Annotated in this window: 87 protein-coding genes, 2 tRNA genes and 1 riboswitch; of the genes, 29 read left to right on the top strand and 60 right to left on the bottom strand. The window is 61.6% G+C overall.

Annotated elements, in window-relative coordinates; translation table 11 throughout:
• Positions 1-551, top strand: a 551-nt coding sequence (locus ACXAG8_RS04120; RefSeq protein WP_475222377.1) for an electron transfer flavoprotein subunit alpha/FixB family protein, incomplete at its 5' end; no start/stop codon positions are given.
• A gap of 256 nt (positions 552-807) precedes the next feature.
• The gene (speB, locus tag ACXAG8_RS04115) at positions 808-1,779 is read left to right on the top strand and encodes an agmatinase (RefSeq protein ID WP_475222375.1); all 972 of its coding nucleotides are present in this window, start codon (positions 808-810) and stop codon (positions 1,777-1,779) included.
• A gap of 250 nt (positions 1,780-2,029) precedes the next feature.
• Here the strand turns inward: speB and ACXAG8_RS04110 are convergent, their stop codons facing one another.
• Together ACXAG8_RS04110 and ACXAG8_RS04105 are read right to left on the bottom strand one after the other, a co-directional pair.
• The gene (locus ACXAG8_RS04110) at positions 2,030-3,436 is read right to left on the bottom strand and encodes an NCS1 family nucleobase:cation symporter-1 (protein WP_475222374.1); all 1,407 of its coding nucleotides are present in this window, start codon (positions 3,434-3,436) and stop codon (positions 2,030-2,032) included.
• 128 nt (positions 3,437-3,564) lie between these two features.
• On the bottom strand, positions 3,565-4,989 hold the full coding sequence (locus ACXAG8_RS04105; protein ID WP_475222372.1) for an NCS1 family nucleobase:cation symporter-1: 1,425 nt from the start codon (positions 4,987-4,989) through the stop codon (positions 3,565-3,567).
• A gap of 127 nt (positions 4,990-5,116) precedes the next feature.
• Between ACXAG8_RS04105 and ACXAG8_RS04100 the strand changes: the two genes are divergently transcribed.
• A complete protein-coding gene (locus ACXAG8_RS04100; protein WP_475222370.1) occupies positions 5,117-5,683 on the top strand; it encodes a recombinase family protein in 567 nt (188 codons plus the stop codon).
• Between the two features lie 285 nt (positions 5,684-5,968).
• Here the strand turns inward: ACXAG8_RS04100 and ACXAG8_RS04095 are convergent, their stop codons facing one another.
• From ACXAG8_RS04095 to ACXAG8_RS04060, 8 genes are all read right to left on the bottom strand, one after another.
• Complete coding sequence (locus ACXAG8_RS04095; protein WP_475222368.1) at positions 5,969-7,186, bottom strand: aminopeptidase P family protein; 1,218 nt, start codon at positions 7,184-7,186, stop codon at positions 5,969-5,971.
• A gap of 161 nt (positions 7,187-7,347) precedes the next feature.
• On the bottom strand, positions 7,348-8,559 hold the full coding sequence (locus tag ACXAG8_RS04090; RefSeq protein ID WP_475222366.1) for an ABC transporter permease: 1,212 nt from the start codon (positions 8,557-8,559) through the stop codon (positions 7,348-7,350).
• 5 nt (positions 8,560-8,564) lie between these two features.
• Positions 8,565-9,839 (bottom strand): ABC transporter permease, encoded by a 1,275-nt coding sequence (locus ACXAG8_RS04085; RefSeq protein WP_475222364.1) that lies wholly within the window; start codon positions 9,837-9,839, stop codon positions 8,565-8,567.
• Between the two features lie 70 nt (positions 9,840-9,909).
• Positions 9,910-11,001 carry an extracellular solute-binding protein gene (locus tag ACXAG8_RS04080; RefSeq protein WP_475222362.1) on the bottom strand — a complete coding sequence of 364 codons (1,092 nt, stop codon included), beginning with the start codon at positions 10,999-11,001 and terminating at the stop codon, positions 9,910-9,912.
• Between the two features lie 113 nt (positions 11,002-11,114).
• Positions 11,115-12,215, bottom strand: a complete 1,101-nt coding sequence (locus tag ACXAG8_RS04075; protein WP_475222360.1) for an ABC transporter ATP-binding protein — start codon at positions 12,213-12,215, stop codon at positions 11,115-11,117.
• Positions 12,216-12,347: 132 nt separating this feature from the next.
• Positions 12,348-13,061 (bottom strand): maleate cis-trans isomerase family protein, encoded by a 714-nt coding sequence (locus tag ACXAG8_RS04070; protein ID WP_475222358.1) that lies wholly within the window; start codon positions 13,059-13,061, stop codon positions 12,348-12,350.
• A complete protein-coding gene (locus ACXAG8_RS04065) occupies positions 13,058-14,203 on the bottom strand; it encodes a M24 family metallopeptidase (protein WP_475222356.1) in 1,146 nt (381 codons plus the stop codon). The genes ACXAG8_RS04070 and ACXAG8_RS04065 overlap by 4 nt, the downstream gene beginning before the upstream one ends.
• Positions 14,200-15,243, bottom strand: a complete 1,044-nt coding sequence (locus ACXAG8_RS04060) for a pyridoxal-phosphate dependent enzyme (RefSeq protein WP_475222354.1) — start codon at positions 15,241-15,243, stop codon at positions 14,200-14,202. Before ACXAG8_RS04060 ends, ACXAG8_RS04065 begins: the two co-directional genes overlap by 4 nt.
• A 188-nt stretch (positions 15,244-15,431) precedes the next feature.
• Here ACXAG8_RS04060 and ACXAG8_RS04055 point away from each other — a divergent pair.
• Together ACXAG8_RS04055 and ACXAG8_RS04050 are read left to right on the top strand one after the other, a co-directional pair.
• A tRNA-Leu gene (locus ACXAG8_RS04055) sits at positions 15,432-15,517 on the top strand.
• Between the two features lie 288 nt (positions 15,518-15,805).
• Positions 15,806-15,988 (top strand): hypothetical protein, encoded by a 183-nt coding sequence (locus tag ACXAG8_RS04050; protein ID WP_475222352.1) that lies wholly within the window; start codon positions 15,806-15,808, stop codon positions 15,986-15,988.
• 9 nt (positions 15,989-15,997) lie between these two features.
• On the opposite strand, the gene ACXAG8_RS04045 is transcribed toward ACXAG8_RS04050, so the two are convergent.
• Positions 15,998-16,756: an alpha/beta fold hydrolase gene (locus ACXAG8_RS04045; protein WP_475222350.1), complete on the bottom strand. Its 759-nt coding sequence runs from the start codon at positions 16,754-16,756 to the stop codon at positions 15,998-16,000.
• Positions 16,757-16,846: 90 nt separating this feature from the next.
• Here ACXAG8_RS04045 and ACXAG8_RS04040 point away from each other — a divergent pair, with 90 nt between their 5' ends.
• Positions 16,847-17,221 carry a hypothetical protein gene (locus ACXAG8_RS04040; RefSeq protein ID WP_475222348.1) on the top strand — a complete coding sequence of 125 codons (375 nt, stop codon included), beginning with the start codon at positions 16,847-16,849 and terminating at the stop codon, positions 17,219-17,221.
• Between the two features lie 99 nt (positions 17,222-17,320).
• On the opposite strand, the gene glyA is transcribed toward ACXAG8_RS04040, so the two are convergent.
• Positions 17,321-18,616: a serine hydroxymethyltransferase gene (gene glyA, locus ACXAG8_RS04035; RefSeq protein WP_475222346.1), complete on the bottom strand. Its 1,296-nt coding sequence runs from the start codon at positions 18,614-18,616 to the stop codon at positions 17,321-17,323.
• A gap of 168 nt (positions 18,617-18,784) precedes the next feature.
• On the opposite strand from glyA, the gene ACXAG8_RS04030 reads away from it, so the two are divergent.
• The gene (locus tag ACXAG8_RS04030; protein WP_475222344.1) at positions 18,785-19,546 is read left to right on the top strand and encodes an NAD kinase; all 762 of its coding nucleotides are present in this window, start codon (positions 18,785-18,787) and stop codon (positions 19,544-19,546) included.
• A 292-nt stretch (positions 19,547-19,838) separates the two neighbouring features.
• Here ACXAG8_RS04030 and ACXAG8_RS04025 read toward each other — a convergent pair whose 3' ends face one another.
• The 3 genes from ACXAG8_RS04025 to ACXAG8_RS04015 all read right to left on the bottom strand — a co-directional run bounded on the left by ACXAG8_RS04025 (position 19,839) and on the right by ACXAG8_RS04015 (position 25,880).
• Positions 19,839-21,272 (bottom strand): amidase family protein, encoded by a 1,434-nt coding sequence (locus ACXAG8_RS04025; protein WP_475222342.1) that lies wholly within the window; start codon positions 21,270-21,272, stop codon positions 19,839-19,841.
• A gap of 94 nt (positions 21,273-21,366) precedes the next feature.
• Positions 21,367-23,256, bottom strand: coding sequence for a propionate-CoA ligase PrpE (gene prpE, locus ACXAG8_RS04020; RefSeq protein WP_475222340.1), 1,890 nt, complete (start codon positions 23,254-23,256; stop codon positions 21,367-21,369).
• Positions 23,257-23,606: 350 nt separating this feature from the next.
• Positions 23,607-25,880 carry an NADP-dependent malic enzyme gene (locus ACXAG8_RS04015; RefSeq protein ID WP_475222338.1) on the bottom strand — a complete coding sequence of 758 codons (2,274 nt, stop codon included), beginning with the start codon at positions 25,878-25,880 and terminating at the stop codon, positions 23,607-23,609.
• 142 nt (positions 25,881-26,022) lie between these two features.
• Between ACXAG8_RS04015 and ACXAG8_RS04010 the strand changes: the two genes are divergently transcribed.
• The 6 genes from ACXAG8_RS04010 (at position 26,023) to upp (ending at position 31,729) form a co-directional block, all read left to right on the top strand.
• Positions 26,023-27,108, top strand: a complete 1,086-nt coding sequence (locus ACXAG8_RS04010; RefSeq protein ID WP_475222335.1) for a cupin domain-containing protein — start codon at positions 26,023-26,025, stop codon at positions 27,106-27,108.
• A 100-nt stretch (positions 27,109-27,208) separates the two neighbouring features.
• Positions 27,209-27,592, top strand: coding sequence for a cytidine deaminase (locus ACXAG8_RS04005; protein WP_475222333.1), 384 nt, complete (start codon positions 27,209-27,211; stop codon positions 27,590-27,592).
• Between the two features lie 9 nt (positions 27,593-27,601).
• A complete protein-coding gene (locus ACXAG8_RS04000) occupies positions 27,602-28,909 on the top strand; it encodes a thymidine phosphorylase (protein ID WP_475222330.1) in 1,308 nt (435 codons plus the stop codon).
• Positions 28,906-30,117 (top strand): phosphopentomutase, encoded by a 1,212-nt coding sequence (locus ACXAG8_RS03995; RefSeq protein ID WP_475222328.1) that lies wholly within the window; start codon positions 28,906-28,908, stop codon positions 30,115-30,117. The genes ACXAG8_RS04000 and ACXAG8_RS03995 overlap by 4 nt, the downstream gene beginning before the upstream one ends.
• Positions 30,114-31,100: an adenosine deaminase gene (locus tag ACXAG8_RS03990; protein ID WP_475222325.1), complete on the top strand. Its 987-nt coding sequence runs from the start codon at positions 30,114-30,116 to the stop codon at positions 31,098-31,100. The genes ACXAG8_RS03995 and ACXAG8_RS03990 overlap by 4 nt, the downstream gene beginning before the upstream one ends.
• Positions 31,097-31,729, top strand: coding sequence for a uracil phosphoribosyltransferase (upp, locus tag ACXAG8_RS03985; RefSeq protein ID WP_475222323.1), 633 nt, complete (start codon positions 31,097-31,099; stop codon positions 31,727-31,729). The genes ACXAG8_RS03990 and upp overlap by 4 nt, the downstream gene beginning before the upstream one ends.
• A gap of 6 nt (positions 31,730-31,735) precedes the next feature.
• On the opposite strand, the gene ACXAG8_RS03980 is transcribed toward upp, so the two are convergent.
• Positions 31,736-32,749 carry a hypothetical protein gene (locus tag ACXAG8_RS03980; RefSeq protein ID WP_475222321.1) on the bottom strand — a complete coding sequence of 338 codons (1,014 nt, stop codon included), beginning with the start codon at positions 32,747-32,749 and terminating at the stop codon, positions 31,736-31,738.
• Between the two features lie 215 nt (positions 32,750-32,964).
• On the opposite strand from ACXAG8_RS03980, the gene ACXAG8_RS03975 reads away from it, so the two are divergent.
• The gene (locus ACXAG8_RS03975) at positions 32,965-33,621 is read left to right on the top strand and encodes a sulfotransferase family 2 domain-containing protein (RefSeq protein ID WP_475222319.1); all 657 of its coding nucleotides are present in this window, start codon (positions 32,965-32,967) and stop codon (positions 33,619-33,621) included.
• Positions 33,622-33,804: 183 nt separating this feature from the next.
• Positions 33,805-34,578, top strand: coding sequence for a Hint domain-containing protein (locus ACXAG8_RS03970; RefSeq protein WP_475222316.1), 774 nt, complete (start codon positions 33,805-33,807; stop codon positions 34,576-34,578).
• 56 nt (positions 34,579-34,634) lie between these two features.
• On the opposite strand, the gene ACXAG8_RS03965 is transcribed toward ACXAG8_RS03970, so the two are convergent.
• From ACXAG8_RS03965 to ACXAG8_RS03935, 7 genes are all read right to left on the bottom strand, one after another.
• The gene (locus tag ACXAG8_RS03965) at positions 34,635-36,836 is read right to left on the bottom strand and encodes a 3-hydroxyacyl-CoA dehydrogenase NAD-binding domain-containing protein (RefSeq protein WP_475222313.1); all 2,202 of its coding nucleotides are present in this window, start codon (positions 36,834-36,836) and stop codon (positions 34,635-34,637) included.
• 23 nt (positions 36,837-36,859) lie between these two features.
• Complete coding sequence (locus ACXAG8_RS03960) at positions 36,860-38,071, bottom strand: acetyl-CoA C-acetyltransferase (RefSeq protein WP_475222311.1); 1,212 nt, start codon at positions 38,069-38,071, stop codon at positions 36,860-36,862.
• A gap of 11 nt (positions 38,072-38,082) precedes the next feature.
• Positions 38,083-38,721 carry a glutathione S-transferase family protein gene (locus ACXAG8_RS03955; protein ID WP_475222309.1) on the bottom strand — a complete coding sequence of 213 codons (639 nt, stop codon included), beginning with the start codon at positions 38,719-38,721 and terminating at the stop codon, positions 38,083-38,085.
• A gap of 262 nt (positions 38,722-38,983) precedes the next feature.
• Positions 38,984-39,196 carry a hypothetical protein gene (locus tag ACXAG8_RS03950; protein ID WP_475222308.1) on the bottom strand — a complete coding sequence of 71 codons (213 nt, stop codon included), beginning with the start codon at positions 39,194-39,196 and terminating at the stop codon, positions 38,984-38,986.
• A 55-nt stretch (positions 39,197-39,251) separates the two neighbouring features.
• Complete coding sequence (locus tag ACXAG8_RS03945; protein WP_475222306.1) at positions 39,252-41,033, bottom strand: acyl-CoA dehydrogenase C-terminal domain-containing protein; 1,782 nt, start codon at positions 41,031-41,033, stop codon at positions 39,252-39,254.
• Positions 41,034-41,071: 38 nt separating this feature from the next.
• A complete protein-coding gene (locus ACXAG8_RS03940; protein WP_475222426.1) occupies positions 41,072-41,473 on the bottom strand; it encodes a MerR family transcriptional regulator in 402 nt (133 codons plus the stop codon).
• 281 nt (positions 41,474-41,754) lie between these two features.
• Complete coding sequence (locus ACXAG8_RS03935; protein WP_475222304.1) at positions 41,755-42,123, bottom strand: MerR family transcriptional regulator; 369 nt, start codon at positions 42,121-42,123, stop codon at positions 41,755-41,757.
• A 116-nt stretch (positions 42,124-42,239) separates the two neighbouring features.
• Between ACXAG8_RS03935 and ACXAG8_RS03930 the strand changes: the two genes are divergently transcribed.
• Genes ACXAG8_RS03930 through ACXAG8_RS03920 form a run of 3 tightly spaced genes read left to right on the top strand, consistent with a single transcriptional unit; the run spans position 42,240 to position 44,499 of the window.
• Positions 42,240-42,659 (top strand): PaaI family thioesterase, encoded by a 420-nt coding sequence (locus tag ACXAG8_RS03930; RefSeq protein ID WP_475222301.1) that lies wholly within the window; start codon positions 42,240-42,242, stop codon positions 42,657-42,659.
• A gap of 1 nt (position 42,660) precedes the next feature.
• Complete coding sequence (locus tag ACXAG8_RS03925) at positions 42,661-43,179, top strand: PaaI family thioesterase (protein WP_475222299.1); 519 nt, start codon at positions 42,661-42,663, stop codon at positions 43,177-43,179.
• Positions 43,180-43,182: 3 nt separating this feature from the next.
• A complete protein-coding gene (locus tag ACXAG8_RS03920) occupies positions 43,183-44,499 on the top strand; it encodes an MATE family efflux transporter (RefSeq protein WP_475222297.1) in 1,317 nt (438 codons plus the stop codon).
• On the opposite strand, the gene arsC is transcribed toward ACXAG8_RS03920, so the two are convergent.
• From arsC to ACXAG8_RS03900, 4 genes are read right to left on the bottom strand one after another with little or no spacing between them, the layout of a single operon-like run.
• Entirely contained in the window at positions 44,496-44,837 is a 342-nt protein-coding gene (arsC, locus tag ACXAG8_RS03915; RefSeq protein ID WP_475222295.1) for an arsenate reductase (glutaredoxin), read from the bottom strand. The two genes, ACXAG8_RS03920 and arsC, sit on opposite strands and share 4 nt — an antisense overlap.
• Entirely contained in the window at positions 44,834-45,892 is a 1,059-nt protein-coding gene (locus tag ACXAG8_RS03910) for a quinone-dependent dihydroorotate dehydrogenase (protein ID WP_475222294.1), read from the bottom strand. The genes arsC and ACXAG8_RS03910 overlap by 4 nt, the downstream gene beginning before the upstream one ends.
• Positions 45,889-46,320: a DUF1330 domain-containing protein gene (locus tag ACXAG8_RS03905; RefSeq protein ID WP_475222293.1), complete on the bottom strand. Its 432-nt coding sequence runs from the start codon at positions 46,318-46,320 to the stop codon at positions 45,889-45,891. The genes ACXAG8_RS03910 and ACXAG8_RS03905 overlap by 4 nt, the downstream gene beginning before the upstream one ends.
• Positions 46,320-46,655 carry a DUF952 domain-containing protein gene (locus ACXAG8_RS03900; protein ID WP_475222291.1) on the bottom strand — a complete coding sequence of 112 codons (336 nt, stop codon included), beginning with the start codon at positions 46,653-46,655 and terminating at the stop codon, positions 46,320-46,322. The genes ACXAG8_RS03905 and ACXAG8_RS03900 overlap by 1 nt, the downstream gene beginning before the upstream one ends.
• 108 nt (positions 46,656-46,763) lie before the next feature.
• Here ACXAG8_RS03900 and ACXAG8_RS03895 point away from each other — a divergent pair, with 108 nt between their 5' ends.
• On the top strand, positions 46,764-48,347 hold the full coding sequence (locus ACXAG8_RS03895; protein WP_475222290.1) for a bifunctional metallophosphatase/5'-nucleotidase: 1,584 nt from the start codon (positions 46,764-46,766) through the stop codon (positions 48,345-48,347).
• 66 nt (positions 48,348-48,413) lie between these two features.
• Here ACXAG8_RS03895 and ACXAG8_RS03890 read toward each other — a convergent pair whose 3' ends face one another.
• Complete coding sequence (locus tag ACXAG8_RS03890; RefSeq protein ID WP_475222288.1) at positions 48,414-50,066, bottom strand: tetratricopeptide repeat-containing sulfotransferase family protein; 1,653 nt, start codon at positions 50,064-50,066, stop codon at positions 48,414-48,416.
• A gap of 55 nt (positions 50,067-50,121) precedes the next feature.
• Here ACXAG8_RS03890 and ACXAG8_RS03885 point away from each other — a divergent pair, with 55 nt between their 5' ends.
• Together ACXAG8_RS03885 and mnmH are read left to right on the top strand one after the other, a co-directional pair.
• Positions 50,122-50,790: an SOS response-associated peptidase gene (locus ACXAG8_RS03885; RefSeq protein WP_475222286.1), complete on the top strand. Its 669-nt coding sequence runs from the start codon at positions 50,122-50,124 to the stop codon at positions 50,788-50,790.
• A 44-nt stretch (positions 50,791-50,834) separates the two neighbouring features.
• Complete coding sequence (gene mnmH / locus ACXAG8_RS03880; protein ID WP_475222284.1) at positions 50,835-51,887, top strand: tRNA 2-selenouridine(34) synthase MnmH; 1,053 nt, start codon at positions 50,835-50,837, stop codon at positions 51,885-51,887.
• Here mnmH and selD read toward each other — a convergent pair.
• The 7 genes from selD to ACXAG8_RS03845 are packed head-to-tail and all read right to left on the bottom strand — an operon-like array spanning position 51,878 to position 59,970.
• On the bottom strand, positions 51,878-54,037 hold the full coding sequence (gene selD, locus ACXAG8_RS03875; RefSeq protein ID WP_475222282.1) for a selenide, water dikinase SelD: 2,160 nt from the start codon (positions 54,035-54,037) through the stop codon (positions 51,878-51,880). The two genes, mnmH and selD, sit on opposite strands and share 10 nt — an antisense overlap.
• A gap of 5 nt (positions 54,038-54,042) precedes the next feature.
• Positions 54,043-54,429 carry a Na+/H+ antiporter subunit G gene (locus ACXAG8_RS03870; RefSeq protein ID WP_475222280.1) on the bottom strand — a complete coding sequence of 129 codons (387 nt, stop codon included), beginning with the start codon at positions 54,427-54,429 and terminating at the stop codon, positions 54,043-54,045.
• Between the two features lie 7 nt (positions 54,430-54,436).
• Positions 54,437-54,706 carry a K+/H+ antiporter subunit F gene (locus tag ACXAG8_RS03865; protein ID WP_475222279.1) on the bottom strand — a complete coding sequence of 90 codons (270 nt, stop codon included), beginning with the start codon at positions 54,704-54,706 and terminating at the stop codon, positions 54,437-54,439.
• On the bottom strand, positions 54,703-55,200 hold the full coding sequence (locus tag ACXAG8_RS03860) for a Na+/H+ antiporter subunit E (RefSeq protein WP_475222277.1): 498 nt from the start codon (positions 55,198-55,200) through the stop codon (positions 54,703-54,705). Before ACXAG8_RS03860 ends, ACXAG8_RS03865 begins: the two co-directional genes overlap by 4 nt.
• Complete coding sequence (locus ACXAG8_RS03855) at positions 55,200-56,744, bottom strand: monovalent cation/H+ antiporter subunit D (protein WP_475222275.1); 1,545 nt, start codon at positions 56,742-56,744, stop codon at positions 55,200-55,202. The genes ACXAG8_RS03860 and ACXAG8_RS03855 overlap by 1 nt, the downstream gene beginning before the upstream one ends.
• The gene (locus ACXAG8_RS03850; RefSeq protein ID WP_475222273.1) at positions 56,741-57,100 is read right to left on the bottom strand and encodes a Na+/H+ antiporter subunit C; all 360 of its coding nucleotides are present in this window, start codon (positions 57,098-57,100) and stop codon (positions 56,741-56,743) included. The genes ACXAG8_RS03855 and ACXAG8_RS03850 overlap by 4 nt, the downstream gene beginning before the upstream one ends.
• Positions 57,100-59,970, bottom strand: a complete 2,871-nt coding sequence (locus ACXAG8_RS03845; RefSeq protein WP_475222270.1) for a monovalent cation/H+ antiporter subunit A — start codon at positions 59,968-59,970, stop codon at positions 57,100-57,102. The genes ACXAG8_RS03850 and ACXAG8_RS03845 overlap by 1 nt, the downstream gene beginning before the upstream one ends.
• A 209-nt stretch (positions 59,971-60,179) precedes the next feature.
• Here ACXAG8_RS03845 and ACXAG8_RS03840 point away from each other — a divergent pair, with 209 nt between their 5' ends.
• Positions 60,180-60,653, top strand: coding sequence for a rhodanese-like domain-containing protein (locus ACXAG8_RS03840; RefSeq protein WP_475222268.1), 474 nt, complete (start codon positions 60,180-60,182; stop codon positions 60,651-60,653).
• Complete coding sequence (locus ACXAG8_RS03835) at positions 60,650-61,468, top strand: CE1 family esterase (protein WP_475222266.1); 819 nt, start codon at positions 60,650-60,652, stop codon at positions 61,466-61,468. Before ACXAG8_RS03840 ends, ACXAG8_RS03835 begins: the two co-directional genes overlap by 4 nt.
• Here ACXAG8_RS03835 and mdoH read toward each other — a convergent pair whose 3' ends face one another.
• From mdoH to cbiE, 13 genes are all read right to left on the bottom strand, one after another.
• On the bottom strand, positions 61,469-63,340 hold the full coding sequence (gene mdoH, locus ACXAG8_RS03830) for a glucans biosynthesis glucosyltransferase MdoH (RefSeq protein ID WP_475222265.1): 1,872 nt from the start codon (positions 63,338-63,340) through the stop codon (positions 61,469-61,471). It abuts the gene before it with no gap.
• Positions 63,337-64,839: an OpgD/OpgG family glucan biosynthesis protein gene (locus ACXAG8_RS03825; protein ID WP_475222263.1), complete on the bottom strand. Its 1,503-nt coding sequence runs from the start codon at positions 64,837-64,839 to the stop codon at positions 63,337-63,339. The genes mdoH and ACXAG8_RS03825 overlap by 4 nt, the downstream gene beginning before the upstream one ends.
• Positions 64,836-66,053, bottom strand: coding sequence for an OpgC family protein (locus tag ACXAG8_RS03820; RefSeq protein ID WP_475222262.1), 1,218 nt, complete (start codon positions 66,051-66,053; stop codon positions 64,836-64,838). The genes ACXAG8_RS03825 and ACXAG8_RS03820 overlap by 4 nt, the downstream gene beginning before the upstream one ends.
• 33 nt (positions 66,054-66,086) lie before the next feature.
• Complete coding sequence (locus ACXAG8_RS03815; RefSeq protein WP_475222260.1) at positions 66,087-67,457, bottom strand: tetratricopeptide repeat protein; 1,371 nt, start codon at positions 67,455-67,457, stop codon at positions 66,087-66,089.
• Positions 67,458-67,637: 180 nt separating this feature from the next.
• Positions 67,638-68,822: a CaiB/BaiF CoA transferase family protein gene (locus tag ACXAG8_RS03810; RefSeq protein WP_475222259.1), complete on the bottom strand. Its 1,185-nt coding sequence runs from the start codon at positions 68,820-68,822 to the stop codon at positions 67,638-67,640.
• Entirely contained in the window at positions 68,809-70,428 is a 1,620-nt protein-coding gene (locus ACXAG8_RS03805; RefSeq protein WP_475222258.1) for a thiamine pyrophosphate-binding protein, read from the bottom strand. Before ACXAG8_RS03805 ends, ACXAG8_RS03810 begins: the two co-directional genes overlap by 14 nt.
• Before the next feature lie 79 nt (positions 70,429-70,507).
• The gene (locus ACXAG8_RS03800; protein WP_475222256.1) at positions 70,508-70,981 is read right to left on the bottom strand and encodes a DUF302 domain-containing protein; all 474 of its coding nucleotides are present in this window, start codon (positions 70,979-70,981) and stop codon (positions 70,508-70,510) included.
• A gap of 91 nt (positions 70,982-71,072) precedes the next feature.
• Entirely contained in the window at positions 71,073-71,816 is a 744-nt protein-coding gene (gene cobF / locus ACXAG8_RS03795; protein ID WP_475222255.1) for a precorrin-6A synthase (deacetylating), read from the bottom strand.
• Entirely contained in the window at positions 71,809-72,537 is a 729-nt protein-coding gene (cobA, locus tag ACXAG8_RS03790; RefSeq protein ID WP_475222253.1) for a uroporphyrinogen-III C-methyltransferase, read from the bottom strand. The genes cobF and cobA overlap by 8 nt, the downstream gene beginning before the upstream one ends.
• On the bottom strand, positions 72,534-73,862 hold the full coding sequence (locus tag ACXAG8_RS03785; RefSeq protein WP_475222251.1) for a cobyrinate a,c-diamide synthase: 1,329 nt from the start codon (positions 73,860-73,862) through the stop codon (positions 72,534-72,536). Before ACXAG8_RS03785 ends, cobA begins: the two co-directional genes overlap by 4 nt.
• Positions 73,855-74,649, bottom strand: a complete 795-nt coding sequence (cobM, locus tag ACXAG8_RS03780; protein ID WP_475222250.1) for a precorrin-4 C(11)-methyltransferase — start codon at positions 74,647-74,649, stop codon at positions 73,855-73,857. The genes ACXAG8_RS03785 and cobM overlap by 8 nt, the downstream gene beginning before the upstream one ends.
• A complete protein-coding gene (locus tag ACXAG8_RS03775; protein WP_475222249.1) occupies positions 74,646-75,041 on the bottom strand; it encodes a cobalamin biosynthesis protein in 396 nt (131 codons plus the stop codon). The genes cobM and ACXAG8_RS03775 overlap by 4 nt, the downstream gene beginning before the upstream one ends.
• A complete protein-coding gene (gene cbiE, locus ACXAG8_RS03770) occupies positions 75,023-76,222 on the bottom strand; it encodes a precorrin-6y C5,15-methyltransferase (decarboxylating) subunit CbiE (protein ID WP_475222248.1) in 1,200 nt (399 codons plus the stop codon). Before cbiE ends, ACXAG8_RS03775 begins: the two co-directional genes overlap by 19 nt.
• Between cbiE and ACXAG8_RS03765 the strand changes: the two genes are divergently transcribed.
• Positions 76,221-76,952, top strand: a complete 732-nt coding sequence (locus ACXAG8_RS03765) for a cobalt-precorrin-6A reductase (protein WP_475222247.1) — start codon at positions 76,221-76,223, stop codon at positions 76,950-76,952. The two genes, cbiE and ACXAG8_RS03765, sit on opposite strands and share 2 nt — an antisense overlap.
• Here the strand turns inward: ACXAG8_RS03765 and cobJ are convergent.
• The 8 genes from cobJ to ACXAG8_RS03725 form a co-directional block, all read right to left on the bottom strand.
• Positions 76,943-77,707: a precorrin-3B C(17)-methyltransferase gene (cobJ, locus tag ACXAG8_RS03760; RefSeq protein WP_475222245.1), complete on the bottom strand. Its 765-nt coding sequence runs from the start codon at positions 77,705-77,707 to the stop codon at positions 76,943-76,945. The two genes, ACXAG8_RS03765 and cobJ, sit on opposite strands and share 10 nt — an antisense overlap.
• A complete protein-coding gene (locus ACXAG8_RS03755) occupies positions 77,704-78,432 on the bottom strand; it encodes a precorrin-2 C(20)-methyltransferase (protein WP_475222243.1) in 729 nt (242 codons plus the stop codon). The genes cobJ and ACXAG8_RS03755 overlap by 4 nt, the downstream gene beginning before the upstream one ends.
• The gene (locus tag ACXAG8_RS03750; RefSeq protein ID WP_475222242.1) at positions 78,429-79,058 is read right to left on the bottom strand and encodes a precorrin-8X methylmutase; all 630 of its coding nucleotides are present in this window, start codon (positions 79,056-79,058) and stop codon (positions 78,429-78,431) included. The genes ACXAG8_RS03755 and ACXAG8_RS03750 overlap by 4 nt, the downstream gene beginning before the upstream one ends.
• The gene (locus tag ACXAG8_RS03745) at positions 79,058-80,197 is read right to left on the bottom strand and encodes a cobalamin biosynthesis protein CobG (protein ID WP_475222241.1); all 1,140 of its coding nucleotides are present in this window, start codon (positions 80,195-80,197) and stop codon (positions 79,058-79,060) included. The genes ACXAG8_RS03750 and ACXAG8_RS03745 overlap by 1 nt, the downstream gene beginning before the upstream one ends.
• Positions 80,194-83,487, bottom strand: a complete 3,294-nt coding sequence (cobN, locus tag ACXAG8_RS03740; RefSeq protein ID WP_475222239.1) for a cobaltochelatase subunit CobN — start codon at positions 83,485-83,487, stop codon at positions 80,194-80,196. The genes ACXAG8_RS03745 and cobN overlap by 4 nt, the downstream gene beginning before the upstream one ends.
• 3 nt (positions 83,488-83,490) lie before the next feature.
• A complete protein-coding gene (gene cobW / locus ACXAG8_RS03735) occupies positions 83,491-84,546 on the bottom strand; it encodes a cobalamin biosynthesis protein CobW (protein WP_475222237.1) in 1,056 nt (351 codons plus the stop codon).
• Positions 84,543-84,932 (bottom strand): DUF1636 family protein, encoded by a 390-nt coding sequence (locus ACXAG8_RS03730; RefSeq protein ID WP_475222235.1) that lies wholly within the window; start codon positions 84,930-84,932, stop codon positions 84,543-84,545. The genes cobW and ACXAG8_RS03730 overlap by 4 nt, the downstream gene beginning before the upstream one ends.
• An 85-nt stretch (positions 84,933-85,017) precedes the next feature.
• Positions 85,018-85,224, bottom strand: a riboswitch (cobalamin riboswitch).
• Between the two features lie 72 nt (positions 85,225-85,296).
• Positions 85,297-86,181 carry a LysR substrate-binding domain-containing protein gene (locus ACXAG8_RS03725; RefSeq protein WP_475222233.1) on the bottom strand — a complete coding sequence of 295 codons (885 nt, stop codon included), beginning with the start codon at positions 86,179-86,181 and terminating at the stop codon, positions 85,297-85,299.
• 116 nt (positions 86,182-86,297) lie between these two features.
• Here ACXAG8_RS03725 and ACXAG8_RS03720 point away from each other — a divergent pair, with 116 nt between their 5' ends.
• Complete coding sequence (locus tag ACXAG8_RS03720) at positions 86,298-87,251, top strand: NAD(P)-dependent oxidoreductase (protein WP_475222232.1); 954 nt, start codon at positions 86,298-86,300, stop codon at positions 87,249-87,251.
• Between the two features lie 276 nt (positions 87,252-87,527).
• Here ACXAG8_RS03720 and ACXAG8_RS03715 read toward each other — a convergent pair.
• Positions 87,528-87,601, bottom strand: a tRNA-Cys gene (locus tag ACXAG8_RS03715).
• A 229-nt stretch (positions 87,602-87,830) separates the two neighbouring features.
• Between ACXAG8_RS03715 and ACXAG8_RS03710 the strand changes: the two genes are divergently transcribed.
• The 3 genes from ACXAG8_RS03710 to ACXAG8_RS03700 all read left to right on the top strand — a co-directional run bounded on the left by ACXAG8_RS03710 (position 87,831) and on the right by ACXAG8_RS03700 (position 90,921).
• A complete protein-coding gene (locus ACXAG8_RS03710) occupies positions 87,831-88,484 on the top strand; it encodes a protein-L-isoaspartate O-methyltransferase family protein (protein ID WP_475222424.1) in 654 nt (217 codons plus the stop codon).
• Positions 88,485-88,579: 95 nt separating this feature from the next.
• The gene (locus tag ACXAG8_RS03705) at positions 88,580-89,998 is read left to right on the top strand and encodes a TolC family outer membrane protein (protein WP_475222230.1); all 1,419 of its coding nucleotides are present in this window, start codon (positions 88,580-88,582) and stop codon (positions 89,996-89,998) included.
• A 74-nt stretch (positions 89,999-90,072) separates the two neighbouring features.
• On the top strand, positions 90,073-90,921 hold the full coding sequence (locus ACXAG8_RS03700) for a hypothetical protein (protein WP_475222228.1): 849 nt from the start codon (positions 90,073-90,075) through the stop codon (positions 90,919-90,921).
• A gap of 5 nt (positions 90,922-90,926) precedes the next feature.
• On the opposite strand, the gene ACXAG8_RS03695 is transcribed toward ACXAG8_RS03700, so the two are convergent.
• Together ACXAG8_RS03695 and ACXAG8_RS03690 are read right to left on the bottom strand one after the other, a co-directional pair.
• Complete coding sequence (locus ACXAG8_RS03695; protein WP_475222226.1) at positions 90,927-92,384, bottom strand: cobyric acid synthase; 1,458 nt, start codon at positions 92,382-92,384, stop codon at positions 90,927-90,929.
• A 197-nt stretch (positions 92,385-92,581) separates the two neighbouring features.
• Positions 92,582-92,902: a DUF6280 family protein gene (locus tag ACXAG8_RS03690; RefSeq protein ID WP_475222224.1), complete on the bottom strand. Its 321-nt coding sequence runs from the start codon at positions 92,900-92,902 to the stop codon at positions 92,582-92,584.
• 218 nt (positions 92,903-93,120) lie between these two features.
• Here ACXAG8_RS03690 and efp point away from each other — a divergent pair, with 218 nt between their 5' ends.
• Positions 93,121-93,684 carry an elongation factor P gene (gene efp, locus ACXAG8_RS03685; RefSeq protein ID WP_475222222.1) on the top strand — a complete coding sequence of 188 codons (564 nt, stop codon included), beginning with the start codon at positions 93,121-93,123 and terminating at the stop codon, positions 93,682-93,684.
• Between the two features lie 73 nt (positions 93,685-93,757).
• On the opposite strand, the gene ACXAG8_RS03680 is transcribed toward efp, so the two are convergent.
• Entirely contained in the window at positions 93,758-94,696 is a 939-nt protein-coding gene (locus ACXAG8_RS03680; protein WP_475222220.1) for an ABC transporter transmembrane domain-containing protein, read from the bottom strand.
• Positions 94,697-94,794: the final 98 nt, after the last annotated feature.

The following is a 94,794-nucleotide window of genomic DNA, read 5'->3' as shown; positions in this document are numbered from 1 at the left end:
TCTATGCGGGCAACGCGATCCAGACCGTGAAATCGAACGACGCCAAGAAGGTTGTCACCTTCCGTACCGCCAGCTTTGACGCGGCGGGCGACGGCGGCTCGGCCCCGGTTGAAACCGTTGCGGTTCCGGGCTCCGAAGGCTTGTCGGAATGGGTCGAGGACAAGGTTGCCGAAAGCGACCGCCCCGAGCTGACCTCGGCCGGTGTTGTTGTTTCGGGCGGGCGCGGTGTCGGCTCGGAAGAGGATTTCAAGCTGATCGAAACGCTGGCCGACAAGCTGGGCGCCGCCGTGGGCGCATCGCGTGCCGCGGTCGATTCGGGCTATGCCCCGAACGACTGGCAGGTGGGCCAGACGGGCAAGGTCGTTGCCCCGGACCTGTATGTCGCCATCGGCATCTCGGGCGCGATCCAGCACCTGGCTGGCATGAAGGACTCGAAGGTCATTGTTGCGATCAACAAGGACGAAGAGGCGCCGATCTTCCAGGTTGCCGATTTCGGACTGGTCGCCGACCTGTTCCAGGCCGTGCCGGAGCTGACCGACAAGCTGGGCTGACGCCTGCCTGCGCGGCGCAAGCACATCTACGAAACTGGCCCGCCCCACCCGGCGGGCCTTTTTCTTTGCAGCCCTCACTGCACCCCCAAAACCACCCCATAAAGCGCATCCGCAACCTGCCGATGCGTTGCGGGGCAGTGCATGCGGTCGGACGGCCCACCGAAAAAAAGAAAGGAAACCGGTTTGCCTGTTTGGGGTGAGGCAAGAACCGTATTAGGTTCGGGGTGCACGAGTACATATCGGAAAGGCTGGCGGCATGCAGGATCACGGCTATGAATCGGGGCGGTTGAACCTGCCCTTTGTCGGGATTTCGACCTTTGCCAAATCACCCTATGTCGCGGATTGGGACCGGATCGAGGCGGATGTTGCCGTGCTGGGCGCGCCATTCGATTTTGGTACCCAGTGGCGGCCCGGCGCGCGGTTTGGGCCACGGGCGGTGCGCGAGGCCTCGACCCTGTTCAGTTTCGGCCATGCCGGGGCCTATGATCACGAGGATGACGCGACCTATCTGGATGGCTCGGTGCGGATGGTCGACCTGGGCGATGCCGACATCATCCACACCAAGACCGACGAGAGCCATGCCAATATCGAGTTGGGCGTGGGCAAAATCCTGCAAGCGGGGGCTTTGCCGGTAGTGATAGGCGGCGATCATTCGATCAATATCCCCTGCATCAACGCCTTTGCCGAGGATTGCGCCCAGAACGGGCCGATCCATGTGGTGCAGATCGACGCGCATCTGGATTTCGTCGATGAACGCCACGGGGTCACCGCCGGGCATGGCAACCCGATGCGGCGCGCGATCGAAAAAGACTATGTCTCGGGCATGACGCAGCTTGGCATTCGCAATGTCTCATCCACCGCAAAAGAGGGGTACGCGGATGCCCGCGCACGCGGCTCGGATATCCTGTCGGTGCGGCAGGTGCGTAAACTGGGGACCGAGGCGGTCTTGGCGCGCATCCCGCAGGGGGCGCGGTATTATGTGACGATTGATATCGACGCGTTCTGTCCCTCGATCGCCTCGGGCACCGGGACACCAAGCCATGGCGGGTTTCTGTATTACGATGTGCTGGAGATCGTGCAGGGGCTGGCCAGGCGCGGGGATGTCGTGGGCATAGACCTGGTCGAGGTCGCGCCCGCCTATGACCCCACCGAAAGCACCCAGATCCTGGCGGCGCAGCTGTTGCTGAATTTTCTGGGTTTCATCTTTCACCACCGCGCCAAGCGATAAGGGGTAGGGGCTTGCGCCTGGCATTTCGCGGCGCTCATTTGGACAAAACCCCTTGATGAACAGACATTCTGAATAGAGGTTCGCGCAGCCGCCGTTGCAAGCCTTCCGTGTTGAACGTTCGACCTTGGCCAATGCAACTGCACCCCCAAGCCCAAACCACCGCAGGTCGAAGATGGGCCGGGACAAAAAAAAGGGCGCCAATAGATGGCGCCCAGTTGGGGATTGTCCACTGTTGGACGTTGTTGGCGTGTTACTTTTTCGTGACCGCAAGGTAGACGATGCCACCAAGGATGGCGCCGATGATCCAGGCATAGCCGGACAAGAAGCCCAAAGCAGGAACCCAGACCGTCGCGACCGAGAACACCGAAGCGATACCGAAGGCGATAAGGGCGTTATCGTTCCAGCCATTGCCATAGTGATAGTCACCGCCCTCCATGTTGTAGAGGTCATCAACGTTCAGCTCTTCTTTGCGGATCTTGTAGTAGTCGACGATCATGATCCCGAAGATCGGGGCCAGTGTTGCACCGAGCGTGTTCACGAACCCTGAAATCCCGATGTTTGAGATGACGGCAGTCCAAAGTCCTCCGATAACCAGTGCAAAGATGGATGTGGCCAAACCCGCCTGACGAAAGCTGATCTTGCCCGGTACAAGGTTGGCAATGCCATTCACCGCCGGGATGAAGTTCGCAACCAGATTGATGCCCACTGTCGCGGCAAAGAACGTGATCGCGGCGATGATGCCCAAAAGCACGCTGTCGGTTTTCTCGACGATTTCGGTTGGGTTGATGATGGCCTCACCAAACACCACGGCAGCACCACCAGTTGTCAAAAGCGCCAATGCCGAGAACAGGATCATGTTCAGCGGCAAACCGGTCAGGTTGCCCATTTTCATGGATGCCTTGCTGGTAGAATAGCGCGAGAAGTCCGAAAAGTTGATCATCACTGCCGAGAAGTAGGCGACCATGGTTCCGAAGATCGCGATAAAGCCTTTGACCTCGGTGCCAAAGGTCCCCTCGGGGTTGGCAAAGATTGTCGCGGTCGCGCTAAGCAATTGCCCATCCGCACGCTGCCAAAGAACGATGACAAGGCCGATCATGACCAGATAGACAAACGGTCCGGCAATGTTGAGGAATTTCTCAACCCAGCCCATGCCGCGCCAGAAAATGGCGATGTGGAAAGCCCAAACAACCAGGAAAGAGACCCAGTCAACGCCAGTCAATCCCAACATCTCGGTTCCACCGCTGATGCCAGTGACCGAACGGATCAGCAACGACAGAGCAGTTGAAGCGAAATAAACCTGTACGCCATACCAGAACACCGCCACGACGGCGCGCAAAACAGCGGGTAGTTTTGAGCCAGCCGTGCCCATGCTGGAACGGGCCAGGACCGGAAACGGAATGCCGTATTTTTCACCGGGCGCGCCGGACAGGTTCACCATGAACATCACGAAAAGCCCAGAGGCAATCAGCGCAGCAAAGGCTGTCAGGCCACCGACGCCATATGAGATGAAAAGCGAGGCAACCAGTGAATACCCAAAGAGCGATTGCACATCGTTGGCCCAGACGTTGAAGATCGCGAATGATCCCCATGTCTTTTCGTCCGGTGTTGCCGGGTTTAGTGTATCCCCTTCGGGATTTGTCGTGCTTTTACTGTCCATGTTGTTCTCCAGGATGGATTATGGGGGTTGCCCCATTTTTTGATTTGGTTCGGGCTTATTCCGTCGCCCAATTCCGGCCATGTCTCGTGGCCATTCCCCCGCCCGAAGGCTTCGGATAAGTTGCGCCGCTAACGCTTTGCGATGGCCCAGTAGAACACCCCTCCAAATCCTGCGCCGATCACCCACGCGAAACCCGAAAGGGCATTCAGCATCGGGACCCAGACCGTCAGAACAGAAAACGTGGCAGGCAGGGCGAACGAAACGATTGCCGCCATGTTCCAGCCATTGGTGTAGAAATAGTCTCCTTCGCGCGCCGCCGAGAAGAGGTGGTCAACATCCAGTTTTCCGGATTTGACGAGGTAATAATCGACAATGATGATGCCGTAGACCGGTGCCAGAACGGCCCCCAAAGTGTTCACCAGACCCAAGATCCCGATTTGACTAATGGTCGAAACCCATAGCCCCCCGATCACCAACGCACAGGCAGAAGTTATGATACCGGCAACACGAAAATTGATCCGGCTGGGCATCAAATTTGCAAGGTCGTAGGCTGGCGGAATGAAGTTGGCCACGAGGTTGATCCCAACCGTGGCGGCAAGAAAGGTGATCGCGGCAAGAATAGTCAGCGGCAGGGAATCGATGCGGGCAACAATGGCCGTGGGATTGGTCATCGGCTCCCCCCACAGCGCGACGGTTCCCGCGGTTACGATCAATGCGATCAGGGAAAAGAACGCGATGTTTATGGGCAGCCCCAGCAGGTTGCCCTTGCGCATTTCATGTTCCGAGCGGACAAACCGCGAAAAGTCTCCAAAATTGATGATGACTGCAGAAAAATAGGCGATCATCGTACCCACGATGGCGACAAACGCCCCCAACGGACTGCCCTCATAGCTGCCGGTACCACGAAAGATCGTTCCAAGTTCCAGCCATAGGTCGTTGCCAACCTCAATCCAGATCGTAACAGCAAGTGTCAGCATCACGACGTAGACAAACGGACCTGCGAAATTCAGGAAATCCACGATCAGGTCGATCCCGTTCCAAAATAGCGTGATCTGAAAGGTCCAGACCGCCGAAAAGGCGATCCATTCGATTGCACTAAGCCCCAGAAAGACCGGAGGGCCATTCGCCCCGATCACAGCGACCAACGCCAACGCCAGCGCGGTTGAGGCAAAGTAGGTCTGCACCCCATACCAGAATATGGCGACAACAGCGCGGATCATTGCCGGGAAGTTCGCCCCCCGCACACCCATGCTGGCCCGCGCCATGACTGGAAACGGAATCCCGTGTTTGACGCTGGGTTTCCCGATCAGATTGACCAGCCCCATGACAACAAACCCGGCCAGCACGATGCCCGCAAAAACCGCCCAACCGTTCAGCCCATAGGTCACAAAAAGGGACGCCGCCAATGTATAGCCGAACAGCGATTGAACGTCATTTGCCCAAACGTTGAACAACTCGAACCAGCCCCAGTCACGCTCGTCCGAGGGAATAGGGGCAAGATCCTCGTTATAGAGGCTGCGATCTTTGCGAATTTCGGGAAGGGGTTGCTGCATTTTGTCCGATGACTCGTAAGGAGATTGTCATTTCGTTGGTCCAAAGCTATTATCGTGCAGAACCGCGTGCATTAATACGTGCAGAACTGCGTGCATTAGTCAAGAACAACTGCGAGCTTGATCAAGAATGGCAAAAATCGGATATGCGCGTGTATCGTCCAAATGGTACCGAAATGAGGTTCAGCTCAACGAACTTCAGCGGCAAGGCTGTGATCGCGTGTGGCGCGATAATGATGCAGATGGCCATGACGAGGCAGACTCTTTGGAAGCCTTTTTGGAGAACGTTTCAGCGGGGGACGTTGTCGTTGTTTCCAGGCTATCCGCTGTTGCGGGTTCCATTGCAGAGCTTTTGAACCTGATCGAAATGCTGAGCAAAAAGGGTGTTGCGTTTCGCTCAATTGCAGAGCCTTGGGCAAATACCGAAGGTGAACGCGCAGCTGTGGTTCTGGATATTTTGGGGGGTGTTATAGACTACGAACTCGGGTTGGCTGATCTGGAAAGCCGCACCGTCGAAGATCGCCCAAAATCCATCGGGTTGAGCAAGGGGCGACCCAAGAAACTAAGCGAGGCAGACCGCGCTGAGGCGCTTTCCCTGCTTTCGATGGGCAAAACCGCCGCAGAAATCGGCAGGCTCTTGGGGGTAAGCAGGTCGACAATCTCGCGCCTCAAGACGATGCCACCCGAAACCAGCTAGGGTGTCTTGGTTCCAGCAATAACGAAGCGCAGCGATGGCGGGCATCCCTATCTGCCTATTCAATGCGGCAGTTTCCAAGGCCAGTCATTGGCGCTGCCGCCGAGATCCCGCAACGGACCGATGGAACAACCCGGACCCAGGCAAAGGACAGCTTTGCGGGCCTTTCCACCCTTTGGTTCAATATTCGACATTTGATACTTTGGGCTCAGAGCGGACAATGCGCTCCAAGCCTCTGATCGCCTGACCATTCGTGGGGCAGGCTTGGCCTTGGACCCCGCCCGCTTTTTACGCACCGATGATGTTGTGACCCGGCCCGTAGGGGAAGCCGGTGATGTTTTCGGCGCCGACGTCGCCAACCAAAAGGATATCGTGTTCGCGATAGCCGCCCGCGCCGGGCTGGCCCTGGGGGATCCACAGCATCGGTTCGATTGAAACGACCATGCCGGGTTCCAGCACCGTGTCGATATCTTCGCGCAATTCCAGACCGGCCTCGCGCCCGTAATAGTGGCTGAGGATACCAAAGGAATGGCCGTAGCCGAAGGATCGGTATTGCAGCAGGCCCTCATCGGCAAAGAAACGGTTGATCTCAGCCGTGATGCCCGAGCAGGTGGCACCGGGTTTGATCAGGCTCAGACCCAGTTCGTGGGCCGCGACGTTGGCGTGCCACAGGCGCAGGCTGTCGGCGTCGGGTTCGCCCAGAAACAGGGTGCGTTCCAGCGCCGTGTAGTAACCCGAGATCATGGGAAAGGTGTTCAGCGACAGGATATCGCCCCGTTGCAGCGCCCGTTTGGTCACCGGGTTATGCGCGCCGTCGGTATTGAGGCCGGACTGGAACCAGACCCAGGTGTCGCGATATTCTGCGTCGGGATAGGCGCGGGCGATTTCGGCCTCCATCGCGTCGCGACCGGCCATGGCGATTTCAATCTCGGTGGCACCATCGCGGATGGCGGCGTGAATGGCTGCGCCGCCCACATCGGCGGTGCGGGCACCGCCTTTGATCAGTTCGATCTCTTCGTCCGATTTCACCATGCGCGCGGCCATCGTGTCGGGCGCAATGTCGACCAGTTCAGGCTGACCCAGCATGGCCAGTGCCGTATCGCGCGCGGCGAGGGTCATGTGATCGCCTTCGATCCCGATCCGTTTCGCGCCACCGATCAGGCTGGCCACCGCGCGCCAGTAATTGTCGCGCCTCCAATCGGTATAGATGACGTTGTCCTCGACCGAGCGGCGCCACGGTTGGCCCGCGTCGATATTGGCCGAAACAGTGGTGCAGGCGTCCTGTGTCACCACGCAGCCATAGGGGCGGCCAAAAGCGCAGTACAGAAAGCCCGAGTAATAGGCGATGTTCTGCATCGACGTCAGCAGAACGGCGGGGATATCCCGCGCGGCCATGATGGCGCGTAATTTGCCCAGACGGCGGTCATATTCGCCCTTGCTGAACGGCAGGGGGGCTTTGTCGCCATTGTGGCAGGTGAAGAATTCGGGGCGTTTTGTGTCTGTCATAACAGGTCTCTCATCTATGCCGGGTGGCAATACCCGGCCACTTGTCCCGGCGTTCAGGACAGGCGGTCTCGGGGTCCGAGAGCCGATCACCCCCGATGATGCCGCGACGCCATCGCGGCTGGGGTGAACGTGTGAATCGTTAGATCAGGCGCAGGTCTGCGTCAAGCGGGGGAAAGACCCCGCAGACGCTCGGACCGGCGGCGCAGCAATTCGACCGTGGTCAGCAGCGCGATCGAGATCACCACAAGGATCGTGGCCACCGCCAGAATGGTCGGGCTGATCTGTTCGCGCAGGCCGGTGAACATCTGCCATGGCAGGGTCTTTTGGCTGGCCGAGCCGACAAACAGCACCACGACCACCTCGTCGAACGAGGTGATGAAGGCAAACAAACCACCCGAGATCACGCCCGGCAGGATCAGCGGCATCTGGATCTTGAAGAAGGTCCGCACCGGACCCGCGCCCATATTCGCCGCCGCCCGCGTCAGCGAGCGGTCAAAACCCACCAGCGTTGCGGTCACGGTGATGATGACGAACGGGATGCCCAGAACGGCGTGGGCAAGGATGACCTTCACATAGCCCACGAAGTTCTTGTTCATGCCCAGCGTGCCTTCCATAAAGCGGCCGATATCGCTGTAGAAAAAGAACATCCCCGTGGCCGAGATGATCAGCGGTACGATCATCGGCGAGATCAGGATGCCCATGATGGCACGGCGGCCGGGAACGTGGCTCTGGCTGAGGCCGATGGCCGCGAGCGTACCCAGCGAGACCGAGATCACCGTCGCAATCGGCGCGATGATCAGCGAGTTTTTGAAGCTGCGCTGCCATTCATTGTTGGTAAAGAAGTCGCGGTAATGCTTCAGCGAATACCCTTCGGGGTCCAGCCGCAGCATCTCGGGCGTGAAGGTAAAGAAGTCCTGCGCGTTGAACGACAGCGGCAGAACCACAAGGATCGGCGTGATCAGGAACACGAAAATCGCGCCGCAGATGACCCGGAACAGATAGTGATAGAACACCTGTTTCGGCGTGAGGTAAGGCAGCAGTTTGCGGCGATATCGGCCCTCGTACAGCCAGTATGTGAACCAGCCAAAGAACCACCCGCCCAGCAGGCCAAGAACGCCGCCCATCGGCCCTGAGATCAGGAAACCCGCGATGCCGAAGCCCAGCGTGTTGATCCACCGCGCCAGCGCCTCGTTCTTCAGGATGGTGATATAGACCCAGGCGAGCGCCGCGATCAGGGCCGCCCCGGCGATGATGCCAAGAAAGACCGACCCGTTGCCGGCGCCTACGAAGATGCCGGCAAAGGCACCGGCCAACGCAACACTGGGCAGAACCATGGAAAGCGGCTTGCGGGATATCGGAGTAAGTGCGGCCATGTCGATTATCCCAGCTTCACGTTATCGATGCCCACGATCTTGTCGTAGACCCAGTAGAGCAACAGCACGACGGCCAGCAGGATCGTTCCAAGCGCCGCCGCCAGTCCCCAGTTCAGCGAGGACGAGATGTGGTAGGCAATCCGGTTCGAGATGAAGACACCCTTGGTGCCGCCCACGATCTCGGGCGTGATGTAATAGCCGATGGCCAGGATGAACACGAGGATCGACCCCGCGCCAATGCCCGGAATGGATTGCGGAAAGTAGATGCGCCAGAAGGTGGTCCAGTTGGTCGCGCCCATGGATTTCGCGGCGCGGGTATAGGAATCCGGTATCGTCTGCATCACCGAATACATCGGCAGGATCATGAACGGCAGCAGGATATGCGTCATCGCGATGATCGTGCCGATCTGGTTGTTGATGATCACCAGCCGCGCGTCATCGGCCACAAGCCCAAGCCACACAAGGGTCTCGTTGATCACGCCTTGCTGTTGCAGCATCACCTTCCACGCCGAGGTCCGCACCAGCAGCGAGGTCCAGAATGGCAGCAGGACGAGGATCATCAAAAGGTTCGAAACCCGCATGGGCAGCGTCGCCAGCAGGTAACTGACCGGATAAGCCAGCAGGATACAGGACGCAGTGATCACCAGCGACATGAACAGCGTGCGGCCGAACAGCTTGATCAGGATCTGTTTGTCTTCGGGTTGTGATTGCGCGCCTTCGGGCGTGCGGCGCATATCGACCGCGTTCAGGAAATAGCCATTGGTGACCGTGGGTGAATGGGTCTTGATCACGGCCCAGGTATTCGGGTCGCCCCAGCCGTCATGGATTTCGATCACCTGTTCCTTGAACGGCCCATCGGTTTCAGGATCAAGCTTGCCCATTTTCCGGCCCGAGCGGCGGAACATCGAGGACATGCCGGTTTCTTCGTAGTTCAAACGCGAGCCCAATCGGGTATGGGTCTTGCTATCGACGGCCACGACCATGTCGCGGACAAAGGCGTCATAGACGGCCTCGTCAGGCAGTTCGCCGCTGCTTTCGTCCCAGCTTTGCAGCGCTTGGACCGTCAGGGGCAGGGTTTTCTGCACGATGCTGTTTTCCACCGAGCGGAACAGCATCGAAGCAATCGGCACGATGAACGAGAACATCACGAACAGCAACAAAGGGGCCACCAGCATCAGTGCGCGCAGCTTCTGTCGCCGCAATGAACGTGCCAGCGATTGCTTGAGCGGTGTTCCGTCCGCCGCCAGCATTGGCCCCGTGTTTTCGCTTGCGTCAGTCATCTTTGCCCCTTGGGTTCTTTTGGGTGCGGGGGCGGATCACCGCCCCCGGCCGTGTCATGAAATCAAGCGCTTATTGCGCAAGCCACGCCTGGAATTTGGCGTCGATATCATCGCGGTAATCGGCCCAGAACTCGTAGTTGTACAGGAACGTGTTCTTGGCGTTTTCCGGGTCGGTCGGCATGTGCGGTGCCATGTCGATGCCCAGTTCGGCGTGCTGACCCACCAGCGGCGCCGACGAGGCACGGGCCGGACCGTACGAGATGTACTTGGCCTGATCCGCCAGACGCTGGGTGTCGGTTGCGAACATGATATAATCCAGCGCACGGGCCTTGCGCTCGTCGCTCAGACCGGCGGGGATGATCCAGCCGTCAAGGTCGAACACCTGCGCGTCCCACAACATGGCGACGGGCTGTTTCTGCTCTTCGATCACGCTGAACAGACGACCGTTATAGGTCGATCCCATGACGACTTCGCCATCGGCCAGAAGCTGCGGCGTGTCTGCGCCAGCGGACCACCAGACGACGCTGTCCTTGATGGTGCCCAGCTTGGCAAGCGCCTGTTCCTGGCCTTCGGGGGTTGCCAGCACGTCATAGACGTCTTCCTTTGCGACGCCATCGCACAGCAGGGCCCATTCCATGTTGTTGATCGGGCGCTTTTCAAGCGAACGCTTGCCGGGATAGGTCTCAAGGTCGAAGACGGCGCAGATATCGGTCGGCGGGGTGTCGCCCACCAGGTCGGTGCGATAGCCGAAAGTGGTCGAATAAACGATCTGCGGGATAAAGCAGTCGCTGACCAGCAGGTCGCCAAAGTCATCCGCCGCCGAGGTGCCGTCAGGTGCGGCGGCCAGCATCGTATCGGGGTCGATTTCCATTGCCAGACCTTCGTCGCACAGGCGGATCGCGTCCGCTGCAACAACGTCAACCACGTCCCAGGTGATGTTGCCCGCTTCGTTCATCGCGCGCAGCTTGGCCACAGCTTCGGCCGAGCTGTCATCGTTCAGGATGGTGACGCCGGTCTTTTCCGAATAGGGCTCGTGATAGGCTTTGAGCTGCGACTTGGAATAGGCGCCGCCCCACGACACGATGGTCATCTCTTCGGCTGAAACACCCGCGGCTGCTGTCGCAAGAACAGCGGCTGTAAGCATTGTTTTCGTCGGTTTCATTTGTACGTAACTCCCAGTTTATCCCGCTTGGTGTTGTGTCGGCTGACGCACGGGTTTCTCGCCAGCCCGTCTTTCAGTTGGGCCTTGCCTTGCTGGCGTTGCGCGGACGCGGTTCAGGCGTCCAGCGCACGGCAGTCCTTGGCAAGCCAACCGATTTCGATTTCCTGGCCGGGTTTCAGCCTTACCGCGTCCGGCGCGTTCCGGGTCTTGACGATGAACTCGTCATTGCCGGCCACCGACATCCGGAACCGGAAGACATCCCCCATATAGATGAATTCCTTGACCGTCGCCTTGAGCGTATGGGCGTCGGCATGCAGGCGGTCCTTGTTGAATTCGACCCGCTCTGGCCGGATCGAAACCTTGGTCCGCTCGCCGGGTTGGCTGACATTGATTGGCACGGCGTCAATTTCGGACCCGTCGTCCAGCGCAATCAGGCAGGCGTCGCCATCAATGGACTTTACAGTGCCTTCCAGCGTGTTGTTTTCACCGATGAACTGCGCCACGAATGAGTTTTCGGGTTCTTCATACAGTTGATCCGGCGGGGCCAGTTGCTGAATGCGGCCATCGTCGAACACGGCGACGCGATCCGACATGGTCAGGGCTTCGGTCTGGTCGTGGGTCACATAGACGGTCGTGATGCCCAGCTCATGCGCAAGGCGCGTGATCTCGAACTGCATGTGCTCGCGCAGCTGCTTGTCCAATGCGCCCAGCGGTTCGTCCATCAGCACCAGTTCAGGTTCGAAAACCAGCGCCCGTGCCAGCGCAATCCGCTGTTGCTGACCGCCGGACAATTGTGCCGGACGACGACCGCCAAAGGCCCCCATCTGCACCATGTCCAGCGCACGCTGCACCTTGGCCTCACGCTCGGACTTGCCCAGTTTTCGGACCTCAAGCGGGAAGGACAGATTTTCCGCCACCGTCATGTGCGGAAACAAGGCATAATTCTGAAAGACCATGCCAATTCCGCGCTTGTGTGGTGGAATGTTGTTGATCGGGCGGCCATCCAAAAGAATCTCGCCGTGGGTCGCTGTTTCAAACCCCGCCAACATCATCAGGCACGTGGTTTTGCCGGACCCTGACGGGCCAAGCATGGTCAGAAACTCGCCCTTGGGCATCGCCAGGTTCAGATCTTTGACAACAAGATTTTCGCCGTCATAAGATTTTTGCACGCGTTGAAACTCGACAAACGCGGCGTCGTTTTTCGTTTCGGTCACAAGACCCCCTGTTTCGCCAAATGATTACCCGGATTTCCCAGGCTCATTCGATCATCTCAAGCATTGCGCCCGAGGCTAACAAATGCTTGCAGGGCCGTAAAGGCAATGTGCGGTCCTATGCGCCGCTTTGGCCTAGAAATGCGACATGTTTAGGCGCATCATGTCCCAGGCAAGGCTGTGATTGCTGGACAAAACCGGTTTGCCGATTTTTTCCGCGACCTTGGAAATGACACCGGCTGTGCGCAAATTCGTACAGCTGATAAAGACCGCGTCGACCGAGGGGTCCAACCCCAGTTGGATGGCAGCATCGAGGGTGGATTGCTCGGAGATACGGGCCACCTTGGCCTCTTGCGCCTCGCCGAAACTGCCGAAAACCTCGGTTGAAATCCCGTGCCGTGCAAAGGCCGCGCGCAGGGGTGTGTTGACCTCTTCGATATACGGCGACAACAGCGCAAATTTCGAAACGCCCAAATGTGCGGCATGCGCGATTGCGGCGCGCAGCGGGTTGGTGACGGATCGGGTGTTGCAGCCCTGCCTGACAAGGGTTTCCACCCGTTCGGACCCGATGACCGAACTTGCCGAGGTGCAGGCATACCCCACCACGCGATATTCGGGCGACCCGGGCAAAAGCGCGGCGGCGGCAGGCAGGGTCTGTTCCATCCGTGCCAGAGTGTCGGTTCGAACCTCGGCGTCGCTTGGTATCCGGGACACGTAGACGGGGCAGCGGCTTTGGGCAAAAAGCGTGCGGAACTCGGGTTCGATCGTTTCATCGGCCTGCAAAACGATCAGCCCCATCGGTGTGGCCTGTGGATCGTCGGCGTCAAAGGTGCAGGGCAGGATGTTCACAGCGTGGCAACCTCTGGTCCGGTCCGGGGGCTCAGGTACCGGGGGGCACCCGCTGTGATCAGAATGTCTTCTTCATGGACCATGATGCCGCCTTTGGTTTCAATCCCCGGTTCAAGCGTCAGAACCATTCCGGGTTCCAAAACGGTTTCATCGGCCGCGATCAGCGACGGCCATTCGGTCAGGGACATTCCCAACCCGTGGCCAAGCCGCCCGGCATCCGTTCCGGCGCCGCCCTTGGAAAGCACAGAGTTCATGGCGTGAAACAGATCAGCGGCGGTGGCGCCGGGGCGGGCCAGGTCGAACGCCGCGTCGCAGGCCTCGACCAGCCGTCCATGCGCCGAACGCACCGGTTCGGTGGCCGCGCCGACCGACCAGTTGCGGTCAAAGTCGCAAAAATACCCGTCCCAGACCAGCCCGGTATCCAGCATCAGGACATCGCCAGCCTTCAGCGGGGCAGGGCGCGCCGGGGATATCACGTCGGTATATCCCGCAGGGCCCGCGCCGCCCGCCAGGTAAGGCACCCAGTCCGCCCCCTCGTCAAGGCACAGCATCTGGAACCGCCGGAAAACCTGATCCTGAGGCGTTCCCGCCGTGGCGATTTCCGGGACCCGTGCAAATGCGCGTCCGGCAATGGCACAGGCGGTTTCGATTTTTGCGATCTCTGCCTGCGATTTGATCATCCTCATGCGCCGCAGAATACCCTTGTCGCTTGCGATCCGGCGGCGGCCGATCATGCCGCCCAGCCGGGTCAGATCGGCCAAGGGCATGCGGATATGCGTTTCGATCCCGTCAGGGCACCCGATCGTTTCGCCTTGGGGGACGATTTCCCGCAAAGTGTCGGCCAAAAGCGTAAGGCCGTCATCCCCGGGGGTCGGGGCGCTCCAGGTTCTTATGTCATCGATCCAGGTCTGCCCCATCAACGCGGCCCCGATCGAGGGGATGACGGCCATCGGCGGACCGCTGGCGGGAACGATGACAAACCAGGGCCGGGTCGGGCTTTCCCAGAACCGGGTCAGGAACCCGGTGAAATAGCGAACCTCGGGTTCGGTTGTCAGCAGCAGCGCCGACAGGCCTGCCGTCGCCATCAGTTCCTGCGTGCGGTCGGTCCGGGCGATGAATTCCTGTGTGTCAAACCCTCTCATGCCGGTTGCTCGGTGAGAATGCACAGCACCCGGTCATGTTCCGCGATGTTCAGGGCCGCGCGGCTTGCATCATCCAGAACGGCAGCCAGCCCCGCGCCGCCCGAGGCCGTCGTGCCGATCCCCGCAGCGGCCATTTTCGGCAATTGCGCGGCGACCTGAGTGTCGTCAAGAGACAGGAAAAGATCGGCATCCCGTGCCAACCCGTTCAGCGCAATCAGAGAAGGTTCCTTGCAATCCAGACGTCCCATGATGCTGTCGGGCCCGGCTGCAAAGACGGGTTGCCCCTTTTCGATGCTTGATTGCAGCGCCGGTGCCGCCGTGGGTTCGACCACACAAATGCGCGGAACATCGCCCCAGGCTTTGCGCGCATAGGCCGCGACGGCCCCGGCCAGGCCCCCGACACCGGCCTGCAGCAAGATTACCGAGGGCATTTGCGGGCATTGCCGAACCATTTCTGCCGCCAGTTGCAGGTAACCTTCCATCAGCAGGTAGGGCAGGTCGACATAGCCGTCCCAGGAGCTGTCGGACAGCAGAACCCAGCCATTGTCGCGGGCTGCCTGACTGGCCGCCTGCATGCTGCCCGCATAATCCGCACCTGCGCGCACGACTTGGGCGTTTTGCGCCCGCAACCGGTTGGCAAAGCTTTCGGGGACGGTTTCCGCGATGTAAACGACGGCCCCCGCCCCGAACATCCGGGCACCTGCCGCGACGCTAAGCCCGTGATTGCCCGCGCTGGCGGTCACGTAGGTTCGGCCGCGCAAGCTGTGCATGTCGGGGTGTTCTGTGGCGTCGCTGGCGTGGCAGGCTATGACATATGCCGCCCCCAGCGCCTTGAATGACCCCAGGTTCATGCGGCAGCGTTCGTCCTTGACCCACAGCGCGGCAACCGGGGCCAGGGATGTCACCTCGGTCAGGGGCGTTTCACCGCGCGCCGGGCATCGCGACACCAAAGCGGCGACCCGCGTCGTGTCCGTTGACGGAAACGGGATGTCCGCAATCAGTTTGGCGCCGCCACGGTGAGGGTTGGGGATGAGTTTCATGGCGCGCTCCTGCGGGCTGGTTTCTTGACGTGATCGAAAGCCGGGGTTTGTGTCAAGCATGGCCGCGCAGGAAACCGGCCGGTTGGGGGTGGCCGCGTGGCTTTGTAACGCCTTTCCAATTGCAAGTCTTGGCTGTAAGGAGTTTCCACGTCACCGAAAACGCACTGGAATCCAGCGATACGGTGCATGCGGGCGTGATGGAATGGTAGACATATCAGACTTAAAATCTGAAGGGGATTTCCCCGTGTGGGTTCGAGTCCCACCGCCCGCACCAATGACGTTTGGCTGAAATAACAAAGGCTTGGGCGGCGCTGGCGTGACCGGATCAGCCCGGCATCAATTGGTTCCGCCGGGGCGGTGTTGCGCGGCAGACCCCCGCAAGACATTTGAATTCAACGCCCGGGCGCGGGCCAAGCCACGCGGGTTTTTTGGGCGGGATGTCAAGCGTATCGCCAATCGCGAAAACCCGCGAACGGACGCACCAATCTGATGCAAATCAAAGCCAGTCACATTCTCTTATTGTAATGTGTTTTGCAGACGCCAACCAACAGGACATAAGACCATGATACGTCTTGCCGCCATGCTGTATTCTTTGATTGCAACCGCCCTTGCAGGGTCGGCCGTTATTGCCGTGCTTGCTGCTGGCATGATCTCGACCACGGCGATTGTCGCTGCGGCTGCGATTGGGTTCGTTGCCGCAGCCCCGGTGTCCTGGTTGGTTTCGCGACGCCTGTACCAGGGCTGATGATGCCGGTCAGGCGTTCAGAAAGGTCCTGACCGCGGCTTCGAATTCGCGGGGTTTTTCGGCATGCAGCCAATGGCCCGCGCCGGGGATCTTGGCGAAACGGGCGTTGGGAAACTGCGCCCGGATTGTCGCACGGTGTTCGGGCAGGACATAATCGGATTCAGCGCCGGACAAGAACAGCGCGGAACCGGACCAGTCACCGGACAGGGAAGGAAAGCCCATGATGTTCGGCATCTGGTCGGCAAGTGCGTCCAGGTTCAGCCGCCATTTCTTTCCCGCCACATCCAGCGATTGCGTGAAAAAGCTCTGCAAGGCTTTTTCGACGCCCAGATCGGCCAGTTGCTGTTCCGCGTCCGACCGACGCTCGATGCGTGACAAGTCGACCGCGCGCATGGCCGTAATGTATTTCAGCTGGCTGTGGGTATAGGCAACGGGTGCGATGTCGGCCACCACCAGCCTGTGCACCAGGTCGGGGTATTGCAGGGCAAGCGTCATCGACGCCTTGCCGCCCATCGAGTGCCCCAGCACGTCAGCCGTGCCGCCAATGCTGCGGATCACTTCTGCAAGGTCCTGCGCCATGCTGGGATAATCATGCGTATCACTTTGGTCGCTAGAGCCGTGGTTGCGCATGTCAACCGCGATCACCTGCCGTTCGTCGCTGACGCGCCGCGCGATGACGCCCCAGTTCCGGGCCGAGCCGTAAAGGCCGTGGGCAATCACAAGAGGGGGCAGCGATGTCGGGTCACCGTGAAGGATCATGTTCAGCATATCGCCGTGATACAAGCGCCAAGACCGAACGGCCAGCCCCATTGTGCGCCGTTTCCGGCCCCGTTACTGTGCGCCAACAGGAGGCCCCAGATGTCGCAGGAAACAGATATCCAGTTCCGGATCGCGCAGACAATTCAATTGCTGCGCAAGAAACTGGGGGTGCGCGACAAGACCCTTGCGGCCTCGGTCCGGCGCGCGAAACGACGCCTTCCGCGCAGAATATACAAACAGGCGCAGGTTCTGGCCAAGGCCGAGCCGATGGTCGAACATCCCAAGCTGCGCCTGGTTTTGGATACGCCCGCGCTGGAAAAGGCCGCCGAAGACGTTCAGGGGCACCTGAACGCGATCAACCTGGCCGATCGGCGCTGGGGGTGGGTCCTGGGCGTTTTGGGGTCGCTTGCCCTTGGCTTGCTGGTGCTGTCTGCCGCGGCCGTCGCGGTGCTTAGGTGGCGCGGTTTTATCTGACGGGCTGGGCATGGAATTTGTCCGGGTGCGGCCAAAGCCAATCGACGAAAAACGGCGCCGCGATGGGCGCCGTCATCCTTGTTATATGATCCGCGCGGATCAGAGGTTCGGATAAATCGGGAACCGCGCGCAAAGCTCGGCGACTTCGGCTTTGACCTTGGCCTCGACCTCGGCATTGCCGTCTTCGCCATTGGCGGCCAGACCGTCGACCACTTCGATGATCCAGTCCGCGATCTGGCGGAACTCAACCTCGCCAAAGCCGCGCGTGGTGCCGGCGGGGCTGCCCAGACGGATGCCGCTGGTGATCGTCGGCTTTTCCGGGTCAAACGGCACGCCGTTCTTGTTGCAGGTGATATGCGCGCGGCCCAGGGCCTTTTCGGTGGCGTTGCCTTTGACGCCCTTGGGGCGCAGATCGACCAGCACAACATGTGTGTCGGTGCCATGGGTCACCGTGTCCAGACCGCCCTTGATCAGCTGATCCGACAGCGCCTGCGCGTTTGTCACGACCTGCTGGATATAGGTCTTGAACTCGGGCCGCAGCGCCTCACCGAAAGCAACCGCCTTACCTGCGATGACATGCATCAGCGGACCACCCTGAATACCGGGGAAGATGGCCGAGTTCACTTTCTTGGCGATCGCCTCATCATTGGTCAGGATCATGCCGCCACGCGGGCCGCGCAGGGTCTTGTGCGTGGTGGTCGTCGCCACATGCGCGTGGGGGAAGGGGCTGGGATGCTCGCCTGCGGCCACCAGACCGGCGAAATGCGCCATGTCCACATGCAGATAGGCCCCGACCATATCGGCGATCTGGCGCATGCGGGCAAAGTCGATCTGACGCGGGATGGCCGAGCCACCTGCGATGATCAGCTTGGGGTTATGTTCTTTCGCCAGCGCCTCGACCTGGTCATAGTCCAGCATGTTGTCCTGCCGGCGCACACCGTACTGAACGGCGTTGAACCACTTGCCCGACTGGTTCGGGCGCGCGCCGTGGGTCAGGTGACCACCAGCGTCCAGCGACATCCCCAGAATGGTGTCGCCGGGCTGGATCAGCGCCTGGTAGACACCCTGGTTGGCCTGGCTGCCCGAATTCGGCTGCACATTGGCAAATTCACAGCCAAACAGCTCTTTCGCGCGGTCGATGGCCAGGTTTTCGGCGATATCGACGAACTGGCACCCGCCATAGTAGCGACGGCCGGGATAGCCTTCGGCGTATTTGTTGGTCATCACCGAACCCTGCGCCTCCATCACGGCGGCCGAGACAATGTTTTCCGAGGCAATCAACTCGATCTCGTCGCGCTGACGGCCCAGCTCGGACGTGATCGAGCCGAACAGCTCGGGGTCACGATCCGCAAGGGACTGGGTGAAGAAACCGGTATCACGAAGGTTGGCGTTCATGTGCGCTCCGCATGGCTGAGGGTTGTTTGGCGGATTTCCTATCGGAAACGGTTCTGGTGAAAAAGGCTTTAAAGCGACGAATTGGCCAACTGCGGCGTCAAGTCTGGCCTAATGCGGAAAGGTATGTTTGTTTCGGAACCAAATGCGCAGCACCGGAAACCCGAAAAGATGACAAAGAGAATCGCCTTCCTGGCCAGCGACGCCGACGTGGCGCAAACCGCCCGGGATTGCCTGGTCGCACGATATGGCAATGCGGCCCCGCGGGATGCCGATGTGATTGTCGCGCTGGGCGGGGATGGGTTCATGTTGCGCACGCTGCATAACACGCAGCATCTCAACATCCCCGTTTATGGCATGAACCGCGGGACCATCGGCTTTTTGATGAATGAATACAGCGAAACAGACCTGACCGCGCGTCTGGACGACGCCGAAGAAGAGGTGATCAACCCGTTGATCATGACTGCGATGGATCAGGCGGGCAAAAAGCACGAAGCCCTGGCGATCAACGAGGTATCATTGCTGCGGGCCGGGCCTCAGGCGGCGCGTCTGAAAATCAGCGTCGATGGCCGGGTGCGTCTGGATGAGCTGGTGTGCGACGGGGCGCTGTTGTCCACGCCGGCCGGATCGACGGCCTATAACTATTCGGCGCATGGGCCGATTTTGCCGATCGGCTCGGACGTGCTTGCGCTGACCGCCATTGCCGCCTTTCGCCCGCGCAGGTGGCGCGGTGCCTTGCTGCCCAAGACAGCTGATGTGCGATTCGACGTTCTGGATGCCGACAAGCGGCCGGTGATGGCCGATGCGGATTCGATTTCGATTCCCGATATCGACTGGGTCGAGATCAGATCCGAGCCCAAGGTGCGCCACAGAATTCTTTTCGACCCCGGTCACGGGCTTGAAGAGCGTCTGATTTCTGAACAATTTACGTAACTTAGGTGGGTTTGAGTATTTCTTTTCCGTTTATGTGAACCAGTTCACAGGAATATTCCTTACCCTAAGTTAACTTTTCCCTGCCCGGAGAACACGCCCAGATGGAAGTGAGTGGCCATCATACGGTGTTTTCGGATGATTGCGCATTTTACGCGCTGGCGAGGGTGGGTGGTGCTACGCTCGTTACTTCTATCCGGGCATATTTTAGTATGCGGACCCCGGGCAAAATAACCCGGGGTCTATTTCTTTGCGCACCACGATCCCCCGTCAGGACAGGTCAGGGCCAAGGCGCCTAGTTTTGCATCCTGTCCCAAAGTGCCGGGGCCATCTGCCCGATACGAGTTTCAATGGCCAGCGCGGCATCGACGGCCAGGTCCTCGCGCCACCTGCGGGCGGCGATCTGGACATTGATCGGCTGCGGACCAGCGGGCAGTTCGGCCAGCCTGGCCGGAACCACGGCGGCAGGAAGCCCGAGGTAATTCATCGCATAGGAGTAGACGGCGCAGCCCAGAACCTCGTGCACGCCCTCGGCGCCCTCGGTATCCCTGTCGGGTTTGAAGAACGGTTGTGGCAGAAACGGGCTCAGGACCAGCGGATAATCCTGCATGAACAGCGACCATTCCCGCGCATAGTGGCTGCGGTGGGCCATCATGCGCAACAGCTCGGCATCCAGAATCGGCGGAAATTCCTGAAAATACACATCAAAGATGTCGCGGATGGTCTGCGATCCGGCAGCCTCGATATCACCCTTCATCAGGGTCAGGACCTCGCCCATCAGGGCGCGGTAGCCGTTTCGTCCGCATTCAAAGACATCGGGCGGGTCAATCTCGGTGACTGCGTATCCCGCATCTGTCAGGGCATCACGCGCGGCGATCAGCGCCTTGTCGACCTCGGGGTGCAGGTCATAGCCAAACGTGTTTCGGGTGAATGCAACGCGGACCTCGCCCGGTATCGCCTCTTGCGCCCAGGGCAGGGGGACGTGGAACGGGTCGCGCGGGTCCGCGGCGATAAGGCTTGGCATCGACAGGTGCAGGTCGGCGGCGCTGCGGGTTATGAGGCCCTGAACCGACATCGATTGCGCCAGCAGCCCGCGTTCGGCCTTTTGGCTTGGGTTCCAGGCCGGAACCCGGCCCAATCCGGGCTTCACCGTGACGGCACCATTGGCCGCCGCCGGGAACCGCAAGCTGCCACCGATATCGTTGCCATGGGCCAGTGCGCCGATCCCGGCCATGACCGCTGACCCGGCCCCGCCCGAGGATCCGCCAGGTGATATGTGGCGCCCCCAAGGGTTGAAGGTGCGCCCAAACAGCGGGTTATCCGTATCTGCGCGGAAGGAAAATTCGGGCGTATTGGTCCGTCCGATAACGATTGCCCCCGCTTTTTGCAGGTTCTCCACCACCGGAGCGTCATCAGGCGCCACAAGATCCTTGAGGGCGACCACCCCGTTCGAGGTGGCGTGCCCCTTTTGGTCGACATTGATCTTGATGGTAACGGGCACGCCATGCAGCGGCCCGGTCGGTGCGCCGCTGGCACGGGATTTGTCCAGCGCGCATGCGCGTTGAAGCGCCTCGTCGCCGAGGTCTTCGACGACGGCGTTCAGTGACGGATTGACCTGATGCATGCGGTCCACCGCGCTTTGAACCGCGGTTTCCGCGCTCAGGTCTCCGGTGCGCGTCAGGCTTGCCAATTCGGTTGCGCTTAGGCGCCAGATTTCTGTGTTGTCCATGTGCCCTCCGATTTGAAGGGCACAGTAGGCGCTCTGTTACCGGTTGCAACCGATAGGGATGAAACGGGGCGGCCATGGACCGGCCCCGGATGCATTACTGGGCATATCCGATGGTTTTCAACGCATCCGATATCTCGTTCAGAATGGCGGGATCGTCGATGGTCGCGGGCATCTTGTAATCCTTGCCATCGGCAATGGATACCATCGTGCCGCGCAGGATCTTGCCCGATCGTGTCTTGGGCAACCGGTCCACGACGACCGCCAGTTTGAAGGCGGCAACGGGCCCGATCTTGTCGCGCACCATCTTCACGACATCCGCGGCAACCGCCGCATGATCCCTGTCGCAGCCCGCATTCAGGCACAGGAAACCAACCGGCATCTGGCCCTTGAGCTGATCCGATACGCCGATGACGGCGCATTCGGCAACGTCGGGATGAGCGGCCAGGACCTCTTCCATCGCGCCGGTCGAAAGGCGGTGACCGGCAACATTGATGACATCATCCGTCCGCGCCATGATATAGAGGTACCCGTCCTCGTCGATCATGCCCGCATCACCGGTTTCATAATATCCGGGGAAGTGTTCCAGGTAAGATTTGCGAAACCGCTCTTCGGCGTTCCACAAGGTTGGCAAGGTTCCCGGCGGCAATGGCAGCTTGACCGCGATGGCGCCCAGTTCGCCGGGTTTCATCGGATGGCCACCCTCGTCAAGGATTTGCACGTCATAGCCCGGCATCGGCTTGGCGGGCGAGCCCAGCTTGACCGGCAGTTCCTCGATCCCCAGCGGGTTCCCGGCAATGGTCCAGCCGGTCTCGGTCTGCCACCAGTGGTCAATGACCGGTACATTTAACGCATCCTGCGCCCATGTGATCGTGTCGGGATCCGCGCGTTCGCCTGCAAGGTACAGCGCCCTGAGGCAGGACAGGTCGTATTTGGCAAGCATCTCGCCCTTTGGGTCCTCGCGCTTGACGGCCCGGATGGCGGTGGGGGCGGTGAAAAAGCTGGCGACCTTATGCTCTGAGATGACGCGCCAGAACGTCCCGGCGTCGGGGGTGCCAACTGGCTTGCCCTCGAAAACAATCGTGGTGTTGCCGTGGATTAGCGGGGCATAGCAGATATAGGAATGGCCAACGACCCAACCCACGTCCGATGCGGCCCAGAACACGTCGCCCGGATCGACGTTGTAGATGTTCTTCATGGACCAGTTCAGGGCGACCAGATGGCCTGCGGTGGGGCGTACCACGCCCTTTGGCGCACCGGTCGTGCCCGAGGTATAGAGGATATAGGCCGGGTCATTGCCGTTTACGGCCACACATTCCGCCGGCTCGACGCCGTATTGGAAACCGTGCCAGTTGTAATCCCGGCCCTCGACCAATTGCGCGACTTCCTGTTCGCGCTGAAAGATGACGCAGAAATCGGGCTTGTGGTGCGCCATTTCGATGGCACCGTCCAGCAAGGGTTTGTAATGCACGACCCGGCCCGGTTCCATCCCGCATGAGGCGGCGATGATGGCCTTGGGTTTGGCGTCATCGATACGCACCGCAAGCTCATTGCTTGCAAAGCCGCCAAATACGACCGAATGCACAGCGCCCAGCCGCGCACAGGCCAGCATCGCCTCAAGCGCTTCGGGGATCATCGGCATATAGATGATGACGCGGTCACCCTTTTCGACACCCTTGGCACGCAAGGCACCGGCCAGCGTGGCCACCCGATTGCGCAGCTCGACATACGAGATCTCGCGCTTTGTGTGCGTGATCGGGCTGTCGTAAATTATCGCGGTCTGTTCGCCGCGCCCGTTTTCGACGTGACGATCGACCGCGTTCCAGCAGGTATTCACCTTGGCATCGCAAAACCATTCGTAAAGCGGCGCGTTGTCATCGAACAGGGCCTTGGTGGGTGCCTTGATCCAGTCGATACCCTCGGCCGCTTTCATCCAGAAAGCTTCGGGATCGCGTTTCCAGCTGTCGTAAACGTCCTGAAATCCCATGGCGTCCTCCTCGCAAAAGATTTGCGGACTTTTTAATGCCGGGCCAAAAGACCGGGCAAGCTGCACCATTGACGGCGCGTCAGTTTATCGCGAAATATTTGCATTGTGCGCGAAAATAACCTGCAAATTTTTGCAAACTGCATTATTTTGCAGGGATTATTCGGCAGCGATCTGGTGATTTGCAAAATTGCATATCCGGGGCTGCAAAATCAGGGCTGCCGGGGAATCGCCAGCGTAGCGGGATTTGCGGTACTGCGCCGGGCCGGACCACGAACAGGGCACAGGACATCTGAGCAGTGGTCGCGGCAGGCCTGAGGATCAGGCCAGCCGCAAAAGGTTATGCCGATCGGTTACCCGTAATGGGCCACGGGGGTGCCCGCGATGGCTGCCATGTTCAACAACCCGCGGGCCGTGATCGAAGGCGTCACGATATGCGCGTTGTTCCCCATGCCCATCAGGATGGGGCCGACCTCGATCCCGTTTGCCTTCATCTTGAGGATGTTCCGAACACCGCTGGCGGCATCGGCATGCGCAAATATCAGCACGTTTGCCGGGCCTTTCAGCCGCGAGTTCGGGAAGATACGCCCGCGCAGATCGGGGTTCAGCGCGACATCCAGGTTCATCTCGCCCTCGTAGACAAAGTCGCGCGGCTTGCTGTCGAGAATATCCAGCGCAGCCCGCAGCCGCCTGCCTGATCCCTCGGACTGGTTGCCGAACTGGGATTGCGAACAGAACGCAATCTGTGGTTCGAGACCGAACCGCCGAACATGCCGCGCGGCGCCAATTGTCGACTCGGCCAGTTCGTCAGGGGTGGGCAATTGCCGGACATGCGTGTCCGCGATGAACAGCGGGCCGTCATCCAATATCATCAGCGACAAGGCCCCGTGCGGGCGCAGTTCGCCATCATCCAGCACCTGTTCGACATAGTTCAGGTGCCAGCGGTATTCGCCGAACGTGCCACAGATCATGCTGTCGGCCTCGCCCCGATGCACCATGATGGCGGCAATGGCGGTGGTGTTGGTGCGCATGATGGCCTTGGCCAGATCAGGGGTCACGCCCCGGCGTTCCATGATCTTGTGATACGAATTCCAATAGTCATAGTAGCGCGGGTCGTTTTCAGGGTTCACGATCTGGAAATCCTGACCGGGGCGCACCGTCAGGCCCAACCGTTCGCAACGCGCCTGAATCACATCGGGGCGGCCGATCAAAATCGGTGTTTCGGTGGTTTCTTCCAGAATGGCCTGGGCTGCACGCAAGACGCGTTCATCTTCGCCCTCGGCAAAAACGATCCGCCGGGATGCAACGGCTGCCGCTTCGAAAACCGGGCGCATCAGCAGGGCGGATTTGAACACCGTCTGGTTCAGACGTTCTTTGTATGCTTCCAGATCGGTGATCGGCCGCTTGGCCACACCGCTGTCCATCGCGGCCTTTGCCACGGCAGAGGACACGACACCGACAAGACGCGGGTCAAACGGCTTGGGGATCAGGTATTCCGGCCCAAAGGTCAGTTGCTCGCCCTTATAGGCGGCAGCGGCTTCGGCGCTGGTGGTGGCGCGGGCCATTTCTGCGATACCATCCACACAGGCGATCTGCATGGCGTCATTGATCTCGGTCGCTCCGACATCCAGCGCGCCGCGGAAGATGAACGGAAAACACAGGACGTTGTTGACCTGATTGGGGAAATCGCTGCGGCCCGTGGCGATGATTGCATCCGGGGCCACCTCGCGCGCGGCCTGTGGCAGAATTTCGGGCGTCGGATTGGCCAGCGCGAAAATGATCGGCTGCCGGGCCATCTTTTGCACCATTTCCGGCTTCAGTACGTTGGGCCCGGACAGGCCAAGGAACAGGTCGGCCCCGTCGATCACGTCATCCAGCGTGCGCAGGTCGGATTTCTGCGCGAACTGATCCTTGTGCGGGTTCATGTCTTCGGCGCGGCCTTCATAAACCAGTCCGTGGATGTCGCACAGCCAGATGTTTTCCCGTTTGACGCCCAGTTTCACCAACATGCCAAGGCAGGCAATCCCGGCAGCGCCGCCGCCTGTGGAAACGACCTTGATATCCTCGAACTTTTTGCCGGCCACGTGCAGGGCGTTCTTGGCAGCGGCGCCGACAACAATCGCGGTGCCGTGCTGGTCGTCGTGAAAAACCGGGATATTCATCCGTTCGCGGCACAGTTTCTCGACGGTGAAACAGTCGGGCGCCTTGATGTCCTCAAGGTTGATGGCCCCGAATGTGGGTTCAAGCGCACAGACGATATCGGCCAGCTTTTCCGGGTCGGGCTGGTCGACCTCGATGTCGAAACAGTCGATCCCTGCGAATTTCTTGAACAGGACTGCCTTGCCTTCCATCACCGGCTTGGACGCCAGCGCACCGATATTTCCCAGCCCCAGAACTGCCGTTCCGTTCGACACGACGGCCACAAGGTTACCGCGCGACGTATATTGTTCGGCATTGGCGGGGTTGGCCTTGATTTCCAGGCTCGCCTCGGCAACGCCCGGCGAATAGGCCCGCGCCAGATCGCGGCCATTGGCCAGCGGCTTGGTCGCCCTGATTTCCAGCTTTCCCGGTTGCGGATGCGCGTGATAATCCAGCGCGGCCTGGCGCAGGTTGGGTGTGTCGGACATGTCGAAATTTCCCGTGTGAAATTTAGTTTAGCACTAAACTAATATTGACCCAGGGGAAACAGTGAATCGGCGCCGCAGACGACATGCCGGTGCTTGCAAATTTCCAGGGCGGCATCCACTGTCCGGTCAACAGGAGAGCCGCATGACCCAGACCATAGCCGAGTTTCGCATACCCACCAGCGAATTGCGCGACGATATTCCCTTTTACACCAAGGTTTTGGGTATGCGGATGGATATGATCTATCCCGCGGATGACCCGCGCGTGGCAGTGTTTTCGGGGCATGGGGTGCGGCTGCGGGTGGAAAAGGATGCCCCGGAATCGCCCGGAACCCTGCGTATTCTGACCGAAGACCCTGACGGTTTTGCCGGTGGCCAGCGCAGCCTTGTCGCTCCGAACGGTACTCGAATCGAAATCGAGCTCCGCAATCCGCCGCTTGAAATGCCGCAAACGGTCCATTCCTTTGTTGTCCGGCGACTCAAGGATCAGGCCCCGTGGATCATTGGGCGGGCGGGCATGCATTACCGTGACCTTGTGCCGGACCGGTTGGGGGGATCGATCATCGCCAGCCACATTCGGATACCGGACGGAGGCCCGGTGCCGGACATGGTTCATTTCCACAAGGTCGGGTTTCAACTGATCTTTTGCATCCATGGCTGGGTCGATGTCGTTTACGAAGACCAGGGGCAGCCAATGCGCCTGACTGCGGGCGACTGTTTCATCCAGCCGCCTGAAATCCGGCACCGCGTGTTAGAGGCATCCGACAATGTTCAGGTGATCGAAATCGGCGTTCCGGCCGAACACGTAACCGAGATTGACCACGAGATGGAATTGCCGACCGCTCATTTCCGCCCCAACCGCGAATGGCAGGGCCAGCGGTTCGTGTACAGCCAGGCCAAGGATGCCCCATGGCAGGATTTTCGGTTGCCAGGATTTATTTGCCGCGACACGACGATTGCCGACAATACCAAGGCCGTTGCCGGGGTGCAGGTGGTTCGGCGCGGGCAGGGTGACCCGGCCTGGGCCACGCATGACTGCGATATCCTGTTCGCCTTTGTCATGAACGGGTCCGTCACGCTTGAGGGCGACGGGCGCGAGCCATTCCCGCTTGAGCAAGGGGATGCCTTTGTAATCCCGCCCGGAATGCGCACCCGTCTGAGCAACCCATCGCAGGACATCGAATTGCTCGAGGTTACCCTGCCCGGAGCCTTTGAAACGGTGATCGGTTGAATTTCAGCGGCAAATTCAGAGGCGGGGGCTTCTATTCCCTGCACGCAATCAATTAGGGTATGACATTCTGACCAGATGATCAAAAATTCGGGGATTCGCCATGTCTCTTAAAGATGCTGCCTTGAAGGTTCGCGAAAACGCCCATGCGCCCTATTCGAATTTCAAGGTCGGGGCGGCAGTCCTGTCCGGTTCGGGGGTGGTCTATTCGGGGTGCAATGTCGAAAACGTCGCTTATCCCGAAGGAACCTGTGCCGAAGCCGGCGCCATTGCCGCCATGGTTGCAGCAGGCGAAACGGAACTGACCGAGGTATATGTCGTGGCATCAAGCCCGCGCCCGGTTCCACCTTGCGGCGGATGCCGCCAGAAACTGGCCGAGTTCGGCAAAGCCGATGTCGTTGTCACCCTGGCCACGGTTGATGGGCACGAAACCACGACCACGATCGGGGATTTGCTGCCCGGCGCCTTTGACGCCTCGTTCATGTAAGGGGCCGGTATGGACGCCCGCGCGATCATTGCGAAACTGCGTCGGCACGAGGTGCCCGCGGATGATGAGCTTGCCTGGTTTGCCCAGGGGCTGGCCGACGGCAGCGTCAGCGATGCGCAGGCCGGTGCATTTGCCATGGCCGTCTGCATGGGGGGGCTGGGGCCGCGCGGGCGGGCCGCCCTGACGCTTGCAATGCGCGACAGCGGTGATGTCCTGACCTGGGATCTGGATGGCCCGGTCATCGACAAACATTCAACCGGCGGTGTCGGCGATTGTGTCAGCCTGGTGCTGGCCCCGGCGCTTGCCGAATGCGGGGTCTATGTGCCGATGATCTCGGGTCGGGGGCTGGGCCACACGGGCGGAACGCTCGACAAGCTGGAATCCATTCCGGGGGTCAGCACCCAGGTCGGGCAGGACAGGCTGGCGCAGATCTTGCGTGAAACCGGGGCGGCGATTGTCGGCGCAACGGCGCAGATCGCACCCGCCGACAGACGTCTGTACGCCATTCGCGATGTGACCGCGACCGTGGAAAGCCTGGACCTGATTACCGCCTCGATCCTGTCCAAGAAACTGGCGGCCAGCCCTGCGGCGCTGGTGCTGGACGTCAAGGTCGGAAGCGGCGCGTTCATGAAAACCCTCGACGCGGCCCGGAACCTGGCCGAGGCGCTGACGGAAACGGCCAATGCGGCCGGGTGCCGGACCTCGGCCGTGATAACCGACATGAACCAGCCCCTGGCGCCCGCGCTGGGCAACGCGCTGGAAGTGGCCGAGGTCATGAAGGTGCTGACCGGAAAGACCCGGTCGCCGCTTATCGAAATCACGGCGGAATTGGGCGGCGTTCTTCTGGCGGATGCAGGGATATGCGAAACGCCCGACGTTGGGCGGCGCAGGATTGTGGCGGCGATCAGCGACGGCCGCGCGGCCGAGCGTTTCGGTCGGATGATGGCGGCCGTTGGCGGCCCGATTGGATTTGTGGACAACTGGGAACGGTTCCTGCCCGAAGCAAATGTGATCATCGAAGTTCCCGCGCCACGGGCGGGCCACATCACCGCAATCGACGGCGAGGCGCTGGGTCTTGCCGTGGTGGCGCTGGGCGGCGGGCGACAGGTCGAGTCCGACACGATCAATCCTTCGGTCGGGATATCGCAGATATGTCGGTTGGGTGACGCCGTGGCCAAGGGGACGCCGCTGGCCGTCATCCAGGCCGCCCGCGAGGACGCGGCGCGCCGCGCGGCGGCATCGGTCCTTCAGGCCGTGTCCATCGCGGACGCGCCTGTGGCGGTGCCGGATTTGATCCACGAGAGGATTACCGGATGAGCCGCGCGTTTCTGGTTGTCATGGATTCCGTCGGAATTGGCGGTGCACCGGATGCGGACCGGTTCTTTAACGGCAAGACACCGGATACCGGGGCCAATACGGTCGCGCATATCGCACAAGCCTGCGCACGGGGCGATGCCGCAGACGGGCGAACGGGCCCGTTGCACCTGCCGCATCTGGATGCCCTGGGCCTGGGCGCCGCCGTGCGCCTGGCGTCGGGGGACGATGTACCGGGGCTGGATGCTGACCCCGTGGGCCTGTGGGGCTGCGCGCGGGAACACTCGCCGGGCAAGGATACGCCCTCGGGGCATTGGGAACTGGCCGGGCTGCCGGTGCCCTGGGATTGGCACTATTTCCCCGATACGGTTCCGTCTTTTCCCAAGGACCTGAGCCGCGCCGCGGCGCAGGCGGCCGGGACCGAGGGGATCCTTGGCAATTGCCACGCCTCGGGTACGGCGATTATTGCAGAACTCGGCGCAGAGCACATGCGGACAGGATGGCCGATCTGCTATACATCGGCTGACAGCGTCTTTCAGATCGCAGCGCACGAAGAGAGCTTTGGCCTTGAGCGCCTGCTGGAGCTGTGCCGGGCCCTTGCACCCAGGCTGCACGAGATGAAAGTCGGCAGGGTCATTGCGCGGCCTTTCGTGGGGACACCGGAAATCGGGTTTACCCGGACGACCAACCGCAAGGATTTTGCCATCGTGCCGCCAGCGCCGGTTCTGACCAACTGGGCGCAGGATGCAGGGCGGCAGGTTCATGCTGTCGGCAAGATCGGTGACATATTCTCGATGCAAGGCATCGACACGTTGCGCAAGGGGGCGGATGACACCCTGATGCGGCACCTCTCTGATCTGGTGGACGAGGCCGAAGACGGCAGCCTGACCTTTGCCAATTTCGTTGAATTCGACAGCCTTTATGGCCACCGCCGTGATATCAGTGGCTATGCCCGCGCGCTGGAATGGTTCGACCGCGAAATCGGCGGGGTCCTAAGCAAACTGCGCCCCGGCGACCTGATGCTGCTGACCGCAGATCATGGCAACGACCCCAGTTGGATCGGCACTGATCATACGCGCGAACAGGTGCCCGTGCTGATCGCGGGGCAGGGGGCGGGCCGGGTTGGACAGGTCAACTTCGCCGACGTGGCGGCCAGTATCTCACATCACCTGGACATACCGGCCCAGGGGCCGGGAAGGACATTCCTATGACCGTCGCTGACCTGCCCAAGATCGAACTGCACCTGCATCACGAAGGGGCCGCGCCCCCGGCCTTTATCCGTCAATTGGCGCACGAAAAACGCGTGGACCTCAGCGGGATATTCAAGCCCGACGGCAGCTATGACTTTCGCGACTTCGCGCATTTCCTCAGCGTGTACGAGGCAGCCTGCGAGGTATTGAAATCGCCCGAGGATTTCCGCCGGCTGACGCTTGCGATCTTGCAGGAAAGCGCGGCCAACGGGGTGGTGTATTCCGAGACTTTTCTAAGCCCCGATTTCTGTGGCGGCGGCGATGTGCATGCCTGGCGGGACTATCTGAGCGCCATCCAGGACGCGGCGGACGAGGCCGAGCGCGCATATGGCATAACCCTGCGCGGGGTTGTGACCTGCGTGCGGCATTTCGGGCCGGACAAGGCCAGGCAAACCGCACTTTGCGCGGCCGAAACCGCGGGCAACTGGATCACCGGCTTTGGCATGGGCGGTAACGAGGCCATCGGCGCGCAAGCCGATTTCAAATGGGCCTTTGATTGCGCGCGCGAGGCGGGATTGCGCCTGACCACCCATGCGGGCGAGTTCGGCGGGCCGCAAAGCGTGCGTGACGCGGTGCGGGACCTGGGCGTGGAACGTGTTGGCCACGGTGTCCGCGCCATAGAAGACCCGGACCTTGTTCGCGAACTGGTCGACCGCGAGGTAACGCTTGAGGTTTGCCCGGGTTCGAATGTGGTGTTGGGCCTGTTTCCGGATTTCCGGGCCCATCCCATCGCCCGGCTGCGCGATCACGGCGTCAAGGTCACGGTCTCAACCGATGACCCGCCGTTTTTCCATACCAGCATGCGGCGCGAATATGAAATGCTGGCCGAGGCGTTCGGCTGGGACGCCGATGATTTCGCGGCCCTGAACGACACCGCCCTGGGCGCGGCGTTTTGCGACGAAGACACCCGCGCGCGGGTCAAGAAAAGACTGGAGAGAACATGAGCGAACACCTGACAGTTGTTGATCACCCGCTGGTGCAGCACAAGCTGACGCTGATGCGTGACAAGGGCACGTCGACCGCAGTTTTTCGGCAATTGCTGCGCGAGATCACCTTGCTTTTGGCCTATGAGGTCACGCGCGAAATGTCGTTGACAACGCGCCATATCGAAACCCCGATGGAAGAGATGGACGCGCCGATCCTGGCGGGCAAAAAGCTGGCGCTGGTGTCGATTTTGCGGGCAGGCAACGGGATGCTGGACGGTGTGCTCGAACTTATCCCCTCGGCCCGTGTCGGTTTTGTGGGCCTTTACCGCGACGAACAGACGCTGAAACCCGTCCAGTATTATTTCAAAGCGCCCGAAGGGTTGAAGGACCGGCTGGTCATCGCGGTCGACCCGATGCTTGCCACCGGCAACAGTTCGGCCGCGGCCATTGATCTGCTGAAACAGGCCGGCGCTGCGGATATTCGGTTTCTGTGCCTGCTGGCCGCCCCCGAAGGGGTGGCGCGCATGAAAGAGGCCCATCCGGATGTAAAGATCGTCACGGCAGCGCTTGACCGAGAGCTGAATTCCAAAGGCTATATCATGCCGGGGCTGGGCGATGCGGGCGACCGCATGTTCGGCACCAAGTAACCCGCCCTAGTCGCCGCAGATATTCTGCAACTGAACCCAGTCGCGGTCGGGCAATACCTGTTCCAGGGACCGGCCCGCCATCGGGTCGGCCTCGATCAGGCCCAGAACCGTTTCGCCGGTCACGTCGCGCGCATAGGCATAAGGGGTCGAGGGCAGCGCCGCCTGTGCGAACATCGCCAAAAGCGGTTCATCCGCGATCTCGGGGCGGGGTTCTGAAAGGACCTGCTCGGTATAGGCGTCGATAATTTCCGGTGTCAGCTGGCCTGTGGTCAGCAATCTAAAGGCCGCCGTTGGACCGGTCCGGGTCAACACGTCATCCAACGGGTCCTGAAGCTGTGCGCGGGCCCGTTCGGCGATGATGTAACCGGCGGCGACGGCCGGGTCTTCGTGGTCTTCGACCAGGGCCCGGTTCAACAGGACCGTCCCGCCAGGCAGGGTCAGGCTGGTCTGTACACCCGCAGGCAGGATGATGATCTGCCGAACCCCCGTCCGGCGGGCCAGCTGTTCCAGCGACGGGCGCGCATCTTCGGACTGGCATGCCTGGCCCGACACGCGTTCGATCCGTTGCAGGATCGTGTTGCCGATATCCTGCCTTTTGATATCTGGAACCACGGATACGACATGGTTCTGCAACGCACCGGGCAGCCACAGAACCAAAACAGACAGAACGGCAAGAACCACGCCGCCCACGCTAAACCACCGCAAGCGGCCCGGATGGGGGCGCGATCGGTTGATGGCGCGCTGCAACCGGTCCACCGCCTCGATCATCGTGGTTTCGGATTGCGCCAGTTCCAGCGTTTCGCCGGGGTCACCATCGGGGTGGAATATGGCCGGATACTCGCCCGGGTTCTGCCTTTCAAGCGCGGCCAGCGACCAATGGGTCAGTGCCCGGTCGTTGAAATCCGATATGGTCAGAGTTGCCTCACCAATTGAAACGACGACCTCGCGCCGCTGTTCGTCGGGCGTGGGGCGCCACAGACCGGTGGCTTCGATCCGCTGGAACTGTTTCAGGGCCGTCATTGAGGTGAACACTGCTCGTTCTTGTTTGCGGTAAGCTTAGCATGGTGAAATCGCGGGGCGCAAACCTGTTGCGCGTCGAATTGGAAACGTGCTCGATACGGGGGACCGTGAAGTCACCGGTTGTGATGGCGAAAAGGACTGGCAAAGCGGATGCAGGCGACCCATTCAACCCGTTGGATGACTAACGTTCCGGTTCGAAACCGGGCCCGTTCAAGATGATCGTTTCTGCCGGTCGCTCATATATCTTTGTTCATATTCCCAAAACCGGGGGGACCGCGCTTGCGCTTGCGCTGGAACAACGGGCGATGAAGGATGATATCCTGCTGGGCGATACGCCCAAGGCGGTCAGGCGGCGCAATAGGAAAAAGAAATTGCAGGGGCAGGCACGGGGTCGCTTGTGGAAACACGCAAGCCTTGCCGATATCGAAGGCATCCTGCCCGATGACCAGTTGCGCGCGATGTTCACGTTTACCCTGGTCCGAAACCCCTGGGACCGGGTCGTCAGCTATTACCACTGGCTGCGCGTTCAGAACTTTGATCACGCCGCGGTGGCCCTGGCCAAACGGCTGGAATTCGAAGATTTCGTGCTGAACCCCGATATCCTGCAATCGCTCAGGCAATCTCCGGCGCGCGTGTACATGACGCGCGCGGATGGGACCGAGCAATGCGATGCCTATATCCGGCTGGAGGATTTTGCCCGTGATGCCGCCCCCCTGATAGAGCATTTGGGATTTGACCTGATCTTGCCACGATACAACATGTCCGACCGGGCGCGGGATTATAGGGTTTATTTCACGACCCGGTCGAAAAACGCGGTGGCAAGCGCCTGCGCCGAAGATATCGAAAGATTCGGTTACAGTTTTGGTCAATAACGGTGACCGTTTTCCATTTGGCAGCTAAAACGCCTCGTGACCCCCGGATTGTTCACGAAAAACAGCCCAAATCGCCGGAATATGGCCCGAACTCGCCGCAAATGTGTCAAAAGTTGGCCCCAAGGCAGGGGGGCGTGCTAGGCCATAAGGGTAGTTGTTTGGTGCCCAAGGGGGTTTAGGCACGTGTTAGAAGTAGTGAGTGTTTCGGGTTTTTCCGATTTTTCCGAGGACCAGTTGCAGCCAGTATCCCGACCGGCGGTATCCGCCCGTCGCGGGGGGCTGGTGCACGGTACCAAAGTGGCAACCACCAGTGGATGGAAACCGGTTGAAAGCCTGACCACCGGCGATCTGGTCAGAACGCTGGACAATGGGTTTCAGGAAGTCCGTCGAACGGTCAGAGAGCGCATCGCAGTGACCGACGGCGAGACCCGCCCAGAGCATCTGCCGGTTCTGGTGCCGTCCAGAACCGCGTTCAACGGGCGCCCGGTATGGCTGATGCCTGAACAGGGCATGGCCATCGACCAAAGCAAGCTTGATCCGGCCGTGTCCGACATCGCCGTCGTTCCGGCCCGTGCCCTCAGCGGTATGGGGGCCGTGACGTCGCAGGCCCCGGCAAGGATGTTCGATGTAACGTCGCTGATCTTTGATCATGACGAGGTGGCGTTTATCGAAGGCGGTTTGCAGGCCTTTTGTTCGGCGGGTCGTCTGCGGCCGGTGCGAAAGGCAAGCCAGCGGGCCTATCAGGTGGTGAATGAAGATCAGGCCGACATATTGGTCGATACGATTGCAATCAGGGGTGATATGTCAGCCCTTGCAAACGCGTTGGGTGCACTGCCTGCACCCATACCGCAGGAACCGGTTTTTCCCATTCGCCCGCCGCGCGGCATGCGCCGTCCGGGGCGACCGGGGCGGCCAGGCGTTCCGGCGCTGTTCCTGCGTCCTGAATGGCAGACTTGAACAAACACTTATGAAATTGATGCAGGCGCGTGGTGACACGCGCCTGCATTCTTTTGTCAGGCAGCTTTTGCCTCGGGGTCGAAGCGGCCGTAAAAGCTTTGACCCTTGTCGGCCATCTCGCGCAGCAGGGGCGGGCAGGCAAACCGCGCGCCGAATTTCTGCGCCAACTGGTCACAGCGTTCGGCAGCATAGGGCGTGCCGATGATGTCCAGCCAGCTGAGCGGGCCGCCCGACCAAGGCGCAAAGCCCCAGCCCAGGATGGCGCCGACATCGCCTTCGCGGATATCTTCCAGAACACCCTCTTCCAGCGCGCGCACCGCTTCGAGAACCTGCGCGAACATCAGACGTTCCTGCACTTCGATCAGGTCGGGCTGCGCATCGGCCAGCGGATAATTGTCCTGCAGGCCTTTCCAGTATTCGACGCGTTTGCCTTTCTCGTCATAGTCAAAGAAGCCAGCATTCGCCTTGCGGCCCAGACGCCCCTGTTCTTCCATCCAAAAGATCAGGTCGTCGGCAGGGCTTTCGGGATAGGCATCGCCCATCGCCGCCTTGGTTGCGCGTGCAATCTTGGCCCCCAGATCAATCGAGGTTTCATCGGTCAGCTGGATCGGGCCGACCGGGAACCCGAGTTGCCGCGCGGCATTGTCGATGAGAACCGGGCTGACGCCCTCGGCAATCATGCGGACACCTTCGTTGATATAGGGAATGATACAGCGGTTCGCATAGAAGAATCGCGCATCGTTCACCACGATCGGCGTCTTGCGGATCTGGCGGACATAATCCAGCGCCTTGGCCACCGCCCGGTCCCCGGTTTCCTTGCCCTTGATGATCTCGACCAGGAACATCTTTTCGACGGGCGAGAAGAAGTGGATGCCAATGAACTGATCCGCCCGCACCGATGCCTTGGCCAGATCGGTGATCGGCAAGGTCGAGGTGTTCGAGGCAAAGATGCAGTCCTCGGGGATGATCGCCTCGACCTTTTTGGTCATCTCGGCCTTGACGCCCACATCCTCGAACACGGCTTCGATGATCAGGTCGCAGCCCTTCAGGTGATCCAGATCAGGGGTCGCGGTGATGCGGGACAGCAGGGCCTCTTTCTTCTCAGCAGTGGCTTTGCCGCGCTTGATGCCCTTGTCCATATAGTTTTCGGTATAGGCCTTGCCCTTGTCGGCCGCAGCCTGATCACGGTCGATCAGAACGACGTCCATCCCGGCCTGGGCTGACACCAGCGCGATGCCGGCGCCCATCATGCCCGCACCCAGAACGCCGATCTTCTTGACCGATTGATCCGGAACGCCCGCAGGGCGCACGGCACCTTTTTCCAGCGCTTCCTTGTTCAGGAACAGCGACCGGATCATTGCCCCCGATGACGGGTTCATCAACACCGAGGTGAACCAGCGCGCCTCGATCTTCAGCGCGGTGTCGAAATCGACCAATGCGCCTTCGTAAACCGCGCTCAACAACGCCTTGGCCGCAGGGAACGCGCCCTGGGTCTTGCCGTTCACCATGGCCGAGGCCCCGACAAAGTTCATAAAGCCCGCAGGGTGATAGGGCGCGCCGCCGGGCATTTTGTAACCCTTGGCATCCCACGGTTTGACCAGATCGGTTTCCTTAGCGCTCAGAACCCATTCTTTCGCGGCAGCAACCGGATCGGCGGCGATTTCGTCAACATATCCTGCGCCCTTGGCCTTTTTGACGTCCAGCATTTTGCCTTCCAGCAGCAGCGGGGCCGCGGCGATGGCGCCAACCTTGCGGACCATGCGCGTGGTGCCGCCTGCGCCCGGGAAAATGCCAACCATGATCTCGGGCAGGCCATATTTGGCCTTGGGGTTCTCGGCGGCAAAAATACGGTGCGTCGACAGGGGCAACTCCATCCCGATGCCCGCAGCCGTGCCGGGCAGGGCGGTGGCAATGGGCTTGCCGCCTTTCTTGGTCTTGGGGTCCATCCCGGCCAGCTCGATCTTGCGCAGCAGCGCATGCATCTGCATTGTTCCTTCGAACAACCCCTTGGCCGGGTCGTCGCCCGCCTGTTCCTTCATCACCGCCAGCAAGTTCAGGTCCATGCCGCCCGCAAAGGACCCGTCCTTGCCGCTGGTGATGACAACGCCCTTGATCCCGTCGTCTGCCAGCGCCTGATCGATGCAATCGCTCAGTTCTGTCAGCCCGTCAAAGGACATGACGTTCATGGTCTTGCCGGGGACGTCCCAGGTGATGATGCCCACGCCGTCGGCGTCTTTGGTCAGTGTAAAATCAGCCATGTTTCTTCTCCTGATCCCCGCCGTTACACGCGTTCGATGATGGTTGCCGCACCCATTCCGGATGCAATGCACAAGGTCGCCAGACCCATTTCCTTGTCCTGACGCTCAAGCTCGTCCAGCAGGGTGCCGATGATCATTGCGCCGGTCGCACCCAGCGGGTGGCCCATCGCGATCGAGCCGCCATTGACATTGACCAACGCCGGATCGACATCAAATGCCTGCTGGAACCGCAACACGACCGAGGCAAAGGCTTCGTTCACCTCGAACAGGTCCAGATCGCTGATCTTCATGCCGTTGTCGGCCAGGATCTTCTCGGTCACCGGAACCGGACCGGTCAGCATGATGGTCGGGTCGGTGCCGATCTTAGCGGTTGCCTTGATGCGGGCACGCGGTTTCAGACCGTATTTCTCGCCGAATTCCTTGTTGCCGATCAGAACAGCGGCTGCGCCGTCGACAATGCCCGAGCTGTTGCCTGCGTGGTGAATGTGGTTCACGCGTTCCAGATGCGGGTATTTCAGCATGGCGACCTTGTCGAACCCGGGCATCTGCTCGCCCATCATCGCGAAGGAAGGGTTCAGCGCACCAAGGCTCTGCATATCAGTGCCGGGGCGCATATATTCGTCGCGGTCCAGAATGGTCAGGCCGTTCTGGTCCTTGACGGTGATTACCGATTTCTCAAACCGGTTGTCCGCCCAGGCCTCTGCCGCGCGTTTCTGCGACTCGACAGCCAGGGCGTCAGCGTCATCGCGGGTAAAGCCATACTCGGTCGCGATAATGTCGGCCGAGATGCCCTGCGGCACAAAATAGGTGTCCATCGCCAGCGACGGATCAACGGCAATCGCCGCACCATCGCTGCCCATGGCGACGCGGCCCATCATCTCGACGCCGCCTGCGATATACGCGTCACCTGCGCCGCCCTTGACCTGATTGGCCGCCAGGTTGACGGCCTCCATACCGGATGCGCAGAACCGGTTGATCGCCAGACCCGGGATCGACTGATCCAGGTCCGAGGCCAGGACCGCCGAGCGCGCAAGGCACCCGCCTTGCTCCATCACTTGGGTGACGTTGCCCCAGATCACGTCTTCGACAGCGTGGCCTTCCAGGTTGTTACGCTCTTTCACCGCGTTCAGGGTCAGGGCGGACAGGCGCACCGAGGTTACCTCGTGCAGGCTGCCATCCTTGCGGCCCTTGCCGCGCGGTGTGCGCAGGGCGTCATAGATATAGGCTTCGGTCATGGGTCTTCTCCTCAAGCTCGATCCGACGGATTGCCGGGCATCAGGTCATAGGGGTGTTTCCAGCCGGGCTGTTCGCTGAGACGCGTCAGCCAGGCATCGATATTGGGCCATTCCGCCCGGTCAAAACCGAACGGTTCGGGGTAGTAGAGATAGCCACAGCAGCTGAGATCGGCATTGGTCACGCCGGTGCCGACAATCCAATCGCGCCCGTCAAGATGGGCGTTCAATATCTGATAGGCCGCATTCAGCCGCCCTTGGTTGAACGCAATGACGTCCGCGTTGCGCTGATGTTCCGGCAGGAAGTTGATCAGAAACCGCGTAAGCCCGGCCATTGAGCTGAACTTGTGGTTGTCCCACAGAACCCAGCGAAAAATGTCGTAATTCTCGTCCCGGTCCCGGCCGCCGAACTTTCCCGTCTTTTCGGTGACATAGGCCTGAATTGCACCGGACTGGCTGGTGCGAAAATCGCCGTCAATCAGGACCGGTGCCTCTCCCATTTCATTGACATCCGAGCGAAAATCATCCGTCCGCGTGACGCCATTGAAGAAATCAACAAAGACCGGCTCCCATTCCAGACCCGACATCTCCAACGCCAGCGCCGCCTTGTAGCTGTTTCCGCTTTCTCCAAAGCAATGAAGTTTGATGGTCATGCTGTTGCCCCTCCCAAGGCGTGTATGGCCAAACCTGGATCTGAGTATTTTTGAAAAGATGAAGGCCTGGCAGTAACTTTTGATCAACCCTTTCCCATTTCAATGGGCGCGCGGTACAGGCTGGAGAGCCGATGACCGTAAAAGGTGAAGTCGTTCCTGTCCTGATGGCGAGTGCGCCCCGCGGCAGGAACGCGCCTCTATTTCATCTTTTCACAAATACTCCCGCCGGAGGCTGAACTTTGATGCCGGAATTCGCGGCACATCAACGCTTTCGGGCCTCAAGTTCCGAGTTGAAGAGCCGCAGGCGGTGGGTCAGATTCTCCTCGTCGATTACGCTGTTGAAGTTTTCGAACAGAAAGGACAGTGCCTCACCTTCATCCAGACCGGCCTCGCGCGCGAAGCTTTTGAGCTTGCGATACCCGTCTTCGGTCATGGCGACAGGGAAACGGCGGGTCAGGCGGAAACGTTTTGGCATTCGCTATCCTTGGTTGAACGGGTTCCGGGCCAGGCGGCCCGGATCCCGGCTGAAATCAGAAGCTTGCTGCGTCCAGCGTCATTACCGTGTCGGCACCGGTCTGAATGCGGGCCAGGTGCATTGCCGTGGCGGGCAGGCGGCGCGCCATGTAGAAACGACCGGTTGTTATCTTGGTCTCATAGAACTCTTTGTCCGAGGCGCCGCCGTCAAGCGCGTCTTGCGCGGCCTTGGCCATCTGCGCCCACATCAGGCCCAGGCAGACATGGCCGAACATGTGCATGAAGTCGTACGATCCGGCCAGAGCGTTGTTCGGGTTCTTCATGCCTTCTTGCATGAAGTACATGCCCGCGGCCTGCAGGTCTTTTGACGCGGCTTTCAGCGGTTCGATGAAGGCTTTGTCATAGGCTTCGTTCTGGCCCGCGTTTTCCTTGCAGAAGGTTTTGATCATCTCGAAGAACGCCATGACGTGCTTGCCGCCATCTTGCGCCAGCTTCCGACCCACAAGGTCCAGCGCCTGAACGCCGTTTGCGCCTTCGTAGATCATCGCGATACGGGCGTCGCGGGTGTATTGCGACATACCCCATTCTTCGATGTAGCCGTGGCCGCCATAGACCTGCTGTGCCTGCACGGTCATGTCATAGCCTTCGTCGGTCAAGAAGCCTTTGATGACCGGGGTCAGCAGCGAGATCAGACCATCCGCATCCTTGTCACCTGCACGGTGTGCCTTGTCGATCATGGTCGCGCCCCACAGGATGAACGCGCGCGCGCCCTCGGTAAAGCTTTTCTGATCCATCAGGTTGCGGCGGATGTCGGGATGCACGATCAGCGGATCGGCGGGGCCGTCGGGGTTCTTTGCACCGGTCACGTCGCGGCCCTGCAGGCGGTCCTTGGCGTATTCGACGGCGTTTTGATACGCAGCTTCGGCCTGCGACAGGCCCTGCATGCCCACACCCAGACGCGCTTCGTTCATCATGGTGAACATGGCGCGCATACCTTTGTGTTCGTCGCCCAGCAGCCAACCGGTCGCTTCGTCATAGTTCATGACGCAGGTCGAGTTGCCGTGGATGCCCATTTTCTCTTCGATCTTGCCGACCGAAACGCCGTTGCGCTCACCCAGCGAGCCGTCTTCGTTCACGATGAACTTGGGCACGATGAACAATGACACGCCCTTGATGCCCTCGGGGCCACCGGGGATTTTGGCCAGGACCAGGTGGATGATGTTGTCGGCCATGTCGTGATCACCGGCCGAGATAAAGATCTTCTGGCCCGAGATTTTATAGCTCCCGTCGCCCTGCGGTTCCGCCTTGGTGCGCATCAGGCCCAGATCGGTGCCGCAATGCGGTTCGGTCAGGTTCATGGTGCCGGTCCATTCACAGCTGACCATGTTGGGCAAATAGGTGTCTTTCTGCGCGTCCGTGCCATGCGCCAGGATGGCCGAGGCCGCGCCGTGGGTCAGGCCCTGATACATCACAAACGCCTGGTTTGCGCCCGAGAACATCTCGCCCACGGCAGTACCCATGACATAGGGCATGTTCTGGCCGCCGTATTGCTCGGGCATGTCAAGCCCGGTCCAACCGCCTTCCTTCATCTGCTCAAAGGCGTCTTTGAAGCCTGTGGGCGTGTAGACCACACCATTTTCCAACCGGCAGCCTTCGGTGTCGCCCACAACGTTCAGCGGGTGCAGGACGTTGGAGGCAACCTTGCCGGCTTCCTCCAGAACCGCGCCGGTGAATTCGGCCTCAAGTTCATCATAACCGGGGATACCCGACTGCGAGATTTTCAGAACGTCATGCAGGATGAACTGCGTGTCTTTGGTTGGCGCGTTGTAGACGGGCATGTGAAGCTCCCTTAATTCATATGTCCGAAAAGACAGGCTTATTCAGCCGCCTTCTTTTCCTGTTTCATCGAGGCGATAACCTTTTCGCCCCAGCGCAACTGCTCTTTCAGATCGTCGATGGCCTGGGTCAGCTCTTCGCGGCGCGATTCCATGTCAGCCAGGCGCTCGCACGCGATTTCATAGGTGCGGGTCATCTGGGTGACCTGCTGATCGCCGACATGGTACAAATCCAGAAGCTGGCGGATTTCTTCGAGGCTGAATCCAAACCGTTTGCCGCGCAATATCAGCTTGAGCCGGGCGCGGTCCCTTTTTGTGAACAGCCGTTTCTGGCCTTCACGCATGGGAAACAAAAGCTCTTTGGCCTCGTAGAACCGCAAGGTGCGGGGCGTGACGTCATAAGTCTCGCACATTTCGCGGATGGTCATTAGATCTTCGGTCATAAGCTTTACTCTCATCACTGGCGTCATGCGAGTTGAGTTGCGCAGTCTGCATCCGCTTTACAACATGCAATTGACGTTTACGTAATGCAGACGCTACGTCACAAAATAGTTGACGTAACATCCGGTCGCGTAAAGTGGGGGTTTCGGCAATTTTGTTGCCGTTAGGTCAAGTGCGGATCAAGGCGTGGGTGGTGGGCGCATGGGCTGAGTTGACGCCGCGGTCCAGGGGCATTGGGCGCAGGCGTTGCGCGAATTTTTGCAGGCCAGACGCCGCGTGGATGTCAGCCCAGGGACTTTTCTGCCTGCTCTCGCAGCCGCTTCAATTCGTCCATGGCTTCGTCCAGCTGCGCGCGTTGCTGGACCAGTTCTTTCATCTGGCGGTCGGCCATTTCGACAAAAGCGGCCATTTGGGCCTGATTACCCTCGTTTTCGTAGATCAGCAGCCACTGGCGGATTTCCTCCAACGGAAACCCGGATCTTCGCCCGCGCATGATCAGCTTCATGCGCGCCTGTTCCCGAGCGCCGTAAAACCGCGACCGGCCTTCGCGGTCAGGTTGCAGCAGCTCGATATATTCATAATAGCGCAACGTCCGCGGCGTCACTTCGAACGCGGCGCACATTTCTTTGAATGACAAACGTTTGTCGGACATTCCTGGTCTCCTCGGCAGAAGCCTAAATTGTCAGGATGGCAAGCGCAACCGGCGGGCTTGCCCTTTGCGCGGCAAGAGGCTCATAAAGAGGGATATAATGACAGGACGACAAGCACATGGCCGACAAGACGACCCTGGCACGACAATTTATCGAAGCAATCCCGCATGCGCGTGCATTGGGCCTTGCGCTGACGCAAATCGGTGAAGGCGAGGCCGAAATCACCCTGCCATACAACGCAGACCTTGTCGGTGATCCGCGCACCGGTGTCATCCACGGTGGCGCCGTTTCAACCATTCTGGATACGTGCTGTGGTGCGGCCGTCATGAGCCATCCGTCGGCACCCGGCGGGACGGCCACGATTGATCTGCGCATTGATTACATGCGGGCGGCAACGCCGGGGCAGACGATCACGGCGCGGGCCAATTGCTATCACATTACGCGCAACGTTGCCTTTGTGCGTGCGACGGCAATGGACGAAGACAGGGACAGGCCCGTTGCCACCGCAACCGGGTCCTTTACCGTGGAGGCCAAATAACATGCCGCGTGCCCGTCCCGAACCCGTTCAGGTTGTCAAGCAAAGGCGTGACGCCGCGCTGCGCGCGCTGGTCGAAGGCGTGCCATATATGCGGTTCCTGAATATCAGCTTCGACCGGCGCGGAGATGAACTGACCGGCGTTTTGAATTTTGATGAAAAGCTGATCGGGAACCCCTTTCTTCCGGCGATCCATGGCGGTGTCACGGCAGCGTTCCTGGAGGTCACGGCGGTGATCACGCTGAGCTGGGAGAACCTGTTTTCCCGAATCGAAACCGGCGAGGTCGACGCCCAAGACATTGTGACCAACCGAAGCATCCGGTTTCCCAAGACCATCGACTTTACCGTCGATTACCTGCGTTCGGGCCTGCCGCGCGATGCCTATGCCCGTGCCTTCGTCAGCCGGTCGGGCCGCCGATACGCCTCGGTCCGGGTCGAGGCGTGGCAGGACAACCATGCCAGGCCATTTGCGCAAAGCACCGGCCATTTCCTGATGCCGCAGCCCGAAACGGCAAAGGACTAGCCCATGCAGGACGGGTCGGCACCCATCACGCACAGGCGGGTGCTGCAGATTGCGGTCCCGATCGTGCTGTCGAACGCGACCGTGCCCATTCTGGGTGCGGTTGACACCGGCGTCGTCGGACAGCTGGGCTTTGCGGCACCAATAGGCGCGGTGGGGATGGGCGCCGTTATCCTGTCGGCGATCTACTGGATATTCGGTTTTCTGCGGATGGGAACCACCGGTCTTGCGGCGCAGGCGCGCGGGGCTGGCGATACGGCCGAAACCGGGGCCCTGTTGATGCGCGGCCTGTTGTTGGGCGGCGCGGCGGGCCTTGTTTTCATTCTTGCTCAGGTGGCGGTGTTTGCCGGGGCTTTTGCTCTGTCGCCAGCCAGCCCCGAGGTCGAGGCCCTGACCCGCGACTACCTGGAAATCCGCATATGGGGCGCCCCGGCCACCATCGCGCTTTATGCCGTGACCGGCTGGTTGATCGCGGTCGAGCGCACGCGCGGTGTGTTTGTTCTTCAGGTCTGGATGAACGGGCTGAATATCCTGTTGGATTTATGGTTCGTGCTGGGCCTTGGGTGGGGCGTCGAGGGGGTGGCCGTGGCCACGCTGTTCGCCGAGTGGACCGGTCTGGCGCTGGGGCTGTGGCTGTGCCGCGATGCCTTTGGCGGCAATCAGTGGCGGGACTGGGCGCGGATTTTCGACCCCGCGCGCCTGCGCCGCATGATGCAGGTGAACGGCGACATCATGATCCGCTCGGTCCTGTTGACCGGCTCGTTTACCACCTTTTTGTTCGTGGGCGCGGATCTGGGCGATGTCAACCTGGCGGCGAACCAGGTCCTGTTGCAGTTCCTTGAGATCACGGCCTTTGCATTGGACGGGTTCGCATTCTCGGCCGAGGCACTGGTGGGGGGCGCCGTCGGCGCCAGGGACCGTTACCAGGTTCGGCGGGCGTCCATCGTGGCGTCGCAATGGGGCGTGGGCGGGGCGCTGGTGCTGGGCGGCGTGTTCTTTGCCGCAGGGCCCGTGCTGATCGACCTGATGGCCACGTCGCCGGATGTGCGCGGCGCCGCGCGCGAATTCCTGTTCTGGGTCGCGCTGGCGCCCGTTATCGGCATTGCAAGCTGGATGTATGACGGCATCTATATCGGCGCCACCTGGACGCGGGCCATGCGCAACGCGATGATCCAGTCCGTCGCGATCTATGTCGTCGCGCTGTTCATCCTGGTGCCGACACTGGGCAATCATGGCCTGTGGGCCGCGCTTATGGTCCTGAACGTGGCCCGTGGAACAACCCTGGGGCTGCGGTACCCCAAGCTCGAGGCGCAGGTTGCCTAGGCCAGGGTCAACAGCTTTTCAGGCGGGCGCCCGATTGCGGCCGCTTGGGCAGTTATTCCCAGGGGGCGTTCGATTAGGATCGGGTTTTCGGCCATTGCGGCAATCAGGTCAGCGTCGGGCAGGTCTTTGGTCAGCCCCAGCTCTTTGAACCGTTTTTCACCGGTGCGCATCATCTCGATGGCGGGCACCGCCAGCAAAGCCTGCGCGCGGCGCAGTTCTTCGGCGGATGGGGCGTCGTCCAGATAGCGGCGAATGGTGATGTCGGCCCCCTGGTCCTGCAACAGCGCCAGACCGGTGCGGGACTTGGAACATCGCGGGTTATGCCAATATTCGATCACAGCCAGTCCTTTCGTTTGCTGCCCACGGCCTGGGCCACGTTGTCAAACCCGTCGCGTGCCAGCAACCGGTCCACGCCCTGCGCGACCGAGCCTGCAAGCGACAGGCCGCCATAGACCATCGCCGTATAGAACTGCACGGCCGAGGCCCCGGCCTGGATCTTGGCATAGGCCTGTTCTGCCGTGCTGATGCCGCCGACGCCGATCAGGGGGATGGCGCCTTTTGTCAGCACGCTGAGCTGCGCCAGAACCCGTGTCGAGCGTTCAAACAACGGCGCGCCGGACAATCCGCCGGTCTCGTCCTTGTGGGGACTGCGCAGGCCGTCGCGGGACAGGGTGGTATTGGTCGCGATGATGGCATCGATCCCTGTCTCCTGTGCGACGGCGGCGATATCTTCCAACTCGGGCGCTGTCAGGTCAGGAGCGATTTTAAGGAAGACCGGTACCGGGCGGGCCAGTGTGTCGCGTGCGGCGAGGACGCCGCCCAACAAGGCGCTCAACGCCGCCTTGCCCTGCAAATCGCGCAGTTTCTCGGTATTGGGTGACGACACGTTCACGGTGGCAAAGTCCAGATGCGCACCGCAATGCAACAGGACCTTGGCAAAGTCGCCAGGGCGATCCTGGCTGTCTTTGTTCGCGCCCAGGTTCAGACCTATCACAGCGTCCCTGGGCCGTTTGGCCAGGCGCTGGGCCATGACCTCCATCCCGTCATTGTTGAAGCCGAACCGGTTGATGGCGGCCTTGTCTTCGGACAGGCGGAACAGGCGCGGTTTCGGGTTTCCCGGCTGCGGGCGCGGGGTCACGGCGCCCACTTCGATGAACCCGAACCCCGCGCGCGACAGCGGGCCAAGCACTTCGCCATTCTTGTCGAACCCCGCGGCAAGCCCGACGGGGTTGGGCAGGTCCAGACCGGCAAGGCGCGTTTTCAGACGCGCGCTGGTGATCGGTCCGGGGCAGGGTGCCAACCCGGATCGAAGCGCCTTGATGGACAGGGCATGGGCGGTTTCCGGCTCGACACGGTGCAGCGCCGCCAATCCGATCTTTTCGACAAGTTTCATCCGAATGCGGTTCCTTGAGTTGCGGGCGCGCACCGGATCAGGCGCGATGTTTCGACGGCGGCCTGACGGTGTATGACGGCAAGGCGATAGGCCGGATCGGTTACCATTTCGAGGAAATGATGAGCAGTTGGATAACGGGCGATGAACATTTCATCCCAGTCCTCTTTTCCCGGTCCGATCAACATGGTCTCAAACCTGCCGCGCCACAGGATCGTCGCGCCAAGCCGTGCAATGATCGGCGCGGTCTCGGCCCCGTATTTCCCATAGGCCTGTGCGCCCGTCAGGCCCGCGCCGGCCAGGTCGTGTTCTGCCGGGTATTCGGCGTGTGCGCGAAATTTTACCAGGTTCAGCATCTCGATCGGGTGGTCCCGATCCAGGGATTTGAACGCCTCGAACTGCGCCCGCAGCGGGTCGATAAACGCGGCCATCACATCTCCTTGGGAAATTGATGCACGCCGCCCTGCACCGGCAAGGGGCGCGACCATATCACGTCGCTCAGGCGGAGCTGTCGATAAAGATGCGGGAACCGGTCACCGCCGCGCGAAACCTCCCATTTCAGGTCGTCGCCCATGGGCGCGGTATCACAGGCCAGCAGGGTCAGGCCGGGTTCTTCGGCAAAATGCCGGGCCGCTGTTTCCGCAACCTGATCTGCCGTGGAAAAATGCACGAACCCGTCAGCGATATCCACGGGCGCGCCATCCGTGGCGCCCGCAGCCTGAAGGCCAGCCCATTCGTCGGCCCGAAGTATTTTATAGATGCGCATGGCCCCCTGATGCCCTGCGCAGGGGGTAGAATCAAGCCGGATTTCCCCCTTTGACTCTTGGCGAAACACGTCGCACGATCTGCGCAATAAACCACAGGGAGTTTCAAAATGTTCACCCGGTTCCTGGCATCTGCTGCCATATTGGGCCTGACCGCAGGTATGGCGGCTGCCGAATACAAACTGACCATTCTTCACACGAACGATATCCACAGCCGGATCGAATCGATCAACAAATACGATTCGACCTGTGACGCCGAGGGCGAAGCAGAAGGGAAGTGTTTCGGCGGTGTTGCGCGGATCAAGACGATGGTCGATGCAAGGCGCGATGCCCTTGCAGATCAGAACGTCCTGCTGGTTGACGCAGGTGACCCGTTCCAGGGGTCCTTGTTCTATACCACCTACAAAGGGGCCGCCGAGGCCGAGTTCATGGAAGGCATCGGGTATGATGTCATGGCCGTGGGCAACCATGAATTCGACGACGGGCCGCAAGGTCTGGCGGCGTTTGTCGACACTGTCAGCTTTCCGGTCATTTCGGGCAACCTGGACCTGAGCACCTCGGCCGAGCTTAAGGACAAGGTGAAAGACCATGTCGTTCTGGACGTCGGCGGGCAGAAGATCGGGATCATCTCGGCCCTGGCGACCGACACGGTCGACACGTCCAGCCCCGGCAAGGACGTTGTGTTTCAGGATGAAATCGACAGCCTGTCGGCGGACGCCGCCGCGCTCAAGGATGAGGGCGTCAATATCATCATCGCCCTGACCCATGTGGGCCTGGCCAAGGACCTGGAAATTGCCGAAAAGGTGCCGGGTCTGGACCTGGTCATTGGCGGGCATTCCCACACCTTGCTGTCGAACACACAGGAAAAGGCCGCGGGCCCGTATCCGACCATGGTTGGCGACGTGCCGGTTGTTCAGGCCTATGCCTACTCAAAGTTCCTGGGCGAGATCACGCTGACCTTTGACGACGACGGCAACCTGATTTCTGCAGAAGGCGAGCCGATCCTGCTGGACGCCTCGGTCACGCCCGACGCTGCGTTTTCTGCGCGTGTCGCGGAAATGGGTGCGCCGATTGAAGAGATGAAACAGCGTGTCGTCGCCAGTTCGGCCGACGTCATCGTAGGTGACCGGGATGTCTGCCGGGTTCAGGAATGCGCGATGGGCAACCTTGTGGCCGATGCCATGCTGGCCCGTGTAGCCGATCAGGGTATCCAACTGGCCATCGCCAATTCGGGCGGGCTGCGCGCCTCGATCGATTCCGGCGAGGTGACGATGGGCGAGGTTCTGACGGTCCTGCCGTTCCAGAACACCCTGTCCACCTTTGAAATCAGCGGGCAAGGCGTCATTGACGCGCTGGAAAACGGCGTCAGCCAGGTGGAAGAGGTCAAAGGCCGCTTTCCGCAGGTTGCCGGCATGACCTTTACATGGGACCCCTCGGTTGCGCCGAATGAAGGCCGGATTGTCGAGGTGATGGTCGCCGACGGTGACGGATTTGTTCCCATTGATCCCGCTGCGACCTACCTGGTGGTGACCAACAACTATGTTCGCAATGGCGGCGACGGCTACAAGATGTTCGAAGGCGATGACAAGAATGCCTATGACTATGGCCCTGACCTGGCCGATGTCACGGCGGAATACCTGGCCGAGAACGCGCCGTATTCGCCCTATGTGGATGGGCGCATCAAACAGAAATAACCCGGCGACGGGCAAAAAGGAAAAGGCCGCATGCAGCATGCGGCCTTTTTTCGTGGCTGACCCGCGTCAGTCGAAATCGTATTCCGGCCAAAGGGCCGGATCGAACCCGTTCAGCATCGGCTGGATATGCCCGGCCACCGTGCGCCAGCCGCCAATCGACTTGGTCGAGATCTTTTTGCGGACCTGGTCGATACTGGCCGTCCGCACCTGCTTGGTGTTTTTCTCGGGGTGCATCATCGTTTCGTTCCAGTCGATCCCGCAGAAAGCCGCGACCTGCTGGCTGTAGGTTTTCGGGTCCGCAACCAGGTCTTCGTACGAGACCGTCAGAATGCGGTCTGCGCAGACAGCGTTCCAATGCGTCATGTACCGGCGGTACAGGTTGGCCGAATGGGCAATCGCGTCGAGGTTGGAGGCATAGCGCATCCCCCCCGCAGGGAAACGGCGAATCCATTTGGACAAGCCAACATCGCGCGGGTCGCGCATCATGTTGACGATCCGGGCATTCGGGAAAGCCGCCAGCAAATATCCGACACGTTGGTAGTTATGCGGCATCTTGTCGACGAACGCGATGGAATCGGACGGGACCGGCGGCATCTTCTCGCGGAATTCCCGTGCGAATTTCGCGGCTTCTACGGCATCAAATTCTTTGCCATCGTCAGAATATTCACGGGACAAGTCTGCCCCCAGCGTCAGCTCTCCGCATCCTGCAATATTCGGCGAAGAACTCAGCATCATCTCCATCAACGTCGTGCCAGAGCGCGGTTGCCCAATCACGAAGATCGGTTTTGGCCCCTCGGTCAGGCCAGCATCGGGCAGCGGGGTGCCTTGCGGGAACTGGGCGCAAATGCGGGCCAGCTTTTCCTCTTCTTCGTTGACATCATAGGGGTTCGTTTCGTGCTGAACCGCGTTGGCGCGCAGAAACTGCGGCAAGGCGGCATCCAGCCCATCAATCCTTGAGATCAGTTGCGCCTTGGCAAATTCAAGCTCAGAGTTCGGGTGCTCTTTCCCGGCAATGGCGGCGTTGACCGCGTCCATCAGTGCGGGCGCTTTGTCCTTGCCGATCATGGATGACATCTGGAACAGGGCCTGCGGATGGTCCGGGTGGTTTTCCAGGATGTTCCACAAGATCGTGGCGCATCCCTCTTTGTCGCCACCCTGATGCAGGTTCACCGCCTTGCGGAACGCAATGCTGGCATCGCCGGGGTTCAAGTCGTAAGCGCGCGAGATATCGCGAGTGTTTTCCGCCACAAACCCGATGCGCCCATAGGCCCGCGCGCGCGAGGACAGCAGTTCCGCGTTGTCGGGGTCTTTTTCCAGCTTGAACGAGGTGTATTCGATGATCGAGCGCCAGTTCTGGCCCGCATTCTGAATCTCGGAAATGACGCGCGCCAGTTCCTTGTTGCCGGGGAACTTCTCGGCCTTTTGCTCGGCATAGGTCAGCGCCTGCGCGATTTGGCCGGTCTGCATCAGGGCATTGGCCAGGTTTTCGACGAATTGCGGGTCTTCGGGTTTCATCCGCGACGCTTCGACGAAAAAGGGGATCGATTTTCTGTATTGCTTCATCTCGGTCAGGACAAAGCCCGCGATAGCCTGAAAATCCGGGTCCTTGGGGAATTTCTTGGCGCCCAGTTGTGCTTTTTTCAGCGCCTGGGGCAGCTTGCCTGCCTCAAGAAAACCGACCGCTTTGCCTTTCAGGGAACTTGCTGTTTGATTTGCCATGTGACCGCGTGAGAACCTGTGCCTGTACGAAACGATTATCGATGGTTCATTACCCATGTGTGGACGGTTTGCAACAACTCTTCCCAGCGACGCCATGGCGCAGCTGTTTGCTGCGCGTCCGGCAAATGACCTTCCGGTGGTGCCGAATTTCAATATTTGCCCGACGAACCAGGTCCATGTGGTGCGATCTGCGGGCGGTAGCCGCCGGTTGGACGCGTTGCGGTGGGGGTTTCTGCCGCATTGGTACAAGAACATGAATGCCGGGCCCTTGCTGATAAATGCGCGCGCCGAGACACTTGCCGAAAAACCTGCCTTTCGCGCGGCCTGCCGCGAGCGGCGCTGTCTGATCGTTGCGACCGGGTTCTACGAATGGACCAAGACGGATACGGGCGAGCGGCTGCCGTGGTATATCAGCCGGTCAGACGGCGCGCCGATTGCCTTTGCGGGCGTCTGGCAGGATTGGGGCGCGGACGAGATGCAGCAGGGCACCTGCGCCATTGTCACCACACCGGCGAACACACATCTAAGCGCCATCCACAGCCGGATGCCGCTGATCATCGAACCGGGTGACTGGCCCTTGTGGCTGGGTGAGGCGGGCAAGGGGGCCGCTCAGCTGATGCAGCCGGCGGCCGAAGATGTGCTGCGTTTTCACCGCGTCGGGCGCGCGGTAAACTCGAACCGGGCAAGCGGTGCTGCGTTGATAGCGCCGCTTGAGGCCGGATAGGGCCAGGGCTGGTCCATGTGCAGATCAAAGATGGGATCGCGGAAATGAAACTGAACTTTTCCTCTCTGCCAGAGCTTTACGCCCATGAATTTGACACGGTGATCGACGTGCGCAGCCCTGCGGAATTCGCCGAGGACCATTTCCCCGGTGCGATCAATCTGCCGGTTCTGGACAATGAAGAACGCGCGCGGGTCGGCACGATTTATGTCCAGCAAAGCCCGTTTCTGGCGCGCAAGCTGGGCGCGGCCCTGGTGTTTCGGAACGCGGCCAATCACATTGAAAACAGCCTCAGCCATCACGAGGGCGGGTGGCGCCCCCTGGTCTATTGCTGGCGCGGCGGGCAGCGGTCGGGGTCTTTCACGTGGATGCTTCAGCAGATCGGCTGGCGGGCCACAGTCGTCGATGGCGGGTATCGCACCTATCGCCGATTGGTGAACCGGTTTCTGTATGAAGATCCGTTACCGCACCGTCTGGTGGCGTTGGACGGGAATACAGGAACGGCCAAGACCGCGCTTTTGGCGCGGCTTCGGGATCGCGGGGCTCAGGTTCTGGATCTTGAGGGGCTGGCCAATCACCGGGGCTCGTTGCTGGGCGAAATGCCAGGTGGCCAGCCCAGCCAGAAAGCATTCGAATCTGCCCTTGCGGCACGGCTGTGCGCGCTTGACCCCCTGCGCCCTGTATTGGTCGAGGCGGAATCGTCCAGAATCGGAACCCTGAACCTGCCGCCTGCCATCTGGTCGGCCATGTGTGCCGCCCCGCGCATTCAGGTCACGGCGACGATCGAGGCGCGATCCAGGTTTCTTGTTGAGGCTTATGACGACATCCTGTCCGATTCCGACCGGTTGCGGGACCGTCTGTCGCCCCTGCGGTTTCACCGGGGCCACGCGGTCGTCGATGGCTGGCTGTCACTGATAGAGGCGGGCGACAAGCTGGGGCTGACGCGTGCCTTGATGGAGCAGCATTACGACCCCGCCTATGCCAAGGTTCGACGCGGACGGCCACGACAAATCATCGCTGAAATCCCGATGCCTGATCTGGACGCCCAAGGGTTGGATAACGCCGCGGCCCGGATCCACGCGGCGCTTGGTCAATTCTGAAGCCGCAGTTCTGATCCGTCGGTCAGGTACCCGATGACGGCGGCGGTATAGCCCGCGTCCAGCAACGCGGAACAGGCATCGCCCGCCTGATCCGGCGCGATGGCGGCCAAAAGGCCACCGGCGGTTTGAGGGTCGAACAAAAGATCGGCTGCGCCGCCTGCTGCCAGATGCGGCGCAAGGGCAAGATTGTCCTCGAAAATCGTCGAACGCATTCCCGCCGCGCTCAACTCGGCGGCGCCTTCCATCAGCGGGATCGCCTCAAGGTTCAGGCGCGCGCCACACCCCGAGGCCGCGCACAGGCCCTGCAGGTGCCCGGCCAGGCCAAAACCGGTAACATCCGTCATCGCATTGGCATTGCGCAGGATGCGCGACGCCTCGGCCTGTGGCTGGCTCATCAAGCGATACGCCTGTTCAATCCAGGCGCCCTTTGCGCGACCGGCCATCTCGGCCGCCATCAGCACGCCCGAGCCCAGCGGTTTGGTCAGAACAAGAGCATCGCCGGGCTCGCCGCCGGACAGGGTAATCGGCGCGGTTTCGCAAAGGCCGGTCAGTGAAAACCCGATCGTCATCTCGTCGCCGACCGAGCTGTGGCCGCCGACGATGTCCGCCCCGGCGGCGCGCATGACCTCGTTGGCGGTTGTCATGATCTCGGTCAGTGTGCGGCGTTGCAGTGGCGCAGAAAGGCGCGGCAGAATGATTGTGGCCGTTGCCGCCTGAGGTGCCGCGCCCATCGCCCAGATATCGCCCAATGCGTGGACCGCCGCGATCCGGGTCATCTGCACCGGGTCAAGCGTAAAGCCGCGCAGGTGGTCCGAGGTCATGACCTGCCGAACGCCCCCGGTTGTCAACAGGGCGGCATCATCGCCGGGCAGGGGGGTGATGTCGGTACGGACAGGGGCAGGCAGGTGCGCCAGCGCGGATTGCAAGGCATCGCGCCCGACCTTGGCCCCGCAGCCGCCACACATGGGTTTGGGCCCCAGCGCCTCGGCCAATCCGGCGGCATGATACCGTGGAACGGGCGAGGGGGGCATTTGCGGCAGGTTGCGAAACCTGTCCATAAAGCCCTGGTCGATGCGATCCTTCCATGTCCACATGAGCGGCCCGCTGAACGATCTTCCCATCCGTTCCGCCAGCGCCGATTTGCGCCCCAGCGAGACAAGCTTCAGGTAATCCTTTTGCGGCGCGTAACGCCGCATCTTTCCAGCCCCGAGCGCGGCGCGCAGGTTGGCGAACAGGATCGGGGCTTCACGCACCGCATAGACGCCCGCCTTGGGGCGCGGATTGTCGGTCAGGTGGGCGCAGTCCCCCGCGGCAAAGATCGCAGGGGTGCTGGATTGCAGGTAGGCGTTCACCCGGATAAAGCCGTCTTGCAGGTCAAGGCTGGTCTTGGCGATCCAGTCATAAGGACGCGCGCCCGCCGCGCCGGTGACGAAATCGGCGGGGATCTGGCGCCCGTCATCCAGTTCCACGCCCCTTTGGGTGATCCGTTTCAACGGGGCGTCTTCGACCAGATCAATGCCCAGTTCGGCCATGGCTTTACGTATCTTGGACGCCGCGCGCGGGCTGGTCGCAGACAGGGCCGTCCCCTTGTCGATCAGCGTGACCTGCGTGTCGCGTCCGCGGGTGCGCAAGGCGTGCGCCATGGCCATGGCCAGTTCGGCACCCGCGATGCCTCCGCCGATGACCGCAATGGCGGCGGGGCCGGTCCGCGCCAGATAGGTTTCCCACCTGGCCGCAAAGGCGCCCAGCGGTTTGGCCGGGACGGCGTGATCTGCAAAGCCGGGAATGGCAGGCATGTCCGACGTGATCCCCACATTGACCGAGGCGATATCGAACGCCACGGGCAAATGGCCGGTCACATGGACCAGTTGCGCCTTTGGGTCGATTGCATCGACAGCCCCCAGGATGATGCGCGCACCGGCAAACCGGGCCAGCCGCACCAGATCGATATCAAGCTGCGCCCGCGTGTAATGGCCTGCAACAAAGCCCGGCAACATGCCTGAATAGGGCGCCGTGGGGCCCGGGTTGATCACGGTCACCCGCGCCCCGGCCAGCGGCGCCATCCCCCATTTGCGCAGCACAAGCGCATGCGTGTGCCCCCCGCCGATCAGAACCAGGTCGCGGGTCAGGGGAAGCGGCGCATTTTGCATCTGTGTCAGTTCGCAGTGTGATCGGGGACGTCTTCAACCTGTTCGACCGCGTGCGTCGCCCACAGCTCGTCTTCGCCCGCATCCGGTAGGTCCTGCGGTTTTTCATGACGGTGAATGTGCCATTTGGCAATGAACAGTGCCGTGATCGGGGCCGTGAGGAACAGGAACAGCGTGATCAGCAGTTCGTGCAGAGACAGGTGATGTTCAATCAGGACCGAGTGGCAGATCGAGGCCAGCAATACACCGCCAACCCCCAGCGTCGTCGCCTTGGTGGGCGCGTGCAGCCGGGACATGGGGTCCTTAAGCTTGATCATGCCGAAAGAGCCCACAAACCCGAAGATCCCCGAAATGATCAGGAAAAAGGCGATAAGAATTTCGAAAGCAAACGTCATCCCGGCCTCACTCGATGATATTGCCGCGTAGCATGAAGCGCGCATAGGCCACGGTCGAGACAAAGCCGAGCATCGCGATAATCATGGCGGCCTCAAAGAAGATTTCGGTTTCGACCGCCAGCCCGTACAGGATCATCAATGCGATTGTGTTGATGACCATCGTATCCAGGGCCAGAACACGGGTTCCGACCCCTTCGGCAGAGATGATACGCCACAGGCACATCATGATGGCGGCTCCGAAACAGGCGAAGGCGAAATAGACTGCGTAGTCGATCATTCGAATATCTCCTTCAGGCGGCGTTCATAGCGGTGTTTGATCTGGTCACGAACCGCATCGGGGTCCTCGGCATCAAGGCAATGGACCAGGAGGTTATGCCCCTGGGCGGACAGGTCGCAGCTGACCGTTCCGGGGGTCATCGTGATCGTGCCCGCCAGAACGGTAATGGCCTCGGGGGTGCGCAGCTCCAGCGGGATGCAGACCCAGTTGGGGTGGCGATCCGCGTCCCGCTTGAACAGGATAATCCGGGCAACCGTGATATTGGCGATCACGATATCCCACAGGACGACCAGGATGTATTCGACCACCATGGGCCAGTTGCGCAGCTTGGGACGGTCGGGCCAATAGGGTTGCGTGATGAACGGTATGATGATGCCCAGAAGCAGGCCAAACACCAGCGAGTTGAGCGACAGTTTGTTGGCCAGCAACATCCAGACAAGCGTCAGAAGCAGGGTCAATTGCGGGTGCGGGAATATTCTGCGCAGCAATCTCATTAGCTTTCCCTTCCCAATACGGCCGAAATGTACTGTTGCGGTTCAAACAGTTGTTCGGCGGTTTTGGTCGTATAATCCAGCGCCGGACCCGCAAACAGGGTCAGCAGAACCAGCCCCAGCACCAGGCCAAATACCGAGGTGAAGGCCAGGCCGGGCATCGGCTCGGGGGCGGGCAGGAACTCGACCTCTTCGTCGTTTTCCGGGTCCATCTCGGTGTTGTGCTGCGCGTCGTGGCTTTTCCAAAAGACCAGCGACCCCGCCCGCGCCAGCCCGACGATGGTGACGAACGACCCGATCAGGACCACGGCCCAGACCGCATTGGCCCACTCCGTTTCGCGGGCCGCATCCAGCACCAGCAGCTTGCCGACGAACCCCGAAAGCGGCGGCATGCCCGCCATGGCGATCGCCCCGACAAAGAACAGGGCCGAGATCAACCCGCTTTGTGCCATCGGTGGTCGCGGTGCAAGGGCGCCGCCCCGGCGTTCCATCACCAGGTCGGCCACAAGGAACAAAAGCGCCGTCGCCAGCGTGGAATGATAGATATAGTACAGCGCGGCGGCGGTGGCGGTCGGCGTGAACATCGAGATCGCAATCAGCAGTGTCCCCATCGACGCGATGGCACAAAACGCCACCATCCGCGCGATATGCTGCGCCCCAAGGATACCGATTGTCCCGACCGCCAGTGTCAGCAACGCCGCCGGTTGCAGCCAAGTGCCGACAAGGCCCTGGGTCGCCTCGACCTCGGGACCGAAACCCAGCGTATACATCCGCAGGATCGAGTAGGCGCCGACCTTTGTCATGATCGCAAACAGGGCAGCCACCGGCAGCGGCGCATTGGCATAGCTGGCAGGCAGCCAGAAATGCAGCGGCAGGACGGCCGCCTTGATGCAAAAGACCAGCAACAGCAGGACGGTACCCACCCGCAACAGCGCGGTATCCCCGGCCGGAAGCTCGGCCACGCGGACAGCGATATCGGCCATGTTCAGCGTGCCAGTCACCGCATAGATCGTGCCAAGGGCGAACAGGAACAGCGTTGATCCAAGCAGGTTATAGGTGACGTATTGCACACCCGCCTTCAGCCGCACCGCGCCGCCGCCATGGGTCATCAGACCGTAGGAGGCGATCAGCAGCACCTCGAAGAACACAAACAGGTTGAACGCGTCGCCGGTCAGGAACGCTCCGCAAACGCCCATGAGCTGAAAGTGAAACAGCGCATGGAAATGCTTGCCCCGGTCGTCCCATCCCGATGCGATGGCATAAAGAACGATGGGCAGCGCCAGCAGGGCCGTCAGCAAAACCATCATCGCCGCCATCCGATCCAGCACAAGGACGATGCCGAAGGGCGCGGGCCAGTTTCCAAGCTCGTAGACCTGGATATCTCCGCCCGATGCCTGCGCGGTTATGGTCAGCGCAATGCCAAGCAGCCCGACAACCCCGGCCACCGAGAAAATACGCTGAAGGTCCAGGTGATAGCGCAGCACCATGATGATGAACGGGGCCAGGATCGCGGGCAGGACGATCGGCGCAACGATCCAGTGGTTCATGCGTCTTCTCCAGGTGCGTCGACGCTGTCATGTGCCGTCATGTCGATATGGTCATCCTTTGACGACAGATAGGCCGAAAGCGCGATCATCACGATCACCGCCGTCATCCCAAAGGAAATCACGATGGCCGTCAGGACCAGCGCCTGTGGCAACGGGTCGGTATAGGGCACGTCTTCGTATTTGTTCAGAACCGCCGGTGCGTTCAGTGCCAGACGCCCCGTGGCGAACAGAAATACATTGACCGCATATGTCAGCAGGGACAGGCCGAGGATGACCGGAAAGGTCCGCCGGCGCAGGATCAGGAAAATTCCCGCCGCGGTCAGCACGCCCACGGCAGAGGCAACCAGTGCTTCCATCAGAGCTGCTCCTTTTCTTGGTCTTCTTCCGGGGGGGCATCCCGTAACGGGTTGATGTCCATCGGGAATTCTTGCGCCATTCCCGGCTGCCAGGCAAAGCGCGACAGGCTGTCCAGCGCCAGCATCACCGCGCCGAGAACCGCCAGGAAAACGCCGGTATCAAACAGCATGGCAGTGGCCCATTCGAACTCTTCCAGCGGGGGCCAGGTGATATAGCCGAAATCGCTGGTCAGGAAGGGGCGCTCGTTGAACCAGGCGCCCAGGCCCGTGGCCGCCGCGATCAGCACGCCCCAGCCGATGGTGCCGTGGTAATAGAAACGCTGCCGCTCGATCGCCCAGGTATAGCCGCTGGCCATGTATTGCATCAGGAACGCGATGGCGACGACAAGCCCTGCGATGAACCCGCCGCCGGGCTGGTTATGGCCGCGGAAAAAGATATAGGCCCCGACCATCAGCGCAATCGGCATCATCACCCGGGTTACCACGACCATCATCAGCGGATGCGAATCCCCTGACTGCGGCCAGTGCGGTTTTCGGTTCAACAGGTAGCCCCGGACATTCGTGCCCAGGACGGCTTCGGTCAGTGCAAAGATGATCAGCGCGGCAATGCCCAGCACGATGATTTCGCCAAATGTATCAAAGCCCCTGAAATCAACCAGGATCACGTTGACGACATTGGTGCCGCCGCCGCCCTTGTACGAATTGGCAAGGTGGAAATCCGAGATGGTCGGAAAGGCGAAATCCCGCAGCATGAGCGCATAGATCAGGCCTCCGGCTCCGGCCCCGGCAATCACGGAAATCGCCGCGTCCCGCCAGCGCCGCGGTGCGCTGCTGTCCCAGGGCGTGTCGGTGGGAAGAAAGTTCAGCGACAACAGCAGCAGGATCATCGTGACCACTTCGACCGAGATCTGTGTCAGCGCCAGGTCCGGGGCCGATAGATAGTTGAACGCCATCGATACGATCAGGCCAACGACGCCGATCAGGACCAGCGACAAAAGCCTGTTGCGGTGGAACCACATGATCGCCAGCGTCGCCCCGACCAGGCACAGCCACCCGATGATCGGAATGGTTGGTGCCGGCAAGGGAACCCGTGTCTCGATCCCGATTGTTCCGGTCGAATAGGCGTAATACCCAAGCCCGACGGTGAACGCGATCAGGATGATCGCATAGCGACTGATAACGCCGTTATGCATCTGGTCGGTGACAAAACGGCTCAGCAACGTCAACGCCCGGATCACGGCATCAAAGATCGTCTTGGCCTCGGGGCGGGGCAGCTTGTTCCAAATCGCCTCGGCGCGCGGGTGTTGCGACAGCAGGAACAGCCCGCCAAGCGTTGCGATGGCGGACATGTAGAGCGCAGGCGTGAACCCATGCCACAGTTTGAGCGAGTAATAGGGCAGTTTTCCCCCGCCGATCACGGCATCCGTGACAACGGCCACCAGCGGCCCGACCATTGCGCTTGAATTCAGCCCGATCAGGACCACAAGCACGACCAGAAAGGCCGGGGCCAGCCACAGGCCCACCGGGGGGTCATGCGGATGCGCAGGATAGTCGTCGCGGGCGGGGCCGAGAAAGACATGGGAAACGAAACGGAACGAGTAGGCCGCCGAAAACAGCGCTGCCAGCAAGGCCAGCCCCGGAACCAGGTAATGCGAGTCCAGCCAGCTTGTGTGCACGGTCTCTTCCAGCATCATTTCCTTGGACAGAAACCCGTTCAGCGGCGGCAAGCCCGCCATCGACAGCGCGGCAATGACGCCAATCGTGCAGGTGATGGGCATCAGGTGGCGCAGGCCGCCAAGGCGCTTGATGTCGCGGGTGTGTGTTTCGTGATCGATGATCCCGGCCGTCATGAACAAGGCGGCCTTGAAGGTCGCGTGGTTGATGATGTGGAATATGGCCGCCACGACCGCGATCTTGGTGCCAAACCCCAGCAACATCGTCACCAGCCCCAGGTGGGAAACGGTGGAAAACGCCAACAGCGCCTTGAGGTCATCCTTGAACAGGGCGATCACCGCTCCGACCAGCATCGTGACCAGCCCGGTGGTCGCCACGATATAGAACCACGCGTCGGTGCCCGCCAGCACCGGCCACATGCGCGCCATCAGGAACAGCCCTGCCTTTACCATGGTTGCCGAATGCAAATAGGCGGAGACCGGGGTCGGCGCGGCCATGGCGTGCGGTAGCCAGAAATGGAACGGAAACTGCGCCGATTTGGTGAAACATCCCAGCAGGATCAGGATCAGAGCGGGCAGGTAATAGGGCGAGGCCTGTATCGCCTCGCGGTTTTGCAAGATCACGCTCAGGTCGTAAGACCCGACGATATTTCCAAGGATCAGCATGCCCGCGATCATCGCCAAACCGCCCGATCCGGTGACCGCCAGCGCCATGCGCGCGCCCTGCCGCCCTTCGGGCAGGTGCTTCCAATAGCCGATCAACAGGAATGAACTTAGCGACGTGAGTTCCCAGAAAATAAGCAAAAGCAGTATGTTGTCGCTTAGGACGATCCCAACCATCGCGCCCTGAAACAGCAGCAGATAGGAATAGAACTGCCCCATCGGGTCTTCGCGCGACAGGTAGAAACGCGCATACAGGATGATCAGCAACCCGATGCCCAGGATAAGCCCGGCAAACAGGAACCCAAGACCGTCCAGCATGAAATTCGCGTTCAACCCCAGCGACGGGATCCAGTCGAACCGGGCGGTGATGACCTCGCCGCGCATGACCGCTGGCAGATGGATCAACAGCCCGGCCAGCGCAAGAAAACTGGTCAATGCGGCGGCTGAAGCCGCGGCGTTCCGACCGGCCCGGATCAGCAGCGCGGGGAAAATAGCTCCGAGAAAGGGAAGGGCCGCGATAAGGAATAGGGACAAGTGCGATACTCCGGTCTGGGCGGTCAGGGTGAGCTTGATTTTGTAAGGATAATTTCCCGACTGTCCAGCGATTGCGGTTATTTTGCGATTTCCCCGTCGGCCTCAGTCGGCAGGTGCGATGACGCGAACTTGATCATCATGGGCGTTGAAGAGCGGGAAAAGCACAACAGCCTATGGTACCAAGCGGCGACGGCGAAGGAGGTCTCTTGATGGCGCAAAACAGGCTGTTCAGCCGGCGCAACGTGGTGATTGGCGGCATGGCGGCAACCGGTGCTGCGGTGGCAATCCGGCAGTACCGCCTGATCCCCCCGGACTATGCGGGCGACCGGCTGAGCGTCGCCGAAGCCTACCATATGGCCCAGGACGGCAGTCTGCTGCTGGTCGATATCCGTACCCCGCGCGAGTGGCGGGCAACGGGGGTGGGGGCGGGCGCCCATCCAATTGACATGCGCCGCGAAGATTTTGAGCAAAAGATACAAAGCCTGGCGCAAGGGGACCGTTCGGCCCGGATCGCGTTGATCTGCGCGCGCGGTGTCCGGTCTGCCCGCATGAGCAATGCGCTGTCCGCCGCCGGGTTTACAAATATTGTTGATGTCCCCGAGGGGATGCTTGGCTCGGCAGCAGGTCCGGGATGGGTTAGAACGGGATTGCCCGTTCAGCGATATGACGAGGGGACAGGATGACAATGAAATATGGGCTGGCCCTGGCGGCGGCGCTGTCAGCACAGACCGCTCTGGCCGAATGTGGCGGCGCGGAGGCGCGGTGCGAAGTCTCGGATGGCGGGTATTTCATGGAATTGCCGCTTGCATCCAATCCGCCGCTGGTCGTGTTTCTGCACGGCTATGGGGGCAGCGGCACGGGAACCATGCGGAACCGGTCGATGGTCGAGCCGCTGCTGGCACGCGGTTATGCGGTCATGGCGCCCGAAGGGGCAATCAGGAACGGGCGCAAAAGCTGGAACTTTTACCCCGGATGGGACGGGCGTGACGAGGCCGCATTTCTAGCCGACGCCGTGCGGGATGCCGCAACCCGATTTGACATAGACCCCGCGCAGGTGGTCTTGGGCGGGTTTTCCGCAGGCGGGTTCATGGTGAACTATCTTGCCTGTGCGCAGCCCGACAGCTTTTCAGCCTACGCGCCCGTCTCAGGCGGGTTCTGGCAACCGCATCCGGACGCCTGCAACGGGCCGGTGCGCCTGCTGCACACGCATGGCTGGACCGATACAGTGGTGCCATTGGAGGGCAGGTTCCTGGGCGGGGGGCAGTATCAGCAGGGTGACATTTTCGCAGGGCTTGAGATTTGGCGCAGGGCCAATGGCTGTGCCGAAAACCGTCCCGACAGCTTTGGCCGGATTGACGACAGGTTCATGACCCGCCGCTGGACGGGGTGCACCGATGACAGCGCGCTTGAATTTGCGCTGTTTCCAGGCGGGCACACCGTTCCCGAAGGCTGGGCTGACATGATGGTGGATTGGTACGAAGGCTTGCCCGGCGGATGACTATTCCGCCGGGGTCAGGGTGGTCTTGCCTTCAGTCAGTCGCCTGAGCTCGTCCCGGTGGCGGCGGGCCGAGCGGGTTATCGCAGGTTCCTGAAAGTCTTCGCGCATTCCGACAAGGCGCCGCGCGGGGCCTGCCGAGACGCCGCTGAGCGCCGACAGGGGCACGGCCAGCGCCAGGCTGATGGCAATCGGGGCCAGCCAGACCGAAACCAGCCCCGCCAGGATGCCCGCACCCAGGGCGATACCGCTGATGGTTTCCAGCAGATGGCACATAATCAGCGTCCTAAGGTCATAGGACCCGCCGTCACGGGCCTGCGGAGACCACCCTTTCTGAATGCCAAAGGCGGTGCGTAGAACCGCGATCATCTGCTGCACCATCAGGATCGGTGCATAGAGGATGGACAGGATGACCTCGAACAGGAACGAGGTGAAAAAGCGCCGCGATCCGCCGAAATCCGAGTAGCGGACACCGCTCAGCGGCAGGGCGGCAACGCCCAGGATCTTGGGCGCCAGCAACATGGCATACATGACCAGGATGATCATGACATGGCGCGTTTCGCTCATGTCAGGCCATTGTGGGAACAAGGGGTTGTCGGGGCTGAAATAATGCAGGACCGAGGCATCCTTGCCTTGCCCGATCAGGGCCCACATGACCAAAAGTGCGAACCACAGGGGCGACATCAGGTAACCGACCGCGCCGTGGAACATGTGAAACCGGGATACCGCGCGAAACCCCGTGGACCCCAAAAGCTTGAGGTGTTGCAGGTTGCCCTGACACCAGCGGCGGTCGCGCATGGCGTGGTCGATCAATGTCGGCGGGGTTTCTTCGTAAGACCCCCGAATACGCGGAAGAAAACGAACCCCCCATCCCGCGCGGCGCAGCAGACCGGCCTCGACAAAGTCGTGGCTCATGATCAGTTTGGGCGTTCCCGACAGGCCACGCACCTTGGGCAACCCGGCGCAGGTCGCAAAGGCAGCCGTGCGGATGATCGCATTATGCCCCCAGTAATTCCCTTCTTGACCGCACCAGCGGGCCAGACCTTCGGCGAAGGCAATTCCGTAGACGCCGTTGGCGAATTGCTGCATCCGTGCAAAGACCGATTGCGCGCCGATCAGTTGCGGATAGCTTTGGATAAGGCCCGCCCCCTTGTCGCGCGCCAGCGCGTCGGTCAGGCGCGCAATGGCACGACCCGTCATAAGGCTGTCAGCGTCCAGGACAAGCATCGCGTCCCAATCCCCGCCCCAGCGGCTGACCCAGTCGGCAATATTGCCAACCTTGCGGTCCGTATTCTGTTCGCGGCGGCGATAATACAGCTCTAGCCCGGGGGCGAGCGTGGTGCGCAAAGCCTCGACGCTGGCCTGTTCCTGTGCCGCGATTTCCGGGTCGCGCGTGTCGGACAGGATGAACATCGCGTAATGGTGCTGCCCGCCACGGGCATTCAGCTCTTCGAGCATCGTGCGGGCGTTGCCCAGCACGAACCAGGGCACTTCGTTATAGACCGGCGTCAGCAGCGCCACGCGCAGCGGTTCCGGGCGCGAAGGGCGTTTGGGCTGCGCCTGCTGGGACAGGGAAACCATGCCCAGCAACACGGTGCAGACGGTGAAGGATATCCAGAAGAAATTGAACGAGATCAGGGCGAGCAAGACGCCTTCGACCAGGTTGATCCCGGCGGCCCCGAACCAGTCCGTCATGATCCACAACAACCCGATAGTGGCCGCCATGGCCGGCGAAAAGGCAAGGGCGCGCCAAAAGCCCGACCGGGGCGCGCCATGTTGCGACGGCGCCTGCGCGTCGCGAAACCCCGCGCGGAAATCCTGCGCAGGCATGTTCAGCGGCGCCTCGGGCGGCATGATATGCAGGTCTCGGGTCATGCGGTCCAACGATACAGCCACACTTCCGAGGCGGGCTGTTTGTCCTTGAGCAGTTGCGCGCGAAGCTCGACATGGTCGCGTTCGCCGGGTTCAAAGGAAAACGCAAGGCGCAGACCGCCGGTATCCGGGTTGCGCTGCAACACACCGTCCGAGGTGACGGCATGCGGGGAATCCACGAAAACGGTCATGGCCTCGGGGTCTTCGAACAGGTCGCTTTCCTCGAAGTCGATGACCGCCAGCCGGCCTTCGCCAAAAGTGTTTTCGCCCATGGCCGAGTTGATAACGCGCGGCATCGGTGTCCTTTGCGGTTCCTCGCCCCAGATCAGGCGATAGGACAGGTCGACGCGGCTGCCGGCCGGATAGGGGTCCATCGGGCGCCAATAGGCAACGATATTGTCGTAAATCTCCTGGTCGGCGGGGATTTCGACAAGTGTAACCGTTCCTTTGCCCCAATCGCCATTGGGTTCGACCCAAAGGCCGGGGCGCTTGTGGTAATTCGCCTCAAGATCGGCATAGTCCGAAAACGCGCGCTTGCGCTGCAACAGGCCAAAGCCGCGCGGGTTGGTGTCGACAAAGGATGAAATCTGCAGGCGGGTCGGGTTTGACAAGGGCCGCCACAGGACCTCGCCCGCGCCATTGCGGATCAGCAGGCCGTCGCTGTCATGCACGGCGGGGCGGAAATCATCGAACCGGCTGTGGTTGGTCTGATCGAACAGGAACATCGAGGTGCCCGGTGCGATGCCCACATGGGTCAGGTCCTCTCGCGGGAACAGGGTGGCTTCGATCTCCATCTCGCAATCGGCCCCGGCGGTTACGTTGAACCGATAGGCCCCGGTCACGCTGGGGCTGTCCATCAGGGCATGCACAACCATGTTGCGCTGTCCGGGTTCCGGGCGTTCCAGCCAGAACCGAATGAACTCGGGGAATTCTTCGCCATCCGGGTCGCCGGTCTTCAGTGCAAGACCCCGCGCGGACAGGCCGTAAACCTCGTGCAGGCCAATGGCGCGGAAATAGCTGGCACCTTGCCACACGCAGAACTCGTCGGTCTTGCCGGGGCGGTGCATCTCGGTGCGCAGGCGCAATCCCGAAAAGCCCAGCGTGTCGTCCACCGGCAGGTCAGGCACATCGTCGGACTTGTCGAACATGGACAGATCAAACGCAAAGGGCGTGGCCATCCCGTTCTCGACGGTCGAGACCTGAACGGTGCGCGGGAAGTACAGGCCCGGTGTAAAGAAATCAACGTTGAACGGCGTTTCGGTCTCGAACCACAGCGCCCGGTCCAGCCGGAACCGGATCGACCGGTATTGCTGATAGGTCAGGTCCTGCCATTCCTGCGGGACCATGGCGCGGTCCTCGAAGGGGCGGCTGGCCAGATCGCGGGCCAGATCGACAACGTGGGCGCGGTCGAACGGGACGCCTCCGGCGGCGGCGGCAAATGTTGCCGGGGCCAGGAACAGGGCCGATGTCGAGGCCAGAAATGCGCGGCGCGAAAAATTCATTTCTTAAATTTCCAGGGATGTGACTTGAACCAGGCGGCCAGATAGGCCACGCCGATGATCATGGCAAAGCCAATCATGTTGGCGACAAGCACAGTGGCAAAATCCCGCCCAAGCTGGTCCAGGAAAACGCCGATAAGTCGCGCAGCAGCCATGGAAAATACGAAAACCGCAAGCGATTGCTGACCAACCTTGGTGATCAGTTTCAGAACCGTTTGCCAGATTCGGGCTGCGGTGCCGTGGCCGGTCGCAATCAGGCGATGCCCATGTTCGCCAGCGGCCACCCAGCCCAGATAGGCCAGCGACAGAAAGTGGATGTACCGGAACAGGCCGAAATCTGTCTTGTCCCGCAACTCGGCGGTCAGGGGCCACATCTTTCGGATTGCCGCAGACAGATCCGGCGCCGCGGCCTGAACCCACAGAAACACCTTCCACGATCCGAACGGTGCGGACAGGACAAGAAACAGGATGGCCGCCCAGATCAGGGTGTTTGAAACCGGAGGCGCCGGAATCCACCCGCGCATGAAGGCGAAACCGGTAAAGAACAGCAACTGCCAGCCAAACGGGTTGAAAAACCACTGCCGGTCCGACCAGGGCTCGGCCGGCAGGGCCAGGGCTCCGGTCTGGGCCACCAGCCAGACAAGGACCGAGGTGGTCGCCACGGCCCAGAACCCGACCCGCGACAAGGCCATGAATAATGGCATCATCGCCAGCACGACAAGGTACATCGGCAGAATGTCGAAATAGTTCGGAACGTAGCTCAGCGTGAACATCCCCACCATCTGGGGCATGGGATCGTCAAAGAAATGCTGCAGGTTCAGGGATGAGATATAGCTTTTCTCGAACAGACCGGACAGGTCCAGTGCGGCCATGGTCATGGCCACAAAGAAGAACAGGCCGATATGCGCCCAATACACCTGCCAGATGCGAAACAGGACCCGCGCCGTACCCAGCAACCAACCCTTGCGCAGAAAGGCACCACCAAAGGCTATGGCCGATGCCATGCCCGAACAGAACACGAAAATCTCGGTCGCGTCGGAAAATCCGAACCGGGCCGGTATCCACCGGGCCCAGGGGTCGTTTGGGATATGGGCGATCAGAATGATGAACATCGCGATTCCGCGATAGAAATCCAGCCGCGGATCGCGGGCCCGCACCGGCGCTGCGGTACTTGCCGCAACGGGTGCAAAATCAGAACTGGGCGAAACTGTCGCCATCGTCGTGTCTGTCCTTCTTGGTCTTGAGTATTGCTATTCCGCCGGAACGCTTTGCGCGTCCCCGCCAGAGCGGGCAGAGCTGATCAGAGCGCGGCGCGCCAGGGCATAGTTGTCTTCCTGCCCGGCCCGTTTGCTGCGCCTGTCATCCAGGATACGCTCGACCGCATCCAACCGACCCGCCCGAAGGCCGGAATCGATCGTGATCCGCTCGAATACATCGCGCTGGGCGTGGCTTCCGCCTGCCAGTTGCATGGTGTCACGCGCGGCTGAAAGGTGGTCAAAAGCCGCCGCGAACTGCCCGTCACCGAAGGCTTCGAGGCCCATGGCCGCGGCAAGGCCCGGATCGGCCATGCGGCGCGTGGTGTCATTGTCGGACTGCGCGGCGTCGCGGTGTATCCGGCCAAGTATCTTGGCGGTCGCGTCAGCCCTGTTGTCGCCGGTCAGGGCCAGCAGATAGTGCAGATCGGCAAAGATCAGGCACCCGTCCTCGGTCCGCTCGGCGCTGAGATCGGCCAGTTCTTCCCAGCGGTCGCCGATGTCGATGCCTTCAAGTTGCAGGCGCGAAAGCAACGACGTCGCGTTCGAGATATCGCGATAGTCATCGGTCTTGTCCTTGCGGATCTGTTGGTCGTACAGGTCCATCACCTGGTCGATCTGCCCAAGGTCCAGATGCATCAGCGCCTTGTGCCACCAGACGTGATAGCGGAAATTGTTGCAATGCGACCAGGCCGCTTCGCGCCCGGCCAGCCAATCCAGCCCCAGTTGCGCGTTGCCCGTCATTTCGTGAACATGTGCAACCGCATGCAAGCCCCATGCGTCGTCCGACACCATCCACAAAGCCTGCCGACCTGCGATCTCGGCCTTTTCATAGGCGCCTGTTTCCTCAAGCGCAAAGGAATGGCAGCCCAGCAGGTACCCGCGCCCCGGGTGATCGGGCGCATAGGCCGGCAACACCCGTTCGATCGACCGCCGCATGCCTTCGGCGTCACCCAGCACAAAGCGGGTCGCGTGGCTCAGCTTCATGGCCAATGTGTCCTGGGGATGTGCACGCAGCACATCTTCGAATTTTTGCGCGGCCTGAACGGGATGGCCGGACAACCACAGACCCAGCGCATCCACATAAAGCGCCTCGCGCGGCGACACTGGCTGACGGATCATTGCCGCCCGTGCCGTTGCAAGGGCGTCGGTGGCGACAGGCAGCATTTCGCGGCGCCCGAGCAGCACCATGAACAACCCCTTGACCGCGTGCCCAAGGGCGAAGTCCGGCTCAAGCTCCAGCACCGTACCCAGATGTTGCGGCGTCACCGCCGAATGCGCCAGGAACCCCAGCATAACACCGTTCCAGGCTTCGACGCTTGCCGACTGGGTCAAAGTGTTCATCTGTCCAAAAATGTCTTGCTTCATGGGTTGGTCCAATCTGGTTGCAACTATTCTCAGTATTGGGCTTAGCAGGTTGTGCAGAGGGCTCGTAACAGTATCGGGCCTGCTCTCGAATTGGTGAAATCCCGTGTGCGCAAAAAACGAAAAAAACCGCCGATTCAACGGCATGTTTCAGCAACTTGCCGCCTAAACAGGCAATGTGTTTCAATCTTCAAAGGGGTTTTCGGCGTCCAGAACGGATTGTGTGTCAGCGCCGAACACGGGCGGCGCGGTCCGATAGGTCACCGGCGTGCGCGACAGTTTCAGCGGATTTCCGATCAGGTCGACCGCGCCGGGCTGCGCCTGCATGGCGATCTGCATGTCGCGGGCGGACACCTGGTCTGATGCAAACACCTGATCGAGGGTCTGCACCGGCCCGACCGGAACCTTCAGCGCCTCAAGCCCGTCGATCACGGCACGCGTGGTCAGGGCCCGCAGCGCTGGGCGCAGGACCGCATTCAGGGCTTGCCGGTGCTCCAACCTGGCTGGGTTGGTCGCAAACCGCGGATCGTGGGCCAGTTCGGACTGCCCCAGAAAGCTGCAAAACCGCTGAAACTGGCTGTCATTGCCAACCGCCAGGATCACATGCCCGTCCGAAGTCTCGTAGACATCATAGGGCACGATGTTGGGGTGGCCGTTTCCGCGCCGTTGCGGAGCCGCGCCAGAGGTCAGGTAATTCACCCCCTCATTGATAAGCCACGCGACTTGCGCGTCGACCAGCGCCAGGTCGATCTGCTGGCCTTCTCCGGTCAGGTCGCGATGCCTCAGCGCGGCCAGGATGCCCACGGCCGCATACATGCCGCACATCACGTCGGCGATCCCGACGCCCACTTTCATGGGGGCGCCTTCGGGGTCCCCGGTCAGGGACATGATGCCGCCATAGCCCTGCGCCATAAGATCATATCCGGGCTTGGCCGCATTCGGACCCGTTTGCCCGTAGCCGGAAATCGAACAATAGACGAGCGCCGGAAACTCCTGCGCCAGGGAGGCATGGTCCAGCCCGTATTTTTCCAGACCGCCCGGCTTGAAATTCTCGATCAGGATATCTGCATGCGCCGCCAGTCGACGGATTTCGGCCTGTCCCTGTTCGGTCGTGATGTCCAGGGCCACGGATTTCTTGTTTCGGTTCGCCGCCATGAAATAGGCGCTGAGATCCGATGCGGTTCCATCCTCGTTCATGACATAGGGCGGGCCCCATTGGCGCGTGTCGTCGCCCCCGGTCGCCGGGTTTTCGATCTTGATGACACTGGCCCCCAGATCGCCCAGCAACTGCGTGCAGGTCGGCCCGGCCAGAATACGGCTGAGGTCCAGAACCTTGACGCCCTTCAGCGGGCCTTCAGAGCCGGCCATCATAGCCTCCGCGGTCAATCTCGGCGGCGATCACCGTGAACCTGTCGGCAGACAGGGCAGCCGTCAGCGCCGCGCGCAATTCGTCACGGTTGCGCACGGTGTGCCCATGGCCGCCAAACGCCCGCCCCATGGCGGCAAAGTCGTGGCGGTCGAAATCAACGCCCCGGTTGCCCATCTGCCGTTGGCGCTGTTTCAATTCGATCAGCGCCAGGCTGGCGTCCACGAAGACCAGGAAAATCGGGTTTCCCCCCAGTTCGGCTGCCGTGGAAAGCTCGCCCGCAACCATCAGGAACCCCGCATCACCGGAAAAACTGATGACAGGGCGCTCAGGCGCGGCCAGCTTCAGGCCGATTGCCATCGGGACGGCGCAGCCCATCGTGCACAGGGCCGAGGACTGGATCAGGCCGCGCGCCTCGGAACAGGTCCACATCTGGCTTAAAAGAATGCGGTGCGCGCCGCTGTCGGCGGTTGCCAGCGTTTCAGTTGGCAGGACGGCGCGGGTTTCAGCGATCACCGCCGCAGGGCCCCAGTCGTCATCACCGGGAAAGGCTTGCGACAGGGCCGCTTTGACCTGGTCGGGTTCGCCTTGCGGCCAGGTGGTGCGCGCCGGATTTCCCTTGGCAATCGCCTCAAGCGTTGCGCCGGTATCAGCGACAAGATTCAGCCCGGCCTGATGCATATAGTGGTCGTTGACCACGGCGGAAATGTCGATGACGCGCTGCTGCTCGGGGTCCCAGATTTCGCGCCATCCGGGGCGCATCTCGATCGGGTCATAGCCCAGGCACAGGATCAGGTCCGCCTGCTGCACCAGTGGAACAAGGTGTTTGTCCGCCAAAGGCGACAACCCGGCACCGCCCAGGCATAGCGGGTGATCTTCCGGCACGACGCCCTTGGCCTTGTAGGTCGTGACAAAGGGAATTCCGAAATGTTCCAGAAATGCCCGCACCACGCAGCGCGATTCGTCATACAAAACGTCCAGCCCGATGATGGCGACCGGGCGTTCTGCGTTGGCCACCCAGCGGCGGGCCTTGTCCAGGCAATCGCCCTCGGGTGCCACGACCGCCGGTTTGGCCAGACGGCGGCGCTTGACCCCATCGACGCGCGTGTCGGCCACGGATATCGGCACGTCTATGTGCACCGGACCCGGTCGCGGTTGCAGGGCGAGGTTCACCGCCTTGTCGGCTATTGTGTCTGCGCCCTTGGCGGTCAGCAGAAACGTCGCCTTGGTAATGGCGCGGTAGACCTGGCTGTGGTCCATTACCTGATGGGTATAGGTCAGCGCCTCGTCTGCATCGACACACCCGGTCAGTACGATCATCGGAACGCGGTCCTGCAGCGCGTTGGCGACCACGTTCAAACCGTTCATCGCGCCGGGGCCTAGCGTGGCCACAAGGATTGCGGGTGCGCCGTCGCGATGGTGGACTGCCTCGGCCATGAACCCGGCCGCGTTTTCGTGCTTGCAGAGGTGAAAGGTGATCCCAGCCTGTTCTAGCGCGTCGACCAGGGTCAATACTTCGCCGCCGGGCATGCCGAAGGCGTGGCGGCATCCGGCTTCGTACAGCCGTTGCGCCAACAGGTCAGCCGCGCGGGGGGATAGGTCTTGCATCCGTCAAGCTCCGAAAGTCCAACTGTGCAGCAGATTGCGGAGGACGCCGCCCGACGCAAGACGCTTCACGTCAGTGTGACTATTTGACTGCGCCCAGCGCGACTGCGTGAAAGGCGGTGTCAAGTTCCGCCGCGATGGCGGACATTTCGTCATTGCCGCCCATATAGGGGGCGAAGACAAAGCTGGGTGTCTTGTAGGACAGTGTCGCCGTGCCATCGTCGTTTTCGGTGATGTAGAACCGTATCGGGGCTTCGATCATGGCGGCGGTCGACTGTTCCAGCACCCGAACGGCGAAATCATTGTTGAAAACGCCGATGACGCGGTTTCCGGGAATGGTGATGCCACGGGCCGCCGCAGCCCCGGTTGGCCCGGCCTGTGTAACCACCGCTAGGGTGCTTGCCTTGACCGCCCCCACCGTGTCGGCAACCAGCGTGTCAAAGGGTTTGTCGGTCGGGTGTACCGCCCAACCCGGTCGGGCTTCTATAATCGCGGTGCGCGTATCGGCCCAGGTCGGCAAAGCGACGGCGCATAGCAGCAGCCACAGGTATCTCATTGCCATCTCTCCGGTTGTTCGGCCTGTCCCCTCATGCCAGAGTTCCCCGGCGTGGCGCATTCACAATCGCGTGCGCGACAGGGCGGCTTTGTCAGCCCGCGCGTTTTGCCAGAATGTAAATATCCATGATCCATCCATGGCTTGCCCGGGCCTCGGCGCGGGTTTTCAGGATCTGCGCGGCGACATCGGCTAGCCTGCCTTGTATCAGGATCTCTTCTTTCATCCCCACATAGGCCCCCCACCAGATGTCGAAATCCGCCATTTCGAGGTGCTGGAACGAGCATTCGGCGTCCAGCATGACGGCGACGGTCCCGGCGGTCCGGGGCCACCCTTCGTCGCGAATGCGCCGCCCGGTGGTGACGGTATAGGGCGCACCGATTGCGTTGATCGGGATGGCATGCGCCGCGGTCAGCGCCTGCAGGGCGGTGATGCCCGGTATCACACGGGTCGGCGGTTGCGGGGTCAGGCGCGCGGCGATACGCAGCGAGCTGTCGTACAGGGACGGATCGCCCCAGATCAGCAGGGCCACCTGGCGTACATCAGGGTGTGCCGCGATCGCCTCTTGCCAGCGCAGAGCGATAGCATCGTGCCACGCATCTACACCGCGCAGGTATCCATCATCGCTGCGGCGTTCGGGGATATCGAAATAGGCGATGCGGGGCGGGGTGTCGGTGACCCTGGCGATGATGTCTTCGCGCAGACCGGACAGGTCCGACTTGTTTTCACCCTTGCGGGGGATCAGGATCAGGTCCGCGTTGCGTATCGCCTGCGCACCCTGAAAGGTGACATGATCCGGGTTCCCGGTGCCGATGCCGATAAGGGTCAGTTCAATCATCTTCGAACTCTGCCAGCGGGCCATAGAGTATCAGGGCAGGGGCCGTGCTGATCTCGGATTCCAAATGCGCTGCCAATGCCCCGATCGTCGACCGACGCAGGGTTTGATCGGGGGTCGAGACCGCCTCGGCCATCACGGCGGGCGTGTCCAGCGGCAGACCGTGGTCATGCAGGGTTTTCACCAGCAGGGGAAAGGTGCGCTTGCCCATGAAAACAACGGTTGTCGCGTCGGGGTCGGCCAGCGCGGGCAGGTTCAGGTCTTCGGGCAGCTTGCCGCGGACGTCATGGCCGGTGACGAATTGCACCCGGCGCGCGGTCAGGCGGCGGGTCAGCGGGATGCCCGCGGCGGCAGCCGCTGCAATCGCCGAGGGGATGCCCGGAATGATTTCGTATGCGATCCCGGCGGCGCGCAGGGCCACCAGTTCCTCTTCCAGCCGCCCGAACAGACCGCCATCACCCGATTTCAGCCGCACGACACGGGCGCCTGTCCGGGCGTAATCGACCAGCAGACGGCTGACATGGTCCTGCTTGGGCGAGGGTTGGCCCGCGCGTTTGCCCACGCCCACAAGGTCGGCGTCCTTGTGTGCGTGGGTCAGGATCGGGCCGCTGCTCAGGTCGTCAAACAGGATAGCATCCGCCTTTTGCATCCGGTCCACCGCTTTCAGGGTCAGCAGCTCGGGGTCGCCGGGGCCCGAGCCGACAAAGGAAACGAAACCGCTCATGCCGATGCCTCTGCGATCAGGTGAAAGAACGTGCCGGTCACATTGCCGCGCAGCGATCCGGTCTGAGGTCCCTCGGCCCCTTCGGCATCAAAGACGCGCGCCAACGGCGGATCGGGCTGTTCAAGGATCGAGGAATAGTGGAACTCGTGCCCGCGCAAAGCAGACCCGATGCCGTGTCCGGGTATCGGCGCCAGCAATTCCGCGCGACGATAGCCCAGATTGAACTTGCGCTTTTCATAGGATGTCACCAGCCCCAACAGACCGGCCATCTGATGCTGAACCCCGTCCTTGTCGACCAGTGCCTGACCCAGCGCCATGTACCCGCCGCATTCGCCATGCACAGGCCTGGTTTCAGCGTGTTTGCGCAACCCGGCCAGAAACACGTCGGCCGAGGCCAGCACGCCCGCGTGCAGTTCCGGGTAACCGCCGGGCAACCAGACTAGATCGGCATCTGGTGCGGGCGCTTCGTTCGCCAGCGGCGAAAACGGCAGGATCTCGGCACCTGCGCTGCGCCATCCTTCCAGAAGATGGGGATAGGTAAATGAAAACGCCGCATCCTGCGCCAGCGCGATCCGCTGGGCGGGCGGGCGCGGCAGGGCGGCTGACGGCGTTCTGTCGTGGTTTGCGGATGCTGCCCGTCGAAGCGCCGCAAGATCCACATGGTCCCGCAGAAAGGCCGCATATCCAGAGATGGCGCTTTCCAGGTCGGGATGCTCGACCGCCTGGATCAGGCCCAGGTGCCGTTCGGGCAGGGTCAGATCGCCGCGGCGTGGCAACACACCCAGAACCGGCAGGCCGGCGCGCTCCATCCCCAGACGGGTCAGGCGTTCGTGACGCGGGCTCGCGCAGCGGTTCAGGATGACGCCGGCAAAGGGCAGGTCGGGGTTGTACATGCGAAACCCCAGCGCCGTGGCAGCAGCCGATTGCGCCTGTCCGCCCACATCCAGCACCAGCACGACGGGCCATCCCATGCGTTGCGCGGTTTCGGCGCTGGACCCGTGGCCCAGTTCGCCGGGCTTGGCGACGCCGTCGAACAGGCCCATCGACCCTTCGGCCACCACGATGTCGGCCCCTTGGGCCTGTGCGGAAATGGCCCCCAGCAGCGGTTCGCCCATCGCCCAGCTGTCCAGGTTGAACGAGGCCCGGCCAGCAGCGGCCCGGTGAAAGGCCGGATCGATGTAATCGGGGCCGCTTTTGAACGGTTGCACGGTCAACCCGTCTTCGGCCAGCGCGCGCAACAGGCCAAGCATGACGGTTGTCTTGCCAGTCCCCGAGGACGGGGCCGAAATCAGCAGGCCCGGAGGGTTCGCCATCATCTCAGTCATCCCCGTGGGTCCAGCTTGACCAGGGGCTGTCTGCGTTTTGCGGGCGATACCGGCGGTCATAGGTTTTTGAGTACAGGCAACTTTCGTCAAACCCTTCGCCTGCCAGCGCGGGACCAACCATGATCAGAGCCGTGCGCGAGATGCTGTCATCCAGCGCCTCTTTCAGCGTGGCCAAGGTTGCGCGAATGATCCGCTCATCCGGCCAGCTGGCGCGATAGACCACGGCCACGGGGCATTTTGCGCCATAGGCCGGGGTCAGATCGGCAATGACCTTGTCCAGATTACCGATCGACAGGTGAATGGCCAGCGTCGCGCCAGTCCTGGCAAAGTTCTCCAGGGTCTCGCCCTCGGGCATCGACGATGCGCGGCCCGGCGTCCGGGTCAGCACAACCGATTGCGCCAGCCCCGGCAACGTCAGTTCCGCGCCCAAAGCCGCCGCGGCGGCGGCAAAAGAAGGGACGCCGGGGGTCACGCTGACGGGGATGCCCATTGCCTTTAGCCGCCGAAGCTGTTCGCCCATGGCCGACCAGACCGACAGGTCGCCGGAATGCAGGCGCGCCACGTCCTGACCGGCATCATGCGCGGCTTGGATCTCGGCCATGATCTGATCCAGGTCCAGGGGGGCTGTATTCACGATCTTTGCGCCCTTTGGGCAGTGCCCCAGAATTTCTTCGGGCACCAGCGATCCGGCATAAAGACACACGGGGCATGACGCGATGATGTCGCGCCCCCGCAGGGTCAGCAGGTCGGCAGCACCGGGTCCGGCGCCGATGAAATGAACGGTCATGTCTGTCCTCCGATGGCGACGGCGCAGGTGGCAAGCCGGTCGTCCGAGATATGTCTTGGGGAAACAAGCCGCGCGCCCGGACCGGCAAGGTCGCGCGCAACGGCAAGGGCGGATGCCTCGGCCACGCTGCCGGTGCCATAGGCGGCCCGGCTGCGGTTCGAGCATGAAAGCGTCGGCTGACCTGCCAGGTCGGCGGGGGCGACAAAGTGCAGTGGCAGGGCGGTTTCGGCGGCAAACGCGGCCAGCGCGGCATGGCCTTGTTTGTCGGCAACCGTGGCCAGCGCGTGGATGACCTGCCCGGCGCGGGCCCGTTCGAAAACGGCGCGCAGGCTGTCCAGGGTGGCGGCGGACGAAAACCCAATTCCCGCGACCCTCATAGGGTAACGCTCCATTGCACCACCGGATAGGCTGATTTCCATCCGCGCCGGGACCCAAGCGCGTTGGCCTGGGCCAGCTCAATCCTCAAAAGCTCTCCGCCAAGGGTTGCGTGCCACTGTGCCAGCACGGCTTCGCTCTCCAGCGTCACCGCGTTGGCAACCAGTCGGGTGCCCGTGGGCAGGGTGTTGCGCAGCCAGTCCAAAAGCGCGGAACTCAGCCCGCCGCCGATGAACACGACATCGGGCAGCGGCAGGTCGGTCAGCGCCTCGGGCGCCGTGCCGAGGATCACCGCAAGCCGGTCCTGTCCCATGGCGTCCGCGTTGCGGCGAATGCGCTGTGCGCGGTCTGCGCGGGGTTCGATTGTGGTCGCGGTCAGGCTGGGGTCGCACATCAGCCATTCGATGCTGACCGAGCCGGTGCCGCCGCCGATATCCCACAGGTGCTCGCCCCGTTGCGGAGCCAGCGCAGACAGGGTCAATGCGCGCACGGGGCGCTTGGTGATCTGGCCGTCGGTTTCGAAAATCTCGTCCGGCTTGCCCGTGGACATCGGAAGAGCCTGCCCCGCGCCGGCGACGTCCAGCCCGACGCAAACAGGGTGTTCGAACGATCCCAGAAGGGCCTCGGTAAGTGACATTCTGCCTATGCGTTCGCGCGGCCCGCCCAGAGCCTCCATCACGTTCAACTGCGTGTCGCCAAAACCGGTCGCATCCAGATAGCGCGCCAATTCGGTGACCGCCGCGCCGTCGCGCAGCAACACGATGGCGCGCAACCCCGGTGCCAGGTGGGGCCGCAGGCGCGACAGGGGGGCGGCATGCAGCCCGAATGTGCGCGTGGCCTCCAACGGCCAGCCCAGCCGCGCCGCCGCCAGCGAAAAGGTCGATTGCCCGGGCAGGGCCGTCCATTCCCCCGCGCCGAACTCTCGCGCGATAACCGAGCCCGCGCCGAACCAGAACGGATCGCCCGAAGCCAGGACAACAGTTGGTTGCCCGCGAAACCCGGCCAGGATCGGCAGGCCATCGGCAAAGGGCACGGGCCATTCGACCTGCCGTGCGCCGCTGCCCGGCAGCAGCGACAGATGCCGCGCGGGGCCCATGACGATTTCGGCGCGTTCCAGCGCTTGACGGCTTGCGGGCGGCAGGCCATCCAGTCCATCTTCGCCCAAGCCCAGTACGGTCAGCCACGGAGTTTCACGCATGACCAACCTCCTGATCCTCGGCGGCACGACCGAGGCCAATGCGCTGGCCAAAGCCGTTTCCGCGCAAGGGATTACGGCGGTTTATTCCTATGCGGGCCGGGTAGAGACCCCGCGTCCGCAGCCCCTGCCGGTGCGAGTTGGTGGATTTGGCGGCGTGCAGGGGCTGGTTGCCTACATCCGCGACAACGGGATCAGCCATGTGATCGACGCAACCCACCCCTTTGCCGCGCAGATGAGCCGTAATGCGATTGAGGCCTGTAGCAGGACCCAGACCCCGTTGGTCGCGCTGACCCGCCCGGCCTGGCGCCCGCAGCCCGGCGACCACTGGCACCACGTGCCGGATGTCGCAGCCGCGGTTCAGGCGCTGTCCGGTGCGCCGCAGCGGGTGTTTCTGGCCGTCGGCCGCATGCATCTTGAGGACTTCGCAGCGCAGCCGCAGCATCACTACCTGCTGCGCCTGGTGGATCAGCCGGACGGCTTGCCCCTGCAAAATGCGGATGTGGTCGTGGCCCGTGGCCCCTTTGCCGAAGCCGAAGACCGCGCGCTGATGCAACGCCATGGCTCGCAACTGGTCGTGTCCAAGAATGCGGGGGGCACCGGCGCGCGCGCCAAGCTGGACGCGGCGCGGACGCTGGGCATCCCGGTGCTGATGATCGACCGTCCGACCCTGCCGCAGCGGACCGAATTTTCGAATGTCGCACAGGTTCTGGACTGGTTGGATCATGCCTGATCCTTATCCGGCGTGAAGCGCGGAGTATAGACGATGGGCGCGCCGTCCCGTGCGATGACACGGGTACGGGATGACCCAAGAATGACCACGGTTTGCATATCCGCCATCTCGGGCGTCGCTTCGGCCAGCGTGGAAATGCGGATCGTTTCATCCGCGCGCGATACGGCGCGGGCAAACAGGATCACCCGCTCGGGCTCGCATTCCTCGCGCAGGATTTCCAGCGTCTTTACAAACCCTTCCGGCCGGGACTTAGACCGCGGGTTGTAGAACGCCATCGCGAAATCCGCCTGCGCGGCCAGACGCAAACGCTTTTCGACAAGGGACCAGGGTTTCAGGTTGTCGCTTAGGTTGATGGCACAGAAATCATGCCCCAGCGGCGCGCCCGCCCGCGCCGAGGCCGCCAGCATCGCGGTGATCCCCGGCAACACGTCAATCTGAATATCCCGCCACGCGGCAGGCCCGTTTTCCAGCGCCTCAAAAACGGCGGCAGCCATCGCGAAAACACCGGGGTCGCCCGAGGATACCACCACGACGCGCTTGCCCTGCGCGGCCATCTGCAGCGCGTGCTGCGAGCGGTCGATTTCAACCCGGTTGTCACTGGCATGCAGGGTCAGCCCGTCGCGTTGGGCCACGCGGGCGACATAGGGGATATAGCCGACGACATCGGTCGCCTCGGCCAGGGCCTCGGTCACCTCGGGCGTGACCAGCGCCTCATCCCCTGGCCCAAGCCCCGCGATCTTGACCCAACCGCTCATGGTCGCCGCCCCTGTCCGTGGACGATGATGATCGAGAAATACGGCGTGACCTTGGTGCAGGCCTCGGACAGCTTGGTCACCGTCTGGTTGGGCATCTGTGCAAATTCCACGATCCACGCGCGGTCGTACAAACCCGCCGCAGTCAATGCCCGTTTGACCTTGTCGATATTGCGCCCGATTTTCATCACGACCAGCGCATCGGTCTGCGCCATGCGTTCGGCCAGCGTTTCTTCGGGCAATGTGCCCATCAGAACCGTCAGCACGTCATCGCCCCAGGTGATCGGGTCGCCGGTGGCCGTCCATGCCCCCGACATGCCGGTGATGGCGGGCACGACCTCGACCTGAGCCTTGTCCCGCAAGCGGCTGTAAAGATGCATGAAAGAGCCGTAGAAAAACGGATCACCCTCGCACAGCACAACGATGTCTTCGCCCTGATCGGCAAGCGCCTTCAGGTGGTTCGCGCACTCTTCGTAAAAGGCTGCCAAAAGCGCGTTGTATCGCGGATCGGTCAGGGGGATTTCGGTGGTGACGGGGTATTCCATCGGGAATTCAACAGCATCCTGGGGGATCATCCCGGCCACGATCTTGCGTGCCTGGCCGCTGCGGCCGGGTTTGCGAAAAAAGGCCACATGCCGCGCGTTGCGCAGCAGCCGGTCGGCCCGGACGCTCATCAGGTCGGGATCGCCGGGGCCTAGACCCAGGCCGTATATCTTGCCTGCGCTCATTCCGCGCGGCTCGCGATTGCGTTGACGGCGGCGACGGTTATGGCACTGCCACCCAGACGGCCCTTTACGATGCAGGACGGCACTGGCTGGGCCGCCCACAGGGCATCCTTGGATTCGACCGCGCCGACAAAACCCACGGGGCAACCGATGATGGCGGCGGGGCGCGGGCAATCGGGGTCTTCCAGCATGTTCAGCAGGTGAAACAGCGCAGTCGGCGCGTTGCCGATGGCCACCAGCGCGCCGTCCAGATGCGGGCGCCACAATTCCAGCGCCGCGGCAGACCTCGTGTTGCTCATCTCGGCGGCCAGGGGGCGCACGCGATCGTCATGCAGGGTACAGATTACTTCATTGTCTGCGGGCAGGCGAAACCGGGTCACGCCCTCGCTGACCATGCGCGCATCACACAGGATCGGTGCGCCGCCTTCCAGCGCGGTACGGGCCGCCTGTACAAAGCCGGGCGAGAAATGAACGAACGCTTCCAGCCCAACCATTCCGGCAGCGTGGATCATGCGGACGGCGACCTGCTCTTCGTCGGCATCAAAGCGGGCCAGATCGGCCTCGGACCGGATGGTGGCAAAGCTTTGTTTGTAGATCGCCGCGCCATCGGTTTCATATTCATAGGGCATTAGGTGAAGTCCATGGTCATAAGTGTTTCCTTGGTCAGGCCGCGCAGGCTTGGCTCATCCCCCGCGCGGCCCTGTTTGACAAGATCAAATCGTCCGTTATCGCCGATCAGGGTCACATCAGCAGGTCCCATGCGCGCGCAGCCCTTGGCACATCCCGAGACATGCAGGCTGCCGGGGACGCGCGGCGCCAGGGCGCGCGCGATATCGCGGGTTTCCACCTGCGCCTGCGGACAGAACGGCGCGCCGGGGCAGGCGTCGGTGGTCATCAGCGGGTCGGATGCGTGCGTGACAAAGGCCGGGGCGGGTATCGCCGCCCCGCCTTCCAGCAGGATCAGCCGCCACGGGGTGACGCGCAGGGCCGCGGCACCGCTGGCCTTGATCAGGTTCTTCAGGTCGCGCGACGGCAGTTGCCCAAAGGCCGCGCCGTAGAAAGCCCCCAACCCACAGGGGCCGGGCACAGGGGCGTCCCCAATGGCACCAGGAGCAGCCCCAAGCCAGTCCCGAGGCAGGCCCGCCGCCGCCACCAAACGCGCCATGCGCCGCGTTTCGGGCGCATAGTTGGCGGCAAACCATCGTGCCAGCGCAATCAGCCTGTCGATGGCTTCGCCCTCGGTAACCGCGCGCCCGGTTTCAGCCCCGTCGGCGCGCAGGATCAGACCCTCGGGGGCGGTCTCCAGCCGAATATCCGCCGAATCCGCCGCCAGCAGGCGGGCCGGGCCGGTGTCGATGGCAAACCCGAACTTGGCGGGCAGGTCGGGCAGTTCTGCCAGCCGATCCATCAGCTCCCGCGTCAGCCGCGCGGTCAGATCACCGGCCTGATAAAGCGGTGAGACCAGAATGTTGCGGCGTATTTCGATACCGGGTTCCGTATCCAGCAGGTTCAACGCCGACAACTCCCCCAGCAGGGTTTGATGATTGGCCTCGGCCACCCCGCGCAGTTGCAGATTTGCGCGGTTGGTCAGGTCGATGGTGCCATTGCCGAACCGCTCGGCCAGATCGCTGAGGCCGATGGCCTGTTCAGCGCCCAGGCGTGCCAACCGGGGACGCACCCGCACGACCAGACCGTCGCCGGACATCATGGGGCGATGCGCGCCGGGGCACCAGCCCTGTACGATGGGGGATTTCGATGGCGCGCTCATCCCAGCCCCTCCAGATCGGCGCGGATCGAATTGCGGCGGGTGTCCCACAGCCCCGCCTTTAACAAGGCGCGGAACCGGTCCTGCATGGCCTGATGCGCCTGCGGGTTGGCCTGTTGCAGGAAGGCATCGACCTGGGCGTCGCCCAATGTGGCGTCATGGTAAAGGTCGAACAGGTGCGGGGCGACCGTGCCGGACAGATGCGCGAAGGACGCCATATGATCCAGCGTCGCCGCGATTTCTGCCGCGCCACGGAAGCCGTGCCGCTGCATCCCGGCGATCCAGCCGGGATTGGCGGCGCGGGCATGGACCACGCGGCTGATTTCCTCGGGCAGGGTGCGGGCGCGGGGGTTTTGCGGGTTGGTATTGTCGAGGTGATACAGTTGCGCTTTGCCGCCGGTCACCTTCTTGGCGGCGGCGAAACCGGCCTCGTGGGTGGCGTAGTCATTGGCCAGCAACAGGTCGGTTTCGGTCAGGTCCTGCAGATGGACAAAGCTGTCGGCGCTTGCGACGCGCCGGGTGATGCCGTCTTTATCTTGCGCGATATGGTCGCCTTCCAGCGCGAATGAGCTGGCCTCAAGCCACGCCTTACCGGCCTGCGCGCGCGCCTCATCCGTATAGGTTTCGGACAGGTGGGTCATGTTCAGACCATAGCTGCCGGGGGCCGGGCCATAGACCCGCGCCGCGGGTTCCTGCCCGGCATAAGGGTTCCAGTCGGCGGCCTCGTCGCGTTCAGACAGCGCCCGCACAGCCTGACCAAACAGCGCCGAGAGCGTCGGGAACACGTCGCGGAACAGGCCCGAGACCCGCAGGGTCACGTCCAGACGCGGGCGGCTGAGGTCGGTGATCGGCAGCACTTCGATACCCGCGACCCGCTCGGAGCCTTTGTCCCAGACCGGTTTCACGCCCAGCAGGTGCAAGGCCATTGCAAATTCCTCGCCCGCTGTGCGCATGGTGGCAGACCCCCACAGGTCGACGATCAACCCCTTGGGATAATCGCCTTCTTCCTGCAAATGCCGCCGCACCAGTTCCTCGGCCAGTTTCACGCCTTGGGTATAGGCTGCCCGTGTCGGCACCGAGCGCGGATCGGTGGTATATAGGTTCCGCCCCGTCGGCAGCACGTCCGAGCGCCCGCGATATGGCGACCCGGAGGGGCCCGCCGCGATCCGTTTCCCGGCCAGCGCGTCGATCAGTGCGCGGCGTTCGGCATGGGCCGAGGGCGCGGGGTCGAAATTGCCGGACACCTCGGGCACGCGGCCAAAGATATGTAACCCGTCGCCAAATTGGCTTTCCTTGATGTCGCAGACAAAGCGGTCGATGCGGGTGATCGCCTCGGCGGTGCTGGTGGCCTGATCCAGGCCAAGGTCGCTCTCCAACCCGATGGCCTGTGCCTCGTCGCGGATATTGTCCTGCAGACGATCGCGGCGCTTGGGGTCCAGACCGTCCGCGTTTGAAAATTCGTCCAGCAGGGATTCCAACCGCACCATGCGATCCGGCGTGCCGCTTTCCTTCATCGGGGGCGGGATATGGCCCAGCGTGACGGCCCCGATCCGGCGCTTGGCCTGCGCGGCCTCGCCGGGGTCGTTGACGATGAAGGGATAGATCAGCGGCAGGTCGCGGATCAGCGCCTCGGGCCAGCATTCCGCCGACAGGGCGACCGACTTGCCCGGCAGCCATTCCAGCGTGCCATGGGCGCCGATATGGATCAGGGCGTCTGCGCCCAACCCTTTGCGCAGCCACACATAAAAGGCGACATAGCTGTGGCGCGGGGTGCGCGACAGGTCGTGATAATCGTCATCGCGCAGCGCGGGCGTGCCGCGCTCGGGTTGCAGGGCAACCAGCGCGTTGCCCCGGCGCAGTGCGGTGAACTGGAACGCGCCCGCTGCAAAGGCCGGGTCGTTCTCGGGCGCGCCCCAAACAGCGTTCAAATCTGCGCGCAACTGTTCGGGAAAGTCCGACAGGGCGGCCAGATAGTCGCAAAGCTGCCATGAAATTCGCGCATCCGGCAGCGTTTCAGCAAGGGGTTCAGCGGGTGCGGTGTCGTACCCTTCGCCCTGCAGATCCGTCAGGATGGCCTCGGCCGAGGCCAGCGCATCAAGGCCCACCGCATGCGCCATTTGCCAATCCTTGCCGGGATAGGTCGACAGCACCAGCGCGGGCACCTGATCCGCTTTGGGTTTGTCGTTCAGGTTCAGCCAGCCGGTCACGCGGTCGATGATGGCGTCTATCCGCTCGGGTTCTGCGCGGTGGGCAAAGCGGGAATATTCCAGATGCGGGTCGCGCTTGCCCGGTTCCTTGAACGAGGCAACGCCCGCGTTGATCCGCCCGTCGACTTCGGGCAGGACCACATGCATGGCGAGATCGGCAGGCGAAAGGCCCCGTTCCGCCTCGGCCCAGGCTTTGCGGCGGGATGTGGCCAGCGCGATCTGGAACACCGGGACGTTCGCCGCGTCCAGGGGTGAGGTGCCAGACGCGCCTTTGCCCGAGAAAGAGGTGGCGTTGATGATTGCCGACGGCGACAGCGCCACGACCTGTTCACGCATCCATTCGGCGGCGGCCGGGGCTTTCAGCGAGGGCGCAAACAATCCAACCGCGTCCAGCCCACGATCCCGCAACCTGTGGATCAGGGTCGCGACCGGTGCCGTATCCGCCGATGTCAGATAGGCGCGGTAAAAGGTGACGATGATGCGTTTTGTGTCGCCCGCAAAGGCTGTTTCAACCGGGATCACGCCGCGATCCGGGCACCATGCGCCGCATTCGGGGATCGTCTTGGCGCCCATGACCGGCCCGGCGTAAAGCCCCGCCGCCAGCGCCATCTGCGCCAATGCCGCCTGCGCCGCAACCTCGCCGCCGGTGTCGCAGAGATGCGCCAGGCGCCGCAGGGTCGAGACAGGCAGGGTGGAATATTCATCCAGCCGCGTATCCTCACGCCCATCCGCGGGCAGGACCGCCAGCGCGATCCCCCTGGCCTGCGCCAGCGCCAGAACCTGTTGCAGCCCATAGGACCAGTAGGGCACGCCACCGATCAGACGGATCAGGATACCTTTTGCCCCCTCAAGCGTCTGTTCCACATAGGTGTCCACGGACAGGGGATGTTTAAGCGCTGCCAGATTGGCCAACCGCATCGTGGGCATCTGCCCGTCGGGTCCGCCCCCACGATGCCAGCCCACCGCGAAAGCACCAAGGTCACTGTCGGAAAAAGACAGCACCACCAGATCCGCCGGGCTTTGGCCCAGGTCGGTTGGGGTCTCGGTTTCCTCAAGCCCGTGGCTTTCGCGGAAGACGACGTGCATGGCTTACTCGGCGGCCTCGGTCACACCCACAAGTATATCGCGGATCGCGGCCTCTTTGATATCGTCATGCTCGGCAATCACAACAAGCCGCGAGCGGCGCTCTTCGCCGGGCTCCCACGGCCGGTCGTATTGGTGACGCACGCGCGCGCCGACGGCCTGAACCAGCAGGCGCATGGGCTTGCCCTGAACAGCAGCATAGCCCTTGACGCGCAGGATGTTCAGCTCATTCGCCAGACGCTCGATGCTGGCAACCAGATCGGCGGGGTCGGTTTGTTCGGGCAACTCAACGATGATGCTTTCGAAATCGTCATGTTCGTGATCATGGTGACCGTCGTGATGGCTGGGACGCGCGTCCATGTCATCCTCGGCAGCCGCTTCCAGCCCCAAGACAACGCGCACATCCACGGCCCCTTCGGCCACTTCGACAACGGGCAGGGGGCGCGGGGCCTCGGCGGCGATGATCTCTTTCGCTTTGGCGACGCCTTCGGGACCGGCCAGATCGGGCTTGGTCAGCAGGATGATATCGGCGCAGGAAATCTGATCCTCAAACACCTCGGACAGGGGCGTTTCATGGTCGATCGAGTCATCAGCCAGACGCTGGGCGTCCACCGCCGCGACATTCGGAGCAAAACGACCGGCGGCAACGGCTTCGGCATCGGCCAGCGCGATGACGCCATCAACGGTGATCTTGGACCGGATATCGGGCCAGTCGAACGCCTTGAGCAGCGGCTTGGGCAGGGCGAGGCCGGAGGTTTCGATCAGGATGTGGTCGGGGCGCGGCTCCAACGCCATCAGCGCCTCGATGGTCGGGATGAAGTCATCGGCCACGGTGCAACAGATGCAGCCGTTCGCCAGTTCCATGATGTTTTCCGCGGGGCAATCCGGGATCGCGCAGGATTTCAGGATATCGCCATCGACGCCGACATCGCCGAATTCGTTGACCACCACGGCCAGACGCTTGCCCTGCGGGTTCTGCATCAGGTGCCTGACCAGCGTGGTTTTGCCCGAGCCCAGAAAGCCGGTGATCACGGTGACGGGGAGTTTCTCAAGATTGCTCATTTCAGGGCTCCAATCGGGGGAATGCGGGCCGCACAGTTTTTGCGGAAGTGTTCGGGGCGCTCGCGCCATTTGACCAGACCATCCTCGGTCTCAAGGTATTTGGTGGCGCCGTCGACAATCACGTCCACATGGTCGGCTTCATTGAGGTGTTCGTAGACAAAGGTCCAGCGCGCGGGTCCGCCGCGTAAAACGATGGAACAGCCTTCGTCACAGTTCGACAGGCACTCGACCGCCTTCAATGCGATCCCGTCGGGAAGATCGGCCTGTTCCAATGCCTTGTGCAGCAGGGCGCCGGGGCGCTGCGCGTCATCTTCGACGGGCAGTCCGCGACGGCAGGTGGTGCAAACCAGCAATTCGACCGGAGCGGGTTCGGTCACGTCTCTCATCCCCCCAAATCCTCTTCGTGGGGGACGGGGTTTCATGCGGGCCACGCGTCTGCACATGGACCCGACACCGGAACACCCCGTCCGGTTACATCTTCGGGCGCTGGCAGGTCTCCCGGCTTGCGGATGTCAGGGCCTTGCCCTGGCAGGTGTCCCGCCTTCCCGGCCTTTTGGGCCAGTGGCATTGGGCACCCTCTCCGGTCACGGTCGCGGGGGCGGCTGCACTTGGCGGTTTACCCGCTGGTGCATTCCCTTTTCATCTGTTTGCACAGACACCAACGGATCGGACATGCGGCACCGGCAGGGGATTTGTCAAGCATTCGCGGCCATGATGCCGCGTCCCTGCCTGAAATGCGACGCGCCGGATTCATTCCGCGGCATCCCGCTCCAGCCTTTCGCGCAGCCACGCCCGGAACAGGCGTGCAGATGACGATTCCTGCGCGGTGCCCTCGGGCTGAACCAGGTAATGGGATTGCGCAAAGGGAATCGGCGGCCCCGCGATCCTGAGCGGGAGGCCCTGCGCGATGATGTTGCGGGCAAAGCGTTCAAGTATTGTGGCATGGCCCATCCCCGCCAACACAAGTTGTACCGCCGTCACCGTCGTGTCAGCGGAATGGCGCGCGGGCCTTTCAGGCGCATGCAGGTCATGCGCCTCGAAATACCGGGCCCAGTTGTCTTCGTAGCCCAGAATGTGGATCAACGGGCTGTCCGGCAGGCGATCCAGTGCCATGGGCGGTGCGTCCGACCGGCAAACGGGTACAAGGGTTTCATTGCACAACCGGTCGGACATGACGGCTGGCCAATCGCCATGACCCAGGCGAATGTCGATGTCGACATTGCCCGCAGCTACCGCATCATTCCAGATATGCGACACCAGCCGCACAGGTATTTCCGGATACCTGTCCGAGAAATCCGAAATCTCGGCCGCGATCCAATATGTCATTGTCGAAATCGCCGCCCGGATTGTCAGCGTCTGGCGCGACGCGGGTCCAAACAGGGAATCGGTCGACAGCGCGATCTCGGCCAGGGCGCGCCTGACGGTCAGGGCATAGGACTGGCCCAGTTCGGTCAAGGCCAGCCGCCGCGCCCGCCGGGTAAACAGCGGTTGCCCCAGATCGGCCTCCAACGACCGGATATGCAAAGAGACCGCGGTCTGCGTCAGGCCAAGCTCCTGCGCTGCCGTGGTGAAATTGAGCAGCCTTGCGGCGGCCTCAAAACTGCGCAGCCAGATCGGATTGGGGAGGCGCTCCATATATCACCAAAAAATTTTGCTGGTAACTTGCTTTTTTATTCATTTCACTTGCCGCTGTCCAAGGTCAATACTTGCGCCATCAGCACTAAAGGCAGAGCGATGCGCGAGGGGGTGCAATGAAAGTCGGATTTATCGGTCTGGGAAATGTCGGCGGCAAATTGTCGGGCTCATTGCTGCGAAACGGGATCGACCTGACGGTTCACGACCTGAACCCGGATCTGGTTGCGGCATTCGTTGGCCAGGGCGCCAGGGCCGCAGAAAGCCCGGCGCAAATGATGCGCGATTGCGATGCCGTGATCACCTGCCTGCCGTCACCCGCGGCCTCGGATGCGGTCATGCAGGACATGCTGGCCGAGGTTGTCCCCGGCAAAATCTGGATGGAAATGTCCACCACCGATGAGGCCGAGGTCAAACGCCTGGGCGCTTTGGTCATCGCGCGTGGCGGCGCTGCTGTGGATTGCCCGGTTTCGGGTGGGTGCCATCGCGCGGCCACGGGGAATATCTCGATCTTTGCAGGGTGCGACCGCGAGACGTTCGAGCGTATCCTGCCGTTCCTGACCACGATGGGCCGCCGGGTTCTGCATACTGGTGATCTAGGTACGGCCTCGGTTCTCAAGGTGATGACGAATTACCTGGCTACGGCCAACCTGATCACCTGCGCCGAGGCGTTGGTGACCGCCAAGGCAGCCGGTATGGATCTGAACACGACCTATGAGGCCATCAAGATTTCATCGGGAACCTCCTTTGTCCACGAGACGGAAAGCCAGGTCATCCTGAACGGCTCTCGCGATATCTCGTTTACCATGGACCTTGTGAAAAAGGATATCGGCCTGTTCCAGGAGGTCGCAGACCGCGCCGGCGTTCCGCTGGAGATCAACCCCGTCATGATCAAGATATTCGAAGACGGAATAGCCCGGTTCGGCGCGCGGGAATTGTCGCCCAACATCATCAAACGGCTGGAACAAGCGACCGGCCTGGATATCCGCGCGCCCGGATTTCCGGCGGAAATGCAGGACGACGAACCCGAAGAGCCGGGATATGAGGTCATCCCGCAAGGTGCCGGGGCCTGAGGCCGCGTCGACTCGGTGTTCTGTTCCTGCGCGCGGCCGTGACCCGCGCAGGGTGCCCCGACGACGCCCGGGCTTTCCCAGCGCGCCAACGCAACAGCAACTGACGCTGCAAACGAAAAAACCCAAGTCTCTGCCTGACAATGAAAACCCAAGAAGCGCGTTGCCCAGGGCAAAAAACACTAAAGGAAGGCCCCGATTTGGAAACGCAAATTTCCGAAATACGCTTCTAACCCGCAGGAGCGGAGAGGGCAGATTACGCAAACGCTTCTTAAAGATTGGAGGCGAGTACCGGAATCGAACCGGTGTACACGGATTTGCAATCCGCTGCGTCACCACTCCGCCAACTCGCCTTTTGCAGTAAAATCAATTACTTGCCGTGGTGTGGAAGCGGTTCTAGCAGCTTTGGGGGCGGACGTCCAGTGGGTTGCGGGGAAATTTGCCGGGCGGTGGGGGCTTTCCTTGGGGGCGGTTTTCCGGTCCTCTATTGTCGCAGGGCAAGAATTCGCGTTCCGGACCGTTGCCGGTGCGGGGCGGATGTGGCAAAAGCCCTTCAACCTGGGAAAAAGAATGAGCGATCACATGACAGATTTCGCAGCCCGACGCCGCACCATGGTCGACACGCAGATACGGCCATCCGATGTGACCAAGTTCCCCATTATCGACGCGATGCTGACCGTGAAACGAGAGAATTTCGTGCCCGACGCGCAGCGCGAGGCCGCCTATGTCGGCGATCTTGTCGAGCTGTCCGGCGACCGCTGCCTGCTTGAGCCGCGAACACTGGCCAAGATCCTGGACGCATTGAACATTACCAGCAACGAGGTCGTTCTGGATATCGCACCGGCGCTTGGTTATTCGACCGCGGTTGCCGCGCGGATGGCGCAGCTGGTGGTTGGTGTCGAGCAGGACGAGACCCTTGCGGAAGAGGCGCAATCTGTCCTGATGGAGGCGGATGTCGACAATGCCATCATCCATACCGGCCCGCTGGAAAAGGGGGCCGCGGAACACGGGCCCTATGACGTGATCATGGTGCAGGGCGGCGTGGCACAGGTTCCTGACGCTCTGCTGGATCAACTCAAGGAACATGGCCGCATCGCCTGCCTGTTCATGGATGGCGATCTGGGCACGGTTCGTATCGGGCGCAAATCGGGTGGAAAAGTCAGCTGGCGGTTTGCATTCAATGCCAGCGCGCCGGTCCTGCCGGGTTTTGCTGCGGACAGTGTATTTTCGCTATAGTCCGGCAACAGTTTTCTCTGTCGCCTTGATTAGTTGAAAACAAAGACGCAAACTGCCTGCGAGGCAGTATTATTTTGATTTGAGAGGGAATGGGTATGCCTAGAATGACCCGAGGAAAGCTGGTCAAAGCGCTGGCGGTGACGGCTGGTCTGGCGTTGAGCACGCTTCCCGGGCGTCCGGCCTGGGCCGATAACCTGACGGATGCGTTCATCGGCGCCTACAATACCAGTGGCCTGCTCGAACAGAACCGTGCCCTGCTGCGTGCGGCTGACGAAGATGTGGCCATCGCGCTGGCGGCGCTGCGTCCGGTGATCAACTGGGCGGTGGATATCAGCCAGCAATACACCAAGACGCGGTCGGGAACGAGCGTGGGGAGCGTCAATCCTGCCCGGTTCTTCACGGGCCTGACCCTGACGCAGCTGTTGTATGACGGCGGCGCGTCGGTTCTGGCCAAACAGTCGGCCCAGGAAACCGTCCTGTCGACACGGCAGACCTTGCAGGAAATCGAACAGCAGGTCCTGTTCCGGGCCGCGACCGCCTATCTGAGCGTGTTGCTGCAGGAAGAGACCGTTCAAATCCGCGAGAACAACGTCAACCTTTCCGCCGAGGAACTGCGCGCGTCGCAGGACCGGTTCGAAGTGGGCGAGGTCACCCGCACCGACGTCGCCCTGTCCGAGTCGCAGCTGGCCAGTTCGCAGGCCGATCTGGCCGATGCGCGCGGTGACCTGAGCACGGCGCAGGCGGAATACGTGAATGCAGTCGGCAAACAGCCGGGCCGGACAGCCGGGCAGCCCAGCCTGCCGAACCTGCCGCGTTCGGTATCCGAGGCGATGTCGCTGGCGCAAAGAAACCACCCGTCGATCCTGTCGGCGCAACATCAGGTCCGTGCGCTGGATCTGGTTGTGCAACAGCAACGCGCGGCCCTGGGGCCGAATGTCAGCCTTGGCGCCAATGCCGGTGTCCGCGAGGATTTCGACGACGACGACTATCAGAATGACGCGGGCGTATCGCTCAGCCTCAACCAGCCGATCTATGCCGGTGGCCGTCTGGCCGCCAATATCCGGCGCTCGATGGCGACGCGTGATGCATCGCGGGCGAACCTGTTGAACGTCCAGAAAGACGTGACCCAGGGCGTTACCGATGCCTATGTCCGGTTCGAGACATCGACAGCAAGCCTGCGCGCATCGACAGAACGTGTCCGTGCATCGCAGGTCGCCTTTGACGGGATTCGCGAAGAGGCCACTCTGGGCGCGCGGACCACGCTGGATGTGCTGACCGCTCAGCAAGACCTGCTGGATGCACAGTTGGCCGAGGTCGTTTCACGAACCGAGCGTTCGCTTGCGGCCTATCAACTGTTGCAGGCGCAGGGCCTGCTGACAGCCGAACGGCTGGGGCTGGCGGTGCAGATCTACGACCCGACGCTGTATTACAATCTGGTCAAAAAAGCGCCGTCACAGGTCAGCAAGCAAAGCCGCGATCTGGATCGGGTACTCAAAGCGTTGCGCCGGGACTGACCGGCGTTACTATCTGTTGTGAGCGCGGCCTTGTTTGGCTACACTCGGCCCTAGGGCAAGAGCGGTAGAGAACAATGGCAGACAATGTAGCGAAAAAGGGTGTCGAAGACGTTCTGTCGTCGATCAGGCGACTCGTCAGCGAGGAAGGCCGCATCCTTCCTGATCCGGGTCAGCCGCCTGTGGCGCGCAAGCCCGGCAAGCTGGTTCTGACGGATGCGCTGAGGGTTGGAAAACAACCCAAGGATGACCCCGCCCCATTGAACCTGTCGGCCGAGGTTTCGGCACGTCCTGTTCCGCAAGACGACAGGGGCGCTCCGGCAGCGTCCGCCGCCAATGACCTGACGCGGCCTATGTTGCTGCGCAGCTGCGATATTGTTCAGCCCGGTAAAAACGTCAAAGCGGCCGAAGCGGCCGTTTCGGCCGAAACCGATCACCCAGATGAAAACCCGGCCGATCTGGCCGGTAGCCTGAGCGCCAAGATCGAGGCGCTGGAAGAGGCGATTGCCCGAACCGAGGATCAGTGGGAACCGGATGGCGAAAGCGATGACGCCTATTCCGGCACGCCGACCGGCAACATGGACTGGAATACGGATACCGGGTTCGCCGCTGCGGCCTCGGGCGACGTGTCCCAGGACGATGAGCCCGAGGATATCGAAGACACCCAGCCCGAGGTCGCCGAAGCCGTTCGAAACCCGACAGTCGCCCGTGACGGCGGGGTGCAGGGAGGCGATATCATTCAGCATTCCGCGCCCGAACTTCCTGTGGATGTGCAGGCACTGGACCCCGACGCCCTGCAAGAGATGGTTGCCGAGATCGTGCGGCAGGAATTGCAGGGGGCGTTGGGCGAACGTATCACGCGAAACGTCCGCAAGATGGTGCGCCGCGAAATCAATCGCGCATTGGCAGCGCAAGACCTCGACTAAAGGTGTCAGGTGCCCATTGGCGTCTGCGCAAGGGACAGCAACAGGTCCAGATCCAGGTGCTTTTCCAGATGGGATGCCAGCGCATCAAGCGTGCGTTCGACATCATCCTCGTAGGTGATGGATGAGGCGGCACCGAACTGGCGCAGGTAGCTGGCGCGAAACGGGTCGGACGAAAAGACACCGTGCAGATAGCTGCCCCGTATTCGGCCATTGGCACTGGCCGCACCTTCTGGCCGGCCGTCGATTTCCAGCCAGGTACGTTCACAATCGGGGCCCTTGGTGTGCCCCATGTGGATTTCGTAACCGGTAACGGGTTCACCGCCCGGCAGCGCGGTCGCCTGCCGCAGCGTGACCTGTTTCTGTCCGCCCATAACGGTATCGACATCCAGCAGCCCCAGGCCCGGAACCACACCCGGCGTGCCGTCAACGCCCTGTGGGTCGGAAATGGTTCGCCCCAGCATCTGATAGCCGCCGCACAGGCCCAGCACATGCCCGCCGCGGCGCACATGCGCCTGAAGGTCGATATCCCAGCCTTGCGCCCGGAAAAACGCCAGGTCGCCGATTGTGGACTTGCTGCCCGGCAACAGGACCAAATCCGCGTCACCCGGCAGGGCCCGACCGGCGGGGATGATTTCAACCGTCACGCCCGGCTCAGCCGAAAGCGGGTCGAGGTCGTCGAAATTCGCCATACGCTCAAGCTGAGGAACGGCGATCTTGCACGCGCCGCCGTGATGCGAGCGAATGTCCATCATGTCTTCGGCCGGAAGTTTCCACGCATCGTGGAACCAGGGCACAACCCCCAGGCAAGGCCAGCCCGTGCGGGTGGCGATATCGTCCCGGCCTTCGTCAAACAGGCTGACATCGCCTTTGAACCGGTTGACGGCAAAGCCCCGGATCAGGGCCAGGTCGTCGCGGTCCAGAACCGCCTGTGTCCCGACGATCTGGGCGATCACGCCGCCCCGGTGGATGTCGCCGACCAGGATCACCGGCACGCCCGCGGCGCTGGCGAACCCCATATTCGCGATGTCGCCCGGACGCAGGTTGGTCTCGGCCGGGCTGCCCGCGCCTTCGATCAGCACCAGGTCTGCATCGGCGCAGAGCCGGTCAAAGCTCTGCAGGGCCGCCGCCAGAAGATCGGTCTTGTTCTTGCGGTAATCGCCCGCCTTCATGGTGCCGGATCTTCTGCCCTGCACGATGATCTGCGCACCTGTATCGGTTTCGGGCTTCAGCAGGATCGGGTTCATATCCGTATGCGCCGGACGTTGCGCCGCGCGCGCCTGAAGCGCCTGCGCGCGCCCGATCTCGCCCCCGTTTTCCGTTACGGCGGCGTTGTTTGACATGTTCTGCGGTTTGAACGGGGCAACATTCAGGCCACGACGTGTATAGGCACGCGCCAGACCGGCCACCAAGACCGACTTGCCGACATTGCTGCCGGTGCCCTGAATCATGATTGACCGTACCATGGCCCGCCTCCTGTATCGCCGTGCAGATGACCTGAATTCGAGACAAAGGGGAAGCCCCGGCAAGCGGCGGCTGCGTAACTTTTGTGGCCCGTCGCATTTGCGGCCCGGGGGGGCACGCGCGCCATCCCTGACCATAGAACAAAGAAAAACGCGCCCCGAGTGAAGAGGCGCGTTTTTTCAGTAATTGCAGCGATAGATCAGGCGGCTTCGGCCTGCTGTGCTGCGTTGCGACGTTCGCTTTCCTCGCGCGACAGCGCGACAGAGGTCCGTACACCGCGGCCAACGAATTCCATCAGCCCGCCTACGACGCGTTCATTCGGATCGATCCCCGCACAGGACAACACTTCGCGCCCATCACGCGAGCGGGCCCAGCGGGCGATCTGTTCAGGACCATTGCCGTATTTCTTGTCGTCGGCGATGGCGTCATCCAGAGCAGCCAGTACGACGGCTGCGAAAAGTTTCCGAGCACGATTGCCTTGCTCATTGTTAAAGGCTGTGCCGTCAACGAAATCTTTCATCTCGTCTTCCTTGTTGTTCTTGCTCTTGTAATTTTCGGCGTGACGGCCCTTATGACCTATTCGCCGCGATTCGGATACACCTAATTTGCATATCTGCCCTGCGTTTGTTGCATGGCTTTTGCGCGTGCAACACAAGGTTTCGTTGTCTTGTCAGGCGTGATCCCGCCAGATATAGGGACGGCAACTGACGCATCAACCGTTTGTGAAGGATTTAAGTCATGCCCAAGATAAATGGGAACGAAATTCGCCCCGGCAATGTGCTTGAGCATAACGACGGGTTGTGGGCAGCGGTCAAGGTCGACCATGTCAAGCCGGGTAAGGGCGGTGCGTTTGCCCAGGTCGAATTGCGCAACCTGCGCAACGGGTCCAAGTTGAATGAACGTTTCCGTTCGGCGGACAAGGTCGAACGGGTCCGCCTTGAACAGAAAGATCAGCAATTCCTGTACGAATCCGACGGAATGCTGGTTTTCATGGATTCCGAGACCTATGAGCAGATCGAATTGCCTGCGGAGCTGCTGGGCGACCGTCGCCCGTTCCTGCAGGACGGGATGACAATTGTGGTGGAATTCTATGAAAGCGAGGCGCTGAACGCGACCCTGCCGCAAAAGGTCACCTGCAAGATCGTGGAAACTGAACCGGTCGTAAAAGGCCAGACCGCGGCAAACTCGTTCAAACCCGCGATCCTGGATAACGGGGTAAAGGTCATGGTGCCGCCTTTTATCGGTCAGGACGAGATGATCATCGTGAACACGGAATCCATGGAGTATTCCGAACGCGCCTAAGCCTTGGCCAAGTATCATTTTCCATCAAGGACCGCGACGGCACGCGCCGCGCGGTCTTTCTTGTTTCTTGGCCCTAGGGTCTGGCTTGCCGGTATTTCTCGCGGTCCGGACCGAACAGTTCCTGTAGCAGTTCGTATTTGATACGGTTCGCGCTGACCTGCCTGTAAAAGGAAATAAGAAACGATGTCGGGCCCTGTAACCGGCTTAGGCCGCTGGTCGCGGCGACCACGGTGCCGATATCGGTATCGCCATTCAGGACAAGCCAGCCGCCCAGCATCAAAACCCCGACGGTTCCGGCCCCGTTGATGACGCTCAAAAGAAACTTGGTCGACAGTTTCCACAGGAACATGCTGCGCCGGGTTTCATAGATGGCGTCGAACTGGTCATGCACGTCCTGGGTGACCTCTTCGATCTTGTCCACCGTCAGGTGATCGGTCGCGCTGCGCAAGATGCGAACCCGCTCGGCGACATATACATTTACCTTTCGTTGTGACGCCAGAACGATGGCGATCTGCGGGACGATCATCGATAGCGCGATAATGCCCAGCCCGGGTTGGGTCGAGGAGATGTAGCCGATCACGCTGATCAGCGTGCCAATCTGGACAACCGGATCGGAAAAAGCACCACCCGCGAATTTGCCAAGCTCTTCGGCCTCGGCGGATATGGCGGTGGTCATGGTCCCCGTGCGCAAGTTCTCTCCAGTTTCGTCCACGTCGATCGCCCTGGCCAACAGTCGTTGGCGGATCAGGCGGATGACGTCTTCGCCCAAAGTGCCGGCGCGAAACCCCAAAACCCATTTCAAAGCAAGGCTAAGGACGATGACGCCCATCATCCCCGCGCACAGCAATATCAGCCGGCCTTCGTCAACATTCTTTTCCGTCAGGTGATTTACGATATCGCGCTGAAATTCCAACGGCGCCGCAGCCAGGGCCGCCACGGCCAGAGACAGCAGGATCAAGAAGATCTGGCGTCCAGAACTGACGCGCCAGATGGCGGCATAAAGCTGAAGCATTGGTTTTTCCGATCAGTCAGACCTGTGAGCAGTCATATCCTGCACGACAAGGCGGGCAAACTGACCTGCCAGTATAGAATAGAACCAGTGCCGCAACT

The sequence above is a fragment of the Ruegeria sp. ABD4_443 genome (assembly GCF_056160865.1).
Note: the sequence above shows the minus strand (reverse complement) of the source record. Positions and strands in the feature narration are given on the sequence as shown.

Excerpts from the sequence above, each read along its gene's own strand:
- ACXAG8_RS03730 (WP_475222235.1), bottom strand. The coding sequence starts at position 84,932 with ATGAGAGACGTGACCGAACCCGCTCCGGTCGAATTGCTGGTTTGCACC.
- ACXAG8_RS03965 (WP_475222313.1), bottom strand. The coding sequence starts at position 36,836 with ATGGCTGATTTTACACTGACCAAAGACGCCGACGGCGTGGGCATCATC.
- ACXAG8_RS04060 (WP_475222354.1), bottom strand. The coding sequence starts at position 15,243 with ATGAAACTCATCCCCAACCCTCACCGTGGCGGCGCCAAACTGATTGCG.
- ACXAG8_RS03695 (WP_475222226.1), bottom strand. The coding sequence starts at position 92,384 with ATGGTACGGTCAATCATGATTCAGGGCACCGGCAGCAATGTCGGCAAG.
- mnmH (WP_475222284.1), top strand. The coding sequence starts at position 50,835 with ATGAAACTGAACTTTTCCTCTCTGCCAGAGCTTTACGCCCATGAATTT.
- ACXAG8_RS03980 (WP_475222321.1), bottom strand. The coding sequence starts at position 32,749 with ATGACGGCCCTGAAACAGTTCCAGCGGATCGAAGCCACCGGTCTGTGG.
- ACXAG8_RS04110 (WP_475222374.1), bottom strand. The coding sequence starts at position 3,436 with ATGGACAGTAAAAGCACGACAAATCCCGAAGGGGATACACTAAACCCG.
- ACXAG8_RS03870 (WP_475222280.1), bottom strand. The coding sequence starts at position 54,429 with ATGACGTTTGCTTTCGAAATTCTTATCGCCTTTTTCCTGATCATTTCG.
- cobJ (WP_475222245.1), bottom strand. The coding sequence starts at position 77,707 with ATGAGCGGTTGGGTCAAGATCGCGGGGCTTGGGCCAGGGGATGAGGCG.
- ACXAG8_RS04080 (WP_475222362.1), bottom strand. The coding sequence starts at position 11,001 with ATGAAACCGACGAAAACAATGCTTACAGCCGCTGTTCTTGCGACAGCA.
- efp (WP_475222222.1), top strand. The coding sequence starts at position 93,121 with ATGCCCAAGATAAATGGGAACGAAATTCGCCCCGGCAATGTGCTTGAG.
- ACXAG8_RS04100 (WP_475222370.1), top strand. The coding sequence starts at position 5,117 with ATGGCAAAAATCGGATATGCGCGTGTATCGTCCAAATGGTACCGAAAT.
- mdoH (WP_475222265.1), bottom strand. The coding sequence starts at position 63,340 with ATGACCCGAGACCTGCATATCATGCCGCCCGAGGCGCCGCTGAACATG.
- ACXAG8_RS03925 (WP_475222299.1), top strand. The coding sequence starts at position 42,661 with ATGCCGCGTGCCCGTCCCGAACCCGTTCAGGTTGTCAAGCAAAGGCGT.
- ACXAG8_RS03815 (WP_475222260.1), bottom strand. The coding sequence starts at position 67,457 with ATGAAGCAAGACATTTTTGGACAGATGAACACTTTGACCCAGTCGGCA.
- ACXAG8_RS04050 (WP_475222352.1), top strand. The coding sequence starts at position 15,806 with ATGATACGTCTTGCCGCCATGCTGTATTCTTTGATTGCAACCGCCCTT.
- ACXAG8_RS03900 (WP_475222291.1), bottom strand. The coding sequence starts at position 46,655 with ATGCGCATCTATAAAATACTTCGGGCCGACGAATGGGCTGGCCTTCAG.
- ACXAG8_RS03810 (WP_475222259.1), bottom strand. The coding sequence starts at position 68,822 with ATGGCCGGCTCTGAAGGCCCGCTGAAGGGCGTCAAGGTTCTGGACCTC.
- ACXAG8_RS03775 (WP_475222249.1), bottom strand. The coding sequence starts at position 75,041 with ATGGAGCGTTACCCTATGAGGGTCGCGGGAATTGGGTTTTCGTCCGCC.
- ACXAG8_RS03905 (WP_475222293.1), bottom strand. The coding sequence starts at position 46,320 with ATGGCCGCGTTTATCGACCCGCTGCGGGCGCAGTTCGAGGCGTTCAAA.
- ACXAG8_RS03975 (WP_475222319.1), top strand. The coding sequence starts at position 32,965 with ATGATCGTTTCTGCCGGTCGCTCATATATCTTTGTTCATATTCCCAAA.
- cbiE (WP_475222248.1), bottom strand. The coding sequence starts at position 76,222 with ATGCGTGAAACTCCGTGGCTGACCGTACTGGGCTTGGGCGAAGATGGA.
- ACXAG8_RS03825 (WP_475222263.1), bottom strand. The coding sequence starts at position 64,839 with ATGAATTTTTCGCGCCGCGCATTTCTGGCCTCGACATCGGCCCTGTTC.
- ACXAG8_RS03705 (WP_475222230.1), top strand. The coding sequence starts at position 88,580 with ATGCCTAGAATGACCCGAGGAAAGCTGGTCAAAGCGCTGGCGGTGACG.
- ACXAG8_RS03820 (WP_475222262.1), bottom strand. The coding sequence starts at position 66,053 with ATGGCGACAGTTTCGCCCAGTTCTGATTTTGCACCCGTTGCGGCAAGT.
- ACXAG8_RS04010 (WP_475222335.1), top strand. The coding sequence starts at position 26,023 with ATGACCCAGACCATAGCCGAGTTTCGCATACCCACCAGCGAATTGCGC.
- ACXAG8_RS04015 (WP_475222338.1), bottom strand. The coding sequence starts at position 25,880 with ATGTCCGACACACCCAACCTGCGCCAGGCCGCGCTGGATTATCACGCG.
- ACXAG8_RS04040 (WP_475222348.1), top strand. The coding sequence starts at position 16,847 with ATGTCGCAGGAAACAGATATCCAGTTCCGGATCGCGCAGACAATTCAA.
- ACXAG8_RS03805 (WP_475222258.1), bottom strand. The coding sequence starts at position 70,428 with ATGCAAGACCTATCCCCCCGCGCGGCTGACCTGTTGGCGCAACGGCTG.
- ACXAG8_RS03765 (WP_475222247.1), top strand. The coding sequence starts at position 76,221 with ATGACCAACCTCCTGATCCTCGGCGGCACGACCGAGGCCAATGCGCTG.
- ACXAG8_RS03690 (WP_475222224.1), bottom strand. The coding sequence starts at position 92,902 with ATGAAAGATTTCGTTGACGGCACAGCCTTTAACAATGAGCAAGGCAAT.
- ACXAG8_RS03850 (WP_475222273.1), bottom strand. The coding sequence starts at position 57,100 with ATGGAAGCACTGGTTGCCTCTGCCGTGGGCGTGCTGACCGCGGCGGGA.
- ACXAG8_RS03720 (WP_475222232.1), top strand. The coding sequence starts at position 86,298 with ATGAAAGTCGGATTTATCGGTCTGGGAAATGTCGGCGGCAAATTGTCG.
- ACXAG8_RS03890 (WP_475222288.1), bottom strand. The coding sequence starts at position 50,066 with ATGGCAAATCAAACAGCAAGTTCCCTGAAAGGCAAAGCGGTCGGTTTT.
- ACXAG8_RS03785 (WP_475222251.1), bottom strand. The coding sequence starts at position 73,862 with ATGACTGAGATGATGGCGAACCCTCCGGGCCTGCTGATTTCGGCCCCG.
- ACXAG8_RS04085 (WP_475222364.1), bottom strand. The coding sequence starts at position 9,839 with ATGACTGACGCAAGCGAAAACACGGGGCCAATGCTGGCGGCGGACGGA.
- ACXAG8_RS04065 (WP_475222356.1), bottom strand. The coding sequence starts at position 14,203 with ATGAGAGGGTTTGACACACAGGAATTCATCGCCCGGACCGACCGCACG.
- glyA (WP_475222346.1), bottom strand. The coding sequence starts at position 18,616 with ATGAACGCCAACCTTCGTGATACCGGTTTCTTCACCCAGTCCCTTGCG.
- cobA (WP_475222253.1), bottom strand. The coding sequence starts at position 72,537 with ATGAGCGGTTTCGTTTCCTTTGTCGGCTCGGGCCCCGGCGACCCCGAG.
- ACXAG8_RS04025 (WP_475222342.1), bottom strand. The coding sequence starts at position 21,272 with ATGGACAACACAGAAATCTGGCGCCTAAGCGCAACCGAATTGGCAAGC.
- ACXAG8_RS03835 (WP_475222266.1), top strand. The coding sequence starts at position 60,650 with ATGACAATGAAATATGGGCTGGCCCTGGCGGCGGCGCTGTCAGCACAG.
- ACXAG8_RS03745 (WP_475222241.1), bottom strand. The coding sequence starts at position 80,197 with ATGAGCGCGCCATCGAAATCCCCCATCGTACAGGGCTGGTGCCCCGGC.
- ACXAG8_RS03990 (WP_475222325.1), top strand. The coding sequence starts at position 30,114 with ATGACCGTCGCTGACCTGCCCAAGATCGAACTGCACCTGCATCACGAA.
- speB (WP_475222375.1), top strand. The coding sequence starts at position 808 with ATGCAGGATCACGGCTATGAATCGGGGCGGTTGAACCTGCCCTTTGTC.
- ACXAG8_RS03945 (WP_475222306.1), bottom strand. The coding sequence starts at position 41,033 with ATGCCCGTCTACAACGCGCCAACCAAAGACACGCAGTTCATCCTGCAT.
- selD (WP_475222282.1), bottom strand. The coding sequence starts at position 54,037 with ATGCAAAATGCGCCGCTTCCCCTGACCCGCGACCTGGTTCTGATCGGC.
- ACXAG8_RS03935 (WP_475222304.1), bottom strand. The coding sequence starts at position 42,123 with ATGTCCGACAAACGTTTGTCATTCAAAGAAATGTGCGCCGCGTTCGAA.
- ACXAG8_RS04045 (WP_475222350.1), bottom strand. The coding sequence starts at position 16,756 with ATGCTGAACATGATCCTTCACGGTGACCCGACATCGCTGCCCCCTCTT.
- ACXAG8_RS03895 (WP_475222290.1), top strand. The coding sequence starts at position 46,764 with ATGTTCACCCGGTTCCTGGCATCTGCTGCCATATTGGGCCTGACCGCA.
- ACXAG8_RS03960 (WP_475222311.1), bottom strand. The coding sequence starts at position 38,071 with ATGACCGAAGCCTATATCTATGACGCCCTGCGCACACCGCGCGGCAAG.
- ACXAG8_RS03885 (WP_475222286.1), top strand. The coding sequence starts at position 50,122 with ATGTGTGGACGGTTTGCAACAACTCTTCCCAGCGACGCCATGGCGCAG.
- ACXAG8_RS03750 (WP_475222242.1), bottom strand. The coding sequence starts at position 79,058 with ATGCCCTATGAATATGAAACCGATGGCGCGGCGATCTACAAACAAAGC.
- cobW (WP_475222237.1), bottom strand. The coding sequence starts at position 84,546 with ATGAGCAATCTTGAGAAACTCCCCGTCACCGTGATCACCGGCTTTCTG.
- cobM (WP_475222250.1), bottom strand. The coding sequence starts at position 74,649 with ATGACCGTTCATTTCATCGGCGCCGGACCCGGTGCTGCCGACCTGCTG.
- ACXAG8_RS03995 (WP_475222328.1), top strand. The coding sequence starts at position 28,906 with ATGAGCCGCGCGTTTCTGGTTGTCATGGATTCCGTCGGAATTGGCGGT.
- ACXAG8_RS03855 (WP_475222275.1), bottom strand. The coding sequence starts at position 56,744 with ATGAACCACTGGATCGTTGCGCCGATCGTCCTGCCCGCGATCCTGGCC.
- ACXAG8_RS03755 (WP_475222243.1), bottom strand. The coding sequence starts at position 78,432 with ATGAGCGCAGGCAAGATATACGGCCTGGGTCTAGGCCCCGGCGATCCC.
- ACXAG8_RS04005 (WP_475222333.1), top strand. The coding sequence starts at position 27,209 with ATGTCTCTTAAAGATGCTGCCTTGAAGGTTCGCGAAAACGCCCATGCG.
- prpE (WP_475222340.1), bottom strand. The coding sequence starts at position 23,256 with ATGGGATTTCAGGACGTTTACGACAGCTGGAAACGCGATCCCGAAGCT.
- ACXAG8_RS03940 (WP_475222426.1), bottom strand. The coding sequence starts at position 41,473 with ATGACCGAAGATCTAATGACCATCCGCGAAATGTGCGAGACTTATGAC.
- ACXAG8_RS03725 (WP_475222233.1), bottom strand. The coding sequence starts at position 86,181 with ATGGAGCGCCTCCCCAATCCGATCTGGCTGCGCAGTTTTGAGGCCGCC.
- ACXAG8_RS03710 (WP_475222424.1), top strand. The coding sequence starts at position 87,831 with ATGACAGATTTCGCAGCCCGACGCCGCACCATGGTCGACACGCAGATA.
- upp (WP_475222323.1), top strand. The coding sequence starts at position 31,097 with ATGAGCGAACACCTGACAGTTGTTGATCACCCGCTGGTGCAGCACAAG.
- ACXAG8_RS04000 (WP_475222330.1), top strand. The coding sequence starts at position 27,602 with ATGGACGCCCGCGCGATCATTGCGAAACTGCGTCGGCACGAGGTGCCC.
- cobF (WP_475222255.1), bottom strand. The coding sequence starts at position 71,816 with ATGATTGAACTGACCCTTATCGGCATCGGCACCGGGAACCCGGATCAT.
- ACXAG8_RS03860 (WP_475222277.1), bottom strand. The coding sequence starts at position 55,200 with ATGAGATTGCTGCGCAGAATATTCCCGCACCCGCAATTGACCCTGCTT.
- ACXAG8_RS03930 (WP_475222301.1), top strand. The coding sequence starts at position 42,240 with ATGGCCGACAAGACGACCCTGGCACGACAATTTATCGAAGCAATCCCG.
- ACXAG8_RS04105 (WP_475222372.1), bottom strand. The coding sequence starts at position 4,989 with ATGCAGCAACCCCTTCCCGAAATTCGCAAAGATCGCAGCCTCTATAAC.
- ACXAG8_RS04095 (WP_475222368.1), bottom strand. The coding sequence starts at position 7,186 with ATGACAGACACAAAACGCCCCGAATTCTTCACCTGCCACAATGGCGAC.
- ACXAG8_RS03865 (WP_475222279.1), bottom strand. The coding sequence starts at position 54,706 with ATGATCGACTACGCAGTCTATTTCGCCTTCGCCTGTTTCGGAGCCGCC.
- ACXAG8_RS03955 (WP_475222309.1), bottom strand. The coding sequence starts at position 38,721 with ATGACCATCAAACTTCATTGCTTTGGAGAAAGCGGAAACAGCTACAAG.
- ACXAG8_RS03910 (WP_475222294.1), bottom strand. The coding sequence starts at position 45,892 with ATGAAACTTGTCGAAAAGATCGGATTGGCGGCGCTGCACCGTGTCGAG.
- cobN (WP_475222239.1), bottom strand. The coding sequence starts at position 83,487 with ATGCACGTCGTCTTCCGCGAAAGCCACGGGCTTGAGGAAACCGAGACC.
- ACXAG8_RS04090 (WP_475222366.1), bottom strand. The coding sequence starts at position 8,559 with ATGGCCGCACTTACTCCGATATCCCGCAAGCCGCTTTCCATGGTTCTG.
- ACXAG8_RS03800 (WP_475222256.1), bottom strand. The coding sequence starts at position 70,981 with ATGAGATACCTGTGGCTGCTGCTATGCGCCGTCGCTTTGCCGACCTGG.
- ACXAG8_RS03700 (WP_475222228.1), top strand. The coding sequence starts at position 90,073 with ATGGCAGACAATGTAGCGAAAAAGGGTGTCGAAGACGTTCTGTCGTCG.
- ACXAG8_RS04030 (WP_475222344.1), top strand. The coding sequence starts at position 18,785 with ATGACAAAGAGAATCGCCTTCCTGGCCAGCGACGCCGACGTGGCGCAA.
- ACXAG8_RS03840 (WP_475222268.1), top strand. The coding sequence starts at position 60,180 with ATGGCGCAAAACAGGCTGTTCAGCCGGCGCAACGTGGTGATTGGCGGC.
- ACXAG8_RS03950 (WP_475222308.1), bottom strand. The coding sequence starts at position 39,196 with ATGCCAAAACGTTTCCGCCTGACCCGCCGTTTCCCTGTCGCCATGACC.
- ACXAG8_RS03680 (WP_475222220.1), bottom strand. The coding sequence starts at position 94,696 with ATGCTTCAGCTTTATGCCGCCATCTGGCGCGTCAGTTCTGGACGCCAG.
- ACXAG8_RS03920 (WP_475222297.1), top strand. The coding sequence starts at position 43,183 with ATGCAGGACGGGTCGGCACCCATCACGCACAGGCGGGTGCTGCAGATT.